Here is an 89,790-nt window from a genome sequence, read left to right as displayed (position 1 = left end):
ACCACCACCGCTAGGCGCGGCCCCGGTTCGCCGTCCCGACGGCCCGAGGGGAGCCGTGGGGGCGGCGTGGGGGGGGGGGGGGGGGGGGCGCCCCCCCCCCCCCCCCCCCCCCCCCCCCCCCCCCCCCCCCCCCCCGGCCGGGGTTCGGGATGGGGGTGGGCTACCGGACGAAGACCCCCGCCTGGCTCGCCAGGTCCAGGAAGTACTGCGGGGCGACGCCCAGGACCAGCGTGACCGCTACGCCGATCGCGATGGCCGACGAGGTCAGCGGGCTGGGCACGGCCACGGACGGGCCGTCCGTGCGCGGCTCGCTGAAGAACATCAGCACGATCACCCGGATGTAGAAGAACGCGGCGATCGCCGAGGAGATCACACCGATCACGACCAGCGCGCCTGCCCCGCCGTCGGCCGCCGCCTTGAAGACCGCGAACTTCCCGGCGAAGCCGCTGGTCAGCGGGATACCGGCGAAGGCCAGCAGGAAGACCGCGAAGACGGCGGCCACCAGGGGCGAACGGCGGCCGAGCCCGGCCCACTTGGACAGGTGGGTGGCCTCGCCGCCCGCGTCCCGCACCAGGGTGACCACCGCGAAGGCGCCGAGGGTCACGAAGGAGTACGCGGCGAGGTAGAAGAGGACGGAGGAGACGCCGTCGGGCGTGGTGGCGATGACACCGGCCAGGATGAACCCGGCGTGGGCGATCGACGAGTACGCCAGCAGCCGCTTCACATCGGTCTGGGTGACGGCCACGATCGCACCGCCCAGCATGGTGACGATGGCGACGCCCCACATCACCGGCCGCCAGTCCCAGCGCAGCCCCGGCAGCACGACATACAGCAGCCGCAGCAGCGCGCCGAAGGCCGCGACCTTGGTGGCCGCCGCCATGAAGCCGGTCACGGGAGTGGGGGCGCCCTGGTACACATCCGGGGTCCACATGTGGAACGGCACGGCGCCGATCTTGAACAGCAGCCCCATCAGCACCATCGCCCCGCCGATCAGCAGCAGCGCGTCATTTCCCATGGTTCCGGCGAGCGCCGGGGTGACGTTCCTGACCTGGCCGTCGACGACGTCCGCGATCCCGGAGTAGGTGACCGTGCCCGCGTAGCCGTACAGCAGGGCGATGCCGAAGAGCAGGAACGCCGAGGAGAACGCGCCCAGCAGGAAGTACTTGACGGCGGCCTCCTGCGACAGCGCGCGATGGCGCCGGGCGAGCGCGCACAGCACGTACAGCGGCAGGGAGAAGACCTCCAGCGCCACGAAGAGCGTCAGCAGATCGTTGGCGGACGGGAAGACCAGCATGCCGCCGACCGCGAAGAGGACCAGCGGAAAGACCTCGGTGGTGGTGAAGCCCGCCTTGACGGCGGCCTTTTCCGCGTCGCCGCCGGGCACGGCGGCGGCCTGCGCCGCGAAGGAGTCGACGCGGTTGCCGTGCACCAGCGGATCCAGCCGCCGCTCGGCGAAGGTGAACACCGCCACCAGGGCCACCAGGAGAATGGTCCCCTGCAGGAAGAGCGCCGGTCCGTCGACCGCGATCGCGCCCATGGCCGCGACGTGGGCCTTGCTGGTGCCGTAGTCCCCGGCGGCGAGGCCGATGACGGCGGCGAAGGCCGCGGCCAGGGCGACCACGGAGACGAACACCTGCGCGACGTACCGCTGGCGGCGCGGCAGGAGCGCCTCGATCAGGACGCCGACGATCGCGGCGCCGAGCACGATCAGCGTGGGCGACAGCTGGCCGTACTCGATATCGGGCGACGGGATCTTGTCGGGCGCCGCCGCCGCTGTTGTCCACAGGCTGTGGACAGTGGCCGCGTGGGTCACTTGGCACCTCCGGAAGCACCGTCGTGGGAAGCACCGTCGGACTTCGGGCTGTAGTTGAACCAGCCCGCGTCGGTGACGGGGTGATCGGGCCTGGGATCCTTCTTGTCCACCACGGACATCGTGTGGTCGACCGCCGGGTTGACGATGTCGGCCAGCGGCTTCGGGTAGACGCCGAGGAAGATCAGCAGGGCGATGAGCGGGGCCACGACGACCAGCTCACGCACCCGCAGATCGGGCATGGAGCGCACCTCGGCCTTCACCGGACCGGTCATGGTGCGTTGGTAGAGGATCAGGACGTACAGCGCCGCCAGCACTATTCCGACGGTCGCGATCACGCCGAACACCGGGTAGCGGCTGAACGTGCCGACCAGGACCAGGAATTCGCTGATGAACGGCGCGAGTCCGGGCAGCGAGAGAGTGGCGAGCCCGCCGATCAGGAAGGTGCCGGCGAGCACCGGGGCGACCTTCTGCACACCGCCGTAGTCCTCGATGAGCCGCGAACCGCGCCGGGTGATCAGGAACCCGGCCACCAGCATCAGCGCGGCCGTGGAGACGCCGTGGTTGACCATGTAGAGCGTGGCGCCGCCCTGGCCCTGGGTGGTCATCGCGAAGATGCCCAGGATGATGAAGCCGAAGTGGGAGATCGAGGCGTAGGCGATCAGCCGCTTGATGTCCCGCTGGCCGATCGCCAGCAGCGCCCCGTAGATGATGCTGATGAGCGCCAGGATCATGATCGCCGGGGTGGCCCACTTGCTGGCCTCCGGGAAGAGCTGGAGGCAGAAGCGGAGCATCGCGAAGGTGCCGACCTTGTCGACGACCGCGGTGATCAGCACGGCGACCGGGGCGGTGGACTCCCCCATCGCGTTGGGCAGCCAGGTGTGCAGCGGCCACAGCGGCGCCTTCACCGCGAAGGCGAAGAAGAAGCCGAGGAACAGCAGCCGCTCGGTGCTGGACGCCATGTCCAGCCGGCCGCCCGCCCGCGCCTGGACGATCTCCTGCAGCGAGAAGGTGCCGGTGCCGAGCTGATCGGCGGTGACCGCGTACAGACCGACCACCGCGGCCAGCATGATCAGCCCGCCCGCCAGGTTGTAGAGCAGGAACTTCACCGCGGCGTAGGAGCGCTGAGTGGCCGTCTCCTCCTCGGAGCGGCCCCCGGCCCGGTCCCCGAAGCCCCCGATGAGGAAGTACATCGGGATCAGCATGGCCTCGAAGAAGATGTAGAAGAGGAAGACGTCGGTGGCCTCGAAGGAGATCACCACCATCGCCTCGACCATCAGGATCAGCGCGAAGAAGCCCTGGGTCGGCCGCCAGCGGCTGTTGGGCCGGGCGCCTTCCAGCGGATCGGCGTCATGCCAGCCCGCCAGGATGATGAAGGGGATGAGCACCGCGGTGAGCGCGATCAGCGCGACCGCGATCCCGTCCACACCCAGTTCGTAGCGGACGCCGAAGTCCTTGATCCAGGCATGGGATTCGGTGAGCTGGAAGCGGGCGCCGCCGGGATCGAAGCGGACCAGCACGACCGCGGCGAGGGCGAGCGTGAGCAGGGAGAAGCCCAGCGCCACCCACTTGGCGGCGGCGCGCTGGGCGGCGGGCACGGCGGCGGTGACGACCGCGCCGAGCGCGGGCACCACGGCCGTGGCCGTCAGCAGGGGAAATGACATGACTCAGACCGCCCTCATCAGCAGGGTCGCGGCGATGAGCACCGCCGTACCGCCGAACATCGAGACCGCGTACGTACGGGCGTAGCCGTTCTGCAGCTTCCGCAGCCGGCCGGAGAGTCCACCGACCCCGGCCGCGGTGCCGTTGACCACCCCGTCGACCAGCTTGTGGTCGACATACACCAGACCGCGGGTCAGGTACTGGCCGGGTTTGACGAGCGCGACATGGTTGAAGTCGTCCTGCAGCAGATCGCGCCGGGCGGCCCGGGTGAGCAGGGAGCCGCGGGGGGCGGTGCGCGGCACCGACCGGCGTCCGTACTGCGCCCAGGCGAGCGCGACACCGATCACCAGCACCACCATCGTCCCGCCGGTGACCGCCGCGGCGCTGAGCGGGGAGTCGCCGTGGCTGTGGCCGGTGACCGGCTCCAGCCACTTCAGGAACGAGTCGTTGAGGCTGAACAGCCCACCCGCGAAGACCGATCCCACGGCCAGGACCATCATGGGGATGGTCATGGACGAGGGCGACTCGTGCGGATGCGGCTCATGGCCGGCCTCATCGGGCACCCAGCGCTTCTCGCCGAAGAAGGTCAGCAGCATCACCCGCGTCATGTAGTACGCGGTGATGGCCGCGCCCAGCAGGGCCGCGCCGCCGAGGATCCAGCCCTCGGTGCCGCCCTTGGCGAAGGCCGCCTCGATGATCTTGTCCTTGGACCAGAAGCCGGAGAGCCCCGGGAAGCCGATGATCGCGAGATAGCCGAGCCCGAAGGTGACGAAGGTGATCGGCATGTACTTGCGCAGGCCGCCGTACTTGCGCATGTCGACCTCGTCGTTCATCGCGTGCATGACCGATCCGGCCCCGAGGAAGAGCCCCGCCTTGAAGAAGCCGTGGGTCACCAGGTGCATGATCGCGAAGACATAGCCGATCGGGCCGAGCCCGGCGGCCAGGATCATGTAGCCGATCTGCGACATAGTGGACCCGGCCAGGGCCTTCTTGATGTCGTCCTTGGCGCAACCGACGATCGCACCGAAGAGGAGCGTGACCGCGCCGACGGTGACCACCGCGGTCTGGGCGTCCGGGGCGTTGTCGAAGATCGCGCCGGAGCGGGTGATCAGATACACGCCCGCGGTCACCATGGTCGCCGCGTGGATGAGGGCCGAGACCGGGGTCGGGCCCTCCATCGCGTCCCCGAGCCAGGACTGCAGGGGCACCTGGGCCGACTTACCGCAGGCGGCGAGCAGCAGCATCAGCCCGATCGCGGTGAGCTTGCCCTCGCTCGCGTGGTCCGCGTTCGTCAGCACCGGGGCGAAGGTGAAGGTCCCGAAGGTCGTGAACATCAGCATGATCGCGATCGACAGGCCCACATCGCCGACGCGGTTGACGATGAACGCCTTCTTCGCCGCCGTCGCCGCGCTGGGCTTGTGCTGCCAGAAGCCGATCAGCAGGTACGAGGCGAGGCCGACACCCTCCCAGCCGACGTACAGCAGCAGGTAGTTGTCGGCGAGGACGAGCAACAGCATGGCCGCGAGGAAGAGGTTGAGATAGCCGAAGAAGCGGCGGCGGCGCTCGTCGTGCTCCATATAGCCGATCGAATAGATGTGGATCAGCGTGCCCACACCGGTGATCAGCAGGACGAAGGTCATGGACAGCTGGTCGAGCTGGAAGGCGACGTCCGCCCGGAAGCCGCCCACCGGGATCCAGCTGAAGACCTTGCTGTGCAGGGCCCGGTCGTGCTCGCCGCGGCCGAGCATCTCGGCGAAGAGCACGGCGCCGATCACGAAGGAGGCGGCGGCGAGCACCGTGCCGATGTAGTGGCCCTTGCCGTCCAGCCGCCGCCCCCCGCACAGCAGCAGGGCAGCGCCGAGGAGCGGCGCCGCGACAAGCAATCCGATGAGGTTCTCCACTTGAACGCGACCCCTTCTAGAGCTTCATCAGGCTGGCGTCGTCGACCGAGGCCGAGTGGCGGGAGCGGAAGACGGACACGATGATCGCGAGACCGACCACGACTTCCGCCGCGGCCACGACCATCGTGAAGAAGGCGATGATCTGGCCGTCGAGATTGCCGTGCAGCCGGGAGAAGGTGACGAACGCCAGGTTGCACGCGTTCAGCATCAGCTCGACGCACATGAAGAGGACGATCGCGTTCCGCCTGATCACGACGCCGGCCGCACCAATGGTGAACAACAGGGCGGCCAGGTAGAGGTAGTTGACCGGATTCACTTGGCGACTCCCCTCGAGTTCGCGCCGGCCGCGTTCTCACCGTTCTCGCCGTGCTCCGGCTCGGCGGCGTCCTCGGCCTTCTTGCCGGTGTCCTTGGCCTTACGGCCCAGCCAGCGCTGCGAGCGCTGCTCCAGCGCCGCCAGCTCGGCCAGCGCCTCGCTGGAGACGTCCCGGATCTGACCGCGGCCGCGCAGCGTCGCGTTGACCGTGAGCTCGGACGGGGTGCCGTCGGGCAGCAGACCCGGGATGTCCACCGCGTTGTGCCGCGCGTACACGCCGGGGGCGGGCAGCGGCGGCACGTTCCGCCCGGTGCGCACCCGCGCCTCGGCCTGCTCGCGCTGGGTGCGGGCCCGCTCGGTGCGCTCGCGGTGGGTCAGCACCATCGCGCCGACCGCCGCGGTGATCAGCAGCGCGCCGGTGATCTCGAAGGCGAAGACGTACTTGGTGAAGATCAGTGCCGCCAGGCCCTCCACATTGCCACCGGAGTTGGCCTGACCCAGGCCGTTCCACGTCTTCAGCGAGGCATTGCCGATCCCGGCGCACAGCAGGATGCCGAAGCCGAGCCCGCACAGGGCGGCGAGCCAGCGCTGCCCCTTCAGGGTCTCCTTGAGGGAGTCGGCCGCGGTGACACCGACCAGCATCACCACGAAGAGGAAGAGCATCATGATCGCGCCGGTGTAGACGACGATCTGGACGACGCCCAGGAAGTACGCGCCGTTGGCGAGGTAGAAGACCGCCAGGACGATCATGGTGCCCGCCAGGCACAGGGCGCTGTGCACGGCCTTGCGCATCAGGATCGTGCACAGCGCGCCGATCACGGCGACGGTGCCGAGCACCCAGAACTGGAGGGCCTCACCCGTGGAGGTGGTGGAGGCCGCAGCGGCCAGAGTGCCGCTCATGCCTGCACCCCCTGCTGCCGCTCCTGCGACTCCTCGTTCCCCGCGGCCTGGTCGGACGGGGTCTCGCCCTTGCTGACCGCGACCTGCCGGGAGGTGCCGGGCGCGGCCTCGGTCACCAGGCCCCGGTAGTAGTCCTGCTCGTCGGTGCCGGGGTAGATGGCGTGCGGGGAGTCGACCATCCCGTCCTCGAGGCCCGCGAGCAGCTCTTCCTTGGTGTAGATGAGCGAGGTGCGGCTGCGGTCGGCGAGCTCGTACTCATTGGTCATGGTCAGCGCCCGGGTGGGGCACGCCTCGACGCACAGGCCGCACAAGATGCAGCGCAGATAGTTGATCTGGTAGACGCGGCCGTAGCGCTCACCCGGGGAGTAGCGCTCCTCGTCGGTGTTGTCCGCGCCCTCCACATAGATCGCGTCGGCGGGGCAGGCCCAGGCGCACAGCTCGCAGCCGATGCACTTCTCCAGCCCGTCCGGATGCCGGTTGAGCTGGTGGCGTCCGTGGAAGCGGGGCGCGGTGGGCTTCTTCTCCTCTGGGTACTGCTCGGTGAGCCGCTTCTTGAACATGGCCTTGAAGGTCACGCCGAAGCCGGCCACCGGATTCTGGAAGTCAGACACCGTCGGCCTCCTTTCCGTCACTGGCAGTGTCGGGGCCACCACTGACAATCAACTCGCGCTCGGTGCGCGGACGTCGGCGGGGGACGGGCGGCAAGGTCTGGCCGGGCAGCGGCGGCACCGGGAAACCTCCCGCCATCGGATCGAAGGCGGGCTCCGGTCCCTGTTCCGCTCCGGCCTCGGCCTGGGTGGCCGAACGGTCGCGGAAGAAGTCGACCACGAAGGACAGCAGCAGCAGCGCGATCACCGCACTGCCCACGTACAGCACGATGTCCTGGTAGTCGTAGTTCTCGTTGCGCAGCGCCCGGACGGTGGCGACCAGCATCAGCCAGACCATCGAGATCGGGATGAGCACCTTCCAGCCCAGCTTCATGAACTGGTCGTAGCGCACGCGCGGGAGCGTGCCGCGCACCCAGATGAAGACGAACAGCGAGGTGACGACCTTGCCGACGAACCACAGCATCGGCCACCAGCCGTGGTTGGCGCCTTCCCAGAAGGTGCTGATCGGCCAGGGCGCCCGCCAGCCGCCGAGGAAGAGGGTGACGGCGACCATCGAGACGGTGACCATGTTGATGTACTCGGCGAGCATGAACATCGCGAACTTGATCGACGAGTACTCGGTGTTGAAGCCGCCGACCAGGTCGCCCTCGGACTCCGGCATGTCGAACGGCGCCCGGTTGGTCTCACCGATCATCGAGACGATGTAGATGAGGAACGAGACCGGCAGCAGCACCGCGTACCAGCGGTCGTGCTGCCCTTCGACGATCTGCGACGTCGACATCGACCCGGAGTAGAGGAAGACCGCCGCGAAGGAGAGCCCCATCGCGATCTCGTAGCTGATCATCTGGGCGCAGGAGCGCAGGCCGCCCAGGAGCGGGTACGTCGATCCGGAGGACCAGCCCGCGAGCACGATGCCGTAGATGCCGACCGAGGCGGTGGCGAGGATGTAGAGGACGGCGATCGGCAGATCGGTCAGCTGCATCGTGGTGCGATGGCCGAAGATCGAGACCTCGCCGCCCGAAGGGCCGAACGGCATCACCGCGACCGCCATGAAAGCGGGGATGGCCGCGACGACCGGCGCCAGGACGTAGACCACCTTGTCCGCGCCCTTGACGACCACGTCCTCCTTGAGCATCAGCTTCACGCCGTCCGCGAGGGACTGCAGCATGCCCCAGGGGCCGTGCCGGTTGGGCCCGATGCGCAGCTGCATCCAGCCGACCACCTTGCGCTCCATGACGATGGAGATCAGCACCGTCACCATCAGGAACGCGAAGCAGAAGACGGCCTTGATCAGGACCAGCCACCACGGGTCGGTGCCGAACATCGACAGGTCCTCTGCGGCGAGATACCTCACTGGGTCACCTCCGTCGCGGGGGCAGTGATCGTGACGACATCACCGGGACGGGCTCCTAGATCGCGGTGGACACCGCCGCCGACGGAGGCCAGCGGCAGCCAGACCACCCGGTCGGGCATCGGGGTGATGCTCAGCGGCAGTTGGACCGAGCCGGCCGGGCCGCTGACGCGCAGGATCTGACCGTCCTCGACGCCCACCTCGCCCGCCGTGGCGGCCGACAGCCGGGCCACGGCCGCGTGGCGGGTCCCGGCCAGCGCCGGATCGCCCTCCTGCAGCCGGCCCTGGTCGAGCAGCAGCCGATGGCCGGCGAGCACCGCCTCGCCCTCGGCCGGCCGGGGCAGCGGACCGCCCGTCTCCAGCGAGGCGGTGGCGCGCGGGCCCTGCCAGGTGCCGAGCCGGGTCATCTCGGCGCGTACGGCCTCGACGTCCGGCAGGTCCAGGGGCGCGTCCAGGGCGTCCGCCAGCATGTGCAGCACCCGGGCGTCCGACAGCGTATGACGGCGGGTCATCTGATCGGGTTTGAGCGCCGCCTCGAACGGCCGGGCCCGCCCCTCCCAGTTGAGGAAGGTGCCGGACTTCTCGACGACCGCCGCGACCGGCAGCACCACATCGGCCAGCTCGGTGACCTCCGAGGGCCGCTGCTCCAGGCTGACCACGAAGTCCACCGCGTCCAGGGCCTCCAGCGCCCGCGCCGGATCGGGCAGATCGGCGACCTCGACGCCCGCGATGAGCAGCGCGCCGAGCCCGCCGACCGCCGCGGCCTCGATGATCTGGCCGGTGTCCCGGCCCACCTGGTGCGGAAGGTCGGTGGTGCCCCAGACGGAGGAGACCTCCTCACGGGCCCGCGGGTCATGGGCCGGGCGGCCGCCGGGCAGCAGCCCGGGAAGGGCGCCCGCCTCGATCGCGCCCCGCTCCCCCGCCCGCCGCGGGATCCAGGCGAGCGTGGCCCCGGTGGCGGCGGCGGCGCGTACGGCGGCGGTCAGCCCGCCGGCCACGGATGCCAGCCGCTCGCCCACGATGATCACCGCGCCCTCTTCGCGCAGCGCCTCGGCGGCCCGCTCCCCGCTCTCGTCCAGACCGGTGCGGCCCGCGATGGCGTCCAGCCACTCCGGCTCGGTGCCGGGGGCGGCCGGCAGCAGGAGGCCGCCCGCCTTCTGCAGGCCCCGGGTGGCGTGGGTGGCCAGCGAGAAGGTGCGCTGTCCGTGCTTGCGGTGCGCCTTGCGCAGCCGCAGGAAGACGCCGGGCGACTCCTCCTCGGACTCGAAACCGACCAGCAGGACGGCCGGGGCCTTCTCCAGCGTGGCGTAGGTGAGCCCGCCGCCGTCCAGGTCACGGCCCCGGCCCGCGATATGGGTGGCCAGGAAGTCGGCCTCCTCATCGCTGTGCGTACGGGCCCGGAAGTCGATGTCGTTGGTGTCCAGGGCGAGCCGCGCGAACTTCGCGTAGGCGTACGCGTCCTCGACGGTCAGCCGGCCGCCGGTGAGCACGCCGGTGCGGCCGCGCGCCATCCCGAGCCCCTCGGCCGCCGCGTCCAGCGCCTCGGGCCAGCTCGCCGGCTCCAGCTTCCCCGTCTCGCGGTCGCGCACCAGCGGGGTGGTGAGCCGCTCGGGCAACTGCGCATAGCGGAAGCCGAAGCGGCCCTTGTCGCAGATCCACTCCTCGTTGACCTCGGGGTCGTCCGCCGCCAGCCGCCGCATGACCTTGCCGCGCCGGTGGTCGGTGCGGGTCGCACAGCCGCCCGCGCAGTGCTCGCACACGCTGGGCGAGGAGACCAGGTCGAAGGGGCGGGAGCGGAAGCGGTACGCCGCCGAGGTCAGGGCGCCCACCGGGCAGATCTGGATGGTGTTGCCGGAGAAGTACGACTCGAACGGGTCGCCCTCGCCGGTGCCCACCTGCTGCAGCGCGCCCCGCTCCAGCAGCTCGATCATCGGGTCGCCGGCGACCTGGTTGGAGAAGCGGGTGCAGCGCGCGCACAGCACGCAGCGCTCGCGGTCCAGCAGCACCTGGGCCGAGATCGGCACCGGCTTGGCGAAGGTGCGCTTCCGGCCCTCGAAGCGGCTGTCGGCCTGTCCGGCGCTCATCGCCTGGTTCTGCAACGGGCATTCACCGCCCTTGTCGCAGACCGGGCAGTCCAGCGGGTGGTTGATCAGCAGCAGCTCCATGACCCCGCGCTGTGCCTTCTCGGCCACCGGCGAGGTGAGCTGTGTCTTGACGACCATCCCGTCGGTGCAGGTGATGGTGCAGGAGGCCATCGGCTTGCGCTGGCCCTCCACCTCGACGATGCACTGGCGGCAGGCGCCGGCCGGGTCGAGGAGCGGATGGTCGCAGAACCGCGGGATCTCGATGCCGAGCAGTTCGGCGGCACGGATGACCAGCGTCCCCTTGGGGACGGAGATCTCGATCCCGTCGATGGTGACGGAGACCAGATCCTCTCGCGGCACCGCCGCCTCCCCGCCCGACGAGGGTGCGTTGGTGGTCACGGTCATGCGTTCACCCCCAGGTGAGTGGAGCGCGGCTCGTCGGCCCAGACGGTCGACTTGGCCGGGTCGAACGGGCAGCCTCCGCCGGTGATGTGCTGCTCGTACTCCTCGCGGAAGTACTTCAGCGAGGAGAAGATGGGGCTGGCCGCGCCGTCGCCGAGGGCGCAGAAGGACTTGCCGTTGATGTTGTCGGCGATGTCGGCCAGCTTGTCGAGGTCGTCCATGCGCCCCTTGCCGGCCTCCAGGTCGCGCAACAGCTGCACCAGCCAGTACGTGCCCTCGCGGCAGGGTGTGCACTTGCCGCAGGACTCATGCGCGTAGAACTCGGTCCAGCGGGTCACGGCCCGCACCACGCAGGTGGTCTCGTCGAAGCACTGGAGCGCCTTGGTGCCCAGCATCGACCCGGCCGCGCCCACGCCCTCGTAGTCCAGCGGGACGTCCAGGTGCTCCTCGGTGAGCAGCGGGGTGGACGAGCCGCCCGGGGTCCAGAACTTCAGCCGGTGGCCGGGGCGCATCCCGCCGCTCATGTCGAGCAGCTGGCGCAGGGTGATTCCGAGCGGGCCCTCGAACTGTCCGGGGTTGGCCACATGGCCGGACAGCGAGTAGAGCGTGAAGCCCGGGGACTTCTCGCTGCCCATGGAACGGAACCATTCCTTGCCCTTGTTGAGGATCGCGGGAACAGAGGCGATGGATTCGACGTTGTTCACCACAGTGGGGCACGCGTACAGACCGGCGACCGCGGGGAAGGGGGGCCGCAGCCGGGGCTGACCGCGGCGTCCCTCCAACGAGTCCAGTAGCGCGGTCTCCTCACCACAGATGTACGCGCCGGCGCCCGCGTGCACGGTGATGTCGAGGCCGGGAAGTCCGTCCACCCCGAGCTTGTCCCGCCGTCGTTCCGCCGTGCCGAGGTAGCCCGCCTCGTACGCCTCGCGGACGGCCTCGTGCAGCCGCCGCAGCACGGGGACGGTCTCGCCGCGCAGATAGATGAAGGCGTGCTCGGAGCGGATGGCATGACAGGCGATGACCATGCCCTCGATGAGCGAGTGCGGATTGGCGTAGAGAAGGGGGATGTCCTTGCAGGTGCCCGGTTCCGACTCATCGGCGTTGACGACGAGATAGTGCGGCTTGCCGTCGCCCTGCGGAATGAACTGCCACTTCATTCCGGTGGGGAAACCGGCGCCGCCGCGTCCGCGCAGACCCGCGTCCTTCACCAGCGCGATCACCGCGTCGGGGTCCATGGCGAGGGCCTTGCGCATGCCCTCGTAGCCCTCGTGCCGCAGATAGGTGCGCAGGGCCCAGGAGTTCGGCTGGTCCCAGAAGGCGGAGAGCACGGGTGCCAGCAGCTTCTCGGGGCTGTGCCCATTGATCTCGGTTGTCACGGTCATCACTCCCCCTCCTCGGCGACCGGACCTGCGGGGTGGTGCGGATCGGAGGCGGAGGTCCGCTGCGGCGCGTCATGCGAGCTGGGATGCGTCGGCGGCGCCTCGTCCTGCGGGGCGTCCGCGGACCTCGGCGCGACGACCCGGCCGGGCGCGGCCTCCCCCTTGGCCAGCCGCAGCCCCACCAGCGAGGCGGGCCCCGCGGAGCCGCCTGCCTCGACGGCGCCCGGACGGGCGTCGGGGAAGCCGGCCAGGATCCGGGCGGTCTCCTTGTACGTGCACAGCGGCGCACCCCGGGTCGGCTCGACGGTCCGGCCCGCCCGCAGATCGTCGACCAGCCCCTTGGCGGACTCGACGGTCTGGTTGTCGAAGAACTCCCAGTTGACCATCACCACGGGGGCGTAGTCGCAGGCCGCGTTGCACTCGATGTGCTCCAGGGTGACCTTGCCGTCCTCGGTGGTCTCCCCGTTGCCCACGCCGAGGTGGCTCTGCAGCTCCTCGAAGATCGCGTCGCCGCCCATCACCGCGCACAGGGTGTTGGTGCACACCCCCACCTGGTAGTCGCCGGAGGGCTTGCGCCGGTACATCGTGTAGAAGGTGGCGACGGCGGTGACCTCGGCGGTGGTCAGCCCCAGCATCTCGGCACAGAACCGCATGCCGGTGCGGGTGACATGGCCCTCCTCGGACTGCACCAGATGCAGCAGCGGCAGCAGCGCGCTGCGGCTGTCCGGGTAGCGGGCGATCACCTCCCGGGCGTCCGCCTCGAGCCGGGCACGTACCTCGGCGGGGTAGTCGGGGGCCGGCAGCTCCGGCATCCCCAGCTGAACATCACTCACTGTGCCTCATCGTTCCCTTCTCCGCCCGCGCGGCGCAGAGGTGCGGCCATCGTCGTCAGCTGCGGCCCGGCGTCCCGCCCGTCCCCCGCCACCGCCCTCAAGCGGCTGCGCTGCGCGCAGGCACCAGTCACGCGTGCGTCGGTCACCGGTCCACCCCTCCCATCACAGGGTCGATGGACGCGACAGCGACGATCACATCGGCGACCTGGCCGCCTTCGCACATCGCCGCCACGGCCTGCAGATTGGTGAAGGACGGGTCGCGGAAGTGGACGCGGAACGGGCGGGTGCCGCCGTCGCTGACCATGTGGGCGCCCAGTTCCCCCTTGGGCGACTCGATCGCCGCGTACGTCTGTCCGGGCGGCACCCGGAATCCCTCGGTCACCAGCTTGAAGTGGTGGATCAGGGCTTCCATGGAGGTGCCCATGATGTTCTTGATGTGGTCCAGGGAGTTACCGAGGCCGTCCGGGCCGAGCGCGAGCTGCGCGGGCCAGGCGATCTTCTTGTCCTCGACCATCACCGGACCCGGCTCCAGCCGCTCCAGGCACTGCTCGACGATCCGCAGCGACTGGCGCATCTCCTCCAGCCGGATCAGGAAGCGGCCGTAGGCATCGCAGGTGTCGGCGGTCGGCACCTCGAAGTCGTAGGTCTCGTAGCCGCAGTACGGATCGGACTTGCGCAGATCGTGCGGCAGCCCGGTGGCACGCAGTATCGGGCCGGTCACGCCGAGCGCCATGCACCCGGCGAGGTCGAGATAGCCCACGTCCTGCAGCCGGGCCTTGAAGATCGGGTTCCCGGTGGCAAGCTTGTCGTACTCGGGCAGGTTCTTGCGCATCGTCTTCAGCAGGGCCCGGATCTGATCGACCGCCCCCGGCGGCAGGTCCTGGGCGAGCCCGCCCGGCCGGATGTACGCGTGGTTCATCCGCAGGCCGGTGACCAGCTCGAAGATGTCCAGGATCAGCTCGCGGTCGCGGAAGCCGTAGATCATGATGGTGGTCGCGCCGAGCTCCATACCGCCGGTGGCGATGGCCACCAGATGCGAGGAGAGCCGGTTGAGCTCCATCAGCAGCACCCGGATCACCGAGGCCCGGTCCGGGATCTGGTCCTCGATGCCGAGCAGCTTCTCGACGCCCAGGCAGTACGCCGCCTCGTTGTAGAAGGGCGTCAGATAGTCCATGCGCGTCACGAAGGTGGTGCCCTGCGTCCAGTTCCGGAATTCGAGGTTCTTCTCGATTCCGGTGTGCAGATAACCGATTCCGCATCGGGCCTCGGTGACCGTCTCGCCGTCGATCTCCAGGATCAGCCGGAGCACCCCATGGGTGGAGGGGTGCTGGGGACCCATGTTGACGATGATCCGCTCGTCGTCGGCCTTCGCCGCGGCGGCCACGACCTCGTCCCAGTCGCCGCCGGTGACGGTGTAGACGGTGCCTTCGGTGGTCTCGCGCGCGGAGGCGGAAGGCGTTGGCGTTGCGTGGGGGGCAGTCATCAGCTGTACGACCTCCGCTGGTCCGGAGCAGGGATCTGGGCGCCCTTGTACTCGACGGGGATGCCGCCGAGCGGGTAGTCCTTGCGTTGCGGGAAGCCCTGCCAGTCGTCGGGCATCATGATCCGCGTCAGCGCGGGATGCCCGTCGAAGATCAGGCCGAAGAAGTCGTAGGTCTCGCGCTCATGCCAGTCGTTGGTCGGATAGACATCGACGATCGACGGGATGTGCGGATCGCTGTCGGGGGCGCTCACCTCCAGCCGGACCACCCGGCCATGGGTGAGCGACCGCAGGTGGTAGACGGCGTGCAGCTCACGGCCCTTGTCGCCGGGGAAGTGCACCCCGCTGACGCCCGTGCACAGCTCGAAGCGGAGCGCCGGGTCGTCGCGCAGGGTCCGGGCGACCCGCGGGAGGTGCTCGCGGGCGATGTGGAAGGTCAGCTCACCGCGGTCCACGACGGTCTTCTCGATCGCGTTCTCCGGGAGCAGCGACTGCTCCTCGAGAGCGCCTTCGAGTTCGTCGGCGACCTCGTCGAACCAGCCCCCGTACGGCCGGGTGGCCTGGCCGGGCAGCCGTACGGGGCGCACCAGCCCGCCATAGCCGGTGGTGTCGCCGCCGTTGTTGGCGCCGAACATCCCGCGCTGGACGCGGATGGGCTCGCCCTGGTCGCCACGGCGGCCGGGGAGGTTCTCAGCGTTGAGGTCCTTGTCCGGGTTGACCCCGTTGCCCCCGGGATTGACCCCATTAGCCTCAGTCAACGCAGAAGCCCCTTCATCTCGATCAACGGCAACGCCTTGAGCGCCGCCTCCTCCGCCTCACGGGCCGCACGCTCGCGATTGACGCCGAGCTTCTCCTCGCGGATCTTCTGGTGCAGCTTGAGGATCGAGTCCATGAGCATCTCGGGGCGCGGCGGACAGCCGGGCAGATAGATGTCGACCGGGACGATGTGATCGACGCCCTGCACGATCGCGTAGTTGTTGAACATCCCTCCGGAGGAGGCGCAGACGCCCATGGAGATGACCCACTTCGGGTTCGGCATCTGGTCGTAGACCTGCCGCAGCACCGGGGCCATCTTCTGGCTGACACGCCCGGCGACGATCATCAGATCGGCCTGGCGGGGCGAGCCGCGGAAGACCTCCATGCCGAAGCGCGCGAGGTCGTAGCGCCCGGCACCCGTGGTCATCATTTCGATGGCGCAGCAGGCCAGCCCGAAGGTGGCCGGGAAGACGGAGGACTTACGGGCCAGCCCGGCGGCCTGTTCCACGGTGGTGAGCAGGAACCCACTCGGGAGCTTCTCTTCGATACCCATGCGATGTTTCCCCTATCTCCTCTTGAGCCCCTTTAGTCCCACTCCAGGCCGCCGCGCCGCCATACGTAGGCGTAGGCCACGAAGACGGTGAGCACGAAGAGGAGCATCTCCACGAGCCCGAACAGGCCGAGGGCGTCGAAGGTGACGGCCCAGGGGTAGAGGAAGACGATCTCGATGTCGAAGACGATGAAGAGCATCGCCGTCAGGTAGTACTTGATGGGGAAGCGCCCACCGCCGGACGGATGCGGAGTCGGCTCGATGCCGCACTCATAGGCCTCGAGCTTGGCCCGGTTGTAGCGCTTGGGGCCGATGATCGCGGCCATGAGCACCGAGAAGATCGCAAAACCTGCCCCGAGGGCTCCCAGTACGAGGATGGGCGCGTATGCGTTCACCGTCCTCGCTCCCTTCAGTCGACGATGACTGCTTGGCGGACCGCACGGACATGCCGGTCACCCCACGAAGATCGCGCACATGTGAGGCAGTTCACAAGCCCGTTTCGCCTGCATCCTATGCCCGTCGGTCTGTGATCTGCGACACGGGGTACGACAACGTCTTTGTGATCTCCACCACCTGACGAAGGATCATGAAGTCGGATGAGCGGTGATCTTGTACGTGAAGCATCCGAACGACCACGAGAAGTGACATTCGGAGACGTCATCACAGGTGAGCGCGTTGCGCTCCTACCAAGACATGGTACATACATGCAAATTTGCAGTGGCCTTCGTCACCTGATAAGCGTCCGCCATCACTCATGAGCGACCCTCGCCCCGGGCGTCGATCGATCACGGACCCATCGCCGATTGATCACCGGTTCGCGCACGCGTTCACGAGCGGCTCGGAGCGAGTGAGGTATCCCACGCCCGGACCGGTTGTGGATCTAGATTTCCCGGGAACCCTTTGTACGCGGGCCGCATCAGTGGTAGATCGCCCGCAGACATCGCATGGCCGCCAAATGCCGTGCGTAGAGACATGATCGAGAAATTCGGGCATGACTGCCGACGGGGTCACGAAGATCGTTTGGCCCGATTTTTGGGCGTGTGCACGTCAAATGTGGCGCACCCCACTTTTGTTGATCTGGGCCTTAGGGCCCTGGTAGCCAAGGACCTATGTCCCCAGTCGCACACATACCCAGCCACCGGAAGCCCCGCCGTGCCGCGTCCACGCGTGCACTCCGCGCAGGGATGACCGGTGGCTTCCTCACCCTCGCGGTGGCCGGTGCCGCCGTGCCCGCCTCCGCCGCGGAGTCCAACGCCGCCCCGGCCGAGTCCACCCTGGAAATGCCGACCGTCAGCGCCACGCTGGCGAGCACGGCCGCCCAGACCGCGGACGCCACACAGCAGGCCGCATCCGACTACGAGCTCCAGGCCCAGCAGGAGCAGGCGGCCGCCCACGCGAAGATCGCCGCCAAGAAGGCCAAGGCGGAGGCCGACCGTAAGGCGAAGGAAGCCCGGGAGGCGGCCCGTAAGGCGGCCGCCAAGCGTGCGGCCGAGGCCAAGGCCCAGGCGGCGAAGGCGTCGCGCTCCGCCGAGCGCACCACGCTGTCCACCACCAGCGTCAGCAACGCCACCGGCAACGCAGCCACGCTGATCAGCTTCCTGAAGGCGCAGCTGGGCAAGGCGTATGTGCTCGGCTCCAGCGGTCCGTCCTCCTACGACTGCTCCGGGCTGACCCAGGCCGCCTTCAAGCAGGTCGGCGTGAGCCTGCCGCGGGTCTCCCAGGACCAGTCCACCACCGGCACCCCGGTCTCGCTGGACTCCCTGCAGCCGGGCGACCTGCTCTACTGGGGCAGCGCCGGCAGCGCGTACCACGTCGGCGTCTACGTCGGCGACGGCAACTTCATCGGCGCCCAGAACTCGAGCACCGGGATCGTCGAGCGCCCGCTGGACTACGACATGCCCACCGGGGCCGTGCGCGTCCTGTAAGGCGCACCTCCCGACATATAAGGGCCTGGGGCCGCCGTTCCCACCGCGGACGGCGGCCTCACGCCCCCATCACGCGCCTACTGCGCGTAGACCTTCTCCAGGAACTCGCCGAGAAGGTCGTCACTGAGGTGATGGGCCAGATCCGCCTCGGAGATCATTCCGACCAGCCGCTTGTTCTGGTCGATCACCGGCAGCCTGCGGATCTTGTGCTCCTCCATCTCCCGCAGGACGTCCGTGACATCGGCGTCCGCGGAAATCCAGCGCGGAGTGCCCTTGGTGAGCGCCCCGACGGGCGTCCCGGACGGGTCGGCGCCCTCCGCGACACATCCGACGACGATGTCGCGGTCGGTCACGATGCCGCACAGCCGCTCGTTGCTGTCGCTGACCGGCAGGGCCCCCACGTCCAGGTCCCGCATCAGCTGGGCGGCGCGCAGCACCGTCTCGTTCTCCGGAACCCACTGCGCGCCCGGGTGCATGATGTCCGCTGCCTTCGTCATGGTGTACCTCCTGCCAGGCCCACCGGCGGTGGAACCTGCCCTGTGAGCCCAATCGATCCGGCGTCACCGCGGCTGGCGCGCACGGCGCCCCTGCCTTCATTGTCACCACCGCCCCACGGCGACGTCATGTCGAGCCCGGCGGCGGCTGTCGGTGCCCGGTGCCAGACTGAGTAACGAGGCAATCCCGGACAGAACGAGGCAATCGCGAGCAGAACTCCCTGTGTCTTCGCGCTCGACCGTCGAAGGAGCGCCCATGCTCACCACCGATTACGTCCCCGGCGCCCCCAACTGGCTCGATCTGGGCGCCCCCGACACCGAAGCGGCCGTGGCCTTCTACGGCTCCCTGATGGGCTGGCGCTTCGAGTCGGCCGGCCCCGAAGCGGGCGGGTACGGCTTCTTCACCCTGGGCCGCAAGACCGTCGCGGCCGTCGGGCCGCTCACCGAGGAGGGCGCACGGTCCGCCTGGACGCCGTATTTCCACACCCCTGACGCCGAGGCGACCGCGCGGACCGTCGAGCAGTCGGGCGGCACGGTGCGGCTCGCTCCGTTCGACGTCTTCGAGGAGGGGCGGATGGCCCAGTTCACCGACCCCGGTGGCGCCCGCTTCGCCATCTGGCAGCCCGGCAGGACGGCGGGGCTGGACGCGGTCAACGACCCCGGCACCCTGTGCTGGACCGAGCTGCACTCCCCCGATCCCCCCAGGGACCTGGCCTTCTACCGCAAGGTCTTCGGCTGGGACGCCGAGGAGATGTCCTTCCCCGGCGGGGCGTACACGGTGCTGATGACCACCGGCGCCGGCCGGGAGGGCTCCTTCGGCGGCGTCGCCCAGCTCCAGGAGGGGCATTCGACACCGGCGCAGTGGCTGCCGTACTTCGAGGTGGCGGACTGCGACGCGGTGGTGGTCAAGGGACAGGACCTGGGCGGTTCGGTGCTGATGCCGGCCATATCGGCCGAGGGGATCGGCCGGATGGCCTGGCTGGCGGATGTGGTCCGGGCGCCGTTCGGCGTCATCGCGAGCGGCGGCCCCGGGGCATAGCGGCCGGACCGCCGGGCGTGCACGCGGCGAGGGCGTCCGGACACGGGCATGCGACCGGGGCGTCCGGACGAGCCGTCAGGCTCGCGGAGTCACCTTGGTGAGGCCGTTGATGATGCGGTCCATCGCGTCGCCGCCCGTCGGATCCGTCAGATTCGCCAGCAGCTTCAGGGTGAACCGCATCAGCATCGGATGCGTCAGCCCGCGCTGCGCCGCCAGCTTCATGACCTTCGGATTGCCGATCAGTTTCACGAACGCCCGGCCCAGCGTGTAATAGCCGCCGTAGGTGTCCTTGAGGACCTTCGGGTAGCGCTGGAGGGCCAGTTCGCGCTGGGGGGCGGTGGCGCGGGCATGGGCCTGCACGATCACGTCCGCGGCGATCTGCCCGGATTCCATCGCATAGGCGATGCCCTCGCCGTTGAACGGGTTGACCATGCCGCCCGCGTCACCGACGAGCAGCAGCCCGCGGGTGTAGTGCGGCTGCCGGTTGAAGGCCATCGGGAGGGCGGCGCCGCGGATCGGGCCGGTCATGTTCTCCGGGGTGTAGCCCCAGTCCTCCGGCATCGAGGCGCACCACGCCTTGAGGATCTCGCGCCAGTCGAGCTCCTTGAAGGAGGACGAGGTGTTGAGGACGCCCAGGCCCACATTGCTCGTGCCGTCGCCCATGCCGAAGATCCAGCCGTAGCCGGGCAGCAGCCGGTCCTGCGCACCGCGCCGGTCCCACAACTCCAGCCAGGACTCCAGGTAGTCGTCGTCATGGCGGGGCGAGGTGAAGTACGTCCGCACCGCCACGCCCATCGGACGGTCCTCGCGCCGGTGCAGCCCCATGGCGAGCGAGAGCCGGGTGGAGTTGCCGTCGGCGGCGACCACCAGGGGAGCGTGGAAGGTGACGGGCGTCTTCTCCTCGCCCAGCTTCGCGTGGACCCCGGTGATCCGGCCGGTGCGGTCGTCGGTGATCGGGGCGCCCACATTGCAGCGCTCGTACAGCCGGGCCCCGGCCTTCTGCGCCTGCCGCGCCAGCTGCTCGTCGAAGTCGTCGCGCTTACGGACCAGGCCGTAGTTGGGGTACGCGGCCAGATCCGGCCAGTCGAGCTGCAGCCGCACCCCGCCGCCGATGATCCGCAGGCCCCGGTTGCGCAGCCAGCCCGCCTCCTCGGAGATGTCGATCCCCATGGCGACGAGCTGCTTGGTGGCGCGCGGGGTCAGGCCGTCACCGCACACCTTCTCGCGCGGAAAGGCCGTCTTCTCCAGCAGCAGCACATCCAGCCCCGCCTTGGCGAGGTGGTACGCGGTGGTGGAGCCGGCCGGTCCGGCGCCGACGACGATCACATCGGCGCTGCGCTCCGAGATCCCAAAGGACGCGCTCTCGGTGGGTGCGGTCTCGCTCACGCGGGGTCTCCCCAAGCCTCGGTAACGGCGTGCCGGTCACGCCGGGCACTGGACACCTGCAGTCTATGGGGGGCGTAACTCCGGCACTCGCGAAGGGGCGCGAAGGGCAGCAAGGTGCCGTCCCCCGCGGCCCTGCCGGTGACCGCCCGTGGCCGCCTTACGGCTTGTACGGCCGCCTTACGGCTCGTATGCCGCATCGTGGCCGCCTTACGGCTTGTACGCCCGGTGGAGGGCCACCACGCCGCCGGTGAGGTTGCGCCAGGCCGGCCGCTCCCAGCCCGCCGACCGCAGCCGGGCGGCGAGACGGGGCTGGTCCGGCCAGACGCGGATGGACTCGGCGAGGTAGACATACGCGTCCGGGTTGCTGCTGACCGACGTGGCGATCGGCGGCAGCGCGCGCATCAGATACTCGCTGTAGACCGTGCGGAACGGCTCCCATGTGGGGTGGCTGAACTCGCAGATGACGACCCGTCCGCCGGGCCGGGTCACCCGCAGCATCTCGCGCAGCGCCCCCTGCGTGTCCTGGATGTTGCGCAGCCCGAAGGAGATCGTGACGGCGTCGAAGACCCCGTCCGCGAAGGGCAGCCGGGTCGCGTCGCCCGCCGTCAGGGGCAGCCGCGGATGGCGCTTCTTGCCCTCCCGGAGCATCCCGAGCGAGAAGTCGCACGGCACCACGTACGCGCCCGCCGCCTGGAAGGGCAGCGAGGACGTCCCCGTACCGGCGGCGAGGTCGAGCACCCGCTCACCGGCGCGCGCGTCCACGGCCCGGGCGACCGCCTTGCGCCACAGCCGGGCCTGCCCGAGCGACAGCACATCGTTGGTGAGGTCGTATTTGGCCGCCACGCCGTCGAACATGGCGGCAACTTCGTGCGGCTGCTTGTCCAGGGATGCTCGGCTCACGACCCCATTGTTCACCTCCCGCACCCCGCGCCCCCGCCCGGGGCCCGGCGTGCCTCAGCGGCGCCGGTGCACCAGCCGCCCCGCCACCACCGTGGCCAGGCACGCGCCGTCCGCGTCGAAGACGGCCAGGTCCGCGCGGCCCGCCGGGGCGAGGACGGGCGGCCGCGGCCGGTCCAGGACGGTGATACCGCCCCGGTGGGCGGCCGCGCGCAGCTCGGTGTCACCGAGGTGGTGTGCGAGGACGGCGGTCGCGCCGCGCCGCAGCAGGGCGTGGATCCGCTCCCGCGGGCTGGGCGCGTCCGGCACCGGGCCCTCGTGGACGAGGGCCGGGCCGAGCGCCCCGGGCCACTCCCGCACCCGGGCCCGCGGATAGGTCCGCCGCAGCTCTTCCAGGGGGCCGATGGCCGCGATGCGGTCGCCGTCGACCGCGACGGCGGCGTCGTGCAGCGGCGCCGCGTCGTCGGGGGTGTAACGGACGACGGGCGCCGCGTGGAGCGTGAGCATCAGGACGCCTGGATCACCGTCAGCTCGGGGTGGGCCGTGCCACCGTCGATCGCCGTCGAGGACAGATGCGAGACGACGTGGTCGTCGACCGGGTCGTTCGCCGGGTCGTCGTGCACCACCAGGTGCTCGTACGTCGTCGCGCGCTGTGCGGGGACCCGGCCGGCCGCGCGGATGAGGTGGAGCAGCTCCATCCGGTTGGAGCGGTGGCGGGCGCCCGCCGAGGAGACCACGTTCTCCTCCAGCATCACCGAGCCGAGGTCGTCCGCCCCGTAGTGCAGGGCGAGCTGGCCGGCCTCCTTGCCGACGGTCAGCCAGGAACCCTGGATATGGGCGACGTTGTCGAGGAAGAGCCGGGCGATGGCGATCATCCGCAGGTACTCGAAGACGGTCGCCTGCGTCTGGCCCTTCAGATGGTTGTTCTCGGGCTGGTAGGTGTACGGGATGAAGGCGCGGAAGCCGCCCGTACGGTCCTGCACATCGCGGATCATGCGGAGGTGCTCGATCCGCTCGGCGTTGGTCTCGCCGGTGCCCATCAGCATGGTGGAGGTGGACTCCACGCCGAGGTTGTGGGCGATCTCCATGATCTCCAGCCAGCGCTCACCGGACTCCTTGAGCGGTGCGATGGCCTTGCGCGGCCGCTCGGGCAGCAGCTCGGCGCCCGCGCCCGCGAAGGAGTCGAGACCGGCCGCGTGGATACGGCGGATGGCCTCCTCGGCCGAGACGCCCGAGATCCGCGCCATGTGCTCGACCTCGGACGCCCCCAGCGAGTGGATCACCAGCTGCGGGAACGCCTTCTTGATGGCCGAGAAGTGCTTCTCGTAGTACTCCACCCCGTAGTCCGGGTGGTGGCCGCCCTGGAACATGATCTGCGTGCCGCCCAGCTCGACGGTCTCCGCGCAGCGCCGCAGGATGTCGTCGAGATCGCGGCTCCAGCCCTTCGCCGTGTCCTTCGGCGCGGCGTAGAAGGCGCAGAACTTGCACGCCGTGACGCAGACGTTGGTGTAGTTGATGTTCCGTTCGATGATGTACGTCGCGATGTGCTCGGTGCCCGCGTAGCGACGGCGCCGGACCGCGTCGGCGGCGGCCCCCAGCGCGTGCAGCGGAGCCGAGCGGTAAAGGTCGAGCGCCTCTTGTGGGGTGATCCGACCCCCGTCGGCGGCGCGGTCGAGGACTACCTGCACCTCTGCGTTTGCGGTCACCGGGGCGTACCTTTCGGAGGTTTATGGGTGGACCGACCCAGCGTACGCCAGCGCCTGTACGCCAGTACGAGTACGTGGCGGGCACATCAGTGCACCCGCCCCCGCTCATTCGAGCTTGCGCAGCGTGCCCGTGGGGTCACCCGCCTGCTCGTCCTTCGCCTTGTAGCTGAGCGCGCCGTCGGAGGTGAGGGTGAACTGCTCGTCCGTCGAGGCGTCGCTGCACCCCTGCTGGGGCTCGGCCCCCTTCAGGCGCGCGTCGAGGTGGAGTTGTTTCGGGGCCGCCGAGACCAGCTTCCAGGTGCTGTCGCAGCGCAGCACCGACAGCTTGACCCGGCCGCTGGCGACGTCCTGCCCGGTCCGCCCCTGCCGGAAGGTGATGGTCAAGGTGCCCACCGGGATGCCCGAGTCGGAGGTCAGATCGCCCTGCCAGGTGCCGAGGAACGCCTTGGGCACGGCACCCTTCCCGGAGCCGTCAGAAGCTCCGTCTCCCGGGTTCCGCTCGGTGGCGGAGGGGCGGGGGTCCGCGGCGCCCTGGTCGTTGCTGTCGGCGGAGCCGCCGGGCAGCACCTTGAAGAGCACGGCGGCGGTCGTCGCGACGGCCAGCGCACCCGCGACGGACAGCACCAGCGTGCAGCTCAGCGCCTTGGGGCGCTTCTTACCGCCGACGGCGGCGGAGAGCGCGACACTGCGGCCGCCCGGTTTCGCCGACGGCGGGGACGGCGGGGAGGGGAGCGGAGACCGGGCCGGCTGGTCCTGCGGGGGCAGCCCGTTGGCGTACGACGGGTCGGGCGGGCCGAAGGCGCCCAGCAGGGGTGAGACCGGGGCCGGGGCGGGCGGCGGGGTCGGGGAGTCCTCGGCGGGCGGCCGGGTGGTGGAGGGCTCGGCGGCGGGTGGCGCCGTGGCCGACGGCTCGGCCGAGGACGGCCCTATGGCGGACGGCCCTATGGCGGACGGCCCTATGGCGGACGGCCCTATGGCGGGCGGCTCGGCCACCGGCGGCAGGGCCACGGCCTCCGCCTCCAGGTCGAGCAGCTCCACCACCTGCCGGCTCACCCGCTCGACCAGCGCCCCCGGCAGCCAGCCCGGCCGTGCGAGCCCCGAGGCGCCGTCCTCCGGGGCGAGGCGCCGCACGATCCGCTCGGGGGTGGGGCGGTCGGCCGGGTTCTTGGCGAGGCACGCGGCGACCAGATCGCGCAGGTCGCCCGACAGCTCGGGGCCGAGCTTGGGCTCGTCGTGCACCACCTTGTAGAGCAGTGCGGCCGAAGTGTCGCCCGGGAACGGCGGCTTGCCGGTCGCGGCGTACGCCAGCACCGCGCCCAGGGAGAAGACATCGGCCGCGCCCTCGACGCCCTCGCCCAGGATCTGCTCGGGCGCCATATAGCCGGGCGAGCCGATGGAGGCGCCGGTCGAGGTCAGCGACACCGTGCCCTCGGTGGCCCGGGCGATGCCGAAGTCGATCAGCCGCGGACCGTCGAGCGCGAGCAGCACATTGGACGGCTTGACGTCGCGGTGGACCAGGCCGAGGGCGTGCACCGCGGCCAGGGCCTCGGCGAGCCCCGCGCCCAGGGCCCGCACCGCCGACTCGGGCAACGGCCCCTCGTCGGACACGGCCTGGTTGAGCGGAGGGCCCGCCACATAGCCGGTGGCCACCCACGGAATGGGCGCCTCCGGGTCGGCGTCCAGGACCGGTGCGGTGAAGGCGCCGCCGACCCGGCGCGCGGCGTCGACCTCGCGCCGGAAGCGGGCGCGGAACTCCTCGTCCAGCGCGAAATGGGCGTGCACAACTTTCACCGCTACCGTGCGCCCGCCCGCGCTGCGTCCCACAAAGACCCGGCCCATCCCGCCCGAACCGAGCCGTCCGAGCAGCCGGTACGCGCCGATGACCTGCGGATCGTCCGCTCCCAGCGGATCCATCGCGTTGCCTCCCCCTCCGTGCGCCGATCCAGCTTAGGGGGTGTTCCCGCCATCCACGCAGGTCGGTGCGGTCCGGAAGGTCAGGTCAGGTCGACTCAGGTCAGGTCAGCAGATCGACCCGGACGTCCGCCGGGTATCCCGTCGTCGGACCCGTAAGGCGGGCGAACTCCGCGATGCCCCGCAGCTGCTCCGCACCGAGGCTGAAGTCGAGGGTGGTGAAGTAGCGCTCCAGCACCGGCGCCTCGAGCTGCTCCCAGCGCGCCGCCTGCTCGGCGACCTTGCCGACCTCCTCCAGGGAGAGGTTCCGCGACTCCAGGAACGCCTGGTGCACGCCCCGGACGATCTCCGGCTCCCGCTCCAGGTACTCGCGGCGGGCCGCCCACACCGCGAAGACAAAGGGGAGCCCGGTCCACTCCTTCCACATCTGCCCCAGGTCGTGGACCTGGAGGCCCAGCCGGGGCGCGTCGTGGAGATTGGCCCGCAGCGCGGCGTCGCCGATCAGCACCGCCGCCTCGGCCTCCTGCATCATCAGGCTGAGGTCGGGCGGGCAGGTGTAGTAGTCGGGAGTGAGCCCGTACCGCTCGGCGAGCAGCAGCTGAGCCAGGCGTACGGAGGTGCGCGAGGCGGAACCGAGTGCGATGCGCGCCCCGTTCAGCTGCTCCAGCGGCACCTGCGAGACGATCACGCAGGACATCACGGGCCCGTCGCAGCCCACCGCGATGTCGGGGAGCGCGACGAGATCGTCCGCATTGCGCAGATACTCCACCAGGCTGATCGGGCCGATGTCGAGATCGCCACGGACCAGCAGGTCGTTCAGGGCGTCGGGAGATGCCTTGGTGAGCTCGAAATCCAGGAGGGATCCGGTCCTGGCGAGGCCCCAGTACAACGGCATGCAATTGAGGTACTGGATGTGCCCCACTTTTGGCCGGCTGAGCCGATGACCGACAGGGGGCCTGATGCTTTCGGAGGCGTCCTGGGTACTCCGCGAGGGGGAACTCGGTGAATTGTCCACGTCTCGGAGGCTAGCCCCGCTCGCCCCCTGGAATGGCGGCGGGGTGGTCGGCCCACCTTGCGCTGACTGACCGGTAAGCGCTCGACCTGCGATCTTATCCATCCTGGAAGCCAGGGAAACCCCTCGTTTTCGTGATCTTCGGCTCTTTCCTCGTGCACACGGAGCGTGCTAGGCTCGCCGCAAGTTGCAGTTTGGTTTCCTTGCAGTACAGAGCCTGCGGAGCATGTAACCGCGGGCTTTTGTAGTTTTCAGACTTCTTGCAGGTTCTGGAGCAGGGCAACCCTTTGGCCCAAGGAGGGCTTATGGCTACCGGAACCGTCAAGTGGTTCAACGCCGAGAAGGGCTTCGGCTTCATCGCCCAAGACGGCGGCGGCCCCGATGTCTTCGTTCACTACTCCGCGATCAACGCGACCGGCTTCCGTTCTCTTGAGGAGAACCAGGCCGTGACCTTCGACGTCACTCAGGGTCCGAAGGGCCCCCAGGCGGAGAACGTCAGCGCCGTCTGATCCAGCAGCACCACCTAAGGAGCCCTGCTCCCCGCCTGGCGGGGAAGCGGGGCTCCTGCCTTTCCGCCCCCTCTCCGCCCTTTCTGTCTTTCTGCCTTTCCCGGAGCCTCGCGGGGACGGTCAGTCCTCCAGCAGGCGGAAGTCGGCGAAGTCGAAGCCCGGGGAGACCACACAGCTCACCAGGACCTCCTCGTCCGCCGCCGGACGGGCCGACTGCCAGGTGCCCGGCGGGACGACGACCTGAGGCCGCTGACCGGAGGCGATATCGGGGCCCAGGACCAGCTCCGTGGGGGCCGCCTCCGGGCCGTCGCCCGTGCCGCCCAGCCGGAGCCGCAGCGGGCCGCCGCTGTGCCACAGCCACAGCTCGGCCGAGCGCACCACATGCCAGCGGGACTCCTCACCGGGAGTCAGCAGGAAGTAGATCGCCGTGGCGGACGCACGCTCGCCCTCGTACCCCGGCGGCCGCACCGTGACATCGCTGCGCCAGGTCTCCCGGTACCAGCCGCCCTCCGGATGGGGCTCGAGACCGAGCCAATCGGCTGTCGCGGGCCGCCGGGTAGTGGTCATGTCCCTCACCGCTCTCACAGGTCCGTCCGAGCCGTCGAGGATAGCCCGCAAGGCGATCACGTCATCCGTGGGACGCCCACGCCGTCCTCAACTCACGGCGCGCACGCCTCCTGAAGGGGTTCGCGCCGCCCTTATGGTGCTCACGCCGTGTAGGGGACCAACGACGCACCGCTGACGCAACGGCCCGATCGGGCTTACGGTTTTGACCATGGGGCGCGGGCGGCGGACGGTGACGGTGCACCATGTACGGGCCGCGCTGCGCGGTGCGCAGCGGCTCGGCCTCGACACCGTTCCCCTGCTGCAACGGGCCCGGATACCCCCGCTGCTGCTCACCGACGACCGCGCCCGCGTCTCCCCCGAGCAGTTCGCCCGGCTGGTGCGCGCCCTGCACCGGGCCACCGGGGATGAGTTCCTGGGGCTGGGGACCACCCGCAGCCGCCCCGGCACCTTCGCGATGATGTGCTACGCCTCGCTGGGCTGCCCCGACCTCGGCACGGCGGTGGAGCGCGGGGCCCGCTTCTACCGGCTGTTCCCCGGCGGACCCAATCTGGCCCTGGAGCGTGGCGCGGACCGTGGCCGGGAGGCGGTGTTCGCCCTGCGCGGCGGGCTGGGCCCGCATGCGGACGGCCTTACGGCGGCCGAGAACCACATCGTGGCCGAATGGCTCATGCTCATCTGGCACCGGCTCGCCGGCTGGCTGATCGGGCGCCGAATCCCGCTGCTGTGGGCCCAGTTCGCCTATTCCCCGCCCCCGTACGCCGACGACTACGAGCCGCTCTTCGGCTGCCCGCCCCGCTTCGGCGCACCGCGCACCGCGGCCGGTTTCGACCGCCGCTGGCTGACCGCCCCCGTCGTCCAGGACGAGTCCACGCTCCAGACGCTGCTGCGGCACGCGCCCGCCGGGCTGCTCAGCCGCCGCGCTTACGGGACGACCGTGGCCGAGCAGGTGCGGCGCGCGCTCACCGGGGCGCTACGGGCGCGCGGCGGCCCGGCGATGAGCCCACGCGGCCGGCGCACCACGCGGCTTCCGGAGCTACCCGAGGTGGCCGCCCGGCTGGCGGTCAGCCCGGCGACGCTGCGGCGGCGGCTGCGCGAGGAGGGCACGTCCTTCCAGGAGCTCAAGGACACCGTGCGGCGTGACGAGGCGGTCAGCAGCCTGGCCGCGGGGGTCGAGCCCATCGCCGATCTGGCCGCACGGCTGGGCTTCTCCGAGGACACGGCGTTCCACCGGGCGTTCCGGCGCTGGACCGGGTCAACTCCGGGCGCATACCGACATGAGACATGGAGTCAGCAAATCTGAGCGCCACGGTCAGCCACAGACATTCCGCCCGTCCTTACGGTCCTCCCACAGCGACTCGGCACCACCAGAGCGCACTGCCCGCACCGTTGGGAGAGCCGTATGCGCATCCGCACCACCGTGCTCGCCACCCTCGCCGCACTGGCCCTGGCCTCGGCGCCACCCGCCGCCGCGGCCATATCGGGCGCCCCGGCCGCCGGCACCGGCAGACCCGGTGACATCGTCACCTCCGCCCCCACGGCCTTCCGTACCCAGCCCGGGGTGCCGACCGCGACCAGGGCGTGGCACATCACCTACCGCTCGACCACCGCCACCGGCCGCCCCGACGTCGTCTCCGGCACGGTCATCGTCCCCGACGACGGCAAACAGGGCCCCCGGCCGCTCCTCACCTGGGGCATCGGCGCCGTCGGCCTCTCCGATGACTGCGCGGTCTCCGGCCGGTTCCCGCAGGGCACCTCGATCGAGGCCCAGCTCATCGACCTCGCGCTGCGCCGCGGCTGGGCCGTCGCCGTCACCGACTACGAGGGGCTGGGCACCCCGGGCGACCACACCTATACGGCCGGCCGGTCCGAGGGCCATGCCGTCCTGGACGCGGCGCGCGCCGCCCAGGGCCTTCCGGAGGCCGGGCTCTCACCGGACGCTCCCGTCGGCATCATGGGCTACTCCCAGGGCGGCCAGGCGGCCGGCTGGGCCGCCGAACTGCACGCCTCGTACGCCCCCGAGCTGCGGCTGAAGGGCACGGTCGCCGGAGGCGTGCCCGCCGATCTCCCCACGACGCTCGACTACAACGACGGCGGAGCCGGCGCCGGGCTCGCCCTTATGGCACTCACCGGACAGGACGCGGCCTTCCCCGCGCTGCGGCTCGACGCGTACCTCAACGACCGGGGCCGCGGCTATGTGGACTTCATGAAGCGGAACTGCGTGGCCCTCAGCACCATCGCCGGGCTCTTCCAGCACCTGTCCGAGGTGACCGTAAGGGACCCGCTCGCCGGCCCGGCCTGGCAACTCGCGCTGCGATCGTCGTACTTGGGCACCCGCTCCCCGGACCGCCCCGTCTACCTCTACCAGGGCCTGGTGGACGAGCTGATCCCGTACCGGGTCGGCGAGGCGCTGCGCTCCCGCTGGTGCGCCCGGGGCGTGCCGGTGGAGTGGCAGGACTATCCGCTCGACCATGTCACCACGGCGCTGACCGGGATCCCGGCGGCCCTGGACTGGATGGCCGGACGGCTGGCGGACGAGCCGACACGGGGCAACTGCACCGCCTGACGCCCGCCCGACGGCCCAAGGCCCGCCCGACGCCACACCGACCCACACCTCAGCCGATCCACGCCTCAGTCGACCCACATCTCACCCGACCCGATCGGGCGACCATCCCGTCCCCTGGAGCAAACTCCCCAGCCCGGCCCAGGCGAAATTCATCAGGGTGGCCGCGGCCTCCTTGGCCGAGTGCCCGCCCGCTCTCCCGTCCCCCGCCCAGTCCGCGAGCGACTCGGCCGCGCCCACCAGCGCGTGCGCGAGCCCGGACACCTCGGTGCCCGCGAGGGTCCGGGCGCGCGCCCCGCCGCGGGCGTGCTCCCGTGCCGCCGCACCTATCAACTGCGTCACGAACTCCACGATCTCCGCCCGCATCGCGGCCACTTCGCGCGCGTGCGGCTGCCCATGCGTACGGGCCTGCACATGCAACAGCGCCCAGCCGTCGGGATGTTCGGCCGCATGGGCGAAGAAGCCGCTCAGCCCGCTCCACAACTGCCGGTCGGCGGGCGCGTCCCGCTCCACGGCGGCGCGCACCGCGGTCACCAGCGCCGCGGTCTCCCGCCGTATGCACGCCGTGAACAACTCCTCCTTGGAGTTGAGATAGAGATAGACCAACGGTTTGGAAACCCCGGCCAGCTCGGCGATATCGTCCATCGAGGCGTTCTGATAGCCGCTGCGCGCGAAGGCCCGCACCCCCGCGTCCAGCATCTGCTGCTCCCGCACCGCCCGTGGTACGCGCTTGCTCCCCGTCGCCCCGCCCACCCAGGCCGCCCCCTTCGATCGTGCCCCCGCACACATATCGCGAGTAAGCCTACGTGGGACCACTGTCGGCGCTCTTGCCACGGCCGCCCGCCGACATCAAAGTTTCAACTGACCATGCACCGTGCCCCGTTCAGCTCCGTACGCAGCGCCGCGAAGGAGAACGAACGATGCCGAACCGCCGCAGAGCCGTCGCCGCACTCACCGCGCTGGCCGCCGCACCGCTCCTGACGACCACCGCCGAAGCCCGCTCCCCGGAGCCCGGCTCCTCGAAGGCCCGTCCCCCGGAAGCTGCCGGACGCCGGACGCCCGCCCGCGCGCGCCTCATCGCCGCGGACCGCGTCAGCGAGCGCGTCCTCGACCTGACGATCGACTCCCCCGCCCTGGGCCGCGAGGGCCATGCCCGCGTCCTCCTCCCCACCGGCTACGACCGCCGGCCCCACCACCGCTGGCCCGTCCTCTATCTGCTCCACGGCTGCTGCGACCCGGGCCCCGGCTGGGAGGCGTGGACCCTCAACACCGATGTCGAGGCCATCACCGCCGGCACCCCGGCCCTGATCGTCTCCCCCGAGGGCGGCCCCGTCGGCTTCTACTCCAACTGGTGGAACGGCGGCCACTACGGCCCGCCCGCCTGGGAGACCTTCCACCTGGCCGAGCTGCGCCCCCTCCTGGAGCGCGCCCTACGGGCCAACGGCCGCCGGGCCATCGCCGGCCTGTCCATGGGCGGCTTCGGCGCCCTGTCCTACGCCGCCCGCCACCCTCGCCTGTTCCGTGCGGCGGCGTCCTTCAGCGGTGTCATCCACACCGCCTTGGACCCCACCGGCGTCCAAGGCATCCTTACGGGCCAGGGCGCCGACCCGACGGCACTGTGGGGAGACCCCGCCGCCCAGTCCGCGCTCTGGGACGCCCACAACCCGTACGCCCTCATCTCCCGGCTCCCCCGCGGCTATCCGCTCTACGTCGCCTGCGGCAACGGCACCCCCGGCCCCCTCGACCCTCCGGACCGCCCCGAGGACACCCTGGAGCGCGGCCTCGGCGAGATGGCCCAGCGCTATGTGCGCCGCGCCCGCGCCCACGGCCTGGCCGTCACCGCCCACCTCTACGGCCCCGGCACCCACACCTGGCCCTACTGGGAGCGCGAGCTCACCCGGGCCCTGCCCCTCCTCACCGGCCCGATCGCCTGACGCCGGGGTTTGCTACGGTCGAAAACAACCCGACGAGACGCGCCGTACCGGGCCCCGCAAAGACGACGCACCCCGTAACGAGAGACTTCACGGAGGTGCCGTCATGGCATGGGTCCTGCTGCTCACCGCCGGACTGTTCGAAATCTGCTGGTCGATCGGCATGAAGCTGAGCGACGGCTTCACCCGGCTGTGGCCCAGCGTGTTCACCGTCGCCGGTCTGATCGTGAGCATGGGGCTGCTGAGCGTGGCGGTGAAGAGCCTGCCCATCGGCACGGCCTACGGCGTCTGGGTCGGCATCGGCGCGGTCGGCACCGCACTGCTGGGCATGATCCTCTTCCAGGAACCGGTCACCCCGGCCCGGATCTTCTTCCTGCTCCTGCTGGTGGTGGCCATCGTCGGTCTGGAGGCCACGGCGGGCGGGTGAACAGCGCGGTGCCCCCGGACCTCATGAGGTCCGGGGGCACCGCTTTGGCGCCGGTCAGGGGTTACGCGGCGGCCAGCTGGCGCTCGGGCTCGTCGCGCTCGTCCAGCGGGGAGGCGCTCGCGTGGGCGTACGCCTCGTGGTCGAGGATCTTCTCGCGGGCCGAGACGATCACCGGGATCAGCGCCTGGCCGGCCACGTTCGTGGCGGTCCGCATCATGTCCAGCACCGGGTCGATGGCCATCAGCAGGCCGACGCCCTCCAGGGGGAGGCCCAGGGTGGAGAGGGTCAGGGTCAGCATGACCGTGGCGCCCGTAAGGCCGGCGGTGGCGGCGGAGCCGATGACCGAGACGAAGGCGATCAGGAGGTAGTCGCCGATGCCGAGGTGGACGTCGAAGATCTGGGCGATGAAGATCGCGGCGATCGCCGGGTAGATCGAGGCGCAGCCGTCCATCTTCGTCGTCGAGCCGAAGGGCACCGCGAAGGAGGCGTACTCCTTGGGGACGCCCAGCCGCTCGGTGACCTTCTGGGTCAGTGGCATGGTGCCGACCGAGGAGCGGGAGACGAAGGCGAGCTGGATGGCGGGCCAGGCGCCCTTGAAGAAGCTCAGGGGGTTGACCTTGGCGACCGTCGCGAGCAGTAGCGGGTAGACGCCGAACATCACCAGTGCGCAGCCGATGTAGATGTCGGCGGTGAAGGTCGCGTACTTGCCGATCAGGTTCCAGCCGTAGTCGGCGATGGCGGTGCCGATGAGGCCGAGGGTGCCCAGCGGGGCGAGGCGGATGACCCACCACAGGGCCTTCTGGAGCAGGTCGAGCACCGACTGGCTCAGGGTGAGGATCGGCTGGGCCTTCTCGCCGAGCTGGAGGGCCGCGACGCCCGCGACGGCGGCGATGAAGACGATCTGCAGGACGTTCAGCTCGGTGAACGGGGTGATGACGTCGGTCGGCACGATCCCGGTGAGGAAGTCCAGCCAGGAGCCCGCGTGGTCGGGCTTGGCGCCGTCCTTGGGGGTCAGATCGGTGCCGGCGCCCGGGTTGGTGATCAGGCCGATCGCGAGGCCGATGGCGACGGCTATGAGCGAGGTGGCCATGAACCACAGCAGGGTGCGGGTCGCCAGCCGGGCGGCGTTGTTGACGTTCCGCAGATTGGTGATCGAGATCAGGATCGCGAAGAACACCAGCGGGGCGACGGCCAGCTTCAGCAGCTGGACGAAGATCGAGCCGATCTTGTCGAGCGTGGTGACCAGCCAGCCGACATCACCGCTGCGGGCGATCCAGCCCAGCACCACACCGAGGACGAGGCCCAGCAGGATCTGCGCCCAGAAGGGCACCTTGGGCAGGCGGAAGGACGACGGCCCCTGGGGGGACGCCTTGAGGGCGGACGACAACGGACACACTCCGGTGGAGGTAAGAGGGCGGGAGAAAGCCAGGAGTCCGTACGGGATCTCCGGCCGCTGTGCGTGAGGTCGATCAGCGGCGACGACAGGCCGCGGACAGGCAGCGGCAAAGATCGATGTGCAGGCGCGCCACGAGCGGAACGCTCGCGGAGATGAGGGGCGCGGCTGCTGTCTTCATGACAAGTACATTAACACCGCCGCTTTGGGGAACCCAAAGGAAATCTTTGACTTCTGGCGGCTTCTGTGGGCTCCTGACGGCCCCTGAGGGACCGAAAGACATCAACGCCCCCTGTGCCAACGGAAGCTGGCACAAGGGGCGTCGGTGGAGTGTGTGGGGTGGTGTGAGGAGGGTTACAGTCCGGCGCGGGTCAGACGCCGTCCTCCTGGCTCTGGTTCGCCGCCAGCCGCTCCTTGGCGCGGTCCACCTTCTCGGCGACCTGGACGGCCACGGCGTCCCGCTGCCTGCGCAGCATCACCCAGCTGAGCGGCGCGGAGACGACCAGCGCGAGCAGCGCCACCCAGAAGAGGTTGGAGCTGCCGAGGCCGGAGGGCAGCACCCGGACGTAGACCAAGCCCCAGATGGCCAGGAACGAGCCGACGAAGATTCCCAAGCGCATGAGGGTGTAGCGGAACATGGCACTCGGCGTGAAGGACACGACTCGTCCTCTCTCCTGGGAGTTCTGCTGGGCGTTCTGCCGGAGCTTGCGCCGGGAGAAACTGTCCTCCCAGTGAACCACGGCCGGTTTCTGATCAATTCAGCGGCAGCCACATGGTGATGTCGTCCCGGAAGTCGTCGTCCGCGACCCTGATCGCGCCGGGCACCCGCCCGACCTCCTTGTAGCCGCACGCCTCGTAGAAGCGGTCCGCCCCGGTGCCGCCGCGGCAGGTGAGCCGTATCCCCCGGATGCCGTCCATATCGCGCGCGGCGTCCTCGGCGGCGGCCATAAGGGCGCGGCCATATCCCTTGCCCTGGTGGGAGGGGTGCACCATCACGGTGTAGAGCCAGCACCAGTGGCGCATCAGCCGGTGGACGTTGAAGGTGAAGAACGCGGTGGCGGCCACCGCGCCGTCCTCGTCGCGGCCGATGAGCAGGCGGGTCCGGCCCTCCGTCATCGCGGCGAGGTGCTTGAGCAGATCGGGGCGTATGTCGTCCTTGGCCACGGGCGGTACGAAGCCGACGGCGCCGCCCGCGTTCGAGACGTCGGCCCAGAGGGCGCAGACGGAGTCGAGCAGCTCGGGGGTGGCCTCGGGGTCGAGTTCAAAGCGCAGGGACATGCGGCCGACGATACCCACCGGGACTGTCAGTGGCTCACGCGCCTCAGGCCCCTTACACGACGGCGGCCGGGGCTCCCGGGGCTTCGGTACGCGACGCCCTGGCCGCTCGCTCAGCCGAGCACCTCCGCCGCGACCCTCAGATCCGCCACCAGCCCCTCGTACACCGCCTCCCGGTCATCGGCCCGCAGCACCGCGGAGGGGTGGATCGTGGGGACGATCAGGGCGCCGTGCGCCGGTCCCGACGCGTCGCCCTCCAGCTGCGTCCCACGCTCTTTGGTCACCCGGAACGACGAGCCGAGCAGCGCCTTCCCGGCCGTGGCGCCGAGCGCCACGATCACCTCGGGCCCGATCAGCTCCACCTCGGCCTCCAGCCAGGGTCCGCAGGCGGCGAGCTCGCGCAGGCTGGGCGGCTTGTGGATGCGCCGCTTGCCGCGCTCGGGGACGTGGGTGAACTTGAAGTGCTTGACGGCGTTGGTGATGTACGTCTCGTCCGGGTCGATCCCGGCCTCGGCCAGGGCCCGGTCGAGGACCTTGCCGGCCGGTCCCACGAAGGGCTTGCCCTGCCGGTCCTCCTGGTCGCCCGGCTGCTCGCCCACGAGCATGGCCCGGGCGCCCGGGTCGCCGGCGCCGAAGACCGTCTGCGTGGTGTCGCGGTGCAGCGGGCAGCCGCGGCACCCGGCCGCCGCCTCCCGGAGCGCGCCCAGGTCGGCGCCGTCCGGGACGAAGGGGGCGGCGGTGTACGCGTCCTCGGGGCTCTTCGTACCGGCCATGGCCCCCGAGTGCCCCGCTCGGCGGCCGTCAGACAGCGGCCGCCGGGCGGTGGGCAGGACGGGTCACACCCGCATCGGCTGCGGGGACTCGCGGCGGGCCGCGTCCGGGCCCTCGAACTCGCGGATGATCTCGTAGCGGGTGTTCCGCTCCACCGGCCGGAAGCCGGCGTCCCGGATCAGCTCGAGCAGGTCGTCGCGGGTGAGCTTGTTGGGCGTCCCGTAGGAGTCGGCGTCGTGAGTGATCTTGTACTCGACGACCGAGCCGTCCATGTCGTCCGCGCCGTGGTTGAGCGCGAGCTGTGCGGTCTGCACGCCGTGCATCACCCAGAAGACCTTGACGTGCGGCACGTTGTCGAACAGCAGCCGCGAGACGGCGAAGGTCTTCAGCGCCTCGGCGCCGGTCGCCATGGTGGTGCGGGCCTGAAGACGGTTGCGGATCTTGCCGTCCTTCATGTCCACGAAGTCGTGCTGGTAGCGCAGCGGGATGAAGACCTGGAAGCCGCCGGTCTCGTCCTGGAGCTCACGCAGGCGCAGCACGTGGTCCACCCGGTGGCGGGGCTCCTCGATATGCCCGTAGAGCATCGTGCAGGGGGTCTTGAGCCCCTTCTCGTGCGCGAGCCGGTGGATGCGCGACCAGTCCTCCCAGTGGGTTTCGTGGTCGACGATGTGCTGCCGGATCTCCCAGTCGAAGATCTCGGCGCCGCCGCCGGTGAGCGACTCCAGTCCGGCGTCGATCAGCTCGTCGAGGATCTCCGAGGCCGGCATGCCGGAGATCTTCTCGAAGTGGTGGATCTCGGTGGCGGTGAACGCCTTGAGCGAGACCTGCGGCAGGGCTTCCTTGAGCGCCTTGAGCGAGCGCGGATAGTAGCGCCAGGGAAGGGTCGGGTGCAGGCCGTTGACGATGTGGAGCTCGGTGAGGTTCTCGTTCTCCATCGCCTTCGCGAGGCGGACGGCCTCCTCGATGCGCATCGTGTAGGCGTCCTTCTCGCCGGGCTTGCGCTGGAAGGAGCAGTACGCGCACGACGCGGTGCACACGTTCGTCATGTTGAGGTGGCGGTTGACGTTGAAGTGCACGACGTCGCCGTTCTTACGGGTGCGCACCTCATGGGCGAGACCGCCCAGCCAGGCCAGGTCGTCGGACTCGTAGAGGGCGATGCCGTCCTCCCGCGAGAGCCGCTCGCCCGCGCGGACCTTCTCTTCCAACTCCCGCTTGAAACCCGCGTCGTGTGTGGTCCCCGTCACCCCGGTCGCCTCCCAATACGTCTGCTGATGTCAGCCTTCGCCGAGACTACGCCTCGATGTCCTCGGGAAGCTCGCCGACCCGGTTCTCCCACTTGGTGGAGAGCACGATCGTGGTGCGGGTGCGGGAGACGCCCTTGGTGCCGGAGAGCCGGCGGATGGTCCGCTCCAGGCCGTCCACGTCGGAGGCGCGCACCTTGAGCATGTAGGAGTCGTCGCCCGCGATGAACCAGCAGTCCTCGATCTCGGCGAGCTCGCGCATCCGGTGGGCCACCTCCTCGTGGTCGGTGGCGTCCGAGAGCTGGATGCCGATCAGGGCGGTGACGCCCAGTCCGAGGGAGGCGGCGTCGACGGTCGCGCGATAACCGGTGATCACCCCGGCGGCCTCCAGGCGGTTGATCCGGTCCGTGACGCTGGGCCCGGAGAGGCCGACCAGCCTGCCCAGCTCCGCGTACGAGGCCCGGCCGTTCTCCCGCAGGGCCTGGATGAGCTGCCTGTCCACCGCGTCCATAAGCACGTACGCCTTCCATTATTCAGAGATTGAGCGAGATTACATGTAGAATCTAAGGCATCAGGACCACAAGTCCTGTAAATCTTTCAGGCGATCAACCTGTCCTCAGGAGATGAGACTCACCGTGTACACGATCGAGGGTCTAGAGGCCCGCATGCTCGAGCTGCGGGACCTGGCCAACCGCTCGCGTGCAGCCCATGCCACCGACCGGCCCGTCTCCCGTGCGGCCCGCCGCGCGGCCGTCGTCGCGGCCCGGGCCGCGCGCACCAGGAGGCGCTGGACCCGCTAGGGCGGGCGCCCCTAGGCCGTTCCCCGGTCCCGGTCCCCACCGAGCTCCCCCTCCCACCGGCGGTACAGCTTGTGCGGCACCCCCGCCGCGTCCAGCACCCGCCCCGCGACAAAGTCCACCAGATCCTGGATGTGCGTCGCCCCCGCGTAGAACGCCGGCGAGGCGGGCAGCACCACCGCGCCCGCCTCGTCCAGCGACACCAGAGCCTTGAGGGTCTGCCCGTTCAGCGGCGTTTCGCGCACCGCCACCACGAGCTTGCGCCGTTCCTTGAGCGTGACGCTCGCGGCCCGCTGGAGCAGGTCCTTCGACAGCCCGAGCGCCACCCCGGCCACGCACGCGGTGCTCGCCGGGACGATCAGCATCCCCTTGGTCGGGTACGAGCCGGAGGACGGCCCGGCCGCCAGGTCCCCGGCCGCCCAGTGGGCCACGTCCGCGACCGCGGCGGGCACCTCGAAGACGTCGGGTCTGCCGTCCGCGCCCCGCGCCAGCCAGCGGCGCAGATCCTCGCGCCAGTGGGCATCCCGGAACCCGATCCCCGTCTCGTCCAGCAGCGTCAGCCGTGAGGCCCTGCTGACCACGAGGTCGACGGCCTCCCCCGCCGCCAGCAGCGCGCGCAGCACCGAGGCGGCGTACGGCGTCCCGGACGCGCCGGACACACCGACCACCCAGGGACGGCGCCGGCTCACTTCTTCGTGCGGCCCGTACGGCTCGTGCGGTCCGTAAGGCTCGTGCGGCGTCTCCACGTCACCGAGCCTATCCGGCGGGTCTCACAGGCTGAGGCCCCGCACCACGAGGTCCAGGAGCGCGCAGGCGAAGAGGGCGATCCCGATGAAGCCGTTGACCGTGAAGAAGGCGCGGTTCAGCCGGGACAGATCGCCGGGCCGCACGATGGTGTGCTCGTACCCGAACGCCACCGCGACGATCACCAGCCCCACCCAGAAGAACGCCCCGGCGTCCGTGGCCAGCGCGTACCAGACCAGCAGGGCCGTGGTGACCACATGGCAGACGCGCGCCCCGTACAGGGCGCCCGCGATGCCGAAGCGGGCCGGCACCGACCGCACCCCGTGCGCCCGGTCCGCCGCCACGTCCTGGCAGGCGTAGATCAGGTCGAAGCCGCCGATCCAGATGCCGATCGCGAGCCCGAGGATCACCGCGTCCCACGACCACTCGCCGGTGACCCCGATCCAGGCGCCCACCGGGCCGATGGCCTGGGCCAGCCCCAGGATGGCGTGCGGATAGTCGGTGAACCGCTTGCCGTACGGATAGACCACCATCGGCACCACCGCGAACGGCGCCAGCGCCAGGCAGAGCGGGCCCAGGAGCGCCGCCGCGCCCAGGAACACGGCGAGCGCGATGAGCGCGCCGGTCCAGGCGGTGCGCACCGACACGGCGCCGGTGACCAGCTCACGGCCTGCGGTGCGCGGATTACGGGCGTCGATCTCGCGGTCGATGATCCGGTTGCAGGCCATCGCGAAGGTGCGCATGCCCACCATGGCGACCGTGATCAGCAGCAGCCGCGTCCAGTGGACGGTGCCGTCCCACAGATGCATCGCGGTCAGCGCGGCCGTGTAGGCGAAGGGCAGCGCGAAAACCGAGTGCTCGATCATCACCAGCCGCAGAAAGGCGCGGACCCGGCCGGGCGGCGCCGGTTCGGGGCCGAAGAGATCGGAGGTTGCGGAATCGGCGCTCACAGCCCGTACTCCTTCCATCGCTTTGTCACCCGATCGGCGATCTCCGGGTCGGACATGACCATGCGCGGCCATCCGCCGTCGCGCGTATAGCCCTCCTCGGGCCATTTCGCGGTGGCGTCGATGCCTGCCTTGCCGCCCCAGAACTGCTGGTACGAGGCGTGGTCGAGGTGGTCGACGGGGCCATCGACCACGGTCAGATCGCGGCCGTAGTCGGTGTTCCCGAGGGCGCGCCAGGAGACCTCGTGCAAATCGTGTACATCGCAGTCGGCGTCGACCACGACGATCAGCTTGGTGAGCGACATCATGTGGGCGCCCCAGATGGCGTGCATCACCTTCTGCGCATGCTTGGGGTACTTCTTGTCGATCGAGACGATCGCGCAGTTGTGGAATCCTCCGGACTCGGGGAGGTGGTAGTCCACGATGTCCGGGATGATGATCTTGAGCAGCGGGAGGAAGAACCGCTCGGTCGCCCGCCCCAGCGGTCCGTCCTCGGTCGGCGGACGGCCCACCACGATCGACTGGAGCAGCGGCCGCCGCCGCATCGTCACACAGTCGATGGTCAGGGCCGGGAACGGCTCCTGGGGCGTGTAGAAGCCCGTATGGTCGCCGAACGGGCCCTCCGGCAGCATCTTTCCGGGCTCCAGCCAGCCCTCGATGACGACCTCGGCGGCCGCCGGGACCTGGAGCGGCACCGTCTTGCAATCGACCATCTCGACCCGCCGGCCCTGGACGAACCCCGCGAAGAGGTACTCGTCGATATCGCCGGGCAGCGGCGCGGTCGAGGCGTAGGTCACGGCGGGCGGTGCGCCGAAGGCGACCGCCACCGGGAGCTTCTCCCCGCGCCGGGCGGCCACTTGGTAGTGGTTGCGGCTGTCCTTGTGGATCTGCCAGTGCATGCCGATGGTGCGGCGGTCATGGCGCTGGAGGCGGTAGAGGCCGAGGTTGCGCACCCCGGTCTCGGGGTGCTTGGTGTGGGTGAGGCCGAGGTTGAAGAACGACCCGCCGTCCTCGGGCCAGGTGAACAGCGCCGGAAGCTGGTCCAGATCGACGTCCTCGCCGGTGAGGACCACCTCCTGGACGGGCGCCTCCTTCACCTTCTTCGGCGGCACATGGGCCATCGAGCCCAGCTTCCCGAACGCCTCGCGCATGCCGCCGAACCCCTGCGGCAGCTCGGGTTTGACCAGCCCGCCGATCTTCTCGCTGATCTCGTCGTACGAGCGGAGTCCGAGGGCCTTGAGGAGGCGGCGGTCGGTGCCGAAGACATTCATGGCCAGCGGCATCGCCGAGCCCTTGACGTTCTCGAAGAGCAGCGCGGGGCCGCCGGCCTTGTTGACCCGGTCGACGATCTCCCCGACCTCCAGATACGGATCGACTTCGGCCTTGACCCTCTTGAGGTCGCCTTCCTTGTCGAGCGCCCGCAGAAAGGAACGAAGATCGTCATAAGCCATGCGTCCCAGTATCCGGTACGCACTACCCTGGTCCCGTAACTGGGGGCCCGAGCCACCGCCCCGAACACCACACGCAGGGGGAATCGCCTCATGCTACGGGTGCTGATGATCCTGGTGCCGCTGGCACTGAGCATCTACGCGTTCATCGACTGCATCACCACCGACGAACAGGACATCCGCTATATCCCCAAGCCCATCTGGGCGATCCTCGTCCTGCTGTTCCCCGTCGTGGGCTCCATCTCCTGGCTGATCGCGGGCCGTAAGCGTGCCGTCGCCGGAGGCGGCGGACGCGGCGCTGCCCGGAGCGCGGGCGGCGGGGGCGGGTGGGTCGCGCCGGACGACAATCCCGAGTTCCTCAAGTCCCTGAACGACAAGAGCCGTAAGGACGACGGGGACGCGCAGGCCGACCCGCCCGGCGACCACGAGGAGAGCGACGAAGAGCGCCTGAAGGACTGGGAGGCCGACCTCCGTCGCCGCGAGGAGGAACTGCGCCGCAAGGGCGAGGGACCCGGTTCCGGTTCCGGCTCCGGTCCCGAGGACTCACCGCCGCCGGCCGCGTCCTGAGGAGGGGTCGGACGGCCTGACGCGGCAGCCTGGGCTGTCCGCACGCACCACGGCCGGTGCCCGTGACCTGGGTCACGGGCACCGGCCGTTGGCGTGTTCCGGTGTCAGACCCCGGCGTAGGAGTGCTTGCCGGTGATGAAGATGTTGACGCCGTAGTAGTTGAACAGGTAGCAGCCGAAGGCGATCAGCGCGAGGTAGGCGGCCTTGCGGCCCTTCCAGCCGGCGGTGGCGCGGGCGTGCAGGTAACAGGCGTAGGCGACCCAGGTGATGAAGGACCAGACCTCCTTGGGGTCCCAGCCCCAGTAGCGGCCCCAGGCCGCCTCGGCCCAGATCGCGCCCGCGATGATCGTGAAGGTCCACAGCGGGAAGATCGTGGCGTTGATGCGGTACGCGAACTTGTCCAGCGACGCCGACGAGGGCACCCGCTCCAGAACGGACTTGGCGAACCGGCCGTACTGCTTGCCCTCCGGGTTCTCCAACTGGGCCTCGTAGCGGTCGCGGAAGAGGTACAGCAGCGTGGAGACGGCCCCGATGTAGAGCGAGGCGCCGGAGACGATCGCGCAGCTGACGTGGATCCACAGCCAGTACGAGTGCAGGGCCGGAACCAACTGGTCGCTGTCGGTGTACAAGACAGAGACGGCGAGACCGAGGTCGAGGAGGACCGTGGTGACGAGGGGCAGCCCGATCCAGCGCACATTCTTCTTCAGCGCCAGCAGCACGAGGTATGTGGCGACCGCGACCATGGCGAAGGTCGTGGAGAACTCGTACATGTTGCCCCACGGCGCCCGCTGCACCGACAGCGCGCGGAAGAGGACGCCCACGGCATGAAAGAGGAAGGCCAGTACGGTCAGGCCCACCGCGATCCGGCCGTACACATCGCCCTGTTCGGTGCCGCCCGCGGCACCCGGCCCGTCCGGCACGTCGCGGCTGCCCGCCGCGGAGCGGGTGACGATCTTCGGTCGCTCCAGCACGGCGGTGCCGCCGCTCTGCCCGCCGACCTGCACCGTCACCTTGGCGCGCTGGGCGGCCGCGGCGTCGGCGGTGATCGCGGCGGCGGTGCGGCCGACGGCGCTGCGGCTGCCGAACACCCACTCGGCGATATGCGCGAGGAAGGCGAGCGTGTAGACCGCCATCGCCGAGTAGATCAGCACGTTGCTGTAATGAGCCAGGTTCTCGTTGACTTCGGCGGCGAGGTTCACGCGCGCGCTCCTTCGGCAGGATCTGCGGGATCTGCGGTGTCGGATGCGGATTCCGAGGCGGAGTCCTTGGTGGATTCCTTGCCGGAGTCCTTGCTCGGGTCCTTGGAGGAGCCCTTACCGGCGTCCTTGGTGGCGTCCTTGGTGGAGTCCTTGCCGGGCTCCTCGGGGGAGTCCGGGCCGGGCTCCGGATCGGGTTCCGCTTCCGGGGCCGGAGGTGCGTCCGTCTGCAGGCGGACGGCCAGATCGGCGAGTTCTTCGGGGAGCTTGGCGTACTCACTGCGGCCGAGCCCCGCCATCTCGACGACGGTGGTGCCGTCGTCGCCCCTCACCGCGCGCACCCACACCCGGCGGCGCTGGATGAACAGGGAGCCGGCCAGGCCCACCAGGGCGGCGACGGCTCCGATGAGGGCGCCTTGGTCACCCGGCTTGTGCGAGATCTGGAAGCTGGCCCATTCCTTGACGCCGTCGAACGACAGCGTTCCGGCGCCGTTGGGCAGCTTCATGGTGTCGCCGACCTTGAGCGCCCGGGCGAACTTGGTCTTGCCGTCGGACTCCATGAACTGCTTCATCCGCGACTTGTCCAGCTGGTACACGCTCTGCGGAGTGCCGCCGTCGACGCCGAGGCTGCCGTGATAGGCGGTCAGGACCAGCGTCGGGTTGTCCAGCGCCGGGAAGACGGAGAACATGCCCTGGCTGCGCACCCAGGTCGGCAGGAACTGCCCCTGGAAGCCGATCTGGTCCTTCTTGCCGTCCTTGTCCCGGTAGTCCGGGACCTTGATGACCATGCTCTCGGTGAGGTTGGCCCCGTCGATCGGCAGCCCGACCACCGGGCCCTGGTGCGCCACATTGCCCTTGCCGTCCCGGATGGTGACGACCGGCGAGTAGCCGTGGTTCAGCAGGAAGACCTTGTAGCCCGAGATCTCCAGCGGCTCGTTCACCTCGATGGAGGTCTTGCGGGTGGCACCGTCCGCGCCGTCCCAGTAGGACACATCGGCGCGGAAGGTCCGCGGGGTGCGCATCTGCGGACCGCTGCGTTCATAGGTCGCGGTGAAGCGGTCCAGCTGGAAGCCGAAGGGGGCGAGATCGTCGTTGTTGAACAGCTGCCCCGACTTGATGTCGTCGTACTGGGTGACACTGTTGGAGAAGCCGCCGCCCTCGGTGATCAGGGTGCTGCCCTCGGTCTTCCACAACTGGCCGGCGGCGAAGGAGACCAGCAGCACGATCAGCGCGATATGGAAGAGCAGATTGCCCACCTCGCGCAGATAGCCCTTCTCCGCGGCCACCGCGTCACCCGAGCCATGGATGCGGAAGCGACGCCGCTTCATGATCTTCCGGGCGGCCTCGAGCACCTGCTCCGGCTCGGCCTCACTGCGCCAGGTGGTGTACGCGGGAAGCCGGGTCAGCCGGCGGGGCGCGGCCGGCGGGCGGCCGCGCAGCTGGCCGATGAACTGCCAGGTGCGCGGCACGATGCAGCCGATGAGGGAGATGAACAGCAGGAGATAGATCGCCGAGAACCACACCGAGCTGTAGACGTGGAACAGCTGCAGCTTCTCGTAAATCGGCGTGAGCGTCGGGTGCCGCTCCTGGAAGTCCTGCACCTTGAGCTGGTCGATGCTGGTCTGCGGGACCAGCGAGCCGGGGATCGTGCCGAGGGAGAGCAGAAGGAGCAGCAGCAGCGCGACCCGCATCGAGGTCAGCTGCCGCCAGAACCACCGGGCCCAGCCGAGCGGCCCCAGCGAGGGGATGTTGATCTCCTCGGCCGGGGCGGTGGACAGCTGCGACTCCGCGGCGCCGAGCTCGCGCTCCTCGGCGGTCGCGCCGCTCTCGGGCGGCGCCTCCTGGCCGGCCGCGGTGTCGGTATCGGTGGTGGACATCAGTCAGATCCCAACGTTGAAGCCCTGAGCCCAGGTCTGCATGGAGCCCATCATGGTGTCCCAGATACCTGTGAGCAGCAGCACTCCCAGGACGACGAGCATGCCGCCGCCGACTCGCATCACCCAGACGTAGTGCCGCTTGACCCAGCCGAAGGCACCCAGCGCCCGGCGGTAGGCCACGGCGACCGCCACGAAGGGCAGCCCGAGCCCCACGCAGTACGCGGCGGTGAGCAGGGCCCCGCGCCCCGCGCTCGCCTCATTGAACGCCAGGGCGTTGACGGCGGTGAGCGTCGGCCCCAGGCACGGCGTCCAGCCGACGCCGAACAGGGCGCCCAGCACCGGCGCCCCCGCGAGCCCCAGCGTGGGCTTGATGTGAAAGCGGAACTCCCGCTGCCCGAAGCCCCCCAGCACCCCCATGAAGGCCAGGCCCATCACGACCGTGATGACCCCGAGAATCTTGGAGATGGTCTCCTTGTGCTCCTGGAGCGTCCAGCCGAAGTTGCCGAAGAGCGCGCCCCCGGAGACGAAGACCGCGGTGAAGCCGAGCACGAAGAGCGAGGCGCCCGCGACCATCCGGCCGCGCTTGGCCTCTGCCAGATCCGTCCCCGTCACCCCGGTGACATACGACATATAGCCGGGCACCAGCGGCAGCACACAGGGGGAGAAGAAGGAGACCAGCCCGCCGAGCAGGGCGACCGGAAGCGCCAGCAGCAGCGCCCCGGTCAGGACGGTCTGGTTGGGATCGGTGGCGGCGGCCAGAGTGCTCACGGAGGTCACTTCTCCGCGATCAGCGGGGTGATCATCGAGCGCAGGCGCTCCTCGCTGAGCGGCGTCAGAGCGCGGGCCGCGATCCTGCCCTCCCGGTCCAGGACGATCGTCGAGGGGATGGCCTGCGGATTGAGACTGCCCTTGGGGAAGCGCAGCATGAGCTTCCCGATCGGGTCGTACAGGCTCGGGTAGTCGACGCCGTATTCCTTCTCGAACCTGAGAGCGGGGGCGCGGTTGGAGTCACGGGTGTTGATCCCGACGAACTGCACGCCCTTGGCCTTGGTGTCCTTGGCGACCTTGGCGAGGTTCGCCGCCTCCGCCCGGCAGGGGGCGCACCACGAGCCCCAGACGTTCAGGACCACGATCTTGCCCTTGTAGTCCGCCACGTCCAGCGGCTTGTCCTCCAGGGTCTTCCCCGAGAGCTGGGGGGCGTCCTTACGGTTCTCCTCGGAGACCGTGTCCACGCCGCCCTTGCCCTGGACGAACTTGGTGTCGGCGGAGCCGCCCGAGGCGCCGCCCCCGCTGCAGGCGGTCAGGGACAGCGCGGCGATCACGGCCCCGATGGCCGGCACGGTTGCGCCACGACGGGTCGCGAGGCCCCGAAGGGCACGGCAGGCACTCATGTGAAAAGTTTCGCATGGCCCTTTTGGGGATCTTCGCCACCCCCCTCCGGGCACCCCCGCCCGGGGCCCAGAGGGCCTCCGCGGACCTTGCGGCCCGCCGACGCGGTCAGTGACCGCTCGCGCTCCACGCCTGGCCCACGCCGAGCCCGCGCAGATCGGCCAGGACCGCGGGGTCCTGTGCGTCCATCCAGTCGGTGAACTGCTTGAAGGAGACCAACCGGACGTCCTTCCGCTTCTCGTCGGCCATATGCTTCAGCGCCTCTTCGACGGCGTCCATGTAGATACCACCGTTCCACTGCTCGAAGTGGTTGCCGATGAAAAGCGGGGCGCGGTTGGTCTCATAGGCCCGCTTGAAGCCGGCTATGTACGCCTCGGTGGCCTGCTTGCGCCAGCCCGGGTAGTTCGCGGGCGGGGCATTGGTGGAATTCTGCGACTGGTTCGCCAGGATGTTGTAGTCCATGGAGAGCACCTCGAAGGTGTGCCCCGGAAAGGGAATCTGCTGCAGCGGGAAGTCCCACACCCCCTGCTTCTTCGACGGCCATACCTGGAGTCCGCCGGGCGAACTGGCGTCATAGCGCCAGCCGAGTTCCCGGGCGGTCGGCAGCAAATTGGTCTGGCCCTTCAGACAGGGCGTGCGGCCGCCGATGAGTTCCTTGTGGTAGTCGAACGGCAGCGGTTCCACATCGGTGAAGCGCGTATTCGTCCGCCACTCCGTGACGAAGGACATGGCCTGGTCGATCTCGGACTTCCACTGCGCGGACGTCCAGTTCTCCACCGACCCGCTTCCGGAGCAGAAGTGGCCATTGAAGTGAGTGCCGATCTCATGGCCCTCGAGCCACGCCTCGCGCACGTTGCGCAGCGTCTCCTTGATGTGCTCATCGGTGAGATAGCCGATGTCGGAGGCGCCCACCGGGTTGTTCGGCGGCCGGTACAGCGACTTCTTCGACTCCGGAAGGCAGTAGATACCGGAGAGGAAGAAGGTCATGGTCGCGCCATGGTCCTTGGCGAGCTTGCGGAACCGCGGGAAGAGACCGTTGCCGACCTCTCCCGCGCCGTCCCATGAGAAGACCACGAACTGCGGCGGCTTCTGCCCCGGTGCCAGCCGCTCGGGCTTCGGGTCCGCCGGCCGCTGCTCACCCTTCGAAGTGGAGCCGTCACCGATCGGCTTCGCCTGAGTGGTCTTCTTCGCAGGCTTCGGCGTCCCGGATCCCGAGGAACAGCCGGCGACGGCCAGTGATGCCGCCGCTCCCACACCCAGACCGAGGATCCCCCTCCGGCTGACCTCACGCATAACGTCCTCTATTCGCACTCGCCGTTCCGATTGCCCGGGGTGTCCGGACAACCCTGGAGATGGCGAAGCGAATAGCGAGGTTCCGAAGGAACGCGGTCAATTACACAGCGGACACAATGTCTCCATTCGGGAACGCGCCCCGTGACGCACCGGCCATCCCACGGCCATGCGCCGGTCACCACGCACCGCGGCCCGCGCCGCTCAGGCGCCGTAGCCCTGCCGCTCAGGCGCCGAAGCCCTTGGAGGCCCCCTTCACCGGCTTGGCGCCCGCGCGCAGATGGGCCGGGACAAGATCACGGGCCGGTTCGCTGTAGCCCACCGCGACGATCCTGTCGCCGCGGTAGGTGAAGCTGGTGAGGCTGGCCAAGGTGCACTGCCGCTTGCGCGGGTCGTGCCACAGCCGCCGCCGCTCCACGAAGCTGCGCACGATCCAGATGGGCAGCTGATGGCTGACGCACACCGCCTCGTGCCCGCGCGCGGCGTCCCGCGCCCGGCCCAGCGCCGCCATCATCCGCACCACCTGGTCGACATAGGGCTCGCCCCAGGACGGGCGGAACGGGTTGGTGAGATGGCGCCAGTTGGCCGGTTTGCGCAGCGCGCCGTCGCCGACACCGAAGGTCTTGCCCTGAAAGACGTTCGCCGCCTCGATCAGCCGCTCGTCCACGGCCACGTCCAGGCCGTGCGCCTTGGCGATCGGCCCCGCCGTCTCCTGCGCCCGCTCCAACGGGGAGGCGACGACATGGGTGATGTCACGGTCGGCGAGGTGCTCGGCGACCCGGTCGGCCATCTGCCGCCCCAGGTCCGAGAGGTGGTAGCCGGGCAGCCTGCCGTAGAGCACGCCCTCCGGGTTGTGCACCTCGCCGTGGCGCATCACATGGACGACGGTGATGTCGTTCTCGCTCTGTGTCATGTCACCCATCATTCAGTGGCCTCGGCGGCGGCCCGCGCCGCCCCCGGCAGAGCCGCTGCCACCCGCTCCAGCGCCCGCTCGTCATGCGCCGTGGAGACGAACCACGACTCGAAGGCGGACGGCGGGAGATAGACGCCCTGGGACAGCATCGAATGGAAGAAGGCGGTGAAGCGGAACGACTCCTGCGCCTTGGCCTGCTCGTAGTTGGTGACCTCGTCGCCGGTGAAGAAGACCGAGAACATGTTGCCCGCGACCTGCACCCGGTGGGCCACGCCCGCCTTGGAGAGCGCCTCCGTCGCCATCGCCCGCAGCCGCTCGGAGGCCGCGTCGACCTGTCCGTACGCCGCGTCGTCCAGCAGCCGCAGCTGCGCGACGCCCGCGGCCGTGGCGATCGGGTTCCCGGACAGCGTGCCCGCCTGGTAGACCGGGCCGGCCGGGGCGAGGCGCTCCATGACCTCGGCGCGCCCGCCGAAGGCCGCCGCCGGGAAGCCGCCGCCCATGACCTTGCCGAAGGTCATCAGGTCCGGCTCCACGCCGTCCAGCCCGAACCACCCGGCCCGGGAGACCCGGAAGCCGGTCATGACCTCGTCGGAGATGTAGAGCGCGCCATGGTCGGCGCAGAGCTGCTTGAGGCCCGCGTTGAACCCGGGCAGCGGCGGGACCACGCCCATGTTGCCCGGCGACGCCTCGGTGATCACACAGGCGATCTCCCCGGGGTGCGCGGCAAAGGCCGCCCGGACCGCCTCCAGGTCGTTGTACGGCAGCACCACGGTCTCCCCCGCCTGCGCTCCCGTCACCCCCGGAGTGTCCGGCAGCCCGAAGGTCGCCACTCCGGACCCGGCCGCGGCCAGCAGGGCGTCCACATGCCCGTGATAGCAACCGGCGAACTTGATCACCTTCGACCGCCCGGTGAACCCGCGGGCCAGGCGGATCGCCGACATCGTCGCCTCGGTGCCGGACGACACCAGGCGCACCTGCTCGACGGGGGCGACCCGCGCCACGATCTCCTCGGCGAGCTCGACCTCACCCTCACCGGGCGTGCCGAACGACGTACCGCGAGCGACGGCGGCCTGCACGGCCGCGATGACCTCGGGGTGGGAATGGCCGAGGATCATCGGTCCCCACGAGCACACGAGGTCCACATACTCGCGTCCGTCGGCATCGGTGAGGTACGGACCGTCACCGGACACCATGAACCGGGGCGTTCCCCCCACGGCGCGGAACGCCCGCACCGGAGAGTTCACGCCGCCGGGGGTCACGGCGGCCGCGCGATCGAAAAGCGTCTGCGAAACTGGGGCTGCGTACGGATAGCTCACGCAAGCCATGTTGTCAGAGCCGGACAGACTCCCGCGGCCGGGCGTTTCACAGCCCGAGCGTGGGGGAGGTTGCTGTAACAGAGATCGGGTTGCGCGGTAGTGGCCGCGAGTGGTCGGGTGGAGATATGCATCGCGGTGGCGAACTGGGTGAAGGGACTGACGACCGAGGCGGCCCCGAGCGTGCCCGGTCCGGTCGCCATCGGCGGGACGAGGCGGGCAGGGCAGGCAGAAGCGGGGGCCGCATGGGGGTGACCTACAAGTACTTCGGTGCGCCCGATGGCGCCACCGCGGCCAGGGTCCCCATCTCCATGCGCCCCGAGGAGCTCGGCGGCGATGAGCTCGGCCAAGGCATGTTCACGAAGATCAAGCCGGAGACGGTCGCGGCGATGGTCCTCACCGGCATCGAGGGCGTCCCGCTCCACAGGGTCCCCCCGCTCGAACTGGTCGTCCTCCACCCGGACTACGCCGTCGTCAAGCTCCCGATGACCGTCGTCGACCCGCTGCGCGGCGTGGGCGAGGAGTCCGTGGGCGCCGCGGCCTTCATCTGGTCCACGGTCCCCGACCGCGGCGGCCCCCGGGACGCCTTCACGGTCTATCAACTGCTGCACGAGTGGCAGGACTTCAGCCACCGGCTGCACGAGGCGGGGCACCAGGCGTACTGCCTGGTGTGGCCGTGAGACCCGGGGTCCTGAGAGACCCGGGCCGTGAGACCCGGGGTCCTGAGACCTGGGCCGTGAAACCCGGGCCTTGAGGCCGGGCCGTGGCTCTGCGGCCGGGGGTTCTGAGGCCGGGGCCCCTACGTCGCGGACGCGGCGCGCAGCAGGCGGAGTTGGCCGATCTCGGCGGCGTTCTTCATCAGCTCGGCGTTCACCCAGGCCGCCATGTGGGCAACGGTGTGCTCGGGGTCCCGATCCCAGGGGAACGGCGCGATGGCGTCCAGGTCCTCCTCGGTGAGCCGTTCCAGCACGGCCGTCCACGCCGCCCGCAGACCCCGCAGCCATTCGATGGCCGCCTTACCGTCGCCGGGCCAGAGGACGTCGGTCCGCTCCCGCGGCCTCCGTCCCTCCGCGTGGTCGATGGCCACGCTCCACCACCAGCCGATATGCCAGCTCAGCCATCCAATGGTGGGGACGGGCACGGGATCGGGCTCGGTCTCCGCCCAGTCCGGCACCCACGCCCCGTCGGCGCCCCGCCGCACCGTCCAGCAGTGGGCCACGGGCTCCCACAGGAAGTCCCCGGGCTCCAACCGCTCCAGGTGGTACTCGAAGAGCGACCAGGTCAGGTCGGACTGCCAGCGCAGTAAGGCACATCGGGATGTCGTCGACGTCGTCATCGGCCCGACCCTGGCACACGGGCGGATGCGCGCAAAGGGAATTTCGGCCGACGCCGGGGCTCAGGCGGGCCCATGGGCGGCTCGTTCAGGCTTCATGATCGAGCCGTGCCCCTCCCCCATGCTCACCGCACGTTCCATGCTCTCTTCGCCGTGGCCGCGCTCCTGGAGATCGGAGGCGTCTGGCTCGTCTGGCAGGGCGTACGTGAGCACAGGGGTTGGGCGTGGATCGGCGCAGGGATCATCTCCCTGGGCGTCTACGGGTTCGCGGCCACGCTCCAGCCGGACGCGGAGTTCGGCCGCATCCTCACGGTGTACGGCGGCGTTTTCGTCGCCGCATCGCTCGCCTGGGGCATGGTCGCCAACGGCTACCGGCCCGACCGCTTCGATGTCATCGGAGCGCTGATCTGCCTGGCCGGAGTCGCTGTGATCATGTACGTGCCTAGGCGGTAACCATCGGCCGGCCGTGGCCGCCCTTGCCCTCGTGGTCGCCGTGGTCACCCTGCTTGCCGTGGTCACCGTGGTGGTCGTCCTGCTCCTGCTCCTGCTCCGTACCGAGGACGCAGCCGGTTTCCGGGTCGATGAAGACGGTCGTGAGGGTGTGGTCGCACTCGACCTCCACGACCCACACCTTCTTGCCCTCCTTCTTGGCCTCCTTCTGGTGCGGGTCCTTGTGCTCGTCCTTGCGCTGCTTGTCCTTGCGCTGACCGTCGTGGTGCTGCGGGTCCTTGCGCTCGTCCTTGCGCTCGTCCTTGCGCTCGTCCTGGTGGTTGCCCTTGTGGTTGCCCTTGTGGTGCGGGTCGTCCTCGGGGCAGTCCACCAGCTCGGCGGTGACGGCCTGGCCGCCGACCTCGCACTCGGCGATCTCGATCGCCTCAGCGATCGTCACCGGGTCGCTCTTCTTCGCGTCCTGGTGCTCCTTGTTCTGCTTGTTCTGCTTGTTCTGCTTGTTCTCCTGGCCGTGGCGAGCCTGGTCGTCCTCGTGGGCGGGAACGGTGACGGGTCGGACGGCGCCGCGGTCCTGGGCCTCCTCAGCGGGCTGGGCGGCCTGCTCGGGCTGGGCGGCCTCCTGCGGCTGGACGGCCTGCTCGGGCTGGGCCGCCTGCTGCGGCTGTGCGGCCTGCTCGGGCTGGGCCGCCTGCTGCGGCTGTGCGGCCTGGGCGGCCTCCTGCGGCTGGGCGACCTGCTCCGGCTGAGCCGCCTGCTGCGGCTGTGCGGCCTGCTCGGGGCGTGCCACGCTGCGGCCCTGGGGGCCGTGCCAGAACTTCCCGACGGGGAAGTAACGGCTCACGTCCGGACGCCCGTGGTCGTCTTGCTGGCCGTTGTCCTCGTGGCCGCCGTTGTTCTCCTTGCCGCCGTTGTCCTCGTGGCCGCCGTTGTTCTCCTTGCCGCCGTTGTCCTCGTGGCCGCCGTTGTCCTCGTGGCCGCCGTTGTTCTCCTTGCCGCCGTTGTCCTCGTGGCGCCCATTGTCGTCACGACGGCTGTTCATGTTCGCGTCGTACCGGCCGCTGTCCTCGCGCTGGCCACTCTCCTCGTGCCGCCCGCCCTCGTCGTGACGGCTGCCCTCCTCGTGACGGCTGCCCTCCTCGTGACGGCTGCCCTCCTCGTGACGGCTGCCCTCGTCGTGACGGCTGCCCTCGTCGTGACGGACGTGGTCACCGTGGTCACCGTGGTGGCCGTTCGGGTCCTGATGACCGTTCTTGTCGTGGCGGCCATTCGGGTCCTGGTGACCGTTCTCGTGGTGCCCCTTACTGTCCCCGTTCGCCCGGTCCTGGTGGCACTTGTTGCTCGGCGACGAGTGCGGCTCGGGGGTGCTGCCCGCGGCCCATGCGGTTCCCGGAGCACCGGTGACCAGGGCCGCAGCCGCGATGGCACCCGCTGAGGCCACGCCCCAGCGCCGGAAAGAACGACGAGACCGCTGAAGGAATCTGTTTTGCTGCGTCATTACCTGAATTCACTCCTTGGGCATGGGTGCTCCATTACCGGCGCCGCGCCGGACGCACTGCACCCTTCCCCGAGCCCAGGGCCCGCTAGCGGATTCCGATCTTCAGTCCCCCGGTTGGAGGTAAATCAGGCCGTCATATCCTGCGTATGGATCACGCGCAGGCACCACCGTTTGCGCCACGTCGCCACAGGAGGGCCGATGACCACCCGTACCGCAGTCATCACCGGCGCGAGCAGCGGGATCGGTGCCGCGACCGCGCGTCGTCTGGCCGCCGCCGGATTCCGCGTCGTCCTCGCCGCCCGCCGTAAGGAGCGCGTCGACGCGCTCGCCGCCGAGCTGACCGAGGCGGGGCACGAGGCCGAGGCGTATGCCCTCGACGTCACCGACCGTGCTGCCGTGGAGTCCTTCGCCGCCGCTCTGGACCGCTGCGACGTCCTGGTGAACAACGCGGGCGGCGCGATCGGCGCCGAGCCCGTCGCCACCGCCGACCCGGCCGACTGGCGGGCGATGTACGAGGTCAATGTGGTGGGGGTGCTCCAGGTGACCCAGGCGCTGCTGCCCGCCCTCACCGCCTCCGGCGACGGCACGATCGTCGTGCTGTCCTCCACGGCGGGCCATGTGGCGTACGAGGGCGGCGGCGGGTACGTGGCGGCCAAGCACGGCGCCCACGCCATCGCGGCCACCCTGCGCCTGGAGCTGTGCGGTGAGCCGGTGCGGGTGATCGAGATCGCCCCGGGCATGGTCAGGACGGACGAGTTCGCGATGAACCGCTACCGCGGCGACGAGGCCAAGGCCGCGGCCGTTTACGAGGGCGTGGCCGAGCCGCTGACCGCCGACGACGTGGCCGACACGGTCGAGTGGGCGGTGACCCGCCCCTCGCATGTGAACATCGACATGATGGTCATCCGGCCACGTGCCCAGGCCGCCCAGCACAAGGTCCACCGCGAGCGCTGAGCCCGTTTCGCGGCCGCCGAGCTGGTTCGCGAGTGCTGAGCCCGTGAACGGGCGGCCTGTAGCCGTCCGCCCGTCCGACCCGTGAATGTGCGCCGTCCCGAGGTCTCTCCGATGCTGGGAGAGACCGTCACCTCGCGGTGAAGCGGAGGCGTCATGAGAGTTGTCGTAGATCTCAACCGGTGCCAGGGCTACGCACAGTGCGCCTTCCTCGCGCCGGATGTGTTCGCGATGCACGGTGAGGAGGCGCTGCTGTACGACGGGCAGCCCGACGACACGCGGCGCCTGGACGTCCTGCGGGCGGAGGCGGCCTGTCCGGTCAAGGCCATCACCGTGGAGGGCGCGGGCGCGACGTGGGCCACGGAGGGGGCGGGTGTCTCCGATGGCGGTTGACGGTTCCCTGGAGCGGCTCAGGCGCGGGGGCCGCATCGTCGTCGTGGGTGCCTCCCTGGCGGGGCTGCGGGCCGCCGAGACGCTCCGGGAGGAGGGCTTCACCGGCACCCTCACCATGATCGGTGACGAGCCGTACGAGCCGTACGACCGGCCGCCGCTGTCCAAGCAGGTCCTGCTCGGCAGGGTGCCGGCCGACCATACGGCTCTCCCCCGGCGTCGGGCGATCGAGGCGCAATGGCGGCTGGGTGTCGCCGCGACCGGCCTGGATCCGACGGCCAAGCGGGTGGCTCTCGCCGATGGCACCTCGGTGGAGTACGACCGGCTGCTGATCGCCACCGGGGTCCGCTCCCGCCCGTGGCCGAACGAGCTGGAGGCCGGCCTGGACGGCGTCTTCGTGCTGCGGACCAGGGACGACGCCACCCGGTTGAGGCACCGGTTGAAGGCCGGGCCCAGCCGGGTGCTGGTGATCGGCGCCGGATTCACCGGCTCGGAGATCGCCTCCGTCTGCCGCGAGCGGGACCTGCCCGTCACGGTCGCCGAACGCGGCCCGACCCCCCTGTCGGGCGCCCTGGGCAGCGTGATCGGCGACGTGGCCGCCCAACTGCACCACCAGCACGGTGTCGACCTGCGCTGCGGTGTGATGGTCACCGGGCTCGAAGGCGACGGTGCGGGACGGCTGCGGCGGGCCCATTTCTCGGACGGCGGCACAGTGGACGCGGATGTGGCCGTCGTCGCCCTGGGCGCGACGCGCAACACCGAATGGCTCGCGGGATCCGGGCTGGCCGCGGGGCCGCGCGGGATCGCCTGCGACGCGGGCTGCCGGGCCTTCGACGTACGGGGCATCGTCGCCGACGATGTCTTCGTCGCGGGAGACGTCGCCCGCTCCCCACATCCGCTGTTCGGCTACCAGTTCCTGTCCCTGGAGCACTGGGGCAACGCGGTCACTCAGGCCCAGGTCGCCGCCCACAACATGATCTGTCACGGTGAGGACCGCCGCCCGCACCTGTGGACGCCGTATTTCTGGTCGGCCCAGTTCGGCGTCAACATCAAGTCCGTCGGGGTCCCGAACATGGCCGACCAGATCATCGTCAGCCAGGGCTCGCTGGGCGAACACCGCTTCACCGCGGCCTATGGCTACCAGGGCCGCGTCATCGCCGCCGTCACCTTCGACCAGGCGAAATGGCTGGAGTTCTACCAGCGGCAGATCGAACAGGCCGCGGCCTTCCCCCCGCCGTTCACCACCGTCGACCGGCGGACCGAAGGCATGCGTCCGGTGCCGGCCGGATTCCCCGACCCCTCGGTGCCCACCCACGGCCCCCAGGTCACCGTGAGCGGCCACTCCCCGACCGACCAGCGCGTCACGTTCACCCCCGCCTGACGCGGGCCCACCGCCCGAGGCAGGCACCTCCGCCTGACGCGGGCCGCCCGAGGCAGGCACCACCGCCCGACGCGGACACCATCGGCACCCGGAAGGAAAACCACCATGACGTCGGTCGCACTCCTGGGCCAGATCCTCGACCACGCCAACCGCGCCGACCCCTACCCGCTGTATGCCGAACTCCGCAGGACCCCCGTGGTGCGGGACGAATCCGGCCCCTACCTGGTCAGTACCTACTGGGAGATCCACAGCCTGCTCCACGACCCCAGGGTCAGCTCCGACATCCGCAATCTCGCCCCCGAGGCGAAGACCGGTCCCAGGACCGAGGACCCCGACCTGCCGCCGAGCTTCATCAGGCTCGACCCTCCCGACCACGACCGCCTGCGCCGGCTGATCATGCGGACGTACGGCCCTCCGCACTCCCCCCGGCGCGTCTACGGCCTGCACGGCGAGATCTCCGGAATCGTCTCCGGCCTCATCGACCGCTTCCGGGGGCGGGAGCAGATCGACCTCGTCGACGACTTCTCCTACCCCTTCCCCGTCACCGTGATCTGCCGCCTGCTCGGCGTCCCGCAGGAGGACGAGCAGCGCTTCCACGGGTGGGCCGACACCGTCGCCACCGCCATCGAGCCGCCCGTCGGCACGCCCGAGGAACAGCAGGCCCACTGGCAGGCCATCCGGGAGGCCCACCACCAGCTCGCCGACTACCTCTCGGGCCTGATCGAGCAGCGCCGCCGCGCACCCCGGGAGGACATGATCTCCGCCCTGGCCACCGACCGCGGAGCCGACGAGCGCCCGATGTCCCTGCCCGAGATGCTCAGCAACCTGACGCTGCTGCTCATCGCGGGTCACGAGACCACCGTCAACCTCATCACCAACGGAATGCTCACCCTGCTGCGCCACCCCGACACCCTCAAGCAACTGCGTGCGGACCCCGACCTGGTCATCCCGCTGGTGGAAGAGCTGCTGCGGTTCGAACCGCCCGTGCAGCTGCTGCCCGAGCGCACCACGCTCGACGACATCGAGATCGCCGGTACCACCATTCCCCAGGGCGCCTCACTGTGGCTCGTCCCGGCCTCCGGGAACCGGGACCCCCAGCGCTTCCCCGAGCCCGACCGCTTCATCCCCGACCGCCCGGACAACCAGCACTTCGGCTTCGGCACCGGCATCCACAACTGCATCGGCTCGCCCCTGGCCCGCCTCGAGGCGCAGGCCGCCCTGGCCGAACTGGTCCGCCGGCTCGACAACCCCCGCCTGATCGAGGACCCGCCGCCTTACCGCCACAACGCCGTCCTCAGAGGCCCCCGGCATCTGCCCATCGCCTTCGACGGCCTCAGCCGATAACGCGGGGCATCACCCATGGAACACCCATGGACAAGGCGGGGCCCCCGAACCGTCACCGGTCCGGGGGCCGTTGATGATGTGCGGTCGAGGGGTCCCGGGCCTCAGCCCTTCACGCACACGACCTGCTTGAGCCTGGCCACCACCTCGACCAGGTCCCGCTGCTGGTCGATGACCTTCTCGATCGGCTTGTACGCCCCCGGGATCTCGTCCACGACGCCGGAGTCCTTACGGCACTCCACGCCCCGCGTCTGCTCCTCCAGATCCCGGGTCGAGAAGCGCTTCTTCGCCGCGTTACGGCTCATCTTCCGGCCCGCTCCGTGCGAGGCCGAGTTGAACGACGCCTCGTTCCCCAGACCGCGCACGATGTACGAACCGGTGCCCATCGAGCCCGGAATGATCCCGTAGTCCCCGCTCCCGGCGCGGATGGCGCCCTTACGGGTCACGAGAAGGTCCATGTGCTCGTAGCGCTCCTCGGCGACATAGTTGTGGTGGCAACTGATCACCGGCTCGAAGACCGGGCGGGCCTTCCTGAACTCCTTGCGCACCACGTCCTGGAAGAGCGCCATCATGATCGCGCGGTTGTACTTCGCGTACTCCTGCGCCCAGAAGAGATCGTGCCGGTACGCCGCCATCTGCGGGGTGTCCGCGATGAAGACGGCCAGGTCGCGGTCGATCAGATCCTGGTTGTGCGGGAGCTTCCGGGCCTCGCCGATGTGGTACTCGGCGAGCTCCTTACCGATGTTGCGGGAGCCGGAGTGCAGCATCAGCCAGACCGCACCCTCGTCATCGAGGCAGAACTCGATGAAGTGGTTACCGGACCCGAGCGAACCCATCTGCTTGACGGCCCGCTCCTGACGGAACTTGACCGCCTCGGCCACTCCCCCGAACCGGCTCCAGAAGTCGTCCCACCCCGCCGTCGGAAACGCGTGCAGCCGCCCCGGGTCCACCGGGTCGTCGTGCATACCGCGCCCCACCGGGATCGTCTGCTCGATCCGGGACCGCAGCCGCGAGAGATCCCCCGGAAGGTCGTCGGCGGTCAGCGATGTCTTGACCGCCGACATCCCGCAGCCGATGTCCACGCCGACGGCCGCCGGGCACACCGCGCCCGCCATCGCGATCACCGAGCCGACCGTGGCACCCTTCCCATAATGCACATCCGGCATCACGGCGAGGCCCTTGATCCAGGGCAGCGTGGCGACGTTCCGCAGCTGCTGCATGGCCACGCCCTCGACCGTCGAGGGGTCGGCCCACATCCGGATCGGCACCTGAGCGCCGGCCACCTCCACATACGACATGATGTACTCATTCCCCCGTAAAAGACAGAAACCGCAAAAGCCGGACCAAGGCTCCATAGGCGACAGGTGACCGGCGGGCGCGGCAGTGCGTGCGGTAGACATTGTCTCCAGCCACCGCCCCCGGGCGGCAAGGAGTTTTCCGTCGCTCGAAGGGACACCGACAGTGCAGCCAGCGCAGCGAAGGGCGTACGGACGGCGGGCCGCCCCGGCCGGCGCCGTGCTCATCACCGTGCTCGTCGCCGCGGGGCTCGGCGGATGCACCGGCTCCGATTCGTCGTCCGGCCCGGACGACGGCGCCTCCGGCGACTCCGGGACGAACGTCTCCGCCGAGCCCGGCCGTTACCGCACCCTGCCCGAGGCATGCGGCGCGGTCAGCCGCAAGACCCTCCAGACCCTGCTGCCCGGCGCCGAGCAGGACGACAAGGTGTACGACGGCCAGGCCGCCGTGACGTATGACATAGACCGGCGGGACGGCTGCCGCTGGAAGGTGGAGACCGCGAGCGGCACGCGCTATCTCACGATCGACTTCCAGCGCGTCGTCTCGTACGACCCCTCGGTCAGCGATGACGACCGGGCGCAGGAGGCCTACGAGAAGAAGGCCGTCGCCGCCGACATCCCGGACGCCCCGAGCGCCCCCTCGACCCCCTCCTCCAGCTCGCAGAGCGAGGACGGCGCGAGCGGCGACAGCGACTCCTCCACCTCCCCCGGCACGAGCTCCGACGAGCCCGGCACGAGCGGTAAGGGCGGCACGAGCGACAAGTCCGACGAGACGGACAAAGGCGCCGATACCCCCTCCGCGGGGGGCGAGGCGAGCGGCGAAAGTGACGAAAGTGACACTGCCTCGGACGACACCGCCCCGCGCCGGCTGGACGACCTCGGCGACGGCGCCTTCCTCAACGACGAGCTGATCACCAAGGACTCGGGTATACACCGCGATATCACGCTCGTGTTCCGGTCCTCGAATGTGATTGCCACCATTGAGTACGACCAGTGGACGACCGACAAGAAGCACATTCCCAACAGCCAGGAACTGCAGGAAAGCGCCCAGGACTTGGCCGATGAGCTGACCGGTCGTCTCAACGAATAGCGGGTTCTGGCCATCCTCTGCGGGCACCCCGCTCAGACCTCGGAAATTGGGACGCCCGCGCGTCGGCCGCGTACCGTGCCGACTAATGACGCGGGCGGTACGTCCGCCCATCGACAGAGAATGAGCGAAGGACCCATGCACCGTTCAGCCCCGCGACTCGCCCGAATACTCGCCTGCGCGACCGTACCGATGGTGCTCGTCGCCGGCTGCTCCTCCGGCTCGGACGACAAGGATGAAAAGAACGCCGGTGGCTCGGCGAGACCCGGCTCGCCCAGCGCTTCACCCACCGTCGCGGCCGCGAAGTTCAGCAAGCTGCCCGATGTGTGCACCGCCCTCTCCGGGAAGACGGTCGACAAGCTCGTCCCCAAGGCGCAGAACAAGAAGGGCAAGGCCCTTCCCTCGGCCGACACCAACACCTCCGCCAGCTGCCTGTGGAGCGGCCTCGACGGCTTCAAGTACCGCTCGCTGACCGTCTCCCTCAAGCTGTTCCGCTCCGACCCGGGGCTCGGCTCCGGCGACCGGCGCGCCGGGGAGTACGCCGCCCAGCAGGCCAGCAGGGCCGCCACCGGCAAGGTGACCGACCCCAAGACCGAGAAGGTCGCGGGCATCGGCGACGAGGCGACCTCGGTCAGCGCCAAGGAGAAGAAGGACGGCGACGAGTTCCGCAACCAGACGGTGGTGACCCGCACCGCCAATGTCGTCATCACCGTCCAGTACGACGGCGCGGGCTACGAGAAGGAGAAGACCCCGGACGCGGCCGCGCTGCTCAAGGACGCCAAGTCCGCCGCCAAGGAGGCCGTCGGCGCCATCGCGAAGGACTCCCAGAGCGGCACCTGATCCCCCGACACGACCCCTTTCCGCCCATGGACCTTGACGTGTATGCGACGCTGAGGCCGCTGTTGTTGAAGACGGGGAGGGGTCGCGGGTGGCCGCGATGCAACTGACACGGATGCACCGAATACTGGCCGGGGTGGTCGTCAGCGGGGCGGTGGTGATCGCGGGGATCGGCTTCGCCGGTTCCTACGCGGCGGTGCGCGATCTCGCCCTCGACAAGGGCTTCGGCACGTTCTCCAACGTCTTTCCGATCGGCATCGACGCGGGGATCGTGGTCCTGCTCGCGCTGGATCTGCTGCTCACCTGGATCCGCATCCCCTTCCCGCTGCTGCGCCAGACGGCCTGGCTGCTGACCGCGGCCACCATCGCCTTCAACGGCGCGGCCGCCTGGCCGGACCCGATCGGCGTCGGCATGCACGCCGTGATCCCGATCCTCTTCGTCGTCTCCGTGGAGGCCGCCCGGCACGCGGTCGGCCGGATCGCCGACATCACCGCCGACCGGCACATGGAGTCGGTCCGCATCACCCGCTGGCTGCTCGCGCCGGTGCCCACCTTCCGGCTGTGGCGCCGGATGAAGCTGTGGGAGCTGCGCAGCTACGACGAGGTCATCAGGCTGGAGCAGGACCGGCTGGTCTACCAGGCCCGGCTGCGGGCCCGCTATGGGCGCGCCTGGCGCCGTAAGGCGCCCGTGGAGTCGCTGATGCCGCTGCGGCTGGCGCGGTACGGGGTGCCGCTGTCGGACACCGCCCCCGCGGGGCTCGCGGCGGCCGGGCTGGAGCCGTCCGCGGTGTCGCCGACGGCGCTTCCGCCGGGCCGGACCGACGCGGCGGACGGGGCGGGGGCCAAGAGCGCCTCCCCGGGAGCCCAGCCGGGCCCGTACGGCCCGCCCGGCGCCCTGGACGGTGCGGGCGGCACCGGCCCCGCCGACGCCCCGCAGCAGCACCCCCAGACGCCCCAGACGCAGGAGCTGCCGCTCTCGCTGCCCCTGCCGGTGTACCAGCAGCCCGCGGGGCAGGGCCACGACGGCCGCAACGCCATGCCGTTCGACCCGGCGGCCGCCACCCACCCCACGCCGGTCGAGCAACAGCCACAGCAGCCCCAGCAGCCGCAGTACGAGCAGGCCCCCCAGCCGCAGTACCAGCAGGTCCCGGGCCAGGCGGCGCAGTTCGAGCAGCAACAGCCGCAGCAGCCCCAGCTGACCGTGCCGGTCGGGCCCGGCGGCCGGGTGCGACCGCTCGGCGGTGAGGGCGTGGGCAGCCATCAGGGCGTGTACGTGCCGGAGCAGCGCGAGCCCGAGCGGTACGCGTACGAGGAGCAGCCGGGGCAGCCGGGGCAGCCGGTGAACCAGCTGCCGGACGACGTCCCGCGCGAGGAGGTCTACTACGCGACCTTCCGCCAGTTTCTCGCCGACCACAGCCGGTACCCCTCCGCGTACCAGTTCGGGCAGCGGCTGCGCGAGACGTACGGCGTGAGCGACCTCAGCAACGGCGAGCTGTCCGCGTATGTCGAGGACTTCAAGGAGCGCGTCCGCCTGGAGCGGGAAGCCATCCCGTAGAGCCGAAGGCGCCGGGCGGCAGCCGTAAGGCCGCCCGCCCGGCGCCCGGGAGCGGAGAGGTCAGGCCGCGAGCAGCTTGCGCACCCGGTCCGCCCCCACCGCCAGCAGCAGCGTGGGCAGCCTCGGGCCGGTGTCCCGCCCGACCAGCAGGGTGTAGAGCAGCGCGAAGAACGACCGCTGGGCGACCTTGAGCTCCGGCGTCGGCTTGGCGTCCGGCGACAGCCCCGCCTGGATCTTGGGCACTCCGTAGACCAGCGTGGTGAGACCGTCCAGCGACCAGTGGTCGTCCAGGCCGTCGAGCAGCAGCCGCAGCGACTCCCGCTCGGTGTCGCCCAGCACGGCCAGCCGCTCGGTGTCCGGCTCGTCCCGGACCCGGGTGCGCTGGTCGGCCGGGACCTGGGTGGTGATCCAGCGCTCGGCCTTGTCGAGCCGGGGCCGGGTCTCCTCCAGGGACTTGACCGGGTTGCCCGGGTCGAGGTCGCTGAGGATGCGCAGCGTCTGCTCGTCATGGCCGGTGGTGATGTCCACCACCGAGGCCAGCGTGCGGTACGGCAGCGGGCGCGGGGTGCTCGGCAGCTCGCCCGTGGAGGTGCGGGTCGCGCGGCCGTAGGCGGCCACGTCGGCGGGCTGGGCCGTACCTTCGGTGATCTTGCGCTCCAGCGCGTCCCACTCGTCGTAGGTCCGCTGGATCTCCTGGTCGAAGGCGATCTTGAAGGACTGGTTGGGCCGGCGGCGGGCGTACAGCCAGCGCAGCAGCGGCGCCTCCATGATCTCCAGGGCGTCGGCCGGGGTGGGCACACCGCCCTTGGAGGAGGACATCTTGGCCATGCCGCTGATGCCCACGAAGGCGTACATCGGGCCGATGGGCTGCTCCCCGCCGAAGACCTCGCGGACGATCTGGCCGCCGACCACATAGGACGAGCCCGGCGAGGAGTGGTCGACGCCAGACGGCTCGAAGACCACACCCTCGTACGCCCAGCGCATCGGCCAGTCGACCTTCCAGACCAGCTTGCCCTGGTTGTGCTCGGTGAGCAGGACGGTCTCGCCGTGGCCGCACGCGCAGGTGTAGGCCAGCTCGGTGGTCTCGTCGTCGTACGAGGTCACCGTGGTCAGATCGCGGTCGCAGACCGAGCAGTAGGGCTTGTACGGGAAGTAACCCGCGCCGCCCGCGCTGCCGTCGTCCTCGGCGGCCGCGCCCGACCCCTCGGCGGCGGCCAGCTCGGCCTCGTCGACCGGCTTCTGCTGCTGCTTGGCCGGCTTCTTGGCGCCGGCCTTCTCCTTGGTGCGGTACCGGTCCAGGACGGCGTCGATCTCCCGGCGATGGCGCATCGCGTGCAGGATCTGCTCGCGGTACGCCCCCGAGGTGTACATCTCGGTCTGGCTGATGGGGTGGAACTCGATGCCCATCTCCCGCAGCGCCTCGGCCATCGGCACCTTGAAGTGCTCCGCCCAGTTCGCATACGGCGATCCGGGCGGGGCCGGGACCGAGGTGAGCGGCTTGCCGATGTGCTCGGACCAGGACGGGTCGATCCCGGCCGGGACCTTGCGGTACCGGTCGTAGTCGTCCCAGGACAGGATGTGAACGCATTCATAGCCCCGGCGCCGGATCTCGTCGGCGACCAGGTGCGGGGTCATGACCTCGCGCAGATTGCCGAGGTGGATCGGTCCGGACGGGCTGAGGCCCGAGGCGCAGACGACAGGTTTGCCCGGGGCGCGGCGCTCCGCCTCGGCAATGACCTCGTCGGCGAATCGGGAGACCCAGTCGGTCTCGGTGCTCTGAGCCACGGTCGGCACTTCCTTCCTAGCGGTCATGGCACCGCCCATTGTCCCAGACGGAACGGACCCCTCCGGCGTTGCCCACAGGGCCTGCCGGGCGGGCCCTGGTTATCCACAGGCCGGGGAAATCGTTGGACCCGCCGTGAAATACTGGGTTGCCCATACCACCACTATCGGAATGGCACCTCATCTATGGCATCGGTCCCTTCCCTCGCCGCCACCGTCCATCAGCGCGTCGCGGACGCCCTCTCGGCTGCCTTGCCGGAGGCCGGCTCCGCGGACCCGCTGCTGCGACGAAGCGACCGGGCCGATTTCCAGGCCAACGGGATGCTGGCGCTGGCCAAGAAGCTCCAGGGAAACCCTCGTGAGCTGGCCTCCAAGGTCGTGGCGCACCTTCCGGTCGCCGCCACCTCGGCCGACCCCGATCCGGTGATCGCCGACATCGAGGTCTCCGGCCCCGGCTTCCTCAACATCACGATCGCCGACTCCGCGATCACCGCGACCCTCGCCGCCCGCGCCGCCGACGACCGCCTCGGCGTGCCGTTCGCGCAGGCGCCCGGCACCACCGTGATCGACTACGCCCAGCCCAATGTGGCCAAGGAGATGCACGTCGGCCATCTGCGCTCGGCGGTGATCGGCGACGCGGTGGTGCGGATCCTGGAGTTCGCGGGCGAGAAGGTGGTCCGCCGCCACCACATCGGCGACTGGGGCACCCAGTTCGGCATGCTCATCCAGTATCTGATCGAGCACCCGCATGAGCTGGACCACAAGGACGCCTCCTCCGGCCAGGAGGCCATGTCCAATCTGAACCGGCTGTACAAGGCCGCGCGGGCGCTCTTCGACTCCGACCCGGAGTTCAAGGAGCGGTCCCGGCGGCGGGTGGTGGATCTCCAGGCGGGCGACGAGGAGACCATCGCCCTGTGGCGGAAGTTCGTGGACGAGTCGAAGATCTACTTCTACTCGGTCTTCGACAAGCTGGACATCGAGATCCACGACCCCGATGTGGTCGGCGAGTCGGGTTACAACGACATGCTGGCCGAGACCTGCCGGCTGCTGGAGGAGTCCGGCGTCGCCGTCCGCTCCGAGGGTGCGCTGTGCGTCTTCTTCGACGACATCAAGGGCCCCGAGGGCAATCCGGTGCCGCTGATCGTCCAGAAGTCCGACGGCGGCTTCGGCTACGCGGCCACCGACCTCTCCGCGATCCGCGACCGGGTGCAGCATCTGAAGGCCGACACCCTGCTGTATGTGGTGGACGCCCGGCAGTCGCTGCACTTCAAGATGGTCTTCGAGACCGCCCGCCGGATCGGCTGGCTCAATGACCAGGTGCACGCCGTCCAGCTCGCCTTCGGCACCGTCCTGGGCAAGGACGGCAAGCCGTTCAAGACCCGCGCGGGCGAGACGGTGCGGCTGGAGGACCTGCTGGACGAGGCGACCGAGCGGGCCGCCGCCGTGGTCCGGGAGAAGAGCGAGAAGCTCGGCCTCACCGAGGAGGAGATCCTCGAGCGCGGCGCCCAGGTCGGCGTCGGCGCGGTGAAGTACGCGGATCTGTCCACCTCCGCCTCGCGTGACTACAAGTTCGACCTCGACCAGATGGTCTCGCTCAACGGCGACACCTCGGTCTATTTGCAGTACGCGTACGCCCGGATCCAGTCGATCCTGCGCCGCGCCGAGGAGGGGCAGCGGCCGCTGGCCCACCCCGAGCTGCCGCTGACCGCGGCCGAGCGGGCGCTGGGCCTGCACCTCGACCAGTTCGGGGAGACGCTGCGCGAGGTGGCCGCCGGGTTCGAGCCGCACAAGTTGGCCGGGTATCTCTACCAGCTGGCCTCGCTCTACACGACCTTCTACGACCAGTGCCCGGTCCTGAAGGCCGAGGGCGGCCCGTCCCAGGTGGAGAACCGCCTCTTCCTGTGCGACATCACGGCGCGGACGCTGCGGCAGGGCATGGCCCTGCTGGGCATCCGCACCCCCGAGCGCCTCTGAGTCGGCCGACCGTGAGGCGCCCCGCCCCGTCGAGAGGGCGCGGGGCGCCTCGCATTCACCACAGGCTCTCGGCGTTCCTCACCGGCAGAGCACATCGTGCTCCGGCCGCTCCCCCTTCAGCAGGAAGTCCGTGACCTTCCGGTCCGCGCAGGCGCTGCCGTTGTTCACCACATAGGCCGCGCCATGCCCCATCGCGTCCACGCTGACCATCCGGGCCCGGTCGCCATAGGCGCGCCGCAGGTTCAGCGCCCCGCTGTACGGGGTGGCCACATCGCGCTTGTTCTGCACCAGCAGGACGTTCGACGGCCCCTGGCCGGTGATCCGCACCGGCTTGTCCTGCGGCTCCTCATGCCAGAACGCGCAGGGCGTGACGTTCACCGGCATGCCCGCGGTGAGCGGGTGGCTCTTACGGCTGGCGGCCACATCGCGCGCGTAGCCCGGCAGGGACGTGGGCCACTCCACGTCGTTGCAGATGGTGGCGAGGGACACGGCCGCGGCGTCCTGGGGCGGGTCGGCCGGTGCCGCGCCGGGCGCCTTGCCGGCGTCCGCGTCGACGATCAGCGTGGCGAGGTCCTCGAAGCCGTCCCGGGAGTACAGGGCGTTCAGCATGCTCTGGCGCAGTGCGTTGCCGTTCAGCTCGGGCGGGTTGGCGCCGGGCCACGGCAACGGCTTCGCGTCCAGCCGGGCGGCGAGGTCCAGGACCCGCCGGCGCACCCCGTCGGAGGTCTCGGCGAGCCGGACGGGGCTGCTCGGGGCGGAGGCCCATGCGGCGAAGTCGGGGAAGGTGTCCTCGACGCCGACGGCGTAGTTCGCCAGCCAGCCGCGCTCCACCCGCTCCGGGTCCGGGTCGTCATTGCTGTCCAGCACCCAGCGGTCGGTGTGCTCGGGGAACATCTGCGCGTAGACGGAGCCCACGTACGTCCCGTAGGAGACGCCCCATGCGGACAGCTTCCGCTCGCCGAGCGCCCGGCGGATGCTGTCGATGTCCCGCGCCCCGTTGACGGTGCTGATGGTGCGCAGCAGCTCGCCGCCGTTGCGGGCGCAGGTGTCGGCGATGCGGCGGCCGGTGGTGACGTTCTGGGTGATGTCCCCGCCGGGGGCGGGCCAGGGGCGGGAGGCGAGCAGCGACAGATCGGCGGTGTCCAGACCGCATCCGGTGTGGGTGGACTGCCCCATACCGCGCGGGTCGAAGCTGACGAGGTCATAGGCGTCCCGCACCGATTGCGGCAGCCGTTTGCCGTATGTGGTGGGCCTGTTCAGCCCCGGCGATCCGGGGCCGCCCGGGATCAGCAGCAGGGTGCCCCGGCGGGCCTGCGGCCGCTCGCTGGGGATGCGGGATACGGCGAGGGAGATCCGCTTGCCGCCGGGGTCGCGGTGGTCCAGCGGCACCTTGAGCGTGGCGCATTCCTGCCGGGGGTCGAGCCCGGTGCCCTCGCAGGCCCCCCAGCTGAGCGCGGCGGCGGTCGGATCGGCCCGCGGTCCCGGGGTCGCGTCCGCGGACGCGATGCCGAGGAGGGATGCGGTGGTGGCGGTGGCGAGGGCCAGCGCGGCGGTTCTGCCGGTCGTCGGTCTCATGTGCACAAGCCTTGTCGAACCGGCTTCTCCCTCCCATCCGGGCAACCGGCCGACCCGTCCGGGGGATAACCCCCGACGGAACGTCAGGCGTACCGCCGCGCACGTAGCATTCGCGACACATTTCCCGGACCGGGACAACCTCTCGCCGCCCCGGCCCGTCCAACCCCGTGAATCACCTGTCATCAACAGACCATTGGGGGCTTGACCATGCGACGGTGGGGGACCGCACTCGCGGCGATGGTGCTCGCGGGCGGCGCGCTGGCGGCGACGGCGGGGGCGGCGGGGGCCGTCACTCCGGCCGCGGCCGAGGCGGCGGCCTGTGAGACCGGCTGGGGCAGCGGCGAGAAGACGGCCCAGCCGGCGGGCCACACACCGCTGGGGAGCATCAGGACCGGCCGGCACGCCTGCTACGACCGCATGGTGTTCGACGTGAAGGGCGCCACGGCCGCCGATCGCGTCGGCTACCGCGTGGCGTACGTGGACACCCTGTACCAGGACGGCTCGGGCGAGGAGATCCCGGTCGGCGGCGGGGCGATCCTGGACATCCATGTGGCCGCGCCGAGCTACGACCCGGGGACCGGCGGGGAGTCGTATCCGGGGCGGGCGCGCAAGCCGCTGCCGGGCGTGAATGTCACCGGGTACCAGACCTTCCGGGACACCCGCTTCGGCGCCAGCTTCGAGGGTGAGACCCAGGTCGGCCTGGGCGTGCGCGCACGGCTGCCGTTCCGCGTCTTCCAGACGGACGGGCGGGTCGTGGTGGATGTGGCGCACTCCTGGAACGCGGTGCGCCGAGGGTGACGGCGAAGGGCCTGCCCCACGGCCGGACGGTCGTGGGGCAGGCCCTTGTCACCTCGGACTCGGCTTACCGCTTGAAGCCGTAGTCCATGATCTTCTTCGCGTCCGCCGTGCGGTTGTCCACCGAGGAGGAGGCGAGGACGGTGCCGATGACCGTCTTCCCGTTCCGGGTGGCGGCGAAGACCAGGCAGTACTTGGCCTCCGGGCCCGAGCCGGTCTTGACGCCGATGGTGCCCGAGTAGCTGCCCAGCAGATTGTTGGTGTTGGTCCACGACATGTAGCGGTAGCCGCCGCTCTTCGTGGTCACCTTCTGCTTGGTCGACTTCGTCTTCACGACCGTGCGGAACGTGGAGTACTTCATCGCGCTGCTGGCCAGCTTCGTCAGATCGCGCGGCGTCGAGTAGTTGGCGCCGTGCCCGATGCCGTCGAACGAGTCGAAGTGGGTGTTGGTCAGCCCGAGGGACTTGGCCGTGGTGTTCATCTTGCCGATGAACGACTTCACCCGCGCGGCCCGGGTGGAACCGGTGCCGAACTTGTCCGCCAGCGCGTACGCCGCGTCACAGCCGGACGGGAGCATCAGCCCGTACAGCAGCTGGCGCACGGTGACCTTGTCGCCGACGATCAGCCGGGCCGAGGAGGCCCAGTTGTTGTCGACGATGTAGTCGCTGTACGCCTTCTGGACCGTGACCTTGGCGTCCAGGTTGAGATTCGGCTGTGCCAGCACCACCCGGGCAGTCATGATCTTGGTGGTGGAGCCGGTGGACCGACGGGTGTCCGCGGCCTTGGTGAACAGGCTCTTTCCCGTGCCGTTGTTCATCACGAACCCGCCCTTGGCGGCGATCGTGGGAGTAGCGGTCGTCGCGGCCTGCGCGGAGGCGGTGAACGCCCCCGCCGTCAGCACGGCTCCAGCGGTGATCGCGACCGCGGATACGCGACGTAGACCCTTCATGCCGGTTTTCAACGTGAATATCTCCAAATGCCCCATGCGTGCGGCCACATCGCAGGGCCGCTCTCTCATGTGACGCGCGAAAGGGGTCAAGGGATGTGCCCCTCTGCCGAGATTTCTGGAAATTCCCCCGGCTGCCCGCCTGCCCGCCCCTCACCGACAGCCGCGGGGGCGGGCCGCAGCCCGGATAGTGGATCGTGCCGATTCCCGAAAGCCACCGAAAGCACCGCCATGACTTCCCAGCACCTCCTCGACCGCGCCCAGGGCCTGGCCGACGCGGGCGGCCGCCGCCTGCTCGGAATCGCCGGACCGCCCGGGGCCGGCAAGACCACCCTCGCCAAGTACCTGGTCGACGCCCTCGGCGCCGACCGGGCCGTCCTGGTGCCGATGGACGGCTTCCACCTCGCCGACGCCGAGCTGCGCCGGCTCGGCCTGATCGGCCGCAAGGGCGCGCCGGAGACCTTCGACCCGTACGGCTACACCGCCCTGCTGCGGCGGCTGCGGGCGCCGCGCGCCGAGGAGGTCGTCTACGCGCCGGGGTTCGACCGCGAGCTGGAACAGCCCGTCGCGGGCACCATCCCGGTGCCGCCGGAGATCCCGCTGGTGATCACCGAGGGAAACTATCTGCTGCTGGACGAGGCGCCCTGGCTCCCGGTCCGCGAGCTGCTGGACGAGAGCTGGTGGGTCGACCTGGACACCGAGGAGCGGGTGCGCCGGCTGATCGACCGCCATGAGCGGTTCGGCAAGCCGCGCGAGGTGGCCGAGCGCTTCGTCCTCACCTCCGACGAGGCCAACGCCCGGCTGGTCGCCCCCGGGCGGGCGGCCGCCGACTTCGTGGTCACGGGCCGGTGACGACCGGCAGCCTCGGCCTCGGAGCCACCGGCCGGTTCCTGCCCCCGCCCGCGCGCCGAGGCCGAAGCCATGGGCGGGGGCCGGGGTCAGGCCGGGCGCGGGAGGTAGGCCAGGCCGTGGGCGCCGGGCTCGCCGCGCTTGGCGATGTTCAGCCGGCCCAGGCCCCGCAGCGTCTCCAGGTCGACGATGTCGACGGTGGAGGAGGCGACACAGGCCACATAGCCGAGCCGGCCGTCGGGCGAGGAGGTGATGGTCAGCGGGGCATGCCCCACCTCGACCTCGCCCAGCCGCTTGTGGGTGTCGGCGGAGAACACCGTGAGGCGCCCCGGCGCCTGGCGTCCGAGCTGGGACTCCGGGTCGGCCTCCATGCGCATTTCGCCCGCGAGCAGCTTCCCGGCCGAGGTCAGGTGCATCGGGATGACGACGTCGTCCGTGGGCAGGGTCTCGACCACGGACGCCGTCCGGGTGTCGATCACCCGGACTCCGGTGGCAGGCGGCTCCTCGGCGCCGGGCGAGAAGAAGTGACCCGCGTAGGGCGAGGCGACGTAGACGTGCGTGCCGTCGGCCGAGACGGCGAGTCCCTCGCTGCCCGGCACCTCGACCTTCGCGGTGAGGGTGCCCCGTTCGAGGTCGACCACCGACACGAACGGCGCCTCCTTGTTGGTCGCGTACCCCGTCCTGCCCGCCGGGTCGATGGCGAACCAGTGCGGGCCGGGCGCGTCCGTGTCGATCCTGCCCAGGGGACGTCGGGTCGCCGTGTCGATCACCACGACACCGCCGGGCCGATCCGCCGTGCCCTCCACGCTGACGTAGAGGCGCCCGCGCCCCGGATCCAGCGCCAGCCCGTGCGGGCCGTGTTCCGGGGCGAGGTCGATGACCTCGACGACGCGGCGGGTGTCGGGGTCGATGACGGTCAGCTCGGTGCGCCGCCCGCTGTTCGCGTGGTAGTAGCCCGAGTGGTACGCCGTGGTGCACCACAGCAGGCGCTGGGTCGAGTCGAAGCACAACTCGTGCGGTTCGGCGAGGAGTTCCGTCGTACCGAGGTGCCGGTCGACGGCGGCGTCGAAGAACGAGACCGTCGGCCCGCTCTGACTGATCACGGCCAGGACGTCGCCTTCCCGGCCGGCGCGCGGGGACTGCTGCATGGAAGCTCCTTGTACGGGGCGAAGGGGAGGTCACGCGGTCTCGCGGACAGCTCCACTCTCGGCACCGGGGACTTCCGCGGCAATGCAAAGATTGGCACTCAATTATTGACTCAGGCGTAAAGATGCAGCTCAGGAGCGCCAATGGATCTCAATCTGCTGCGAGCCCTGGACGCCCTGCTCCAGGAGAACAGCGTGACCCGCGCCGCCGAGCGGCTCGGCACCTCCCCCGCGGCGGCCAGCCGCACCCTGGCCCGGCTCCGCCGTGCCGTCGGTGACCCGCTGCTGGTCCGCGCGGGCCAGGAGATGGTGCCGACCCCGCGCGCCCTGGAACTCCGGGACGAGGTGAGCGCGTTGCTGCGCGGCTGCGACGACGTCCTGCGGCCCGGGGCCGGTTTCGACCCCGCGCGTCTCCAGCGCACCTTCACCGTGCAGGCCGCCGATGTGCTCCTGGTGGGGCTGGCCGGGACCTTGGCCGAACGGATCCACCGGGAGGCCCCGGACGTGGACGTGGTCTTCCTGCCGGAGGCGATGGAGGGCGGCCCCGGGCTGCGGCAGGGCTGGGTGGACGTCGAACTGGGCGTCCTCGGCCCCCTGGACCCGGAGATCCGGACCCGGCCGCTCACCCGGATGACGATGGCGGGCATAGCCCGCAGCGGTCATCCCCTCTTCGACGGGCGGATCGACGCCCGCCGCTTCGCCGCCGCCGACCACATCGGCATCTCCCGGCACGGGAGGCGCCTCGGCCCCATTGACAGGGCGCTCGCCGAACGCGGACTGCGACGCCGGATCGCGGTCGTCGTCCCCAGCCATACGAGCGCGATGATGCTCGCCCGGGACACCGACCTCGTCGCGCTCACCCTGGCCGACTGGCTCCCCGACGCCACCTCGGCGCTGGGGCTGCGCACCTTCCCCGTCCCCCTCGACCTGGCGCCCCTCGACCTCGCCATGGCCTGGCACCCGCGCCACTCGGCCGACCCGGGGCACCGCTGGTTCCGCGACCACCTGGCGGCCGCCGTCCTCGCCCCCTCGGGCACGGAAACGGGCCCGTCGGGCACGGGAGCAGGCCTCTCGGGCACGGGAGCAGGCCCGTCGGGCACGGGAGCGGACCCCGGAGCAGCCGCCCAAGGCGGCGGCTCCGGGTGAGCCGACGGGCTACTCCCCGCGGTTCAGCCGCTGGGCGACCTCGATCGCCCAGTACGTGAGGATCATCCCCGCACCCGCACGCCGTACCGAGGTCAGCGTCTCCATGATCGCGCGGTCGCGGTCGATCCAGCCGTTGGCCGCGGCCGCCTCGACCATCGCGTACTCACCGGAGATCTGGTATGCGGCCACCGGCACGTCCACGGCGTCGGCGATCTGCCGCAGGATGTCCAGATACGGCAGGGCCGGCTTCACCATGACCATGTCCGCGCCCTCGGCCAGGTCCAGCTCCAGCTCGCGCATCGACTCCCGGGCGTTGGGCGGGTCCTGCTGATACGTCTTGCGGTCGCCCTTCAGTGAGGAGCCCACCGCCTCGCGGAACGGACCGTAGAAGGCGGAGGCGTACTTCGCGGTGTAGGCGAGGATCGAGATGTCCTGGTGCCCGGCGCCGTCCAGCGCCTCGCGGACCACCCCGACCTGCCCGTCCATCATGCCGCTGGCGCCCACCGTGTGGACGCCCGCGTCGGCCTGGACGCGGGCCATCTCCGCGTACCGCTCCAGCGTGGCGTCGTTGTCGATCCGGCCCTCGGCGTCCAGGACCCCGCAGTGGCCGTGGTCGGTGTGCTCGTCCAGGCACAGATCGGACATGATCACCAGGTCGTCGCCGACCTCGGCGCGCACATCGCGGATGGCCACCTGGAGGATCCCGTCCGGGTCGGTGCCGGGCGTGCCGACGGCATCCTTCTTGGACTCCTCCGGCACCCCGAAGAGCATGATCGCGCCGAGGCCCGCGGCGACCGCGTCGGCCGCCGCCTTCCGCAGGGAGTCCCGAGTGTGCTGCAGGACGCCCGGCATCGACTGCAGCGGCACCGGCTCGGTCAGGTCCTCGCGGACGAACGCGGGCAGGATCAGCTCGGCCGGATGCAGCCGGGTCTCCGCGACCATGCGGCGCATGGCCGGATTCACCCGCAGCCGGCGCGGTCGCGCACCGGGGAAGCTGCCGTACGTGGTGCTCAAGAGCGTGCCCTCCTCCTCGATCCCGGCCGTCGCTCGCTCGGGCGGGTGACCGGCTCCCCGGCCTCGATCGCGGCTTGCCGCCGCGCCGCCCCGAAGTCCGCGAGCGCCTCGGCCAGCTTGAGCACCGAGGGCTCGGGCGACAGCACGTCCACCCGCAGCCCGTGCTCCTCCGCGGTCTTCGCGGTGGCCGGGCCGATACAGGCGATGACAGTGACATTGTGCGGCTTGCCCGCGATGCCGACGAGGTTCCGCACGGTCGACGACGAGGTGAAGAGCACCGCGTCGAACCCGCCGCCCTTGATGGCCTCACGGGTCTCGGCCGGCGGCGGCGAGGCGCGCACAGTGCGGTACGCGGTCACGTCGTCGACCTCCCAGCCCAGCTCGATCAGCCCGGCGACCAGGGTCTCGGTGGCGATGTCGGCCCGCGGCAGGAAGACGCGGTCGATCGGGTCGAAGACCGGGTCGTAGGGCGGCCAGTCCTCCAGCAGCCCGGCCGCGGACTGCTCACCGCTGGGCACCAGGTCCGGCTTCACCCCGAAGTCGATCAGCGACTTCGCGGTCTGCTCGCCCACCGCCGCGACCTTGATCCCGGCGAACGCGCGGGCGTCGAGCCCGTACTCCTCGAACTTCTCCCGCACCGCCTTGACCGCGTTGACCGAGGTGAAGGCGATCCACTCATAGCGCCCGGTGACCAGGCCCTTGACCGCGCGCTCCATCTGCTGCGGGGTGCGCGGCGGCTCCACGGCGATCGTCGGCACCTCACTGGGCACCGCGCCGTAGCTGCGCAGCTGGTCCGAGAGCGAGGCGGCCTGCTCCTTGGTGCGCGGCACCAGGACCTTCCAGCCGAACAACGGCTTGGACTCGAACCAGGAGAGCTGATCTCGCCGGCCGGCCGCGCTCTGCTCGCCGACCACGGCTATCACCGGCTGTGCGCCCTGCGGCGACGGCAGCACCTTCGCCGCCTTCAGCACCTGGGCGATGGTGCCCAGCGTCGCGGTCCAGGTCCGCTGACGGGTGGTGGTGCCGCCGACGGTGACGGTGAGCGGGGTGTCCGGCTTGCGGCCCGCGGCCACCAGCTCACCCGCGGCGGCGGCCACCGTCTCCAGGGTCGCGGAGACCACGGCGGTCGCGTCGGACGAGCCGACCTCGCTCCAGCAGCGCTCATCGGCGGCCAGGGCGTCCACGAAGCGCACATCCGCGCTGTGGGCGTCCCGCAGCGGCACCCCCGCGTAGGCGGGCACGCCCACCGCGGCGGCCACACCGGGCACCACCTCGAAGAGGATGCCCTCGGCGGCGCAGGCGAGCATCTCGTCGGCGGCGTATCCGTCGAGGCCGGGGTCGCCCGCGACCGCGCGGACGACCCGCTTGCCGCCGCGCGCGGCCGTCATGACAAGATTGGCGGTGTCCCGGAGTACCGGAACGGTGGCGGTGGCTGACGACCCATCAGCGTCCGCTTGCCGCGGCGCGCCCTGAGCGTCCGCGGCCACGCCCGGCCTGACGTGCCCCCGCACCACGTCGAGCACTTGCGGGTCGGCGATCAGTACGTCCGCGGTGGCCAGAGCCTCCACGGCGCGCAAGGTCAGCAGGCCCGGATCTCCGGGGCCCGCACCGAGGAAGGTGACGTGTCCGCAGCCGGGGTGATTCGGGACGGTGGGGTTCAAAGTGCTCGCTCCCCCATAAGACCGGCCGCACCCTTGGCGAGCATCTCGGCGGCGAGTTCGCGACCGAGGTCCCCGGCCTCACTGGGCGACGCGGGTACGGGACCGGTGGTGGACAGCTGCACCAGCGTCGTGCCGTCGAGGGAGCCGACGACGCCGCGCAGGCGCATTTCGGTGACAACCTGACCGTCGGCCAGCAGGTCGGCCAGCGCCCCCACGGGTGCGCTACAGCCGGCCTCCAGGGCGGCGAGCAGGGATCGCTCGGCGGTCACGGCGACCCGCGTGTACGGGTCGTCGATCTCGGCGAGCCGGGCAGTGAGCGCCACGCTGGACGCGGCACACTCCACTGCCAGGGCCCCCTGGCCGGGGGCGGGCAAAACATGGCCGACATCGAGCAGCTCGGTCGCCTCGCCGATCCGCCCCAGACGGATCAGGCCGGCGGCGGCGAGCACCACGGCGTCCAGCCGTCCCGACCGGACGTAGCCGATGCGGGTGTCGACGTTGCCGCGTATCGGCACGGTCTCGATGTCGAGGCCGAAGGAGCGGGCCCACGCGTTGAGCTGGGCCGCGCGGCGCGGGGATCCGGTGCCTATCCGGGACCCCGGGGGAAGCTGGGCGAAGGTGAGCCCGTCCCGGGCGATCAGCGCGTCGCGCGGGTCCTCGCGGCGCGGTATCGCGGCGAGCGTCAGCCCCTCCGGCTCCGCGGTGGGAAGGTCCTTCAGCGAGTGCACGGCCAGGTCGGTCTCACCGCTCAGCAGCGCCTCGCGCAGCGCCGAGACGAAGACGCCGGTGCCACCGATCTGCGCGAGGTGCTCCCGCGAGGTGTCGCCGTACGTGGTGATCTCGACCAGTTCCACGGGGCGCCCGGTGACCTCGCGCACCAGGTCCGCGACCAGGCCGGACTGGGCCATGGCGAGCGCGCTGCGGCGGGTGCCCAGACGCAGCGGCGCAGCGCCGCCGGAGGCGGCGGGTGAGGGGGTGGCGTTCATGGCCGGCCTCCCTTCGGGTCGTTCGGTTCGGCCGCGCGGGCCGAGCCCTCGGCACGGCTGACGGCGGCGACCGCCTGCGGATCGAGGTCGAAGAGCTCGCGCAGCGCGTCCGCGTAACCGGCGCCACCCGGAGTGCTCGCGAGCTGCTTGACCCGCACGGTGGGCGCGTGCAGCAGCTTGTCGACGACCCTGCGCACGGTCTGCGTGATCTCCGACCGCTGCTTGTCGTCCAGATCCGGAAGGCGCCCGTCGAGCCGGGCGATCTCACTCGCGACGACGTCCGCCGCCATGGTACGCAGCGCGACCACCGTCGGCGTGATGTGCGCGGCGCGCTGGGCCGCCCCGAAGGCGGCCACCTCGGCGGAGACGATGGTGCGCACCTTGTCCACGTCGGCGGCCATCGCCCCGGCGGACGAGCCCGGCGCCCCGGACGGCTCGGCGGCCGCCTCGGCGAGGGACTCGATGTCGACCAGGTGCAGCCCCTCGATCCGGTGCGCCGCCGCGTCTATGTCGCGCGGCATCGCCAGATCGAGCAGCGAGACGTCCGTCCCCGCGCGGTGGGTCCCGGGCGGGCAGGCCGCGCGCTGTGCGAGCGCGGTGCGCAGCTCCGCGGCGGTCAGGACCAGGCCGGTCGCGCCCGTGCAGGAGACGACGATGTCGGCGTGCGGCAGCTCGGCGGACACCCGGTCCCGCGGCACGGCGCGGGCCACCAGCGGCTCGCGCAACGTTTCATCACCCTCGGCGGGGATCGCGGCCGGGGTGGCCGCGTGCTGCTGGACCAGGGACTCGGCGAGGCGCAGCGCCCGCTCCAACGTCCTGTTGGCGATCACCAGTTCTGCCACACCGGCGCGCGCGAGGGTCGCCGCGGCCAGCGAGGACATCGAACCGGCGCCGATCACCAGGGCCCGCTTGCCCCGGGCCCACTCCGCCACCGGCGCGCCCTGGGCCAGCTGCTCCAGGCCGAAGGTGACCAGCGACTGGCCCGCCCGGTCGATACCGGTCTCGCTGTGGGCCCGCTTGCCGACCCGCAGCGCCTGCTGGAAGAGATCGTTCAGCAGCCGCCCGGCGGTGTGCAACTCCTGCCCCAGCGCGAGCGCGTCCTTGATCTGGCCGAGGATCTGGCCCTCGCCGACGACCATCGAGTCCAGCCCGCAGGCCACCGAGAAGAGGTGGTGGACGGCCCGGTCCTCGTAGTGGACGTAGAGGTACGGGGTGAGCTCGTCCAGTCCGACGCCGGTGTGCTGGGCGAGCAGCGTGGACAGCTCGGCGACCCCGGCGTGGAACTTGTCCACGTCGGCGTAGAGCTCGATGCGGTTGCAGGTGGCCAGCACCGCGGCCTCGGTGGCGGGCTCGGCGGCGAGGGTGTCCTGCACCAGCTTCGCCTGCTCGTCCCCCACCAGGGCGGCGCGCTCCAGCACGCTCACGGGCGCGCTGCGGTGGCTCAGTCCGACGACGAGGAGACTCATGCCGGCATCACGGCGGGCACGTCCCCGTCAGGTCCTTGCCGACCGCTGTCGGCGCCGGGGCCGCCGGAGGGCGCGCGATGCGCCACGGGCGGCGGTGGAACGGCTCCCGCGGCCTCCTCGGGGGCGGCGACCTCCTCGCCCGCCTTGCGCTGCTCGTGGAAGGCGAGGATCTGCAGCTCGATGGAGAGATCGACCTTGCGCACATCCACCCCGTCCGGAACGGTCAGCACCGTGGGCGCGAAGTTGAGGATCGAGGTGATCCCGGCGGCGACGAGCCGGTCGCAGACCTGCTGGGCCGCACCCGCCGGGGTGGCGATGACGCCGATCGAGACGCCGTTGTCCGTGATGATCTTCTCGAGCTCGTCGGTGTGCTGCACCGGGATGCCCGCGACCGGCTTCCCGGCCATGGTGGGGTCGGCGTCGATCAGCGCGGCGACCCGGAAGCCACGGGAGGCGAAGCCACCGTAGTTGGCGAGCGCGGCGCCGAGATTACCGATACCGACGATCACAACCGGCCAGTCCTGGGTGAGCCCGAGCTCCCGCGAGATCTGGTAGACGAGGTACTCGACGTCGTAGCCGACACCGCGGGTGCCGTACGAACCGAGATAGGAGAAGTCCTTGCGCAGCTTGGCCGAATTGACGCCGGCCGCGGTGGCCAGCTCCTCCGAGGACACCGTGGGCACCGAGCGCTCGGAGAGAGCGGTCAGCGCACGCAGATACAGCGGTAGCCGGGCGACGGTGGCCTCGGGGATCCCTCGGCTGCGGGTCGCCGGTCGGTGAGTTCGGCCAGTTGCCACGGTGCTCCTGCGGGTAGAGCGAGGCTGTGGGCGGCCGGGTGTTTCATGACCGCCCCATCGACAGCAGGCTATGTCTTTGTGAACGCGTGCACAAAGATGGTGTCCGCTTTGTCCGAGCAAAGTGACCGGTGTCACGCACCTTTTCGCGCCAGCCGCGGAACCACCACCTGTGTCACACCGTTCCCGGCAGGCATGCTCGTACCGCTGGGCCGCCGACCGGAGCACAGGCCCTCACTCCTCACCTTTTTACCCCCGGACAGCAACAAAACGCCCACGATCGTAATCGACCGAGAGCCCACTTCCGAACTCGCGGGAGGGGCGCCGTCGCGGGTCAGGGCGCTGAGGCCTTCCGGCCGGGGGCACCTCCCAGCGGTAGCTGGGGGCGAGCCGAAGGGGCGCGTCGCCGTCGAAAGGGAGAGCGCGCAGGGAGCGAGGGCTGCAATCGATATGCGGCTCCGCCGCGTGGGCGACCGAGCACGTCCGACCGTCGACAGGGGGCACCTCCCAGCGGTAGCTGGGAGAGACCGAAGCGCCCCGGAGGCGAACCGAGCCTCGAAAAGGGCAGGCACAATTGCGGCTATGAGTCCGTTGCTGCGCCGCACCCCGCGGAAGAAGCCCACCGAGCGCACGGTCACGCTGATCGGCAAGCCCGACTGCCACCTGTGCGAGGACGCCGAGGCCGTGGTCAAGGAGGTCTGCGGCGAGCTGGGCACCCCCTGGGAGAAGAAGGACATCACCCAGGACGAGGAGCTGTACCGCGCCTACTGGGAGCAGATCCCGGTGGTGCTCATCGACGGCGAACAACACGACTTCTGGCGGGTGAATCCCAAGCGGCTGCGCACCGCGCTCGGCGGCTGATTCCGCCCCCGCGAGGCGGCTGATTCCGCCCCCTGCGCGGCCTCCCTTTCGCGTAACCTGAATCCGCCCGACACCCGGGCGTAATGGGATGCGCCGGAGCGCTGGCTATGCTCGCCCCATGGCCGCACTGGGATGGTTCACCCGACGTCGACGACCCGCCACCGAGCGGAGTGTCCTCGCCGGAGAGGCATCGGCCGAGGCAGCGCGCAAGTCGTCGGCCGCGACCCCCGCACCGCAGGCCCCCGCCGAACCGGAATTCCCCGTCGTCGGCGACGAGCGGGCCGCCGCCTTCTTCGACCTGGACAATACGGTCATGCAGGGCGCCGCGATCTTCCACTTCGGCCGCGGCCTCTACAAGCGGCACTTCTTCCGCAAGCGCGAACTCGCCCGCTTCGCGTGGCAGCAGACCTGGTTCCGGGTGGCCGGCGTCGAGGACCCGGCGCATATGGAGGACGTGCGCAGCAGCGCCCTGTCCATCGTCAAGGGCCACCGGGTCTCCGAGCTGATGTCGATCGGCGAGGAGATCTACGACGAGTACATGGCCGACCGCATCTGGCCCGGCACCCGCGCCCTCGCCCAGGCCCATCTGGACGCCGGGCAGCGGGTCTGGCTGGTGACCGCCGCGCCGGTCGAGACCGCGACGATCATCGCCCGGCGGCTCGGCCTGACCGGGGCACTGGGCACGGTGGCCGAGTCGGTGGGCGGCGTCTACACCGGCCGGCTGGTCGGCGAGCCGCTGCACGGCCCGGCCAAGGCCGAGGCCGTACGCGCGCTGGCGACGGCCGAGGGGCTGGACCTCTCCCGCTGCGCGGCCTACAGCGACTCCGCGAACGACATCCCGATGCTGTCGATCGTGGGCCATCCGTACGCGGTGAACCCGGACACCCGGCTGCGCAAGCACGCCCGTGAGCACAGCTGGCGGCTGCGCGACTACCGCACCGGCCGCAAGGCGGCCAAGATCGGCATTCCGGCGGCGGCCGGGGTGGGAGCGGTGGCAGGCGGCACCGCGGCCGCCGTGGCCCTGCACCGCCGACGCCGCTGACCGCAGGCGGCCGACGACCCACTCCACCCCTCTGACCTCCCGCTGAACCCTTTCCGGCGCACTCCCCTCGGGCCCCGCTGACCGCTCGCGCACGACCGTGACCGAGGACGGTCAAGACTGACCGCCGATCGCGCTCCGTGACAATGCGCCCATCGATACGCAGCGTCACCAACCGAACGCGCCCGCCCTGTTTCGGTCATTCCGCGCGTCTTACCCCACAGCGCTCCCGCCAGTCCCCTTACCGCCGCTTTGTCACAACACGCTACGCAATCGCACAATCCACGAACGATTCCGATCAATTAGCGGCGCACGTTCGATACTTGACAGGGCATCAATGCATACCAGAGCGAACGGAAACGATGATTTGAACAACTGGGTGTAGTGCTGCCTGTACGAAGCGTTATTCTCCTTAGACGCAAACCGGTACCCACACGTCCCTACGGCGGGTGACGGTCCCGTACTGCTCGTGATGGAAGCTCTGCCTCTGGGAGTCTCGTGTACCCACACGTCGGGGTTGACGCCTCGGGCCTGGCTACGCTGCGCGCAACGGTCCTTGACTGTCTGCGCGGCTTCGTCCCCACCGCGTATGCCGTCCCCGGCCTCGCCGCCCCCCTGCCCGCCTGCCCAGCCGTCGGCACGGTCAATCGCCCCGGCCAGGCCGGTTCGTGCTACGCACTGGCGGACGGCGGCGCCGCGGTCAGCAGACGCTCCCGCGGCTCCACCACCCCCACCGCCCGGCGCCCCGGCGCCGACAGCGACAGCCGTCGCATGATGGACCTCGTCGAGCGCGCCCAGTCCGGAGAGGCCGAGGCGTTCGGCAGGCTCTACGACCAGTACGCCGACACCGTCTACCGCTACATCTACTACCGCGTGGGCGGCAAGGCCACGGCCGAGGACCTCACCAGCGAGACGTTCCTGCGCGCCCTGCGCCGCATCGGCACCTTCACCTGGCAGGGCCGCGACTTCGGCGCCTGGCTGGTGACCATCGCGCGCAACCTCGTCGCCGACCACTTCAAGTCCAGCCGCTTCCGGCTGGAGGTCACCACCGGCGAGATGCTCGACGCCAACGAGGTCGAGCGCAGCCCCGAGGACTCCGTCCTCGAATCGCTGTCCAACGCGGCCCTGCTGCAGGCGGTGCGAAAACTCAACCCGCAGCAGCAGGAGTGCGTGACGCTCCGCTTCCTCCAGGGCCTCTCGGTCGCCGAGACCGCCCGGGTCATGGGGAAGAACGAGGGCGCGATCAAAACCCTTCAGTACCGGGCCGTGCGCACCCTGGCCCGGCTTCTTCCGGACGACGCCCGCTGACCACCCGTAGCCGTCCGGCCACGGACCGTCCGCCTTTGGGCAGGGCGTAACCCGGGTGCTGCGCCGCTCGTTGTGGGGGATGCAGGCGCCTCGTGGTCGTACCCTGCCCGTAGTCCACTCACTCGATCGGGTGGACGCGCGCATGGCACGGAACCCTCGGGTGTCCTGGGGAGTCGACCGTCACGACGAGAGGAGGTGCCGCCTGTGATCGCGAACGTATCGGCACACCGGCGGGCGAACGCCTTCGCCAAGGCCTTGGAGGCCCTGGAGGCCCTGGAGAGCAACCACCAGGCCGCCCAGGACAAGACGCCGCAGCAACAGCCAGGTTCCCCATCGGCGGAGAGCGCCGAGCGGAGACGGTTGCTGGCCCTGGCGAACGGGCTGGGCGAGCTGCCGGCACCGACATTGGCCCCGGAGGTCCGCGTAACCCAGCGGGCGCAGTTGCTCGCCGCCATGGAAGCGGCCTTCGCCGAGGGCGCGCCACGCGTACCCGAGCAGCGCCGCCGCCCCGGCGGCGCCCACCGCGCCAAACCCCCGGTGGCAAGACTGCGCCCCCGTTCCCGCTGGTCCAAGGGGCTTGCGGCCGGGGGGCTCACCGTCGGCGTCGCGGCGGGTGCCTTCGGCGGCGTCGCCGCGGCCAGCTCGGACGCACTGCCGGGCGACACCCTCTACGGGTTCAAGCGCGGCATGGAGGACCTCAAGCTGGGGATGGCGGACGGCGACGCCGACCGGGGCCGGATCTATCTGGACCAGGCGTCGACACGGATGAGCGAGGCGCGCCGCCTGATGGAGCGCACCCGCACCGGCGATCTGGACCATGACTCGCTGGGGGAGATCCGCCGGGCCCTGGCGGGTATGCGCCATGACGCCTCCGAGGGCCACCGGCTGCTGCACCAGGTCTACGAGCGCGACGGCTCGCTCGGCCCCATCCAGCAGCTGTCGTCCTTCTCCCAGGCCCATCGCGGCGGCTGGAGCCGACTGCGCGAGCAGCTGCCGGTCCAGCTGATGGACGTCGGCGACGAGGTGAGCTCGGTCTTCGACGCCATAGACCAAGAGGTCGGCCCGCTGCGGGCGTTGCTGCCCACGAAGAAGGAGCAGCAGGGCCAGACCGGCCAGACCGGCCAGGTGCCCCAGCGCGCCGACGGAGTGGCCCCGGGCGACCGTCCGGCGTCCACCTCGGCCACCCCGAGCGGCAGCCGCACCGGCGAGACCGCCACCCACCCCCACCCGTCGTCCTCGGCAAGCGACCACGACCAGAGCGGCGGGCTGGTGGGCGGCGCCGGAGACCTGTTGGACCCGCCGCTCGGCGGCGCCAGCCCCAGCCCGTCCACGGGCAAGGGCGACCCGGGCGGCAAGACGTCGTCCCAGCCGGACATCACCATCCCCCCGCTGCTGCCGGACCTGCTGCCGGGCCTGAGCATCGACGGCGACGACACGAGGTGAAAGAGGCCGGGGGTGGGTGGTGTGCGCCGCACACCACCCGCCCCCGGGGCCCAGGTCAGAAGACCAGGCTCAGCAGAACACCGCCCCCGCCGGGCAAGCCTCAGAGAAACACCGACCGCCGCTGCACCAACAACTTGGCCCCTCTTCCGGCCGCCCTCGCATGACTCGGCCCTGGAGGGCCTCCCCAGCTTCGGCCGACTGCGCCGGACTCCGCCCGTCGGGCCGGGTGACCGCGCCACATCACGACCCCCCACAGAGGCAAGCCTCAGAAGAACACCGACCGCCGCTGCACCAACAACTTGTAGAGCGTGTGCTGGATCGTTTCTCGTACCTGGTCGGTCAGGTTGAACATCAGCATCGGGTCGTCAGCCGCCTCCGGCGGATGCCCGTCGGTGGGGATGGGCTCGCCGAACTGGATCGTCCACTTCGTCGGCAGCGGCACCGCGCCCAGCGGCCCCAGCAGCGGGAAGGTCGGCGTGACCGGGAAGTACGGCAGGCCGAGCAACCGGGCCAGGGTCTTCGCGTTCCCCACCATCGGGTAGATCTCCTCCGCGCCCACGATCGAGCACGGCACGATCGGCGCCCCCGCGCGCAGCGCCGTCGAGACGAAGCCGCCCCGCCCGAAGCGCTGCAGCTTGTACCGCTCCGAGAACGGCTTGCCGATCCCCTTGAAGCCCTCCGGCATCACCCCGACCACCTCGCCGCGCTCCAGCAGCAGCTGGGCGTCCTCGGAGCAGGCGAGGGTGTGACCCGCCTTGCGCGCCAGCTCGTTGACGACCGGCAGCACGAAGACGAGGTCGGCCGCGAGCAGCCGCAGATGGCGCTTGGCCGGGTGGTTGTCGTGCACCGCGACCTGGAGCATCAGCCCGTCCAGCGGCAGCACCCCGGAGTGGTTGGCGACGACGAGCGCACCGCCGCTGTCGGGGATGTTCTCGATCCCCTTCACCTCGACCCGGAAGTACTTCTCGTACAGCGGGCGGAGCAGGGACATCAGGACCTGCTCGGTCAGATCGTGGTCATAGCCGAAGTCGTCGACCTCGTAGTCCCCGGTGATCCGGCGGCGCAGAAAGCTCAGCCCGTGGGCCAGTTTGCGCTCCCAGTCGCCGCTGCCCGGGGCCTGCTTGTGCGGGCCGGGCGGCAGGGGCGGCACGGCCGCGGCCGCCGTCTGGGGGCGCTGCTCGAGCGCCTCGTCGCGCTGCTGCGGTACGGGCTTGAGCGAGCCCTGGGAGCGACCGCCGCGCCCCAGCCTAGGGACCTTCCTCCGAGAAGACCGGGGCTCCTCACCGAACGGAATGACCTTGGCGTCCGCCATGGTGGTTGCGCTCCTCACGTCTGGGCGCCGGCGGGCAGCAGCGCGGCGAGCCGATCGATGGTACGGGCGAGGGTCTCGGGCGGGAGCAGCCCGGGACCACGGCTGTGCGCATAGTCCGCGAGGGCACCGGCGGTGGTGTGCTCGGGTTCGAATCCCAGGGTCTCGCGCATCTCGTTGGTGGCCACGACCCGGCCGTGGGTGAGCAGCCGGATCTGCTCGGGCGAGAAGTCGGTGATGCCGAGGGACCGCAGCGCGGTGCGGGCCCATCGCAGGGTGGGCAGCAGCAGCGGCAGGGTCGGGCGGCCGAGCCGCCGGGCGGCTTGGGAGAGCAGCAGCACCCCGTCTCCGGCGATATTGAACGTGCCGCTGTTGAGCGTGGACCGGCGCGGCTCGGAGGCCCCGATCCGCAGCACCTCGATGGCGTCCTTCTCATGGACGAACTGCAGCCGCGGGTCATAGCCGATGACGGTGGGCAGCACGGGCAGCGCGAAGTACTCGGCGAGCGGTGAGTCCGCGCAGGGCCCCAGGATGTTGGCGAAGCGCAGCACGCACACCGCGACATCGGGGCGGCGCCGGGCGAAACCGCGGACATATCCCTCGACCTCGACGGTGTCCTTGGCGAAGCCGCCGCTCGGCAGGGATTTGGGCGGGGTGGTCTCGCTGAAGACGGCGGGGTCGCGGGGCGCGGAGCCGTACACATTGGTGCTGGACTTCACCACCAGCCGCTGCACCGACGGGGCCTTCTGGCAGGCGCCGAGCAGCTGCATGGTGCCGATGACATTGGTCTCCTTGATCGAGGCGCGATTGCCGCGCGCCCCCAGCGGAGTCCCGTTGATATCCATGTGGACGACCGTGTGGACGCCGTATTCGGCGAGCAGTTTCCCGATCGTGGGATGACGGATATCGGCCCGGACGAAGTCGGCACCGCCGAGGTGGTGTTCGGGCGGCACGGCGTCCACGCCGATCACCCGCTCCACATCGGGTTCGCGCTGTATGCGCCGGACGAAACGGCCTCCCAGCCGGCGAGCGACCCCGGTGACGAGCACGACCTTTCCCAAGATCAGCGCCTTCCTTCCCACCCTCGTCCGAGCTGGGCTGTGCCGAACACCGTAACCGCTCGATGTTGCGCTGTGATGACCACTCGCCGCGCGATACGCGTTTTAAGCCGGGGCCGGAGGGGCCGCAGTGGCGCAGACCCGTGCCGCACACGCACCGCAGCCCTTCCACCAGTGGTGGAAGGGCTGCGGGACGAACACAGCGTCGCTTGCTTACTTCTTGTTGCGACGCTGGACGCGCGTGCGCTTGAGCAGCTTGCGGTGCTTCTTCTTCGCCATCCGCTTGCGCCGCTTCTTGATAACAGAGCCCACGACTACCCTCGCTCACTTCGATTCACTCGGTGCGGGGCGTCCGAGCCCACACGACCTACATCGGGCCAGCCTACCCGCCGCCGAGCGAACCACGTAATCCGAGGGTCCTCCCCGGGCCCGGAAAGCGCCTAGGCGGACTCCACCCCCACATACGATTCGCGGAGGTATTCATGAACCGCTTGCTCTGGGACCCGGAAAGACCTGCCCACCCGGATCGCCGGCAGATGACCGCTGTGCACCAAGCGGTACACGGTCATCTTGGACACTCGCATCACCGAGGCGACTTCCGCCACGGTCAGAAACTGAACCTCGTTCAGAGGCCGTTCGCCAGCAGCCATGACACAACACCTGAACCTTCCGCACATGTCGGGCACCGGCTTCCCCTCCGGTGACTCCTGGTCGCATGCGCGCTCCACCCCAGGTTAGGGGCGGGTGATGCAAGTGGGGAAGAGGAGTAGCGATCGGACGCCTACTGTGACAGACACGCTCGATTGAGTACATAGCGAGTAAGCGGCCGGTAGTAACCAGACCGCACAGCGTCATCAAGCGGAACGGCGACGGACACCCGTCCCTCGGCCTCCCCGACGAACAGCGCGGGGTCGTCCGTATCCCCGAGCCCGATGGCCTCAAAGCCCAGCTGACCTGCACCGCAGACCCATCCATGGTCCCCGATGACCAGTCCCGGCAGCGGGCCGCCGGACTCCGCGGCACTGCCGAGCGCGACCCGAACCGGGAGCGGCGAATGGCTGTGGGCACCCGGCTCACTCACGGTCGGGCGAGCGCCGGGCGCCTGCACCATCGCAATACCTCGTACGTAGGCGAGCCGGTGAGTACGTACGCCGAACCGCGTCGTTATGTCGATACATCTACCGTGCGCGGGAGTGAGGACACGGCAGCCCGCCGCCGAGAGCGCCGACGCCAACGCGGCGTAGAAACCGAGGAGACGGTGGGGATGGCCGGTGCCGAGGAGCACGGGGAGCCGGTCCCGGGCGGCGGCGCCCAGCCGGTCCGCGAAGGCATGCAGCGCGGCGATCGTCAGCTCTGGATCGATCACATCCGGCCCCGAAACGTTGGCCGGGTCGACCGAAACCCCGCATTTGGCGCCCATCAGGCTGAGCAATTCCGTAAAGGACCAGTCGTATTCGGGCTCCAGACCGAGCAGCACCCGAGGGTCCCGGGCGGCGAAGAGCCGATAGCGGCGCAGGCTCTCCTCCCGGCTCGTCGCCACGGGTCCGGCGAGCCGCGCCGCCAGCAGATGCGCGCGCAGCGCGGCAGTACTCAACACGTCACCGATGCTGACGGACGCACCCCGCCGGCCGCCCGGTTATGCCGGCAGACCCCACGGTTGGCGTAACGCCCGTTTGGTCAGACCCCCGTCCGCGCGTTCCCGACAAGCGTCGAGAGGCTATTCGCGGGGCGATTCACGGAAGCAGCCCGTGGTGGGGGAAGACCGCTCGGCGCGTCGCCAGGATCGCCTGGTCCAGCCGGTCCGCCGGGTCGTACCCGGATTCGGCGAACTCCCGCCAGCTCGGCTCCCGCCCGTCCGTCATCCGCCGCGGCGCGTCCATCCGGGTCCGCCGGTACACCTCCTGCCGCCACTCCTCCGGCACCGGCGCGGCGGCCTCGACCGGCCGCCCCGCCGCGATCGCGACCAGATGCGTCCAGGACCGCGGCACCACGTCCACCACCGCATAGCCGCCGCCCCCGAGCGCGACCCAGCGCCCGTCCGCGTGCTCATGCGCCAGCCGGTGACAGCTCTCGGCGACGGCCCGCTGTGCGTCGACCGTCACCGCCAAGTGGGCCAGCGGGTCCTCGACATGGGTGTCCGCGCCATGCTGGGTCACCAGCACCTGCGGACGGAACGCCGCCAGCAGCTCCGGCACCACCGCGTGAAAGGCCCGCAGCCATCCCTCGTCCGAGGTCCCGGCCGGCAGCGCCACATTGACCGCCGAGCCCTCGGCGCCCTCCCCGCCCGCCTCCTCCGGCCAGCCGGTCTGCGGGAACAAGGTCCGGGGGTGCTCGTGCAGCGAGATCGTCAGCACCCGCGGATCGTCCCAGAAGGCCGCCTGGACCCCGTCCCCGTGGTGGACATCCACATCCACGTACGCGACCCGCTCCGCGCCCAGCTCCAGGAGCCGCGCGACCGCCAGCGCCGCGTCGTTGTAGATGCAGAACCCGGACGCTCCCCGGGGCATCGCATGGTGCAGCCCGCCCGCGAAGTTCACCGCGTGCAGCGCCTCCCCGCGCCATACGTCCTCGGCCGCGCCCACCGACTGCCCGGCGATCAGCGCGGACGCCTCGTGCATCCCCGCGAAGGCCGGGTCGTCGATCGTCCCCAGGCCGTACGAACCGTCCGCCGATCTCGGGGCTGCAGAGGCCCGCCGTACCGCCTCGATGTACTCCTGCCCGTGCACCAGGCGCAGCGTCGACTCCCCGGCCGGCTTGGCGGCCACCACTTGGACCGCCCGGTCCAGCCCGTACGCCTGCACCAACCGCATGGTCAGCGCCAGCCGCACCGGGTCCATCGGGTGCCCGGCGCCGAAGTCGTATCCGGTTACTTCCTCATCCCACATCAACTGTGCGCGGCCGCTCATGCCCGTCACCGTATCCGGCTGGTACAGGGGTGAACGACCTCGCGTACCGGATCGTCACCAGCACGAGCGCCATCGGCACCAGCATCGCCGCCCGGTAACTCCACGCACCGCCCAACGCGCCGACGAGCGGTGAGCCGATGAGGAAGCCCACGTAGTTGAAGATATTGAGGCGGGCCACGGCGGCATCGGACGCCCCGGGGAAGAGCCGCCCCGCGGCCGCGAAGGTCTGCGGCACCAGCACGCACAACCCCAGCCCCAGCAGCGTGAACCCGCCCATCCCCACCCATGGGCCGGGCGCCGCAGCGACCACCGCGAAACCGGCGCCCGCGAGCAGCGCCCCGGCCCGGACCACGGCGACCGCGCCGAAGCGCCGCACCCCGAAGTCGCCGAAGGAGCGGCCGAGGAGCGTGGTGACCATATAGACGTTGTACGGGACCGTGGCCAGCTGCTCGGAGCTGTGCAGCACGTCCTCCAGATACTTGGCGCTCCAGTTGGAGACGGTGGAGTCCCCGATATAGGCGAAGGCCATGACGAGGCAGAGCGGCAGCAGCGCCCGCATGCTCACCGCGGCCCCGTCGACCCGCGCGGCCTCGGCTCGTTCGGGCGGCTCGGCGCCCTGGTGGTCGGCTTGGTCGTCGGCCCGGCGGTCCACGTACCAGCGGCTGGCGATCAGTGCGGCGGGCACCAGGGTGGCCACCAGCGGCGCGTAGAGCGTGGGCAGCGGCAAGTCCCAGTGCGCGCCCACCCAGGCGAGCGAGGCCCCGGCGATCCCGCCCAGGCTGTACGTGCCATGGAAGCCGAGCATGATGCTGCGGCCGTACGCACGCTGCAGGCTCACCCCGAGCATGTTCATCGACGCGTCGAGGGCCCCGACAGTCAGCCCGAACACCGCGAGGGCCGCCGCGAGCTGCCACACCGTCGTACCCGATCCGGCGGCCAGCAGGGCGACGGAGACGATGGGCTGCACCACGCGGAGGACGAGTCCCGGACGCATCCGCTTGACCAGGTGCTCGGTGCCCACGCTGCCCACGCCGGCGAGGATCGGCACGGCGGCCAGGAAGAGGGGCAGCAGCCCATCGGATATCCCGTACCGGTCCTGCAGCGCGGGTATGCGCGTCACCAGCAGAGCGAAGATCGCGCCCTGGACGAAGAAACTGATGGCCAATGAGGCCCGGCCCTGCCGAAGCCGGCGGCTCGGACGCGAATCCGTCATGGCCGTGGAGCGTACGGCCCCGGACTACTTGTGGGTAGAGGTGAGCAACTCTCGCAGTTCGGCCATGTGGACGAAACGGTCCCGGGCCGCGGTGAGCTTGGCGGCGGGTGTCATGGCCGTGTAGCCGTACACATCCATCCCGGCGGCCACGGCGGCCTGGACCCCGAGCGGGCTGTCCTCGACGACGGCACAGCGCTCGGGCGCCACCCCCATCCGCTCGGCCGCGTGCAGAAACAGATCCGGAGCGGGCTTGCCGCGGCCCACGTCCTCGGAGCTGAAGATGTGGTCCTCACCGAAGAGGTCGTACAGCCCGGTCGTACGGAGGGCGACGCGGATGCGCTCATGGCTTCCGGAGGAGGCGACGCAGTACGGAACCCCGTCGGCCCGCAGCTTCTCCAGCACCTCCGACACCCCGGCCACCGGCTGCAGCTCTTGGCGGAAGGCGTCGAAGACCCGGCCGTGGAAGGTGGTGTCGAAGTCCGGCGGCAGCCGCCGGCCCGAGCGCTCGAGGACCAGCTCGTGGATGCGATGCATGGCGGAGCCCATGTAGTCGCGTATGGAGTCCTCGTAGCTGGTGGGGTGCCCCAACTCCGTGAGGTAGGCGGCGAGAAGCCGATTGGAGATGGGCTCGCTGTCGACGAGCACTCCATCGTTGTCGAAGATGACCAGGTCATAGCGCATACGGCCAGCCTACAAACCGAAATGAGAAAAGCCCGGTTGAGAGCCGAAGCTCCCAACCGGGCTTTTCTTAAAATTTGTTCGGCGGTGTCCTACTCTCCCACAGGGTCCCCCCTGCAGTACCATCGGCGCTGAAAGGCTTAGCTTCCGGGTTCGAAATGTAACCGGGCG

Annotated in this window: 85 protein-coding genes, 1 rRNA gene and 1 riboswitch; of the genes, 26 read left to right on the top strand and 60 right to left on the bottom strand. The window is 70.4% G+C overall.

The annotated features are described in order from the left end of the window. Positions 1-160 precede the first annotated feature (160 nt). The 14 genes from nuoN to ACFYOY_RS42260 form a co-directional block, all read right to left on the bottom strand. Entirely contained in the window at positions 161-1,813 is a 1,653-nt protein-coding gene (nuoN, locus tag ACFYOY_RS42325) for an NADH-quinone oxidoreductase subunit NuoN (protein ID WP_211124273.1), read from the bottom strand. Next, positions 1,810-3,474: an NADH-quinone oxidoreductase subunit M gene (locus ACFYOY_RS42320; RefSeq protein ID WP_351900851.1), complete on the bottom strand. Its 1,665-nt coding sequence runs from the start codon at positions 3,472-3,474 to the stop codon at positions 1,810-1,812. Before ACFYOY_RS42320 ends, nuoN begins: the two co-directional genes overlap by 4 nt. Positions 3,475-3,477: 3 nt before the next feature. Continuing rightward, positions 3,478-5,373, bottom strand: coding sequence for an NADH-quinone oxidoreductase subunit L (nuoL, locus tag ACFYOY_RS42315; protein ID WP_351900853.1), 1,896 nt, complete (start codon positions 5,371-5,373; stop codon positions 3,478-3,480). 16 nt (positions 5,374-5,389) lie between these two features. Continuing rightward, the gene (gene nuoK, locus ACFYOY_RS42310) at positions 5,390-5,689 is read right to left on the bottom strand and encodes an NADH-quinone oxidoreductase subunit NuoK (RefSeq protein WP_014054072.1); all 300 of its coding nucleotides are present in this window, start codon (positions 5,687-5,689) and stop codon (positions 5,390-5,392) included. Beyond that, positions 5,686-6,588, bottom strand: a complete 903-nt coding sequence (locus ACFYOY_RS42305) for an NADH-quinone oxidoreductase subunit J (RefSeq protein WP_351900856.1) — start codon at positions 6,586-6,588, stop codon at positions 5,686-5,688. Before ACFYOY_RS42305 ends, nuoK begins: the two co-directional genes overlap by 4 nt. After that, a complete protein-coding gene (gene nuoI / locus ACFYOY_RS42300) occupies positions 6,585-7,199 on the bottom strand; it encodes an NADH-quinone oxidoreductase subunit NuoI (RefSeq protein ID WP_351900858.1) in 615 nt (204 codons plus the stop codon). Before nuoI ends, ACFYOY_RS42305 begins: the two co-directional genes overlap by 4 nt. Further along, entirely contained in the window at positions 7,192-8,520 is a 1,329-nt protein-coding gene (gene nuoH, locus ACFYOY_RS42295; protein ID WP_351900981.1) for an NADH-quinone oxidoreductase subunit NuoH, read from the bottom strand. Before nuoH ends, nuoI begins: the two co-directional genes overlap by 8 nt. Positions 8,521-8,546: 26 nt before the next feature. Further along, complete coding sequence (locus tag ACFYOY_RS42290; protein WP_388593103.1) at positions 8,547-11,036, bottom strand: NADH-quinone oxidoreductase subunit G; 2,490 nt, start codon at positions 11,034-11,036, stop codon at positions 8,547-8,549. Then, complete coding sequence (nuoF, locus tag ACFYOY_RS42285; RefSeq protein WP_059145045.1) at positions 11,033-12,415, bottom strand: NADH-quinone oxidoreductase subunit NuoF; 1,383 nt, start codon at positions 12,413-12,415, stop codon at positions 11,033-11,035. Before nuoF ends, ACFYOY_RS42290 begins: the two co-directional genes overlap by 4 nt. Continuing rightward, positions 12,415-13,224: an NADH-quinone oxidoreductase subunit NuoE gene (gene nuoE, locus ACFYOY_RS42280; RefSeq protein WP_351900983.1), complete on the bottom strand. Its 810-nt coding sequence runs from the start codon at positions 13,222-13,224 to the stop codon at positions 12,415-12,417. Before nuoE ends, nuoF begins: the two co-directional genes overlap by 1 nt. A 163-nt stretch (positions 13,225-13,387) precedes the next feature. Next, positions 13,388-14,728: an NADH-quinone oxidoreductase subunit D gene (locus tag ACFYOY_RS42275; RefSeq protein ID WP_351900862.1), complete on the bottom strand. Its 1,341-nt coding sequence runs from the start codon at positions 14,726-14,728 to the stop codon at positions 13,388-13,390. Continuing rightward, the gene (locus tag ACFYOY_RS42270) at positions 14,728-15,483 is read right to left on the bottom strand and encodes an NADH-quinone oxidoreductase subunit C (protein ID WP_351900864.1); all 756 of its coding nucleotides are present in this window, start codon (positions 15,481-15,483) and stop codon (positions 14,728-14,730) included. Before ACFYOY_RS42270 ends, ACFYOY_RS42275 begins: the two co-directional genes overlap by 1 nt. Next, positions 15,480-16,034, bottom strand: coding sequence for an NADH-quinone oxidoreductase subunit B family protein (locus ACFYOY_RS42265; protein WP_059145049.1), 555 nt, complete (start codon positions 16,032-16,034; stop codon positions 15,480-15,482). The genes ACFYOY_RS42270 and ACFYOY_RS42265 overlap by 4 nt, the downstream gene beginning before the upstream one ends. Before the next feature lie 32 nt (positions 16,035-16,066). Beyond that, positions 16,067-16,426, bottom strand: coding sequence for an NADH-quinone oxidoreductase subunit A (locus ACFYOY_RS42260; RefSeq protein ID WP_014054062.1), 360 nt, complete (start codon positions 16,424-16,426; stop codon positions 16,067-16,069). Between the two features lie 714 nt (positions 16,427-17,140). Here ACFYOY_RS42260 and ACFYOY_RS42255 point away from each other — a divergent pair. Beyond that, positions 17,141-17,956: a C40 family peptidase gene (locus ACFYOY_RS42255; RefSeq protein ID WP_137966888.1), complete on the top strand. Its 816-nt coding sequence runs from the start codon at positions 17,141-17,143 to the stop codon at positions 17,954-17,956. 77 nt (positions 17,957-18,033) lie between these two features. On the opposite strand, the gene ACFYOY_RS42250 is transcribed toward ACFYOY_RS42255, so the two are convergent. Beyond that, entirely contained in the window at positions 18,034-18,453 is a 420-nt protein-coding gene (locus tag ACFYOY_RS42250; protein ID WP_351900867.1) for a CBS domain-containing protein, read from the bottom strand. A gap of 253 nt (positions 18,454-18,706) precedes the next feature. On the opposite strand from ACFYOY_RS42250, the gene ACFYOY_RS42245 reads away from it, so the two are divergent. Beyond that, complete coding sequence (locus tag ACFYOY_RS42245) at positions 18,707-19,489, top strand: VOC family protein (protein WP_351900869.1); 783 nt, start codon at positions 18,707-18,709, stop codon at positions 19,487-19,489. Positions 19,490-19,564: 75 nt separating this feature from the next. Here ACFYOY_RS42245 and ACFYOY_RS42240 read toward each other — a convergent pair whose 3' ends face one another. From ACFYOY_RS42240 to ACFYOY_RS42215, 6 genes are all read right to left on the bottom strand, one after another. After that, the gene (locus tag ACFYOY_RS42240; protein ID WP_351900871.1) at positions 19,565-20,875 is read right to left on the bottom strand and encodes a geranylgeranyl reductase family protein; all 1,311 of its coding nucleotides are present in this window, start codon (positions 20,873-20,875) and stop codon (positions 19,565-19,567) included. A gap of 207 nt (positions 20,876-21,082) precedes the next feature. After that, entirely contained in the window at positions 21,083-21,775 is a 693-nt protein-coding gene (locus ACFYOY_RS42235) for a demethylmenaquinone methyltransferase (RefSeq protein ID WP_351900873.1), read from the bottom strand. 54 nt (positions 21,776-21,829) lie between these two features. Next, on the bottom strand, positions 21,830-22,279 hold the full coding sequence (locus tag ACFYOY_RS42230; protein WP_351900875.1) for a hypothetical protein: 450 nt from the start codon (positions 22,277-22,279) through the stop codon (positions 21,830-21,832). Then, positions 22,279-23,478: a cyclic dehypoxanthinyl futalosine synthase gene (mqnC, locus tag ACFYOY_RS42225; protein ID WP_078642848.1), complete on the bottom strand. Its 1,200-nt coding sequence runs from the start codon at positions 23,476-23,478 to the stop codon at positions 22,279-22,281. Before mqnC ends, ACFYOY_RS42230 begins: the two co-directional genes overlap by 1 nt. 105 nt (positions 23,479-23,583) lie before the next feature. Continuing rightward, positions 23,584-25,392 (bottom strand): protein kinase, encoded by a 1,809-nt coding sequence (locus ACFYOY_RS42220; RefSeq protein WP_388593094.1) that lies wholly within the window; start codon positions 25,390-25,392, stop codon positions 23,584-23,586. Between the two features lie 100 nt (positions 25,393-25,492). Next, complete coding sequence (locus ACFYOY_RS42215) at positions 25,493-26,350, bottom strand: menaquinone biosynthesis protein (protein WP_351900985.1); 858 nt, start codon at positions 26,348-26,350, stop codon at positions 25,493-25,495. 356 nt (positions 26,351-26,706) lie between these two features. Between ACFYOY_RS42215 and ACFYOY_RS42210 the strand changes: the two genes are divergently transcribed. Then, positions 26,707-26,910: a cold-shock protein gene (locus tag ACFYOY_RS42210; protein ID WP_030834854.1), complete on the top strand. Its 204-nt coding sequence runs from the start codon at positions 26,707-26,709 to the stop codon at positions 26,908-26,910. A gap of 120 nt (positions 26,911-27,030) precedes the next feature. Here ACFYOY_RS42210 and ACFYOY_RS42205 read toward each other — a convergent pair whose 3' ends face one another. Beyond that, positions 27,031-27,477 (bottom strand): cupin domain-containing protein, encoded by a 447-nt coding sequence (locus ACFYOY_RS42205; protein ID WP_351900879.1) that lies wholly within the window; start codon positions 27,475-27,477, stop codon positions 27,031-27,033. Positions 27,478-27,685: 208 nt separating this feature from the next. On the opposite strand from ACFYOY_RS42205, the gene ACFYOY_RS42200 reads away from it, so the two are divergent. Together ACFYOY_RS42200 and ACFYOY_RS42195 are read left to right on the top strand one after the other, a co-directional pair. Further along, positions 27,686-28,777, top strand: coding sequence for an AraC family transcriptional regulator (locus tag ACFYOY_RS42200; RefSeq protein ID WP_351900881.1), 1,092 nt, complete (start codon positions 27,686-27,688; stop codon positions 28,775-28,777). Positions 28,778-28,876: 99 nt separating this feature from the next. Continuing rightward, the gene (locus ACFYOY_RS42195; protein ID WP_351900883.1) at positions 28,877-30,040 is read left to right on the top strand and encodes a lipase family protein; all 1,164 of its coding nucleotides are present in this window, start codon (positions 28,877-28,879) and stop codon (positions 30,038-30,040) included. A gap of 81 nt (positions 30,041-30,121) precedes the next feature. On the opposite strand, the gene ACFYOY_RS42190 is transcribed toward ACFYOY_RS42195, so the two are convergent. Further along, positions 30,122-30,736: a TetR/AcrR family transcriptional regulator gene (locus ACFYOY_RS42190; RefSeq protein WP_351900987.1), complete on the bottom strand. Its 615-nt coding sequence runs from the start codon at positions 30,734-30,736 to the stop codon at positions 30,122-30,124. Between the two features lie 221 nt (positions 30,737-30,957). Here ACFYOY_RS42190 and ACFYOY_RS42185 point away from each other — a divergent pair, with 221 nt between their 5' ends. Together ACFYOY_RS42185 and ACFYOY_RS42180 are read left to right on the top strand one after the other, a co-directional pair. After that, positions 30,958-31,971, top strand: a complete 1,014-nt coding sequence (locus ACFYOY_RS42185) for an alpha/beta hydrolase (protein ID WP_388593089.1) — start codon at positions 30,958-30,960, stop codon at positions 31,969-31,971. Positions 31,972-31,973: 2 nt separating this feature from the next. Continuing rightward, positions 31,974-32,043: riboswitch (guanidine-III (ykkC-III) riboswitch) on the top strand. Between the two features lie 31 nt (positions 32,044-32,074). Beyond that, a complete protein-coding gene (locus ACFYOY_RS42180; RefSeq protein WP_351900887.1) occupies positions 32,075-32,395 on the top strand; it encodes a multidrug efflux SMR transporter in 321 nt (106 codons plus the stop codon). A gap of 61 nt (positions 32,396-32,456) precedes the next feature. On the opposite strand, the gene ACFYOY_RS42175 is transcribed toward ACFYOY_RS42180, so the two are convergent. From ACFYOY_RS42175 to ACFYOY_RS42150, 6 genes are all read right to left on the bottom strand, one after another. Continuing rightward, positions 32,457-33,782, bottom strand: coding sequence for a dicarboxylate/amino acid:cation symporter (locus ACFYOY_RS42175; protein WP_351900889.1), 1,326 nt, complete (start codon positions 33,780-33,782; stop codon positions 32,457-32,459). A 377-nt stretch (positions 33,783-34,159) separates the two neighbouring features. Then, complete coding sequence (locus tag ACFYOY_RS42170; RefSeq protein WP_078642838.1) at positions 34,160-34,426, bottom strand: DUF4229 domain-containing protein; 267 nt, start codon at positions 34,424-34,426, stop codon at positions 34,160-34,162. A 115-nt stretch (positions 34,427-34,541) separates the two neighbouring features. Next, entirely contained in the window at positions 34,542-35,066 is a 525-nt protein-coding gene (locus tag ACFYOY_RS42165; RefSeq protein WP_351900891.1) for a GNAT family N-acetyltransferase, read from the bottom strand. 110 nt (positions 35,067-35,176) lie between these two features. Beyond that, on the bottom strand, positions 35,177-35,836 hold the full coding sequence (locus ACFYOY_RS42160) for a UdgX family uracil-DNA binding protein (protein WP_351900893.1): 660 nt from the start codon (positions 35,834-35,836) through the stop codon (positions 35,177-35,179). 63 nt (positions 35,837-35,899) lie between these two features. After that, on the bottom strand, positions 35,900-37,078 hold the full coding sequence (gene mqnE, locus ACFYOY_RS42155) for an aminofutalosine synthase MqnE (RefSeq protein ID WP_078642837.1): 1,179 nt from the start codon (positions 37,076-37,078) through the stop codon (positions 35,900-35,902). Between the two features lie 46 nt (positions 37,079-37,124). Next, positions 37,125-37,586, bottom strand: coding sequence for an Lrp/AsnC family transcriptional regulator (locus ACFYOY_RS42150; RefSeq protein WP_014054040.1), 462 nt, complete (start codon positions 37,584-37,586; stop codon positions 37,125-37,127). 112 nt (positions 37,587-37,698) lie between these two features. Here ACFYOY_RS42150 and ACFYOY_RS42145 point away from each other — a divergent pair, with 112 nt between their 5' ends. Continuing rightward, on the top strand, positions 37,699-37,875 hold the full coding sequence (locus ACFYOY_RS42145) for a hypothetical protein (protein ID WP_165449181.1): 177 nt from the start codon (positions 37,699-37,701) through the stop codon (positions 37,873-37,875). Positions 37,876-37,886: 11 nt separating this feature from the next. On the opposite strand, the gene ACFYOY_RS42140 is transcribed toward ACFYOY_RS42145, so the two are convergent. The 3 genes from ACFYOY_RS42140 to ACFYOY_RS42130 form a co-directional block, all read right to left on the bottom strand. Then, positions 37,887-38,561, bottom strand: a complete 675-nt coding sequence (locus ACFYOY_RS42140) for a UbiX family flavin prenyltransferase (protein ID WP_351900990.1) — start codon at positions 38,559-38,561, stop codon at positions 37,887-37,889. An 81-nt stretch (positions 38,562-38,642) separates the two neighbouring features. Further along, on the bottom strand, positions 38,643-39,566 hold the full coding sequence (gene mqnP / locus ACFYOY_RS42135; protein WP_351900897.1) for a menaquinone biosynthesis prenyltransferase MqnP: 924 nt from the start codon (positions 39,564-39,566) through the stop codon (positions 38,643-38,645). After that, positions 39,563-41,014 (bottom strand): menaquinone biosynthesis decarboxylase, encoded by a 1,452-nt coding sequence (locus ACFYOY_RS42130; RefSeq protein WP_351900898.1) that lies wholly within the window; start codon positions 41,012-41,014, stop codon positions 39,563-39,565. The genes mqnP and ACFYOY_RS42130 overlap by 4 nt, the downstream gene beginning before the upstream one ends. A 90-nt stretch (positions 41,015-41,104) precedes the next feature. Here ACFYOY_RS42130 and ACFYOY_RS42125 point away from each other — a divergent pair, with 90 nt between their 5' ends. Continuing rightward, a complete protein-coding gene (locus tag ACFYOY_RS42125) occupies positions 41,105-41,578 on the top strand; it encodes a PLD nuclease N-terminal domain-containing protein (protein WP_351900899.1) in 474 nt (157 codons plus the stop codon). A gap of 104 nt (positions 41,579-41,682) precedes the next feature. On the opposite strand, the gene ccsB is transcribed toward ACFYOY_RS42125, so the two are convergent. The 7 genes from ccsB to hemL all read right to left on the bottom strand — a co-directional run bounded on the left by ccsB (position 41,683) and on the right by hemL (position 49,568). After that, positions 41,683-42,777, bottom strand: a complete 1,095-nt coding sequence (ccsB, locus tag ACFYOY_RS42120; RefSeq protein ID WP_351900901.1) for a c-type cytochrome biogenesis protein CcsB — start codon at positions 42,775-42,777, stop codon at positions 41,683-41,685. Next, complete coding sequence (locus tag ACFYOY_RS42115; RefSeq protein WP_351900903.1) at positions 42,774-44,651, bottom strand: cytochrome c biogenesis protein ResB; 1,878 nt, start codon at positions 44,649-44,651, stop codon at positions 42,774-42,776. The genes ccsB and ACFYOY_RS42115 overlap by 4 nt, the downstream gene beginning before the upstream one ends. Before the next feature lie 3 nt (positions 44,652-44,654). After that, complete coding sequence (locus tag ACFYOY_RS42110; RefSeq protein WP_388593081.1) at positions 44,655-45,419, bottom strand: cytochrome c biogenesis CcdA family protein; 765 nt, start codon at positions 45,417-45,419, stop codon at positions 44,655-44,657. A gap of 5 nt (positions 45,420-45,424) precedes the next feature. Further along, positions 45,425-46,042, bottom strand: coding sequence for a TlpA disulfide reductase family protein (locus ACFYOY_RS42105; RefSeq protein WP_351900906.1), 618 nt, complete (start codon positions 46,040-46,042; stop codon positions 45,425-45,427). A gap of 106 nt (positions 46,043-46,148) precedes the next feature. Beyond that, positions 46,149-47,333 (bottom strand): hypothetical protein, encoded by a 1,185-nt coding sequence (locus ACFYOY_RS42100; protein WP_351900908.1) that lies wholly within the window; start codon positions 47,331-47,333, stop codon positions 46,149-46,151. Between the two features lie 223 nt (positions 47,334-47,556). Then, on the bottom strand, positions 47,557-48,243 hold the full coding sequence (locus tag ACFYOY_RS42095) for a histidine phosphatase family protein (protein WP_388593079.1): 687 nt from the start codon (positions 48,241-48,243) through the stop codon (positions 47,557-47,559). 8 nt (positions 48,244-48,251) lie between these two features. Then, positions 48,252-49,568 (bottom strand): glutamate-1-semialdehyde 2,1-aminomutase, encoded by a 1,317-nt coding sequence (hemL, locus tag ACFYOY_RS42090; protein WP_351900912.1) that lies wholly within the window; start codon positions 49,566-49,568, stop codon positions 48,252-48,254. A 116-nt stretch (positions 49,569-49,684) separates the two neighbouring features. On the opposite strand from hemL, the gene ACFYOY_RS42085 reads away from it, so the two are divergent. Continuing rightward, positions 49,685-50,236 (top strand): hypothetical protein, encoded by a 552-nt coding sequence (locus tag ACFYOY_RS42085; RefSeq protein WP_351900914.1) that lies wholly within the window; start codon positions 49,685-49,687, stop codon positions 50,234-50,236. Positions 50,237-50,355: 119 nt separating this feature from the next. Here ACFYOY_RS42085 and ACFYOY_RS42080 read toward each other — a convergent pair whose 3' ends face one another. Next, complete coding sequence (locus ACFYOY_RS42080; protein ID WP_351900916.1) at positions 50,356-50,892, bottom strand: DinB family protein; 537 nt, start codon at positions 50,890-50,892, stop codon at positions 50,356-50,358. A 105-nt stretch (positions 50,893-50,997) separates the two neighbouring features. Between ACFYOY_RS42080 and ACFYOY_RS42075 the strand changes: the two genes are divergently transcribed. Further along, positions 50,998-51,342 (top strand): YnfA family protein, encoded by a 345-nt coding sequence (locus ACFYOY_RS42075; RefSeq protein ID WP_351900918.1) that lies wholly within the window; start codon positions 50,998-51,000, stop codon positions 51,340-51,342. Here ACFYOY_RS42075 and ACFYOY_RS42070 read toward each other — a convergent pair. Further along, a complete protein-coding gene (locus ACFYOY_RS42070) occupies positions 51,332-52,777 on the bottom strand; it encodes a hypothetical protein (protein ID WP_388593075.1) in 1,446 nt (481 codons plus the stop codon). The two genes, ACFYOY_RS42075 and ACFYOY_RS42070, sit on opposite strands and share 11 nt — an antisense overlap. A gap of 255 nt (positions 52,778-53,032) precedes the next feature. On the opposite strand from ACFYOY_RS42070, the gene ACFYOY_RS42065 reads away from it, so the two are divergent. From ACFYOY_RS42065 to ACFYOY_RS42050, 4 genes are all read left to right on the top strand, one after another. Continuing rightward, the gene (locus ACFYOY_RS42065; RefSeq protein ID WP_351900922.1) at positions 53,033-53,788 is read left to right on the top strand and encodes an SDR family NAD(P)-dependent oxidoreductase; all 756 of its coding nucleotides are present in this window, start codon (positions 53,033-53,035) and stop codon (positions 53,786-53,788) included. A gap of 153 nt (positions 53,789-53,941) precedes the next feature. Beyond that, the gene (locus ACFYOY_RS42060) at positions 53,942-54,178 is read left to right on the top strand and encodes a ferredoxin (RefSeq protein ID WP_351900924.1); all 237 of its coding nucleotides are present in this window, start codon (positions 53,942-53,944) and stop codon (positions 54,176-54,178) included. Continuing rightward, a complete protein-coding gene (locus tag ACFYOY_RS42055; protein WP_351900926.1) occupies positions 54,168-55,556 on the top strand; it encodes an FAD-dependent oxidoreductase in 1,389 nt (462 codons plus the stop codon). The genes ACFYOY_RS42060 and ACFYOY_RS42055 overlap by 11 nt, the downstream gene beginning before the upstream one ends. A 105-nt stretch (positions 55,557-55,661) precedes the next feature. Then, positions 55,662-56,900 (top strand): cytochrome P450, encoded by a 1,239-nt coding sequence (locus ACFYOY_RS42050; protein ID WP_351900928.1) that lies wholly within the window; start codon positions 55,662-55,664, stop codon positions 56,898-56,900. Positions 56,901-57,001: 101 nt separating this feature from the next. Here the strand turns inward: ACFYOY_RS42050 and ACFYOY_RS42045 are convergent, their stop codons facing one another. Further along, complete coding sequence (locus ACFYOY_RS42045) at positions 57,002-58,195, bottom strand: RtcB family protein (RefSeq protein ID WP_351900932.1); 1,194 nt, start codon at positions 58,193-58,195, stop codon at positions 57,002-57,004. Between the two features lie 163 nt (positions 58,196-58,358). Between ACFYOY_RS42045 and ACFYOY_RS42040 the strand changes: the two genes are divergently transcribed. The 3 genes from ACFYOY_RS42040 to ACFYOY_RS42030 all read left to right on the top strand — a co-directional run bounded on the left by ACFYOY_RS42040 (position 58,359) and on the right by ACFYOY_RS42030 (position 61,671). Next, positions 58,359-59,282 carry a DUF3558 domain-containing protein gene (locus ACFYOY_RS42040; RefSeq protein WP_351900934.1) on the top strand — a complete coding sequence of 308 codons (924 nt, stop codon included), beginning with the start codon at positions 58,359-58,361 and terminating at the stop codon, positions 59,280-59,282. A 135-nt stretch (positions 59,283-59,417) separates the two neighbouring features. Beyond that, entirely contained in the window at positions 59,418-60,119 is a 702-nt protein-coding gene (locus ACFYOY_RS42035; RefSeq protein WP_351900936.1) for a hypothetical protein, read from the top strand. An 88-nt stretch (positions 60,120-60,207) separates the two neighbouring features. Beyond that, complete coding sequence (locus ACFYOY_RS42030) at positions 60,208-61,671, top strand: DUF2637 domain-containing protein (RefSeq protein WP_388593069.1); 1,464 nt, start codon at positions 60,208-60,210, stop codon at positions 61,669-61,671. A gap of 60 nt (positions 61,672-61,731) precedes the next feature. Here ACFYOY_RS42030 and lysS read toward each other — a convergent pair whose 3' ends face one another. Then, positions 61,732-63,483 carry a lysine--tRNA ligase gene (gene lysS, locus ACFYOY_RS42025; protein ID WP_351900940.1) on the bottom strand — a complete coding sequence of 584 codons (1,752 nt, stop codon included), beginning with the start codon at positions 63,481-63,483 and terminating at the stop codon, positions 61,732-61,734. Between the two features lie 156 nt (positions 63,484-63,639). On the opposite strand from lysS, the gene argS reads away from it, so the two are divergent. Next, a complete protein-coding gene (gene argS / locus ACFYOY_RS42020) occupies positions 63,640-65,427 on the top strand; it encodes an arginine--tRNA ligase (protein ID WP_388593066.1) in 1,788 nt (595 codons plus the stop codon). A gap of 78 nt (positions 65,428-65,505) precedes the next feature. On the opposite strand, the gene ACFYOY_RS42015 is transcribed toward argS, so the two are convergent. Next, the gene (locus ACFYOY_RS42015; RefSeq protein ID WP_351900944.1) at positions 65,506-67,002 is read right to left on the bottom strand and encodes an alpha/beta hydrolase; all 1,497 of its coding nucleotides are present in this window, start codon (positions 67,000-67,002) and stop codon (positions 65,506-65,508) included. Positions 67,003-67,209: 207 nt separating this feature from the next. Between ACFYOY_RS42015 and ACFYOY_RS42010 the strand changes: the two genes are divergently transcribed. Next, a complete protein-coding gene (locus ACFYOY_RS42010) occupies positions 67,210-67,800 on the top strand; it encodes a hypothetical protein (protein ID WP_351900992.1) in 591 nt (196 codons plus the stop codon). A 64-nt stretch (positions 67,801-67,864) separates the two neighbouring features. On the opposite strand, the gene ACFYOY_RS42005 is transcribed toward ACFYOY_RS42010, so the two are convergent. Continuing rightward, on the bottom strand, positions 67,865-68,746 hold the full coding sequence (locus ACFYOY_RS42005) for a D-alanyl-D-alanine carboxypeptidase family protein (RefSeq protein ID WP_093463699.1): 882 nt from the start codon (positions 68,744-68,746) through the stop codon (positions 67,865-67,867). Between the two features lie 228 nt (positions 68,747-68,974). Between ACFYOY_RS42005 and ACFYOY_RS42000 the strand changes: the two genes are divergently transcribed. Beyond that, positions 68,975-69,595, top strand: coding sequence for a nucleoside/nucleotide kinase family protein (locus ACFYOY_RS42000; protein WP_388593062.1), 621 nt, complete (start codon positions 68,975-68,977; stop codon positions 69,593-69,595). A gap of 86 nt (positions 69,596-69,681) precedes the next feature. Here ACFYOY_RS42000 and ACFYOY_RS41995 read toward each other — a convergent pair whose 3' ends face one another. Further along, positions 69,682-70,740 carry a YncE family protein gene (locus ACFYOY_RS41995; protein ID WP_351900948.1) on the bottom strand — a complete coding sequence of 353 codons (1,059 nt, stop codon included), beginning with the start codon at positions 70,738-70,740 and terminating at the stop codon, positions 69,682-69,684. 141 nt (positions 70,741-70,881) lie between these two features. On the opposite strand from ACFYOY_RS41995, the gene ACFYOY_RS41990 reads away from it, so the two are divergent. Beyond that, positions 70,882-71,883 carry a LysR family transcriptional regulator gene (locus tag ACFYOY_RS41990; protein WP_351900950.1) on the top strand — a complete coding sequence of 334 codons (1,002 nt, stop codon included), beginning with the start codon at positions 70,882-70,884 and terminating at the stop codon, positions 71,881-71,883. Positions 71,884-71,892: 9 nt separating this feature from the next. Here ACFYOY_RS41990 and hemB read toward each other — a convergent pair whose 3' ends face one another. Genes hemB through ACFYOY_RS41965 form a run of 5 tightly spaced genes read right to left on the bottom strand, consistent with a single transcriptional unit; the run spans position 71,893 to position 77,807 of the window. Continuing rightward, positions 71,893-72,897 carry a porphobilinogen synthase gene (hemB, locus tag ACFYOY_RS41985; protein WP_351900952.1) on the bottom strand — a complete coding sequence of 335 codons (1,005 nt, stop codon included), beginning with the start codon at positions 72,895-72,897 and terminating at the stop codon, positions 71,893-71,895. After that, on the bottom strand, positions 72,894-74,558 hold the full coding sequence (locus tag ACFYOY_RS41980) for a uroporphyrinogen-III synthase (RefSeq protein ID WP_137966855.1): 1,665 nt from the start codon (positions 74,556-74,558) through the stop codon (positions 72,894-72,896). Before ACFYOY_RS41980 ends, hemB begins: the two co-directional genes overlap by 4 nt. Beyond that, entirely contained in the window at positions 74,555-75,544 is a 990-nt protein-coding gene (gene hemC, locus ACFYOY_RS41975; RefSeq protein WP_388593057.1) for a hydroxymethylbilane synthase, read from the bottom strand. The genes ACFYOY_RS41980 and hemC overlap by 4 nt, the downstream gene beginning before the upstream one ends. Continuing rightward, a complete protein-coding gene (locus tag ACFYOY_RS41970) occupies positions 75,541-77,010 on the bottom strand; it encodes a glutamyl-tRNA reductase (RefSeq protein ID WP_351900957.1) in 1,470 nt (489 codons plus the stop codon). The genes hemC and ACFYOY_RS41970 overlap by 4 nt, the downstream gene beginning before the upstream one ends. Then, positions 77,007-77,807: a redox-sensing transcriptional repressor Rex gene (locus tag ACFYOY_RS41965; protein WP_014053996.1), complete on the bottom strand. Its 801-nt coding sequence runs from the start codon at positions 77,805-77,807 to the stop codon at positions 77,007-77,009. Before ACFYOY_RS41965 ends, ACFYOY_RS41970 begins: the two co-directional genes overlap by 4 nt. Positions 77,808-78,386: 579 nt before the next feature. Between ACFYOY_RS41965 and ACFYOY_RS41960 the strand changes: the two genes are divergently transcribed. From ACFYOY_RS41960 to ACFYOY_RS41945, 4 genes are all read left to right on the top strand, one after another. Continuing rightward, positions 78,387-78,665 carry a glutaredoxin family protein gene (locus tag ACFYOY_RS41960; RefSeq protein WP_351900960.1) on the top strand — a complete coding sequence of 93 codons (279 nt, stop codon included), beginning with the start codon at positions 78,387-78,389 and terminating at the stop codon, positions 78,663-78,665. Between the two features lie 118 nt (positions 78,666-78,783). Next, positions 78,784-79,707, top strand: coding sequence for an HAD-IB family hydrolase (locus tag ACFYOY_RS41955; RefSeq protein ID WP_351900962.1), 924 nt, complete (start codon positions 78,784-78,786; stop codon positions 79,705-79,707). 495 nt (positions 79,708-80,202) lie between these two features. After that, positions 80,203-81,012, top strand: a complete 810-nt coding sequence (locus ACFYOY_RS41950; protein WP_388593052.1) for an ECF subfamily RNA polymerase sigma factor, BldN family — start codon at positions 80,203-80,205, stop codon at positions 81,010-81,012. Between the two features lie 204 nt (positions 81,013-81,216). Next, entirely contained in the window at positions 81,217-82,455 is a 1,239-nt protein-coding gene (locus tag ACFYOY_RS41945; RefSeq protein ID WP_351900966.1) for a DUF5667 domain-containing protein, read from the top strand. 265 nt (positions 82,456-82,720) lie between these two features. On the opposite strand, the gene ACFYOY_RS41940 is transcribed toward ACFYOY_RS41945, so the two are convergent. From ACFYOY_RS41940 to rrf, 9 genes are all read right to left on the bottom strand, one after another. Further along, a complete protein-coding gene (locus ACFYOY_RS41940; protein ID WP_351900968.1) occupies positions 82,721-83,767 on the bottom strand; it encodes a lysophospholipid acyltransferase family protein in 1,047 nt (348 codons plus the stop codon). Between the two features lie 14 nt (positions 83,768-83,781). Continuing rightward, positions 83,782-84,825, bottom strand: coding sequence for an NAD-dependent epimerase/dehydratase family protein (locus tag ACFYOY_RS41935; RefSeq protein ID WP_351900970.1), 1,044 nt, complete (start codon positions 84,823-84,825; stop codon positions 83,782-83,784). A gap of 210 nt (positions 84,826-85,035) precedes the next feature. Further along, complete coding sequence (locus tag ACFYOY_RS41930; protein ID WP_003948845.1) at positions 85,036-85,134, bottom strand: 30S ribosomal protein bS22; 99 nt, start codon at positions 85,132-85,134, stop codon at positions 85,036-85,038. A 128-nt stretch (positions 85,135-85,262) separates the two neighbouring features. Continuing rightward, complete coding sequence (locus ACFYOY_RS41925) at positions 85,263-85,472, bottom strand: helix-turn-helix domain-containing protein (protein ID WP_014053989.1); 210 nt, start codon at positions 85,470-85,472, stop codon at positions 85,263-85,265. A gap of 131 nt (positions 85,473-85,603) precedes the next feature. Beyond that, complete coding sequence (locus ACFYOY_RS41920) at positions 85,604-86,419, bottom strand: phosphatase (RefSeq protein ID WP_351900973.1); 816 nt, start codon at positions 86,417-86,419, stop codon at positions 85,604-85,606. Between the two features lie 136 nt (positions 86,420-86,555). Continuing rightward, positions 86,556-87,728 (bottom strand): acetoin utilization protein AcuC, encoded by a 1,173-nt coding sequence (locus ACFYOY_RS41915; RefSeq protein WP_351900975.1) that lies wholly within the window; start codon positions 87,726-87,728, stop codon positions 86,556-86,558. Next, positions 87,697-88,941, bottom strand: coding sequence for an MFS transporter (locus tag ACFYOY_RS41910; protein WP_351900977.1), 1,245 nt, complete (start codon positions 88,939-88,941; stop codon positions 87,697-87,699). The genes ACFYOY_RS41915 and ACFYOY_RS41910 overlap by 32 nt, the downstream gene beginning before the upstream one ends. 24 nt (positions 88,942-88,965) lie before the next feature. Then, complete coding sequence (locus ACFYOY_RS41905; protein ID WP_351900979.1) at positions 88,966-89,622, bottom strand: HAD family hydrolase; 657 nt, start codon at positions 89,620-89,622, stop codon at positions 88,966-88,968. A 76-nt stretch (positions 89,623-89,698) separates the two neighbouring features. Then, positions 89,699-89,790 (bottom strand): 5S ribosomal RNA (gene rrf, locus ACFYOY_RS41900); the annotation flags it as partial.

The sequence above is a fragment of the Streptomyces sp. NPDC007875 genome (assembly GCF_042868035.1).
Taxonomy (GTDB): domain Bacteria; phylum Actinomycetota; class Actinomycetes; order Streptomycetales; family Streptomycetaceae; genus Streptomyces; species Streptomyces antimycoticus.
Note: the sequence above shows the minus strand (reverse complement) of the source record. Positions and strands in the feature narration are given on the sequence as shown.

What these genes read in the sequence shown, in the direction of transcription:
- ACFYOY_RS42200 (WP_351900881.1), top strand. Translation starts at nt 27,686, where the DNA reads ATGGGGCGCGGGCGGCGGACGGTGACGGTGCACCATGTACGGGCCGCG.
- ACFYOY_RS42305 (WP_351900856.1), bottom strand. Translation starts at nt 6,588, where the DNA reads ATGAGCGGCACTCTGGCCGCTGCGGCCTCCACCACCTCCACGGGTGAG.
- ACFYOY_RS42050 (WP_351900928.1), top strand. Translation starts at nt 55,662, where the DNA reads ATGACGTCGGTCGCACTCCTGGGCCAGATCCTCGACCACGCCAACCGC.
- ACFYOY_RS42125 (WP_351900899.1), top strand. Translation starts at nt 41,105, where the DNA reads ATGCTACGGGTGCTGATGATCCTGGTGCCGCTGGCACTGAGCATCTAC.
- ACFYOY_RS42115 (WP_351900903.1), bottom strand. Translation starts at nt 44,651, where the DNA reads ATGTCCACCACCGATACCGACACCGCGGCCGGCCAGGAGGCGCCGCCC.
- ACFYOY_RS42250 (WP_351900867.1), bottom strand. Translation starts at nt 18,453, where the DNA reads ATGACGAAGGCAGCGGACATCATGCACCCGGGCGCGCAGTGGGTTCCG.
- ACFYOY_RS42160 (WP_351900893.1), bottom strand. Translation starts at nt 35,836, where the DNA reads ATGGCCGGTACGAAGAGCCCCGAGGACGCGTACACCGCCGCCCCCTTC.
- ACFYOY_RS41970 (WP_351900957.1), bottom strand. Translation starts at nt 77,010, where the DNA reads ATGAGTCTCCTCGTCGTCGGACTGAGCCACCGCAGCGCGCCCGTGAGC.
- ACFYOY_RS41995 (WP_351900948.1), bottom strand. Translation starts at nt 70,740, where the DNA reads ATGCAGCAGTCCCCGCGCGCCGGCCGGGAAGGCGACGTCCTGGCCGTG.
- ACFYOY_RS41960 (WP_351900960.1), top strand. Translation starts at nt 78,387, where the DNA reads ATGAGTCCGTTGCTGCGCCGCACCCCGCGGAAGAAGCCCACCGAGCGC.
- nuoE (WP_351900983.1), bottom strand. Translation starts at nt 13,224, where the DNA reads ATGCCGGAGCTGCCGGCCCCCGACTACCCCGCCGAGGTACGTGCCCGG.
- ACFYOY_RS42220 (WP_388593094.1), bottom strand. Translation starts at nt 25,392, where the DNA reads ATGGATCCGCTGGGAGCGGACGATCCGCAGGTCATCGGCGCGTACCGG.
- ACFYOY_RS42180 (WP_351900887.1), top strand. Translation starts at nt 32,075, where the DNA reads ATGGCATGGGTCCTGCTGCTCACCGCCGGACTGTTCGAAATCTGCTGG.
- ACFYOY_RS42230 (WP_351900875.1), bottom strand. Translation starts at nt 22,279, where the DNA reads ATGCTCACGCTCCACGCGGCGCCCGTCGTCCGTTACACCCCCGACGAC.
- lysS (WP_351900940.1), bottom strand. Translation starts at nt 63,483, where the DNA reads ATGACCGCTAGGAAGGAAGTGCCGACCGTGGCTCAGAGCACCGAGACC.
- ACFYOY_RS42085 (WP_351900914.1), top strand. Translation starts at nt 49,685, where the DNA reads ATGCATCGCGGTGGCGAACTGGGTGAAGGGACTGACGACCGAGGCGGC.
- ACFYOY_RS42195 (WP_351900883.1), top strand. Translation starts at nt 28,877, where the DNA reads ATGCGCATCCGCACCACCGTGCTCGCCACCCTCGCCGCACTGGCCCTG.
- ACFYOY_RS42015 (WP_351900944.1), bottom strand. Translation starts at nt 67,002, where the DNA reads ATGAGACCGACGACCGGCAGAACCGCCGCGCTGGCCCTCGCCACCGCC.
- hemC (WP_388593057.1), bottom strand. Translation starts at nt 75,544, where the DNA reads ATGAACGCCACCCCCTCACCCGCCGCCTCCGGCGGCGCTGCGCCGCTG.
- ACFYOY_RS42130 (WP_351900898.1), bottom strand. Translation starts at nt 41,014, where the DNA reads ATGGCTTATGACGATCTTCGTTCCTTTCTGCGGGCGCTCGACAAGGAA.
- ACFYOY_RS42035 (WP_351900936.1), top strand. Translation starts at nt 59,418, where the DNA reads ATGCACCGTTCAGCCCCGCGACTCGCCCGAATACTCGCCTGCGCGACC.
- ACFYOY_RS42255 (WP_137966888.1), top strand. Translation starts at nt 17,141, where the DNA reads ATGTCCCCAGTCGCACACATACCCAGCCACCGGAAGCCCCGCCGTGCC.
- ACFYOY_RS41915 (WP_351900975.1), bottom strand. Translation starts at nt 87,728, where the DNA reads ATGAGCGGCCGCGCACAGTTGATGTGGGATGAGGAAGTAACCGGATAC.
- ACFYOY_RS42080 (WP_351900916.1), bottom strand. Translation starts at nt 50,892, where the DNA reads ATGACGACGTCGACGACATCCCGATGTGCCTTACTGCGCTGGCAGTCC.
- ACFYOY_RS41905 (WP_351900979.1), bottom strand. Translation starts at nt 89,622, where the DNA reads ATGCGCTATGACCTGGTCATCTTCGACAACGATGGAGTGCTCGTCGAC.
- ACFYOY_RS42065 (WP_351900922.1), top strand. Translation starts at nt 53,033, where the DNA reads ATGACCACCCGTACCGCAGTCATCACCGGCGCGAGCAGCGGGATCGGT.
- ACFYOY_RS41925 (WP_014053989.1), bottom strand. Translation starts at nt 85,472, where the DNA reads ATGGCTGCTGGCGAACGGCCTCTGAACGAGGTTCAGTTTCTGACCGTG.
- ACFYOY_RS42055 (WP_351900926.1), top strand. Translation starts at nt 54,168, where the DNA reads ATGGCGGTTGACGGTTCCCTGGAGCGGCTCAGGCGCGGGGGCCGCATC.
- ACFYOY_RS42190 (WP_351900987.1), bottom strand. Translation starts at nt 30,736, where the DNA reads ATGCTGGACGCGGGGGTGCGGGCCTTCGCGCGCAGCGGCTATCAGAAC.
- ACFYOY_RS42265 (WP_059145049.1), bottom strand. Translation starts at nt 16,034, where the DNA reads ATGGGTATCGAAGAGAAGCTCCCGAGTGGGTTCCTGCTCACCACCGTG.
- ACFYOY_RS42185 (WP_388593089.1), top strand. Translation starts at nt 30,958, where the DNA reads ATGCCGAACCGCCGCAGAGCCGTCGCCGCACTCACCGCGCTGGCCGCC.
- nuoH (WP_351900981.1), bottom strand. Translation starts at nt 8,520, where the DNA reads ATGTTCGGCACCGACCCGTGGTGGCTGGTCCTGATCAAGGCCGTCTTC.
- ACFYOY_RS42145 (WP_165449181.1), top strand. Translation starts at nt 37,699, where the DNA reads ATGAGACTCACCGTGTACACGATCGAGGGTCTAGAGGCCCGCATGCTC.
- nuoF (WP_059145045.1), bottom strand. Translation starts at nt 12,415, where the DNA reads ATGACCGTGACAACCGAGATCAATGGGCACAGCCCCGAGAAGCTGCTG.
- argS (WP_388593066.1), top strand. Translation starts at nt 63,640, where the DNA reads ATGGCATCGGTCCCTTCCCTCGCCGCCACCGTCCATCAGCGCGTCGCG.
- ACFYOY_RS42210 (WP_030834854.1), top strand. Translation starts at nt 26,707, where the DNA reads ATGGCTACCGGAACCGTCAAGTGGTTCAACGCCGAGAAGGGCTTCGGC.
- ACFYOY_RS41955 (WP_351900962.1), top strand. Translation starts at nt 78,784, where the DNA reads ATGGCCGCACTGGGATGGTTCACCCGACGTCGACGACCCGCCACCGAG.
- ACFYOY_RS42150 (WP_014054040.1), bottom strand. Translation starts at nt 37,586, where the DNA reads ATGGACGCGGTGGACAGGCAGCTCATCCAGGCCCTGCGGGAGAACGGC.
- ACFYOY_RS41940 (WP_351900968.1), bottom strand. Translation starts at nt 83,767, where the DNA reads ATGGCGGACGCCAAGGTCATTCCGTTCGGTGAGGAGCCCCGGTCTTCT.
- ACFYOY_RS42275 (WP_351900862.1), bottom strand. Translation starts at nt 14,728, where the DNA reads ATGACTGCCCCCCACGCAACGCCAACGCCTTCCGCCTCCGCGCGCGAG.
- ACFYOY_RS42100 (WP_351900908.1), bottom strand. Translation starts at nt 47,333, where the DNA reads ATGCGTGAGGTCAGCCGGAGGGGGATCCTCGGTCTGGGTGTGGGAGCG.
- ACFYOY_RS42290 (WP_388593103.1), bottom strand. Translation starts at nt 11,036, where the DNA reads ATGACCGTGACCACCAACGCACCCTCGTCGGGCGGGGAGGCGGCGGTG.
- ACFYOY_RS42320 (WP_351900851.1), bottom strand. Translation starts at nt 3,474, where the DNA reads ATGTCATTTCCCCTGCTGACGGCCACGGCCGTGGTGCCCGCGCTCGGC.
- hemL (WP_351900912.1), bottom strand. Translation starts at nt 49,568, where the DNA reads ATGGCTTGCGTGAGCTATCCGTACGCAGCCCCAGTTTCGCAGACGCTT.
- ACFYOY_RS42000 (WP_388593062.1), top strand. Translation starts at nt 68,975, where the DNA reads ATGACTTCCCAGCACCTCCTCGACCGCGCCCAGGGCCTGGCCGACGCG.
- ACFYOY_RS42010 (WP_351900992.1), top strand. Translation starts at nt 67,210, where the DNA reads ATGCGACGGTGGGGGACCGCACTCGCGGCGATGGTGCTCGCGGGCGGC.
- ACFYOY_RS42205 (WP_351900879.1), bottom strand. Translation starts at nt 27,477, where the DNA reads ATGACCACTACCCGGCGGCCCGCGACAGCCGATTGGCTCGGTCTCGAG.
- ACFYOY_RS42045 (WP_351900932.1), bottom strand. Translation starts at nt 58,195, where the DNA reads ATGTCGTATGTGGAGGTGGCCGGCGCTCAGGTGCCGATCCGGATGTGG.
- ACFYOY_RS41990 (WP_351900950.1), top strand. Translation starts at nt 70,882, where the DNA reads ATGGATCTCAATCTGCTGCGAGCCCTGGACGCCCTGCTCCAGGAGAAC.
- ACFYOY_RS42060 (WP_351900924.1), top strand. Translation starts at nt 53,942, where the DNA reads ATGAGAGTTGTCGTAGATCTCAACCGGTGCCAGGGCTACGCACAGTGC.
- ACFYOY_RS41910 (WP_351900977.1), bottom strand. Translation starts at nt 88,941, where the DNA reads ATGACGGATTCGCGTCCGAGCCGCCGGCTTCGGCAGGGCCGGGCCTCA.
- ACFYOY_RS42095 (WP_388593079.1), bottom strand. Translation starts at nt 48,243, where the DNA reads ATGACACAGAGCGAGAACGACATCACCGTCGTCCATGTGATGCGCCAC.
- ACFYOY_RS42165 (WP_351900891.1), bottom strand. Translation starts at nt 35,066, where the DNA reads ATGTCCCTGCGCTTTGAACTCGACCCCGAGGCCACCCCCGAGCTGCTC.
- ACFYOY_RS42170 (WP_078642838.1), bottom strand. Translation starts at nt 34,426, where the DNA reads ATGTTCCGCTACACCCTCATGCGCTTGGGAATCTTCGTCGGCTCGTTC.
- ACFYOY_RS42005 (WP_093463699.1), bottom strand. Translation starts at nt 68,746, where the DNA reads ATGAAGGGTCTACGTCGCGTATCCGCGGTCGCGATCACCGCTGGAGCC.
- ACFYOY_RS42105 (WP_351900906.1), bottom strand. Translation starts at nt 46,042, where the DNA reads ATGAGTGCCTGCCGTGCCCTTCGGGGCCTCGCGACCCGTCGTGGCGCA.
- ACFYOY_RS42245 (WP_351900869.1), top strand. Translation starts at nt 18,707, where the DNA reads ATGCTCACCACCGATTACGTCCCCGGCGCCCCCAACTGGCTCGATCTG.